Source organism: Paracoccus marinus, from assembly GCF_007018965.1.
Taxonomy (GTDB): domain Bacteria; phylum Pseudomonadota; class Alphaproteobacteria; order Rhodobacterales; family Rhodobacteraceae; genus Paracoccus; species Paracoccus marinus.
The window spans coordinates 55975-167863 of sequence record NZ_VJYZ01000005.1; the positions used below are offsets into that span (position 1 = coordinate 55975).

The window sequence follows — 111889 nt, forward strand, 5'->3', positions numbered from 1 at the left end:
ATCTGGTCCGCGACGACCGTCAGGCGCGGCCGTTCCGCGCCGAGCCGCCGCATCGTCTTGACGAAGTTCGCGCCGTGGGCCGAGAAAACCCAGCTGGTCCGCAGCACGGCCCACTGCCCGCCGGCGGCGGCGATCGCCCGCTCGCCCTCCAGCTTGGTCGCACCATAGACGCCCAGCGGCCCCGTCTCCGCATCCTCGGCGCGGGGCTGGTCGCCCGAGCCGTCGAACACGTAATCGGTCGAGATGTGGACGAACGGCACGCCCAGTTCCGCGCAGGCCGCGGCCATGGCGCCCGGCGCGTCGGCGTTCACCAGCCGCGCGGCCGCCTGGTCGGATTCTGCCTTGTCAACGGCGGTATAGGCGGCGGCGTTGATGACCGCGCGCGGACGGGCGTCACGGATCAGCGCGGCGCAGGCCGCAGGGTCGGTCAGGTCGGCCTCGTCCCGTCCCGCGAACCGCGCGTCCGGCGCGATCCGCGCCAGTTCCAGCGCGACCTGCCCGGTCTTGCCAAAGATCAGCAGCCCGTCCATCCGTCAGGCGGTTCCAAGCCGCTTGCCCACGCCCTCGCGGTCCAGCAGCGGCTGCCACCAGTCCTCGTTGGCGAGATACCATTCGACCGTGCGCCGCAACCCTTCCTCGACCGTGACCGAGGGGCGCCAGCCCAGTTCCGTGCGGATCCGGGTCGGGTCGATGGCGTAGCGGCGGTCGTGGCCGGGACGGTCGGTCACGAAGGTGATGAGCCGGTCGTGCGGCGCGTTGTCCGGGCGCAGGTCGTCCAGATGCGCGCAGATCGTGCGGACGAGGTCGATGTTCCTGGCCTCGTTCTCGCCGCCGATGTTGTAGCTGCGCCCGTTTTCGCCCTTTTCCAGGCACAGAAGCAGCGCGTCGGCGTGATCCTCGACGTAAAGCCAGTCGCGCACGTTGCCGCCGTCGCCGTAGACCGGGATCGGCTGGCCCGCCAGCGCGCGCAGGATCACCACCGGCACCAGCTTCTCGGGGAAGTGGTAGGGGCCGTAGTTGTTCGAGCAGTTGGTCAGCACGACCGGCAGGCCATAGGTCTCGTGCCAAGCGCGGACTAGGTGGTCGGACGCGGCCTTGGACGCCGAATAGGGGCTGCGCGGATCGTAGGGCGTGTCCTCGGTGAACTGCCCGGTCTCGCCCAGCGATCCGAACACCTCGTCGGTCGAGATGTGGTGGAAGCGGAATCCCTCGGGCTTGCCCGCGTTCGTCCAGTAGGCGCGGGCGGCTTCCAGCATGTTGTAGGTGCCGTTGACGTTCGTCTCGACAAACGCGCCGGGGCCGTCGATCGAGCGGTCCACGTGGCTTTCGGCGGCAAGGTGCATCACCGCGTCGGGCCGGTGCCGGGCAAAGATGCGGTCCAGCGCCGCACGGTCGCGGATGTCGGCATGTTCGAACGCATAGCCCGGGCTGTTTCCCACCGGCGCCACGTTCGCCGCGTTCGCGGCATAGGTCATCGCGTCCAGGTTCACGACCTCGTGCCCCCGCGCCACCGCAAGCCGCACCACGGCAGAGCCGATGAAGCCCGCCCCGCCAGTCACCAGAATCTTCATGCGTCGTTCCCTGAGGTGGGCTTGAAGGGGGATTGCCAGTCGTCGAACGGCGTCGCCGCCCGGTCCTTGTCGGACAGGACCGGGTCGGCCACGCCCCAGTCGATGTCCACGCTGTCCCAGCGCACCGCCCCGTCGGCGCCCTGGTCGTAGTAGTCGGTGCACTTGTAGACGATCTCGGTGTCGTCCTCGCGCGTGACGAAGCCGTGCAGGAACCCCGCCGGCACCCACAGCTGTCGCCCGTTCTCGGCGCTAAGCTCAACGCCCACGGCGCGGCCGTAGGTCGGGCTGCCCTCGCGCGCGTCGACGGCCACGTCGAACAGCCGGCCCCGGCCGCAGCGGACCAGCTTGCCCTGCGCGTGCGGCGGCGCCTGGTAATGCAGGCCGCGCAGCGTGCCCGCACGCGCCGAAAGCGAATGGTTGTCCTGCACGAAATCAGGCAGGGTCACGCCCGCCTTTTCCAGCGTGCGGCGGTTCCAGCTTTCGGAAAAGAAGCCGCGCGCGTCCCCGTGCCGGGCAGGGGTCAGGATCAGCACGCCGGAAAGCGCCGTTTCTTCGATCTGCATGGGCCACGCCGCCTTGTTTCGGTCGCGCCGTCATTGCCACTAAACTGCCGCGGCGAAAAGCCCCAGCCGCTTGGCAAGGTTACCGGTCAGGGGCTAAGGCCGGGGCGTCAGGCGAGGTGAACGATGCGGATCGTGGGTGGCAGGCTGCGCGGGCTGAAGCTCGCCGAGGTGGGCGAGGGCGACCCGTCGGCGCATCTGCGCCCGACGACCGACCGCGTGCGCGAGGCGATGTTCAACCTGATCGAGAACAGCGCGGGCATTCCGCTGGACGGCGCGCGCGTCCTCGACCTGTTCGCTGGCACCGGCGCGCTGGGGCTCGAGGCGCTGTCGCGCGGCGCCGCCCGTGTGGCCTTCGTGGACGACGGCGCGGCGGCGCGGGCGCTGTTGCGCGCGAACGTCGAAAAGGCGCGGGCGATGGGCGTGACCGACATCTGGCGGCGGGATGCCACCAATCTCGGCCCGAACCGCGGCCCGGGCTACGACGTGGTGTTCCTCGACCCGCCCTATGGCCAGCGCCTGGGCGAGGCCGCGCTCGGCTCGGCCATCACGGGCGGCTGGCTCGCCCCCGGCGCCCTGATCGCGTGGGAAGAGGATACCGCCCCGGTCTCCCCGCCCGGCATGGCGCAGATCGACCAGCGCCGCTATGGCGGCACGCTCGTGACGCTGCTTCGCGCGGCTGGGTGAGCGCGCTTCTTCTTTGGAAAAGTATCCCGGGGTCCGGGGCAGCGCCCCGGTCGTGACGGATCCGCGTCGCAGGTGCTACGCTGCACATCGACACCGCCGCACTGGAGCCTGCCATGCATCCGCTACTGCCGCTGTTCGCCCTGACCCTGCTTGCCGCCTGCGCGGGCGCCGGGCCTGCAACCGCCCCCGACATTCGCGCCGTACAGGAAGCCGCCTGCACCGCCGCCATCGCCGCTCATGTCGGCCGACCCGCAGCCGAGGTTACCTCGCGCTGGATCGGCAACGCGACGGGCGGCATAGCGGCTGGCGGCAGAGCGGCTGGCGGCAATTCGGCGGGCGGCGGCGCGACCGTCGAGGCGATCGACGGCAACCGCCGCCATCTCTGCCAGGTCGATGCCTCGGGCCGCGTCCAAGGCTATTCGCACCCGCGCTGACGCGCCTACCCCTTGGGCCGGAACGCCTGCACCCGGCCGGCGTCCGTCTCGATCCGCGCGGCCCCGATCAGGTCAAGGCAGTAGGGCACGGCCGCGAACACCGCATCAAGGCAGGTGCCGATCGCCGCGGGCTTGCCCGGAAGAGTAATCATCAGACAGGCGTCGCGGATGCCGGCGGTCTGGCGCGACAGGATCGCGGTCGGCACCCCTTCGGCGAGGCTGGCGCGGCGCATTTCCTCGCCGAAGCCGGGCAGTTCCTTCTGGATGACGTCGGCCAGCGCCTCGGGCGTCTCGTCACGCGGCGCGGGGCCGGTGCCGCCGGTTATGAGGATCAGGTCCGCGCCGTCGCCGTCGGCCAGCTGGCGCAGGGTGGCCGCCAGCCCCTCGCGCCCGTCGGGGACGATCTGGCGGGCGATCTCGACGGCCGAGGTCACGACGCCGCGCAGCCACGCCTCGGCCGCGGGACCGCCCTTGTCCTCGTATTCGCCCCGGCTCGCGCGGTCCGATACGGTGACGATCGCGATGCGGGCGGTGGTGCGCTGGGGATCGGACATGAACAGGCTCCTTGAGGGACGGGCCATCCTGCCGGGGAACGATGCCGAAGGGAACCGACGAAAAAGGCCCGCGCGCGGCGGGCCTTGGGTTCGCGTTGCCGGTGGCCGGTTCAGCCGCGACGGTTGCGCTGCGCGACCAGCTTCAGCCGCAGCGCGTTCAGGCGGATGAAGCCCGCTGCGTCCTTCTGGTCGTAGGCGCCGGCGTCGTCCTCGAAGGTGACGTGCGCTTCGGAATAGAGCGACTGTTCCGACCAGCGCCCGACGCAGGACACCGACCCCTTGTAGAGCTTCAACCGCACCGTGCCCGAGACGTGTTCCTGGCTCTTGTCGATCAGCGCCTGCAGCATCTCGCGTTCGGGGCTGAACCAGAAGCCGTTGTAGATCAGTTCCGCATAGCGCGGCATCAGGCTGTCCTTGAGATGGCCCGAACCCGCGTCCAGCGTGATCTGCTCGATCCCGCGATGCGCTTCCAGCAGGACAGTGCCGCCGGGCGTCTCGTAGATGCCGCGCGACTTCATGCCGACGAAGCGGTTCTCGACAAAGTCCAGCCGGCCGATGCCGTGCTTGCCGCCAAGCTCGTTCAGCGCCGTCAGCAGCGTCGCGGGCGACATCGCCGAGCCGTTGATGGCGGTCGCGTCGCCGCGCTCGAAGGTAATTTCCACGTATTCGGGCGTGTCCGGCGCGTCCTCGGGGTCGACGGTGCGCTGATAGACATAGTCGGGCGCCTCGTCGGCGGGGTTTTCCAGCGCCTTGCCTTCGGACGAGGTGTGCAGCAGGTTCGCGTCCACGCTGAACGGCGCCTCGCCGCGCTTGTCCTTGGCGATCGGGATCTGGTTCTTCTCGGCGAACTCGATCAGCCTGGTGCGGCTGGTCAGGTCCCACAGCCGCCACGGCGCGATCACCTTGATCGACGGGTCCAGCGCATAGGCCGACAGCTCGAACCGGACCTGGTCGTTGCCCTTGCCGGTGGCGCCGTGGGCCACGGCGTCGGCGCCGTGCTGGTGCGCCAGCTCGACCAGGCGCTTGGCGATCAGCGGCCGCGCGATCGAGGTGCCGAGCAGATAAAGACCTTCATACAGGGCGTTGGCGCGGAACATCGGAAAGACGTAGTCGCGCACGAACTCTTCGCGGACATCCTCGATATGGATGTTCTCGGGCTTGATCCCCAGCAGCTCGGCCTTGGCCCGCGCCGGCTCCAGTTCCTCGCCCTGGCCCAGATCGGCGGTGAAGGTCACCACCTCGCAGCCGTATTCGGTCTGCAGCCACTTCAGGATGATCGACGTGTCGAGCCCCCCGGAATAGGCAAGAACGACTTTCTTCGGCGCGTCAGCGTTCATCTGGCGAAGGCCCTTTGTGCATGTGATTTTCGCGGGATAGTGCGAAAGGCGGGGTGCGACAAGGGATTCCGCCCCGCGGATTTCCCGCCGCTTGCCAAACGGGTCCGCGTGCGCGATGGCAGCAGCCATGACCGAGTTCACAGATACCGTCGCCCGCGCCGAATCCGCCATCCGGGCGCTGTTCGACCCGACCCCGCTGCAACGCAACGACCACCTGTCGGCGCGGCACGGCGCCGACATCTGGCTGAAGCGCGAGGACCTGACGCCGGTCCGCAGCTACAAGCTGCGCGGCGCGTTCAACGCAATGCGCCTGTCGGGCGGGGCCGAGGGCGCGCATTTCGTCTGCGCGAGCGCGGGCAACCACGCGCAGGGCGTGGCATTCGCCTGCCGCCATTTCGGGGCGCGCGGCACGATCTTCATGCCGGTGACGACGCCCCAGCAGAAGATCGCCAAGACCAGCATCTTCGGCGGCGATGCGGTGCGTATCGTGCTGACCGGCGACTATTTCGACCACACGCTGAAGGCCGCGCAGGACTTCGCGGCGGCCGAAGGGGCGGTGTTCCTGTCGCCCTTCGACGACCCCCGCGTGATCGAGGGGCAGGCCACCGTCGCGCAAGAGATCGTGGCGCAGCTGGGCGACGCGGGTCCCCCCGACCTCGTGGTGCTGCCGGTGGGCGGCGGTGGCCTTGCCGCCGGCGTGACCCGCTGGATGGCCGACGCCGCGCCCGCCACACGCTTCGCCTTTGCCGAGCCTGCGGGCGGGGCGAGCCTGCTGGCCGCGCTGAACGCCGGCCACCCCGTTGCCCTGCCGCGCGTGGACAGCTTCGTCGATGGCGCGGCCGTCGCGCGGCTGGGCGACCTGCCGTTCCGGGCACTTGCAAGATTTTCGCCGGACCAGGTCCACCTCGCGCCCGAGGACCGGATCAGCGCCACCATGCTTGACATGCTGAACGTCGAGGGGATCGTGCTGGAACCCGCAGGCGCGCTGGCGATCGACGTGCTGGGCGATCTGGCCGATGCGGGCCTGCTCGCCGGGCGGCGCGTCGTCTGCGTCTGTTCGGGCGGCAACTTCGATTTCGAGCGGCTGCCCGAGGTCAAGGAACGCGCGCAGCGGTTCCGGGGCCTCAAGCGTTACTACATCCTGCGGATGCCGCAGCGGCCCGGCGCGCTGCGCGAGTTCCTGACGCTGCTCGGTCCCGACGACGACATCGCGCGGTTCGAGTATCTGAAGAAATCCGCGCGCAACTTCGGCTCGGTCCTGATCGGGATCGAGACGTCGGCGCCCGACAACCTGACCGCGCTGTCGGACCGGCTGGCGCGGGCGGGCTTTGACTGGCGCGACATCACCGGCGACACGGTGCTGGCCGAGTTCCTCGTCTGAGCCCTGGCCCCGCGCGGCGCTTAACCCCGGCTTTACCGCCGGCTGCTAACCCTTGGCGCATGACGCAGCCGAATCGATTGCAGCCTTTGCGGGACCCCTTGGCGACCGACGCGATCCGGCGTCAGTCGCGTCGCGTGGTGCTGCTGGTCGATGACAGCCGCAGCTTCAGCGATCTGCTGGCGCTGCAGCTGCGGCAGGCGGGCTACGTGGTTAAGCAGGCCGGATCGGGCGAACGGGCGCTTGCCATGTGCGCTGAGGCGCGGCCCGATATCCTGCTGACCGACTGGGAAATGCCGGGCATGTCGGGGCTGGACCTGTGCCGCGCCTTTCGCCAGCTGCCCGCGACCAGCTACGGCTACGTGATCCTGCTGACCGGTCGCCGGGCCGAGGGCGATGCGATCCACGCGCTGTCGGCGGGCGCGGACGACTTCCTGACCAAGCCCGCGAACCGGGGCGAGCTGCTGGCGCGGATGGCCGTGGGCGAGCGCGTGCTGTCCATGCAGGAACGCCTGATGGCCACCAACGCCCGGCTGCAATCGGCGCTGGACGAACTGCACCACACCCAGGACGAGATGGAGGCGGACCTGCGCGAGGCGCGCAAGATCCAGCAGGGGCTGGTGCGCGAACGGCAGGCGCGGATCGGCGGGTTCGACCTGTCGCTGCTGATGCGGCCGGCGGGGCATCTGGGCGGCGACCTGGTGGGTTTCCGCCCGGCCGGTCCGGGGCGGTTCGCGGCCTATGCCATCGACGTGTCGGGCAGCGGCGTGACCGCGGCGCTGCTGACCGCGCGGCTGGCCGCGCATCTGTCGGGCGCGGACGCCGAACTGCCGGGGCGCGGGATCCTGCCCGGGCCGCGGCAGGTGGTCCACGGCCTCAACCGCCTGATGATCGAGGAGGTGCGGTCGGACGCCTATCTCACAATGATCCACGCAGATATCGACACCGAAAGCGGCCGGATGCGGCTGGTGCAGGCGGGCCATCCGCACCCGATGCTTCAGCGCGCGGACGGCCATGTGGAGCCGGTGGGGACCGGGGGCTTGCCGGTCGGCATCTTCCCCGACGCCGAGTTCGAGGAAATCGAGCTGACGCTGTCGCCCGGCGAGCGACTGTTCATCGCCTCGGACGGCGTGACCGAGGCCGCGACCCCGCAGGGTGAGCAGCTTGGCGACGAGGGGCTGATCGCCGTGATGCGGACCAACGCGCCGCTGCGGGGGGCGGTGTTCCTTGAATCGCTCTGCTGGTCGCTGTCCGAGTTCAGCGGCGGCAGCCGCATGGACGACATGTCCGCCGTGCTGCTTGAGTTCGGGCCAGAGGCGAAGCCCTCCGCGTAAAGCGGGCGATGCCTGTCGCGTAAGGCGCGGATCGGGGTCGTCAACGAAAACGGCGGCCCGCTGCATCGCAGGGGCCGCCGTGTCATCAGGTGAAAGGACCGCGTCCTAGATCACGAGGACCTGCGTGCCGACGTTGGTCAGCCCGAACAGTTCCTTGATATGCTCGTTGTACAGCCCGATGCAGCCGTTCGACGACTTGCGGCCGATCTTGCGCGTGTCGTGGGTCCCGTGGATCCGGTAGTACTGCCAGCTGAGCCACAGCGCGTGGGTCCCCAGCGGGTTGTCGGGGCCGGGGCCGACGAAGTCCGGCCAGTCGGGGTTGCGTTTCTTCATCTCGGGCGTGGGCGACCAGGACGGGCCCTCGACCTTCTTGATGATCTCGGTCCGGCCGCGGCGGGTCAGGTCTTCGCTGACGGGGATCGAGGTCGGGTACATGCGGAACACCGACTCGTCCTCGGACCAGTAGGTGAGCGCGCGCGAGGTCAGGTCCACCAGCACCGCGCCGTTCGTCAGCGAGGTGAAGTAGGGGCGCCAGTCCGCGTGCATGCGGAAGCTGGAAATGTTGCGGCGGCTGTCCTGCGAGCTGTCGAACTGGACCACGCCCGCGTCGGGGGTCGCGCCCGCGGCGGGCGCGCCTTGCAGCGGCTGGCCGGTATAGGGGTCAAAGGCGGGCGCGGCGCCGCCGCCGGCCTGCAGGGGCTGGCCGGTATAGGGGTCGAACGCCTGCGCGAACGCCGGCGCGGCGAGCCCCGCCGTCCCGACGCCAAGCGCCGCGCCTGAGGCTAGAAAGGTCCGCCGGCTGAGGGAAGATGCCGGTTTCGTGGTCATTGCGCCGCTCCTCATGTCTGGCCGGTCTGTGCCGGCCCTGTAGATGGCAGATCTGGGGTCGATGTGGCGGGCAGCCTGGCTGTCCTCGCGTTCCGCATATGGTGTGGCGACGGCGGCAGGCAATTCACCAGAGCGTCATCTGCCGCGCTGTTGCACGCTTGCACAGGTGCGGCGCCGCAACGTCCGCGCGCGGCGCCCGCGCCTCACGCATTATTGCCTTTCGGGCCACCCGCGCGCTGGTCTATCTGCACCGGAAAACACGAACAGACAGACGCCGGCACGCCAGCCGGCACGTCAACCGACACGAGGGACCCCGATGACCAAGCTTCCGTTCCTGGCCCTGGCCGTCATGCTTGCGCTGGCCGCCTGCCAGCCCGCTCCGCAGGCCACGCTCGGCCCCGACGGAAAGCCGATCCCTGTCGCCTACCGCATCACGCCCCAGGAAGAGGCGCAGATCCCCGTCCGCCTGCTGGGGCAGGTCAACATCCTGCGCGCGCAGTCGGGGCTTGGCCCGCTCGCGCTCAGCCCGCAACTGAGCGCCGCGTCGGCCGCCCACGCCCGCGACATGGCGGCGCAGAACCGCGCCTGGCATTTCGGGTCGGACGGATCGTCGCCCCTGGACCGCGCCAAGCGGCAGGGCTATTTCGGCGCGCTGATCGGCGAGAACATCTCGGAAACCTATGAGAACGAGATTTCGACCCTGTCGGCGTGGATGCAGGCCCGCGACACCCGCGACGTCATCATGGACCCGGCCGCGACGCAGCTGGGCATCGGCTGGCTGCAGGAACCGACGAACAAGATCTGGTGGGCGCTGAACATCGGCAGCTGATCCCGGACGGCCGCCGGGCACCCGGCGGCCGATCCGTTTCCGCCGCCAGAGCGGACGGGTCGCCACCGGCGACCGCACGCCCGCTACCCCCGCTGCCTTTCAGTCAGGGACCAGCATGTAGCCCGCCCCGCGCACCGTCTGCAGATAGCGGGGCTCGCGCGGGTCGCGTTCCAGCTTGCGGCGCAGCCGCGTCATCTGCACGTCGATCGCACGTTCCGAGTTCTCGCCGCCCTCGTCCGGGCTGCGGCCCAGATCCTCGATCAGCTGCGCGCGGCTGACCGGCTCGCCCGGCGTCTCGGCCAGGCGTCGCAACAGCGTCTGTTCGCTGCCGGTCAGGCGCACGTGGGTGTCGCCGTGCATCAGCTCGCCCTTGGCGGTGTCGTAGCGCAGCTGCCCCAGCGACATGAAATGCGGCAGCCGGGTTTCGGGGGCGGGCGCGCGGCGCAGGATCGCGGCGATCCTGAGCAGCAGTTCGCGCGGCTCGAAAGGCTTCGGCAGATAATCGTCGGCGCCCGATTCCAGTCCCTCGATCCGGTCCGCGGTCTCGCCTTTGGCGGTCAGCAGCAGGATCGGCGTCTGCATCCGGCGGCGCAGGTCGCGGGTCAGCGAGAACCCGTCCTCGCCCGGCATCATCACGTCCACCACCAGCAGGTCGAACTCGAGCCCCGCCAGAAGCCGCCGCGCCTGGCCCGCGTCGCGCGCAGTCGTGACCAGATAGCCGCTGCGGACGAGGAAGCGGCGCAGCAGCGCGCGGATGCGTTCGTCGTCGTCCACGACCATGACATGCGCTTCCGGCGCGCGGGGCGCGTCCGCGGCGCGCGGGGAGCCGCCCGCGGTGTCGGCATCGGTCATCGCCGGTCCTCGGGCAGGTCGCGGAGCGTCTGGAACTGGCGCAGGGTGTCGCGGTCCATCATCGCCTCGAGCACCTGGCGGAAGCCCGCGACCGCCTGCGGCCCGGTGGACCGGAACGCCGCCCGCATCCGCGCCCGCTGGCTTTCCGACAACCGCCGTTCCAGCGCCGCGCCCTTGTGGGTCAGGTGCAGCTCGCGCTCGCGCCGGTCGCGGCGGCCGACGCGGCTTTCGACCAGCCCGTCCTCGATCAGCGTCCTCAGCACCCGGTTCAGCGACTGCTTGGTCACGCCCAGCACATCGAGAAGCGCCGTGACCGTCAGGCCCGGATCGCGGTGGATGAAATGCATGGCCCGGTGATGGGCGCGGCCGAAACCGATCTCGTCCAGGATCAGGTCGGGGTCCGAGGTGAAGGCACGATAGGCGAAGTACATCGCCTCGATCCCGCGGCGCAGCTGTTCGTCGGTCAGGAACAAAAGCCCTTCGGCCCCGTCGGGGACCGAGCCCGCGGTGTTGCCGATCGCTACCCGTCTCGACACTTGCATCGCCGTCTCCGCACATGAGCCATGCGCCTACATTATGGCAGGCTTGTTGACTTTCCAAGAATCAATCCCATAGGATCGAGCGACAAGCGCAACTTTCTGGCACCCGATGCCGACCGCGCGAAACAATCCGAAATCCAGACGAGGGCGAGATGACCGGAAGCTACGATGACCGCGACGGCAAGATCTGGTTGGATGGCGAATTGGTGGACTGGCGCGATGCCAAGGTCCACGTCCTGACCCATGCGCTGCACTACGCAAGCTCGGTGTTCGAAGGCGAGCGCTGCTACGACGGCAAGATCTTCAAGTGCCGCGAACATTCCGAGCGGCTGCTGAAGTCCGGCGAGCTGATCGACATGGAAATCCCCTACACCGCCGACCAGATCGACGCCGCCAAGCGCGCGGTACTGGACGCGAACGGCTTCACCAACGCCTATCTGCGCGTGGTCGCGTTCCGCGGCGCAGGTCCCGACATGGGCGTCGCGGCCAGCCGCAACCCGGTCCGCATGGCGGTCTGCGCGTGGGAATGGGGCAGCTACTACGGCGACGCCAAGTGGCAGGGCGCCAAGCTCGACATCGCCAAGTGGAAACGCCCCAGCCCGGAAACGATCCCCTCGGCGGCGAAGGCCGCGGGTCTTTACATGATCTGCACCATGTCCAAGCACGCGGCCGAGAAGAAAGGCTGCTCGGACGCGCTGTTCATGGACTTCCGCGGCTACGTGGCGGAAGCCACCGGCGCGAACGTGTTCTTCGTGAAAGATGGGGAAATTCACACGCCGCTCGCCGACGTGTTCCTGAACGGGCTGACGCGCCAGACCATCATCAAGATGTGCCGCGACCAGGGCCTGACGGTGCACGAGCGTCACATTCTTCCCGAGGAAGTGGCGGACTTCCAGGAATGCTTCCTGACCGGATCGGCGGCCGAGGTGACCCCGGTCGCCCAGATCGGCGAGGACTGGCATTTCCAGGTCGGCCCGACCACCCGCAAGATCGCCGAGGATTACGACGCCCTCGTGCGCGCCTGACGCATGCCCCGGCGGATCGCCCACGTCACGCTTGTCGTGGGCGATTATGACGAGGCGATCGCCTGGTATCGCCGGGCGCTGGGGTTCGAGGTCCGCGAGGATACCCCGCTGCCCGACGCGGGGAAACGCTGGGTGACGATCGGCCCCGAAGGCGGGGCCGGTCCGACGCTGGTGCTGGGCCGCGCGACAGGCCCCGCTCAGGTCGCCGCGATCGGCCACCAGACGGGCGGGCGGGTGTTCCTGTTTCTGGAAACCGACGACATCAACGGCGATCTGGGTCGCCTGCGCGATATGGGCGTGCGGATCGTGCGCGAGCCCATGCGGGCGGATTATGGCACCGTCGCGGTATTCGCGGACCTTTACGGCAACCTGTGGGACCTGATCGAACGCCCGCGCTGAGTGCGGGTTCGCCTTTGCCCGGCCGCACGCGGTTGCGTTTCCGCCTGCGCCGCCTATCTCATCCGGCATGACCGAACTCACCGTCTCCGTCGTGCCGCGAATCGATGCCATCCCGGCCGAGGATTGGGACAGCTGCGGCCCCGGCGGCGATCCCTTCACCACCCACCGATTCCTTCTGGGGCTGGAACAATCCGGCTCGGTCGGCGGCCGCACCGGCTGGCATCCATCGCATCTCGTCGCGCAGGAAGGGGGCGAGGTCGTCGGCGTCTCGCCGGTCTATCTGAAATCGCACAGCCAGGGCGAATACATCTTCGACCACGCCTGGGCCGACGCCTGGATGCGGGCGGGCGGGCAGTATTATCCCAAGCTGCAATGCGCCGTCCCCTTTACGCCCGCCACCGGTCCCCGGCTGATCGCCGACCGGCCCGAGGTGCGGGCCGCGCTGCTGGCGGCCATGGCCGAGGTGGCGGGCCGGGCGGACCTGTCGTCTGCACACGTCACCTTCTGCACCGTCGACGAGCGGGAGCTGGGCGAGGCGCAGGGCTGGCTGGGGCGCACGACCACGCAGTATCACTGGGAAAACCGCGGCTACGCGACCTTCGACGACTTCCTGGGCGATCTGAGCAGCCGCAAGCGCAAGGCGATCCGCAAGGAACGCGAGCGCGCGAACGCCTTCGGCGGCACCATCCACAGCCTGACCGGCGACGATCTCGATCCCGCCCACTGGGACGCGTTCTGGACCTTTTACCAGGATACCGGCAGCCGCAAATGGGGCCGGCCCTACCTGACCCGCGCCTTTTTCGACCGGCTGCACGAGACGATGCGCGACGACGTGCTGCTGGTGCTGGCCGAACGCGACGGCCGCCCGGTCGCGGGCGCGCTGAACCTGATCGGCCGCGACACGCTTTTCGGCCGCTACTGGGGCTGCGTCGAGGATCACCCCTATCTGCATTTCGAACTGTGCTACCACCGTGCCATCGACTGGGCGATCGCGCACGGGCTGTCGCGGGTCGAGGCGGGGGCGCAGGGCGAACACAAGCTTGCCCGGGGTTATCTGCCGAGCCAGATCCATTCGTTGCACTGGGTCGCCGACCCGTCCTTCCGCCGCGCGATCGCGGGCTACCTGGACGAAGAAGGCCAGGCGGTGGGCGATGACATGGCCGAGACGGCGGCCTTCGGCCCCTTCAAGCGCGGCTGAGATCCGGTTCCCTGCAAGATCGCTAGACTTGTCGGGTTTTCCCCTGCTTTCGCGCCGTTCCAGGCGCCCGCCGGAAAGCGGCTGTTAAGCTCCGCCTTCGTATTTTCCCCTCGTTGCGCGGCAAGGTCCGTGGCCGGGTCCGCACCCGGTCCGCACCCGGTCTGGCGCGCCTGAGGGTTGAACGATGGTCGGTTTTTCACATGCTGGCACCTACAGGCACCCGCAGCCGGTGTTCTCGACGAACCTGACCGACGTGCAGCTGGGCGTGTTCGACGGCCGGCTGGTGCTGTTCACGCTGAGCCACCTGGGGGGCGGGCTCGCGCGGTGGGTGGCGGACGAACAGGGCAGGTTCGTGCCGTCCGGCCAGATCGGTCACGGCCCGCGGCTGCGCCACGTGGCCACCCCCGACATCGCGCTGCTCGACCGCCCCGGCGGCGGCGAGACGCTGGTGGTGACCGGCTTGGTCGGCGGCCCGGGTCCGCGTTCGCTGGGGTCGCGGGGCGAGATCGGGGCGGCCGACGCCAGTCTTGCGGCGGGGGCCGGGGCTGGCACTATCGCGGCCCCGGGCGGGGCCGGGGGCCTGCCTGCCGACATCGCGGGCATCGCGCGGGTCACGACCGGGGCGGGGATCGACTGCCTGATCACGACCCGCGCGGGCGACACCCAGGTCAGCGTGTGGCACATGGCGGCCGATGGTCCGCCGGTGCTGGCCGCGACATCGGGCCGCCCCAGCGGGATCGAAGGGGCGCAGGCCGACGCGCTGATCGCCGTGCGGATCAACGGCGCGGTGGTGATCGTGTCGTCGTCGCTGCGCGGCAACTACGTCTCGACCCAGCGCCTGGCGGATAACGGCACCCTGATGCCCGGCGAGTTCCTGGGCAGCCAAAGCGGCACCGGCTTCAACCAGCCCCGCGATCTGGTCCATGCCGAGGTCGGGGGGCGGCATTTCCTCGTCGTCAGCTCGGCGCAAAGCTCGTCCCTGACGGTGGTGAGCCTGTCGGCGGACGGGCGGATGCTGCCGGTCGACCACGTCATTGACGAGCTTGGAACCCGGTTCCAAAGCGTCACCGCGATGGAGGCGGTCACGATCGACGGGCGAAGCTTCATCGTCGTGGGCGGCGCCGATGACGGGCTGAGCCTGCTGACGCTGACCGCCGACGGGCGACTTCTGCATCTCGCCACAATCGCCGATACGGCGCAGCTGGCGCTTGCCGACGTGTCGTCGATCTCGGCTTCGGTGGTGGACGGGCGGATCGTGGTCGTGGCGGCCTCGGCCACCGAGCACGCGTTCTCGCAGTTCATCGTGGACCCGGGCGCCATCGGTCTGACCACGCGGGCCGGGAACGGCACCTACACCGGCACGGCGGGCGGCGACCTGATCCAGGGCAGCGACGGCACCACCACGATCCGGGGCGGGGGCGGCGACGACATCCTGATATCCGGCACCCGGTCGGTCGCGCTGTGGGGCGGGGCGGGGGCAGACCTGTTCGTGGCGACCGACCCGGGCGGGCGGATCGCGATCCGTGACTTCGACCCCGCCGAGGACCGGCTGGACCTGTCGCTTCTGGGAATGATCCGCAGCACCGCGCAGCTGGTGTTCCGGCCCCAGAGCTACGGAATCAAGATCTTCTACAACGATACCGTGATCGACATCTATTCCGCCGACGGCCGCACGCTGCTGCCGTGGCAGTTCACGAACGACATGTTCCCGATCGCGCATTACACCCCGCCGCAGATCGGCACCCGGATCGTCGGCACGCTGGGGAACGACACGATCGTGGCGCCGCATGTGGGCGGCCAGATCGAGGGCAGCGGCGGGCACGACACCATCATCGGCAGCGCGTCCGTCGACTCGCTTTTCGGCGGTGTGGGCAACGACGTGATCGCCGGCGGCGGCGACGGCGACCTGATCGCGGGCAACGACGGCGACGACATGGTGCAGGGCGAGGCGGGCGACGACACCCTGTCGGGCGGCGCGGGCAACGACCGCCTGCATGGTCAGGCCGGCGCCGACTCGATCGCCGCCGACAACGGCCACGACCTTGTGCTGGGCGGCGAGGGGCGCGACTGGATCGAGGGCGGGTACGGCAACGATTCGCTTTACGGCGAAGCGGGGGACGACACGCTTCTGGGCCAGTGGGGCGACGACATCCTCGCGGGCGGTGACGGCAACGACCTGCTGGCGGACCGGGCCGGGTCGAACCGGCTGCTGGGCGGTGGCGGCGACGACACGCTGCAGGCGGGCATCGGGCACGACACGCTGCTGGGGCACTGGGGCAACGACCTGATCCTGACCGACGCCGGCAACGACAGCGCGCGCGGTGGCGCGGGCAACGACACCGTGACCGGCGGCGCGGGGTTCGACACGCTTCACGGCGGCGCGGGCAACGACCTGATCGACGGCGGGTCCGAGGATGACTGGCTTCTCGGCGACGCGGGCGACGACACGCTGGACGCAGGGGCGGGGAACGACACCGTCTATGGCGGCGCCGGGCGCGACATTGTCGTGGGCGGGGCCGGGCGGGACGAGCTGCGCGGACAGGCGGGCGACGACGTGCTGAGCGGCGGCGACGGCGACGACATGGCTGACGGCGGCGATGGCGCCGACACCATCAACGGCGGCGCGGGGCACGACACGCTGTCGGGCGACGCGGGCAACGACGCGATTTACGGCGGCGACGGCGACGACGTCATCTTCGACGGCTGGGGCGATGACTACGTCGACGCCGGCTGGGGCAACGATTCGATCTTCGGGAAAGAGGGCGACGATCTCATCCTTGCGGGCGACGGTCACGACCTTGCGCTGGGTGGTCTTGGGCGCGACCAGATGCGCGGTGGCGGGGGCAACGACTGGCTCGACGGGCAGTCGGGCCACGACTTCATCGACGGCGGCGCGGGCGACGACACGCTGCTGGGGCTGCACGACCGCGACACGCTGGTCGGCGGCGACGGGCGCGACCAGCTGTGGGGCGGCAACGGCAATGACGTGCTTGCAGGCGGGGGCGCGGGGGGCGTCGACACGCTGGTGGGCGGGCAGGGGGCGGACGACTTCGTCCTGATCCCCGGGCGGCCCGGGGCGGGCGCGTTCGCGCGGGTGCTCGACTTCACCCGCGGCGTGGACCGGCTGGCGATCGACGCGGCGGGGCTCGACTATGTCGGCAACACCGGTTTCACCGGCGGCAGCCCGCAGCTGCGCTGGACCCGGTATGCCGACGCGAACGGGCCCGGCGTGCTGCTGCTGGCCGATCTGGACGGCGACCGGGCCGCGGATGCCGGGATCTACGTCCACGGCATCCAGCATCTCGCGCTGTCGGACCTGCTGGTGCTGCCGCCCGACGACCTGATCTGATGGCGGCGCTCAGCGTTCCATCAGCGTTCCATCAGGTCGCGGTAGTGGCGCATCAGCAGCGCGAGCCCGCTCACCAGCAGCAGAAGCGACAGCGCGGTCACGAACAGCGGGTCCACGAAAGTCGCGTTGTAGGTCAGGTACACGCCCTGCCGCACCATGGCGATCACGTGGACGATGGGGTTGTACCACAGCACGTCGCGCGACCCGGCCGGCATCGTTTCCCACAGGAAGAAGATGCCCGAGATCATGAAGAGCGGCCGGGTGATGATCTGCCAAGTCCGTTCCCACAGCGGGAACCGCGTCATCAGGAAGCAGTTCATGACCCCGATCCCCGCCGCCAGCAGGACGGTCAGGGCCAGCCCCTCGGCCAACCGCGCGACGTCAAGGACCAGCGGCATGTCGTAGATCAGGACGATGCTCATCAGCACGATCGCGAACACGACAAGGTGAACGCCCGCGTTGAGCAGAAGCCGCGCGAACAGCACGTCGAAGAAGGTCACCGCGGGGTAGGACAGGAACGGCCCGGAGTAGCGCAGCGAGATCGCCATCTTGTTGGCGACGTCGTTGAACATCATGAACGGAAGGTAGCCGGTCGCGTAGAACAGCGGGAAGTTGGTGCCGAGCGCGGGCACAGCGAAGAACTGCGAAAACACCAGCGTCAGCAGCCCGATGCCAAGGATCGGGTCGAGCAGCGCCCACAGGTAGCCGCCAGCCGAGTTCCCGTAAGTCGTCGAAATCTCGCGCAGCATCAACGCGCTGACCGACCGCCAGGTCTGGACCAGCAACCCGCCGCCCATCCGGCGCGGGATCAGCCGCAGCCGTCGCCTGCGGGACGGCCGCGCGGCGACCGGGACGGCGGCCGAGGGGGGCGCGGCACCCGTAACCGGCGCCGGCATCTGGGGCCGCGCGGTCGGAAGGGGATGCGGCTGGATTGCGGTATCGGACATGTGAAAGCACCCGCTGGCCTTGTCTGGCCGGTGTATGTAACAAGTGCGCGGATAAGCACAACGAAAAGGCGTGCAATTGAATCAGAGCTCCCAGCGGCCCGCATCGGACCGGACCGCGAATCCCGAAAACCCAAGCTCGACCGGCGCGGCCCCTGCCGCAAGCAGGCCGACGCCGCCCGCTGGCCCCGCCCCGCAGTTCGCCGGCATGCCGCAGGCTGGGCAGAACCCGGCGGCCACGCCGCAGACCCAGACGGCCCCGCCGCAAGCCGCGCCGCCTTCGGGCGCGCCGCAAGCCCAAGGCCAGGCGCCCGCACAGGGCCAAGCTCCCGCACAGCCGCAGGCTCACGCACCCGCTCAATCCGCCCCGGCCCCGCAGCCGGCCGTCACGCAGCACGCCCCCGCCCAGCCGCAAGCCCAACCGCAGCCGCAACCCGCCCCGCAGGTGCCACCCGCAGGCCGCCTCACCCCGGCCGACCCCGCCACCGCGGCCGCCGTCGCCGCAGCGCAGGCCCGTGCCGCCGCGGCGGGCGCGCCCGGACAGGCGCCCGCCCCCGCGCCGGGGCCCCGGCCGGTCGCCGCCGTCGCCGTGCCCGGCGTGCCGGTGCCTGCCGCCGCCGGGGGTGCGCCCGCGCTTCGGCCCGCCGGACCCCTGCCGGCCGCCATGGGCAACTTTCCGCCCGCGGCACCCGTCCGCCAGCCGGTGGGCTTCGCCCGCCCGCGCCGGCGCCACTGGCTCGCGCTGCTCACGCTGGTCCTGTTCGTGATCGTGCCGACCGGGATCTGGGGCTGGTACCTGTGGACCCGCGCGGTCGATCAGTACACCTCCACCACCCAGTTCTCGGTCCGCCGGGAAGAAGGCGGCGGCAGCATCGACATCTTCGGCGGGCTGTCGGCGCTGGGCGGCACGTCCGGCACCGCGACCGACACCGACATCCTGTTCGAAGTCATCCGCAGCCCCGACATGGTCCGCCGCGTGAGCGACCAGATGGACCTCGTCGGCGCATTCACCCGCGCCTGGCCGCGCGACTTTGTGTTCGCCTACGACCCCTCGGGCGCGCAGGAGGACCTGACCGACTACTGGAACCGCCAGGTCAAGGTGCTGCTCGACACCAACGCGGGCATCATCACCGTCCGCAGCAGCGCCTTTACCCCCGACGACGCGCTCAGGGTCAGCCAGGCCGTGCTGAGCGAAAGCGAAAAGATCGTGAACGCGCTGTCGGACAAGGCGCTTCAGGACGCGACATCGCTGGCCGAGCGGCAGCTGTTCAAGACCCGCGACGAGCTTCTGACCGCGCGGCAGGAAATGACGGCCTTCCGCATCCGCACCCGGATCCTCGACCCCTCCGCCGACCTCGGCACGCAGATGGAGATCCTGGCCAACCTGCAGGGCGCTCTGACCCAGCAGCAGGTCGCGCTCGACCAGCTGCGCGTGAACGCCCGCGCGGGCGACCAGCGCATCATCCAGGCCGAGCAGAAGATCGAGGCGCTGAACCGCCAGATCGAGGAAGAGCGGTCGAAGTTCAGCGGCGACACGCCCGAAGGCGAAAGCTACGCCAGCCTCATGCAGGAATACGAAAAGCTCGCCGTCGACCTGCAATTCGCAGAAAGCGCCAACACCGCGTCGCGCGTGGCCTACGAAGGGGCGCTGCAGAACGCGCAGCGGCAAAGCCGCTACCTCGCGGCCCACATCCAGCCGACGGCGGCGCAGAAGTCGCTGACCCCCGACCGGCCGTGGCTGCTGGCGCTGGGGTTCGGGCTGACCTTCGTGCTGTGGTCGATCGCGATGCTGGTCTATTACAGCATCCGCGACCGCCGCTGACGGCGGGTATCGGACCGTTCGCCATGATCGTCCTTCAGAACCTTACCAAGGTGTTCAACCTGCACCGCAGCTCGCAGGTCGTCGCCGACAACATCAACGCGGTCTTTCCGACCGGGGCGTCGGTGGCTTTGCTGGGGCGCAACGGCGCGGGCAAGTCCACGCTTCTCAAGATGATCGCGGGCACGACCCTGCCGACCAGCGGCCGGGTCTGGTCGGACGGCACGATCTCGTGGCCGGTGGGTTTCGCGGGCAGCTTTCACGGCGAGCTGACGGGCGCGCAGAACGTACGCTTCGTGGCCCGCATCTACGGCGCCGACAGCGACGAGTTGGTGGATTACGTGGGCGACTTCGCGGCGCTGGGCGACCGCTATCACGTGCCGTTCGCCACCTACTCGTCGGGGATGCGCTCGCGCCTCGCGATGGGATGCAGCATGGGAATCCGCTTCGACACCTACCTGGTGGACGAGGTGACGAGCGTGGGCGACGCCGAGTTCCGCATGAAGTCGCAGCAGGTGCTGATGGACCGCATGCGCAATTCGTCGGCCGTCGTCGTCACCCACTCGACCGAGATGATCCACCGCCTCTGCAACATGGGCGGCGTCCTGAACAAGGGGCGGCTGACGATGTTCGACGATGTGCGTGAGGCGGTGCGCTATCACGAGCACCTGATGGGCGTCCCCGACACCGTCGGCGACTGACGGCGATCTTCTGTCCGGAAATATCCGCCTTCGGGCCAAGCGTTGGCCCCAGGCTCACGCCCGCACGCCGTCCAGAAGCGCCTCGATCCGCGCCACCTGCGTCGCGACCAGCGCCGCGTCGCCCCGGCTTTCCACGTTCAGCCGCACGACGGGCTCGGTGTTCGACCGGCGCAGGTTGAAACGCCAGTCCGGGTATTCCAGGCTGATCCCGTCGGTGTCGTCGCGGGCGATCGCGCCCGGTTCCAGCTCGGCCAGCACCCGCGCGATGGCGGCGTCGGGATCGGCCAGGCGGAAGTTGATCTCGCCCGACGACGGGAACGCGGACATCCGGTCGCGGGTCAGATCGGACAGCGAGGTCGCCTGCAGCGACAGAAGCTCCACCACCTTCAGCCACGGGATCATGCCGCTGTCGGCGAATGCGAAGTCGCGGAAGTAATGATGCGCAGACATCTCGCCGCCGTAGATCGCGCCGCTCTGGCGCATGGTCTGCTTGACGAAGGCGTGGCCGGTGCGGCTTTGCACGGCCTGACCGTTCGCGCCCGCGATCACGTCGCGGGTGTTCAGGACCACGCGGGGGTCGTGGACGATGCGTTCGCCGGGGTGGCGCGACAGGAACGCCTGCGCCAGCAGGCCGACGATGTATTCGCCGGGGATGAATCGGCCCGCGCCGTCGAACAGGAAACAGCGGTCGAAATCCCCGTCCCACGCGACGCCCAGGTCGGCCCGGTGCGCGCGCACGGCGTCGGCGGTCATCGGCTGGTTTTCGGGCAGCAGCGGGTTCGGGATCCCGTTCGGGAAGGTCGCGTCGGGATCGTGGTTGATGCGGACGAACCGCAGGGGCGCGCCGCGGCGCGCGAGTTCCTCGGCGATGGCGTCGAAGGCGGGGCCCGCCACGCCGTTGCCCGCGTTGACCAGCACCGTCATGGGCCGCAGCGCGCCCGCGTCCACGAAATCGCAGACGGCGCTCGCATAGGCGGCCCGCGCGTGGCCGAAAACCTCGACCTGCCCGGTCCGCGCGGCTGCGGGAAAGTCGCCAGACCGGGCAAGGTCCGCCAGCGCCGCGAGTTCCGTCGCGGGGTCCAGCGGCGCGGCGCCCCGGCCCACCAGCTTCATCCCGTTGTAGTCGATCGGGTTGTGCGAGGCCGTGACCTCGATCCCGCCATCGGCGCCGTAATGGGCGACGGCGAAATACATCTCTTCGGTGCCGGCGAGGCCGAGGTCCAGCACGTCCGCGCCGCCCTCGGTCAGGCCGTGGATCAGCGCGGCGGCCAGGGTGGGGGAGCTTTCGCGGCCGTCGCGGCCGACGACGATGCGGGCGGCGGGGCCGTCATGGGGCCGGGCCGCGAAGGCGCGGCCGACGCGCCACGCCACGTCCTCGTCCAGTTCCGATCCCAGCCTGCCGCGCAGGTCGTAGGCCTTGAAGCAGGTGATGTCGCGCTGGGTCATGGCGGTGGTCCTGAAACGAAGCGGGCAGGGGCCCTTGCGGGATGCACCGCCGCCGCGCGCCGTGCAAGCGCCGGTTTCGGCAAGGGTCAAAGCGCGGTGACGACCCGCGCGTCGAACAGCCGCGCCACGTCCTCGGGCCGGCACAGTTCGGTCGCGGGCGTCATCACGGCGGCCGACGCCGCCGCGGCCCCCAGCCCCAGCGACGTCCCCGCATCCCAGCCCCGCGCCCGGCCCAGCGTGAAGCCCGCGACGAAGCTGTCCCCCGCGCCGACCTTGCTGACGATCGGCACGTCATGCGCGACCGCGTGCCAGCACCCATCCGCCGTGGCGATGATGTTGCCGTCGCGGCCGCGCGCCACGATGACCGCGCGCGCCACGCCCGCGTGCACCAGCCCGGCCGCGAAGGCCGAGGTGTCTGCGCGTTCGGGTAGTGGTCGACCCGCCAGCCCCTCGGCCTCGGCGTCGTTCATACGCAGCACCGATACGCCCACGGCGGCGCGGACGACGCAGGCGAGCGGCTCGCCCGAGGTGTCCACCACCAGGCTTGCGCCCCGATCCTGCAGCCGCCGCGCAAGCGTCACGGCCAGGTCGTCCGGCACGCCCGGCGGGTTCGACCCGGACATGACGACGATCCCGTCTTGCGGCACTTCGGCCACGATGGCGCGGCAGGCGGCGGCGACGTCGTCATCGTCCCAGACCGGGCCCGGCAGGACGAAGCGATACTGCTGCCCGGTCGACCGGTCGGTGACCGACAGCGATTCCCGCGTGTCGCCCGGCGCGTCCACCCGGACGATCGGCAGGCGCGCCCCCGCCATCAGCGCCTCGACCCGCGCGCCGGCTGGCCCGCCGAGCGCCACGACCGCCGTGGACAACCCGTCCATCCGCGCGATCGCCCGGCTCACGTTGATGCCGCCGCCGCCCGGATCGACCAGCGGCGGCGCGCAGCGCAGCTTCAGTTCCGGCACCACCTCGGCAGTCTCGGTCGCGAGATCCAGCGCCGGGTTCAGCGTCACCGTCAGGATCCGCGCCTGCGGCTGCGCCCCCAGCGCCGAAAGGGGGCCGGTCATTCCCACCACCGGTCGATCCGCGCCACGTCCTCGTCCGACCAGCCGAAGTGATGGGCAAGCTCGTGGACGACGACATGTGCCACCAGCTCGGTCAGGGTGACGTTCCCGCGCTCGACCCATTCGTCCAGGATCGCGCGGCGGAACAGCCAGACCGTGTCGGGAAAGTGCTGCGGCTCGCTGACCGACTTTTCAGTCAGCGGGATGCCGTCGTAGAGCCCGGTCAGCTCCAGCGGATCGTCGATCTGCAGCTCGTCCAGCACGTCGTCGTCGGCCACGTCCTCGACCTTCAGGACCACGTCCCGGGCGTGCGGCGCGAAGCTGTCGGGCAGGCGGCCCATAACCTCGCGCGCCATCGCCTCGATCTCGTCCAGCGACGGCGCCCTCGCGTCGGTCCATTCGGTCATCGCAGGCTGTCCCCCCTTGGTCCGCGTCCGGCCCTGATATGGACAAGAACGGACCCGTGTGAAAGACCGGACGCCAACGACCGGCGGCCGCCGCCGCTGCCCTCCCGAGGACAAGATGACCACCACCACCCGCTTCGCCCCGTCGCCCACCGGGCACATCCACGTCGGCAACCTGCGGACCGCGCTGATGAACTGGCTGATCGCGCGCAAGGCGGGCGGCAGCTTCATCTTGCGGCTGGACGACACCGACCAGGAACGGTCGAAGCAGGAATACGCCGACGGGATCATGCGCGACCTCGAATGGCTGGGCCTGACCTGGGACCGGGTGGAACGGCAGTCGGACCGGCTGGACCGCTATGCCGCCGCCGCCGACGGGCTGCGTGAAAAGGGCCGCCTGTATGAAGTGTTCGAGACGCCGACCGAACTGGACCTGAAGCGCAAGAAGCAGCTGAACATGGGCAAGCCCCCGGTCTATGACCGCGCCGGGCTGAACCTGTCGGACGACGACCGCGCGCGGCTGCGGGCCGAGGGGCGCGAGGGATACTGGCGCTTCAAGCTGGACCTTGAGCGGATCGAGTGGCCGGACGGGATCATCGGCGACGTATCGATCGACGCGGCGTCCGTCAGCGACCCGGTGCTGATCCGCGCCGACGGGCAGGTGCTTTATACCTTCGCTTCTTCGGTGGATGACGTGGACATGGGCGTGACCGACATCGTGCGCGGCGCGGACCACGTCACCAACACCGCGACGCAGATCCAGATCATCAAGGCGCTCGGCGGCACGCCGCCGCGCTTTGCCCACCACAGCCTGCTGACCGGCCCGCAGGGGGAGGAGCTGTCGAAGCGCCTTGGCACCCTGTCCCTCAAGGACTTGCGCGAGAACGGCGTCGCGCCCGAGGCGCTGCTGAGCCTGATGGCGCGCCTGGGGTCCAGCCAGCCGGTCGAGCTGAAGATGACGCTGGGCGAGCTGGCGGACGGGTTCGACCTGTCGCAGTTCGGCACCTCGCCCACCAAGTTCGACGCCGAGGACCTGTGGCCGCTCACACGTGAGCGCAACCAGCACCTGCCCTTCGACGCGGTCCGGGCGCGGATCGCCGGCATGGGCGTGCCGGACGACCTGGCCGAACGCTTCTGGCGGGTGGCGAGCCACAACATCACCAAGCTGGACGACCTCGCCGACTGGTGGGTGATCTTCAGCGAGGGCGCGGAGCCCGTGATCGATCCCGAGGACGCCGAGTTCGTGGCGCAGGCGCTGACCCTGCTGCCGCCGCCGCCCTACACCGACACGAGCTGGGCGGAATGGACCGCCGCCGTCAAGGACGCGACGGGCCGCAAGGGCAAGGGGCTGTTCATGCCGCTGCGAAAGGCGCTGACCGGGCAGGCGCACGGCCCCGAGATGAGCGACCTGATGCCGCTGCTGCAGGTGGTGCGCGCGAAGGCCAGGACCTGAACAGATGGCGCGCGGGGCAGCGCCGGCGCCGTCCTGACCCGCTGCATGGCAGGCCCATTTTCACCCGCCGTCAGCGCTGTTTTCCCGCTTGACGCCCCAGCGCCCGCGCCTTACATCGCGCGGACCGTGGCGGAGTAGCTCAGTAGGTTAGAGCAGCGGAATCATAATCCGCGTGTCGGGGGTTCGAGTCCCTCCTCCGCTACGGGCAAATCCAATATTCTCGTGATCTGAACGCTTGCAGCGGAATGTTGTCCGTCGCGTGGGCAGGGGCTCCATGTGCGCCCTTCGTTCGTCGCATCCTGCAATGTAATTGGCCGGGCACCATGGCCTAGCCTCTCTGGTGAGCCTTCGGTTCCCCGCTGGAACACAGCCCGCTTGCAACCGCGCCTCCGTCCACTACGTTCCTGTCGAGTTCAAGACGAGGGCGAGATGGCGGACGATCCCTATGCCGCGCTGGGTGTGGCCAGGACGGCCTCGGACGCGGAGATCAAGAAGGCGTACCGGCGGATCGCCAAGACTGATCACCCCGACCTGACCGCCGATACCGCCGCGCACGAGCGGTTCAAGGCAGCGTCGTCCGCCTATGACCTGCTCAAGGACGCCGATCAGCGCGCCCGCTTCGACCGGGGGGAAATCGACGCGCAGGGGCAGGAACGCCCGCAGCGCCGCTATTACCGCGACTTCGCGGAAGCGGGCGACAACCCCTATCGCGGGCAGGCGAATTACGGCGACTTCTCGGACGTGTTCGACGACCTGTTCGGCGGCCGCGCCCGCCCGGGCGCAGGTGCGGGTGGCGGAAGGGCGGGCTGGCCGGGCGGCGGCGCGGGCAGCTTCGACATGCGCGGGTCGGACCACCGCTACACGCTGGAAGTGGACTTCATGACCGCCGCGCGCGGCGGGACCACGCGGATCACGCTGCCCGACGGCCATGCGCTCGACGTGCAGATCCCGCCGGGCACCCGTGACGGGCAGACGATCCGCCTGCGCGGCAAGGGCGGCCCGGCGATGGGGAACGCGGATGCGGGCGACGCGCTCTTGTCGATCACCGTGGCCGAGGACGCCGACTGGCGCCGCAACGGCGACGACGTGGAAACGATCCTGCCCATCGCGCTGGACGAGGCGGTGCTGGGCGGCAAGGTCGAGGCGCCGACGATCGACGGCCCGGTGATGCTGACGGTGCCAAGGGGCGCCAGCAGCGGGCAGCGGCTGCGGCTGCGCGGGCGCGGGCTCAAGCGCGCGAACGGCACCCGCGGCGACCAGCATGTCGAGCTGCGGATCGTCATGCCGCCCCGCATCGACGACGAGCTGGCCCGGTTCATCGAAGGCTGGCGCGCCGACAACGCCTACGATCCACGCAAGGGGGTGCAGTCATGACCGACGGCGTCGCACATCCGATGACCCGCGCGGAGATTCTGGACGCGCTGCCCGACCTGACCGAGTCCGAGCTGGACGCGCTGATCCGGTCCGAGGTCGTCGTGCCGGTCACCTCTGCGGCCGGGCCCTTGTTTCGCGACATCGACGTGGCGCGGCTGCGCCTGATCCTGGAACTCGAGGATTTTTACGCGCTGGATGCGGACGGCGTGGCGATGGTGATGTCGCTGATCGACCAGCTGAACGGCCTGCGCGGCGACATGCGCGCAATGCTCGAGGCGGTGGCGGCCGAGGCGCCCGAGACCCGCGCCCGGCTGCGCCAGGTGATCCGCGAGACGCGGGTGACGATCATCACCGACGAATAGCCGGGCCCGCCGCGGGCGACGGGCGACCGCCCCTCAGCGCACCCGCCGGATCGTGTCGCCGGGCATGAAGGTCGGCGCAAGCGCCACGATCCCGTCATCGGGGCGCGGGTCCTTGCCCGCGACGATCCGCGCCGCCCGCCTGCCGATATCCAGCCGCCGCGCGTCGGTAGTGGCCAGCCGGACCGGCAACCCGTCCAGCAGGTCCACCCCGTTGAACCCCGCAAGCCCCAGCCGTCCGGGGATGTCGATCCCGTTCTCGCGCGCCCAGATCAGCCCGCCCGCGCCGATGATATCGTTGGAGTAGTAGAGGAAATCCAGCGCCGGCTCGCGCGCGAGGATCCGTTCGGTCAGCTCGCGCCCCTTCGCAAGCGACGATCCGCCCTGGTAGAACTCGCGCGCGGACAGCCCCACGCCCGCGTCCGCAAGCGCCCCCTCGAACCCCGCGAGGCGTTTGCGGGCGCGGTGATCCTCGGGCATGTGGGTGCCGATGAAGCCGATCCGGCGATAGCCCGCGCGCAGGATCTCGCCCGCCATGTCGCGGCCCGCGCGGTCGTGGCTGATGCCCACGGCGGTGTCGATCGGCGCGCCGTCCACGTCCATGATCTCGACGATCGGGATTTGCGCGTTCGCCAGCATCGCGCGGGCGGCGGCGTTGTGTTCCAGCCCGGCCAGGATCACGCCCGACGGGCGCCAGCTCAGCATGTCGTAAAGGACCGTTTCCTCGCGCGCGGGCGCGTAGTTCGTGACGCCCACGACCGGCTGCAGCCCGGTATCCTCGAGCTCGGCCGAGATCCCGCCCAGCACGTCGGGAAAGACGAGGTTCGACAGCGACGGGATCACGACCGCGACCAGGTTCACCCGCTGGCTCGCCAGCCCGCCCGCGATCTTGTTGGGCACGTAGCCCATCGACCGCGCGGTGGTCAGCACCTTCTCGCGCGTGGCGGGCGACACGTCGCCACGGTTGCGCAGCACGCGGCTGACGGTCATCTCGCTGACGCCCGCGGCGTCCGACACGTCGCGCAGCGTCAGGGTTCGGCGTGGTCTTTGCGGTGTCATTCGCGCAGCCGTTGAGTTCGTGTTCACCGGCGTTAGCGCATGACGGCCCGTGCGACAAGCTTGCCAAAGCGCGCGCAGGCAGGCATCTATCCGGCGGCGGCCCCGTGGCTCAACTGGATAGAGCAGCCCCCTCCTAAGGGGCAGGTTACAGGTTCAAGTCCTGTCGGGGTCACCATGTTTCACGCCCGACCGCTGCGCGAACCGCGCGCCTCAGCCCGCATCCCCCACGAACAGGTCCGCCCATTCCGGGTGCCGCCTGGCCTGCGCGGCGACGAAGCTGCAGCGGGGGAGGATGCGAAAGCCCTCGGCCCGCGCGTCGCTCAGCAGCGCGTCGAGCAGCGCCGAGCCGATCCCCCGGCCTTCCAGCGCGGACGGCACGCCGGTGTGGTCGGCGGTGACAGTGTCGCCCTGGCGGGAAAAGACCAGCTCGGCCTCTTGCCCGTCGATGCGGGCGACGTAGCGGCCGCCCCGCTGGCCTGCGTCTTCGCGGGTGATCGTGGGTTCGGTCATTGGATCGGGCCTTTGGTCGGGATCGGTGCAGGCGCAGTCTGCTGCATTGCGCCGCCGCGATCCACCCCTTGGGTCGGCCGCTGGAACTGGCGGGATCGGCTTGCCATCCCGCGCTTACGACCGTCATTGAACTTCGGGCAAGAATGCGCCGGGATGGCGTCGCGCCTTGCCGAAGCCGTGCGTTCCGTGGAAACCATGCCCGACGCGCATCCAACCTGTCGCGCAAAGAGGCATGACCATGACCCCCGCCAATCCCGTGCGCTACGACCGCGAGAGCGAGATCGCCCTGATCGAGATCGACAACCCGCCCGTGAACGCGCTGTCGGCGGCGGTGCGCCGGGGCCTGTCCGACGCCGTCGCGCACTTCGCGACAGACGCTGGGGCGCGGATCGCGGTGATCTGCTGCGCCGGGCGCACCTTCATCGCCGGTGCCGACATATCCGAGTTCGGCAAACCTCCGGTCGAGCCTTTCCTGCCCGACGTCATCGACGCCATCGAGGCATCGGACAAGCCCATCGTCGCCGCGCTGCACGGGACGGTGCTGGGCGGCGGGCTTGAGGTGGCGTTGGGCGCCCATGCGCGCGTCGCCGTCCCCGGCACCCGTCTGGGCCTGCCCGAGGTGACGCTGGGGCTGCTGCCCGGCGCGGGCGGGACTCAGCGGCTGCCGCGCGCGGTCGGGCTTGAGGCGGCGATCGACATGGTCACCTCGGGCCGCCAGATCGGCGCGGACGAGGCGCTGCGGATGAAGCTGATCGACGCGCTGGCGGACGGAACCGACCCGCGCGCGGCCGGGATCGCACATGCGCGGCGGCTGCTGTCCGAAGGGGCGGCCGGGCGACGCCTGTCGGACGTGGCGGCGCCCACCGTCGATCCGCAGGTCGTGGAAAGCTGGCGCGGCAAGGTCGCCAAGGCCTCGCGCGGGCAGGTCGCGCCGCTTCGGGCGCTCGACACCATCGCCGAAGGGCTGGCGCTGCCGTTTGCCGAAGGGGTGGCTGTGGAACGGCGGGCTTTCATGGACCTGATGCAGACGCCCGAGCGGGCGGCGATGATCCACGCTTTCTTTTCGGAACGGCGCGCGGCGCAGCAGGACGACCTGAAGGGCGTAACCCCGCGCGAGGTGAACCGGATCGGCGTGATCGGCGGCGGCACCATGGGGCAGGGCATCGCCGCCTCGGCGCTGGCTGCGGGGCTCGACGTGACGCTGATCGAACGCGACACGGCCGCCGCCGCCAAGGCCGCCGCCGGGGTGGCCGCGATGCAGGACGGCGCGGTGAAGCGCGGCAAGCTTTCGGCCGCCGACCGCGACGCGATGATGGCGGACCGGTTCCGCGCCGTGACGGATTATGCGGCGCTCGGCGACGCCGATCTGGTGATCGAGGCGGTGTTCGAAAGCATGGACGTCAAGCGCGAGGTGTTCGCCACGCTCGACGGCATCTGCCGCCCCGGCGCGGTACTGGCGACGAACACGTCGTATCTCGACGTGAACGAGATCGCGGCCGCCACTGGCCGGCCGCAGGACGTGATCGGGCTGCATTTCTTCTCGCCCGCGAACGTCATGCGGCTGATGGAGATCGTGGTCGCCGACCGCACCGCGCCCGACGTGGTGGCGACCGCCTTCAACCTTGCCAAGCGCATGGGCAAGATCGGCGTCCGCGCGGGCGTCTGCGACGGCTTCATCGGCAACCGCATCATGTCGGCCTATCGTGCCGCCGCCGACCACATGGTGCTGGACGGCGCCTCGCCCTATCAGGTGGACCGCGCGGTCGCGGATTTCGGCTTTCCGATGGGGCCCTATCAGGTCGGCGATCTTGCCGGTCTCGACATCGGCTACGCGAACCGCCAGCGCAAGGCGGCCACCCGCGACCCGCGCGAGCGGGTGCCCGTCCTTGCCGACCGGCTGGCCGAGGGGGGGCGGCTGGGGCGCAAGACCGGGCGCGGCTATTACATCTATGACAACCAGTCGCCGCAAGGTCGCCCCGACCCGCAGATGGGGACGATGCTGGACGGCATCCGGGCCGAACTGGGGATCACCCCGCGCGACTTTACCGACGACGAGATCCGGTCACGCTACATGGCCGCGATGGTGAACGAGGGCGCGAAGATCCTCGACGAAGGGATTGCCGCCCGCGCGTCCGACATCGACGTCGTGCTGCTTCACGGCTACGGTTTCCCGCGTGGCAAGGGCGGGCCGATGCACTGGGCGGACGCGCAGGGTCTGGGCACGATCGCCGCCGACATCGCCCGCTACGCCGAGGATGACCCGTATTTCTGGCAGGCAGCGCCGCTGCTGGCCCGGCTCGCCGAAAGCGGCGGCCGCTTCGCCGATCTTGGAAAGGACGCCCAATGACCGACGCCGTCATCGTTTCCACCGCCCGCACCGGCATCGGCAAGGCCGGGCGCGGGAGCCTGAACCTGACCCACGGCGCGGCGATGGGCGGCCACGTCGCCCGGATCGCGGTCGAGCGCGCGGGCATCGACCCGGCGCTGATCGAGGATTCGATCTGGGGCTGCGGCTATCCCGAATATGTCACTGGCGGGAACATCGCCCGCCAGATCGTCGTCCGCGCGGGCCTGCCCGTCGGCATCGCGGGCGCGACCGTCAACCGCTTCTGCGCGTCGGGCCTGCAGGCGCTGGCGATGGCCGCGCACATGGTCCGGGCCGAGGGCGCGCAGGCGATCCTTGCGGGCGGGGTGGAATCGATCAGCCTGGTCCAGCCGCCGGTGCGCCATTCGCGCGAGGCATGGATCGAGGAACACAGGCCCGACCTGTACCTGCCGATGATCGACACCGCCGACATCGTGGCCGCGCGCTACGGCGTCAGCCGCGCGGCGCAGGACGAATACTCGCTGCGCTCGCAGCAGCGCATCGCGGCGGCGCAGCAGGCGGGCAAGTTCGCGGACGAGATCGTGCCGATCGGCGTCACGCGCGCGGTGATCGACAAGGCGACCAACGAGACGACGCACGAGGATTTCACCCTGACCGGCGACGAATGCAATCGCCCGTCCACCACGCTTGAGGGGCTGGCGGGCCTGAAGCCGGTGAAGGGCGACGACAAGTTCATCACCGCGGGCAACGCCAGCCAGCTGTCGGACGGCGCCGCCGCGCTGGTCGTGATGGACGGGGACCGCGCCGCGCGCGAGGGGGTGACGCCGCTCGGCGCGTTCCGCGGCTTCGCCGTCGCGGGCTGCGAGCCTGACGAGATGGGGATCGGCCCCGTCTTCGCCGTTCCGCGCCTGCTGGAACGCGCGGGCCTAACGGTCGACGACATCGACCTGTGGGAACTGAACGAGGCGTTCGCGAGCCAGGCACTTTACTGCCGCGACCGCCTGAGGATCGACCCCGAGAAATACAACGTCAACGGCGGCTCCATCGCCATCGGCCATCCCTTCGGCATGACCGGCGCGCGGATGGCCGGGCACCTGCTGCTGGAAGGCAGGCGGCGCGGCGCGAAATGGGGCGTGGTCACGATGTGCGTGGGCGGCGGTCAGGGCGCGGCGGGGCTGATCGAAATCTTCTGAAAGGGTCCGTCATGGACATGAGCTTCACCCCCGAGGATCAGGCGTTCCGCGCCGAGGTCCGCCGGTTCCTGCGGGACCGCCTGCCCGAAGGGCTGGCCGACAAGGGCCGCCTGCACCAGGAACTGACCAAGGCCGAGTACGAGGAATGGCACGCGACCCTGGGCGAGCGCGGCTGGCTGGCCGGCAACTGGCCGGTCGAGTTCGGCGGCGCCGGCTGGACCGCGATCCAGCGCCATATCTTCGAAGAGGAAAGCGCGCTCGCCCACGCCCCGCGCGTCGTGCCCTTCGGCCTCGCCATGCTGGGGCCGGTGCTGCAGAAGTTCGGGTCGAAGGAACAGCAGGACCGCTTCCTGCCGCGCATCCTGAACGGGCAGGACTGGTGGTGTCAGGGCTATTCCGAACCGGGCGCGGGATCGGACCTCGCATCAGTCAAGACGACGGCGGTGCGTGACGGCGACCACTACGTGGTCAACGGGCAGAAGACCTGGACGACGCTTGGCCAGCACGCGAACTGGATCTTCTGCCTCGTCCGCACCGACCCGGCCGCCAAGGCGCAGGAAGGGATCAGCTTTCTTCTGATCGACATGGCGAGCCCCGGCATCACCGTCCGCCCCATCGTCCTGCTCGAGGGCACGCCCGAGGTGAACGAGGTGTTCTTCGACGACGTGCGGGTGCCGGTCGAGAACCTCGTGGGCGAGGAGAACAAGGGCTGGACCTACGCCAAGTACCTGCTGACGCACGAACGCACCAACATCGCGGGCGTGGGCTTCGCGACGGCGGCGCTGGCATCGCTGAAGCGGATCGCGCGGGCGCAGGTGGCGAACGGACGGCCGCTGTCCGAAAACCCGCTGTTCGCGGCGCGCATGGCGGCGGTCGAGATCGACCTGATGGCGATGTCCACGACCAACCTGCGGATGCTGGCGCAGGCGGCGGCGGGACAGGCGCCGGGTGCCGAAAGCTCGATGCTCAAGCTGAAGGGCACGCAGATCCGGCAGGCGATCAACGACCTGACGCGCCGCGCGGTCGGCCCCTGGGCGCTCGCCTTTCCGTCCGAGGCGATCGCGGGCGCGAGCGACGACGCGCCCCCCGGCCCGCCCGACGCGGCGGCGGCGACCCGCGCCTATCTCAACAACCGCAAGCTGTCGATCTATGGCGGCTCGAACGAAATCCAGCGCGGGATCATCGCCAAGTCCCTGCTGGGGCTGTGAAGGACGCGCGCGCGATGGATTTCGCATTCACCGAGGAACAGACGATGCTGGGCGAAAGCCTGGCCCGCACGCTCGACCGGGGCGCGGCCGCCGCCGCGCTGTTCGACCTGGGCGCGGGCGCCGCGCTTCTGCCCGAGGATGCGGGCGGTTTCGGCGGCACCGGGCCGGACATCCTGATGGTGTTCCGCACGCTGGGCCGCGCGGTGGCGGTGACGCCGCTGCTGGACGGCGTCGTGCTGGGCGCGGGGATCCTCGCCGCGGTCGGAGAGCTGGATCTGGCCGAAGCCGCCGCCACCGGCGCCGCGCGGATCGCGGTCGCGCTGGACGAGCCGGGGCAGCGGTTCGACGGCACCGTGCGGACCGCCGCGCAGGACGGCCTGCTGACCGGCGAAAAGACCATCGTCGCAGGGGCCGAGGATGCGACCCACCTGATCGTCCTTGCGACCGACGGGCTGTACCTGGTGATCGCGCCCGCCGACGGGCTCGCCATGCGCGGCTATCCCCTGATGGATGGCGGCCGCGCGGCCGAGGTGATCCTGACCGGCACGCCCGCCCGCCGGATCGGGGACGCCTCGCTGCTGGACGCGCCCCGCGCCGCCGCGATCCTTGCGCTTTGCGCCGACACGCTGGGGGTGATGGAACGGGCGGTCGAGCTGACGACCGACTACCTCAGGACCCGCAAGCAGTTCGGCCGCCCGATCGGGTCCTTCCAGGCGATCCAGCACCGGATGGCTGACCTTCTGACCGAGGTCGAGCAGGCCCGCTCGGCCGTGTGGAACCTTGCGGGCAACCTGGACACGCCCGATCGCGACCGGCATGTCGCGGCGACGAAGTCGCTGGTGGGGCGGGTCGCGCTGTACGTGGCCGAGGAAACGATCCAGCTTCACGGCGGCATCGGCATGACCGAGGAATACGAACTCGCCCCCATGGCCCGCCGCCTGATCGCCGCGGACGCGCGGTTCGGCGACAGCGACCACCACCTTGAACGCTTCATTGCGTTGTCCGCCGGATGAGTGGCGGAATGACCGGCTTGATCGAGAACGAGACCGGCACCCAGCGGCTGATCGGCTTTTCCCTCGACGTGGGCCAGCCGGACGGACGCGCCCGGTGCCGGCTGGTCGCGGACGACCGCCACACCAACCGCCATGGCGTCCTGCACGGCGGCATCGCCGCCACGCTTCTGGACAGCGCCTGCGGGGCGACCGCCAGCCTGACAATCGACGAGACCGGGCTGAAGCCGTTCCTGACCGTCTCGCTTTCCATCGACTTCATCGCCCCGGGGCGCGCGGGCGGCGTCACGGCCGCCGGCCGCGTCACGGGGGGCGGGCGCAGCCTTCTGTTCGTGGCGGGCGAGCTGATCCACGATGACGGCACGCTGATCGCGACGGCGGCGGGCGTGTTCAAGCGGGTGCCCGAAGGCCACGGCGCGCCGCGCTGAGGGCGGGCAGAAAGGACCGACGATGACCATGTCCCGCGTCCACGAGGTGCTGGACCGCCAGCGCAGGGAACGCCCCGACGCCTGGGCGCTGCGCGACCACGACGGGGTCCGCGTGACATTCGGCGCGCTGGCGGGCGCGGTCGATGCGCTGGCCGCCGATCTGTCGGCGCGTGGGCTTGGCCCCGGCGACCGGCTGCTGGTCCTTGCCGAGAACGCGGCGGCGCTGGTCGGGCTGATCCTTGCCGCGTCGCGGCTGGATGCGGTTGCGGTGCCGGTCAACGCGCGGATGACGGCCCCCGAACTCGCCCGCATCGCGACCCACGCGGACCCGCGCCTGACCGTATATCTGTCGAACGTCTCGCCGCCTGCGGCCGGTCACGCCAGCGATGCGGCGGCGGCACCTTGGGCAACGCCGCTCGGGCCTCTGCACATCACCGACGCGCGGCAGGCATCGACGGCGGAACCCGTGCGGCCGGACCCCGGCCAGACCGCCGTGATCCTGTACACCACCGGCACCACCGGCACGCCCAAGGGCGTGATGCTGACCCACGCGAACCTGTTGTTCGGGGGCGGGGCCTCGGCCTGGACGCGGGAGATGGTCCCGTCCGACGTGATCCTGGGCGTGCTGCCGATGACGCATGTGTTCGGCCTGACCTCGATGATGGTCGCGGCGCTGATCGCGGGGGCCGAGCTGCGCCTGTCGCCGCGCTTTTCAGCACCCGCCGTGGTCGCGGCGCTGCAAGAGGACGTGACCGTGCTGCCGGCCGTGCCGCAGATGCACGCGCTCATCATGGCCGAGGCGGCGGCGCAGGGCATCGCGCGGCTGACGACCGGGATCCTGCGCTACGTCTCGTCGGGGGCAGCGCCGCTCGACCCGAACTGGAAGCGGCGGGCCGAGGCGTTCTATGGCACCGCCCTGCAGAACGGCTACGGCCTGACCGAGACGACCGCAGGGGTGACGGTGACGACCTGCCCCAAGGGCATCCCTGACGTGAGCGTCGGCCGCCCGCTGCCCGGTGTCGAGGTGCGGCTGCGCGACGCCGGAACCGACGGCGTGGGCGAGATCCTGGTGCGCGGCCCCAACGTCATGCCCGGCTATTTCCGCAACTCCGAGGCGACGGCCGCCGCCTTTGATGCGGGCGGGTTCTTCTGCACCGGCGATCTGGGGCGGTTCGACGCGGACGGCAACCTTCACATCGCCGGCCGCGCGCGCGAGCTCATCATCCGGGGCGGCTTCAACGTCTATCCGCCCGAGGTCGAGGCGGCGCTGAACGAACATCCGGCGGTGGTGCAGACCGCCGTGATCGGCCGCACGGTCGAGGCGGGAGATGAGGCGGTGGACGAGGAGGTGCTGGCCTTCTGCCAGGTCCGCGACCCGCTCGCCGTGTCCGAGGCCGCGCTGCGCGAGTTCGCGGCTGAGCGGCTGTCGTCCTACAAGCTGCCCTCGCGGATCGTCCTTGCCACCTCGCTGCCCGCCGCGCCGACCGGCAAGATCCTCAAGGCGCAGCTGGCCGCGACCTTCGCGCGCGAACTGGAAGCGGGCGCAGGGACGCGGGGTCATCGCGAAAGCTAGAACGCCACGCCACCCCGCCACGACGCCCTCATTTCGTCGCGGCGCCGGAACCCGTCCCCCCGCGCAGGCATAGGTCAGGACCACGCCACAGCTCTCCGCCGAAAGCCCGCCATGCCCCGTTCCATTCCCGCCGTCATCTTCGTCGCGCTGCTCATGGTCGCCCTTGCGCTGGCGCTGTGGAAGCTGGCCTTCGTGCTGCTGCTGGCGTTCTTCGGGCTGCTGCTTGCGGTCCTGCTACGGCACCTGGCGCTGGCGCTGCAAAGCCATTCGCCCCTGTCGGCGGGCGCCGCGCTGGGCGTCGTCGTGCTGGCACTGCTGGCCGCGATCGGCCTTGGCTTCTACTTTCTCGGCGCGCAGCTGGCCGAACAGCTGGGCCAGCTCGCCGGTTCGCTGCCCGGCGCGCTGACCAAGCTTCGCGACGCGCTCGAGGGGCAGCCGCTGGTTCAGCGCCTGCGCGAGATGATGCCGCAGGAAGAGCCGGGGCAGGGCCTGAACCTGTTCGGTGCGGTCCGGGGCACGTTGTCCACGGTCGTGAATGGCGCAGCCAACCTTATCGTCGTGGCGATGGTCGCGATCTTCCTTGCCGCCGATCCGCAGCTTTACCGGCGCGGCGTCCTGCATCTGATCCCGATGGACAAGCGCGCCCGCGCGATCGAGATCATGGACGCGCTGGGGCAGGGACTGTGGCGCTGGCTGTTGGGGCAGGGGCTGTCGATGATGGCGGTCGCGGTGCTGACCGCCGCCGGGCTGTGGATGCTGGGCATCCCGCTGTGGCTCGCGCTGGGGATCATCGCAGGGATCGCCGACTTCATTCCCTTCATCGGCCCGTGGATCGGGGCCGCGCCCGCGGTGCTGCTGGCGTTTTCCGACGGGCCCCAGACCGCGATCTATACCGCGATCCTGTTTGCCGTCATCCAGCAGATCGAGGGCAATATCCTGCAGCCGATCATCCAGAAGCGCGCGAACTCGCTGCCGCCGGTGCTGACGGTGCTGTCGGTGATCGCCTTCGGGGTGCTGTTCGGGTTCGTGGGCGTGCTGGTCGCGACGCCGTTGCTTCTGGTCCTGATGGTGCTGGTCCGCATGATCTATGTCGAAGGCATCCTGGAGGACCCGACGATCGAAATGGCCGAGGAAAAGGCGCGCAGGCGCGACGGCAAGGCCGACGCCTGACCGGACGCCCGGCAGTGCCGTCTGCGCCGCCTCGTCGCGGGGCCGCGGGGGTTTATTTTTTCGCCGCGCGGCCTTATCGGGTCACCGCCGCCGACATGACAGCGGCCGCTGAAAGGACGCAGCCATGACCTTCGATCGCCGCATCAGGATAGCGCCGTCGATCCTGTCCGCCGACTTCGCCGATTTCGGGCGCGAGATCCGCGCGATCGAGGATCAGGGCGCCGACTGGGTGCATGTGGACGTGATGGACGGGCACTTCGTGCCGAACCTCACCTTCGGCCCCCCGGCGGTCAAGGCGTTCCGCCGCCACGTCACGACCTTCATGGACGTGCACCTGATGATCGCGCCGGTTGATCCCTTCATCCAGGCCTATGCCGACGCGGGCGCGGACCTGATCTCGGCCCATGTCGAGGCCGGGCCGCACATCCACCGCACGCTTCAGGCGATCCGGGCCACCGGCAAGATGTCGGGCGTGGCGCTGAACCCCGGCACGCCTGCCGACGCGGTGCGCCACGTCCTTGACCTGTGCGACATGGTTGTCGTGATGAGCGTGAACCCCGGTTTCGGCGGGCAGAAGTTCATCCACTCGCAGGTGGAAAAGATCGCCCAGCTACGCGCGCTGATCGGCGACCGCCCGATCCACATCCAGGTGGACGGCGGCGTCGATCCGGTGACCGCGCCGCTGGTGGTGGCGGCTGGCGCGGACGTGCTGGTCGCGGGCTCGGCGGTGTTCAGCGGCGGCTCGGCCGACGCGCCCGAGGTGTATGGCCGCAACATGCGCGCGATCCGCGAAGCGGTCGCCGCCAACTGAGCCTCAGAACTTGATCCACTCGGGGTCGGGCTCGATCTCGATGTCGGGCAGGTTGACGACGATCTCCTCGGGGCCGCTGCGGACCAGCGCGCAATGCAGGTCCTCGGTGTCCGAGGCGTTCAGTTCCTGGTGCGGCATGAAGGGCGGCACCAGCAGGAACGAACCGGGGCCAGCCCTGGTGATGAACTCCAGCCGGTCGCCCCAGCGCATCAGGGCGGTGCCGCTGACGACATAGATCACGCTTTCCAGCGGGCCGTGGTGATGCGGGCCGGTAATGGTGCCGGGACGGATGTGGTTGGTGCCCGCCCAGAGCGCCTGCGATCCGGTGCGGGCGCCGGAAATGGCGACCTGCCGGTTCATGCCGCGGGTGTCGGGCGTATCGCCCGACCGCGTGTGCGGGGCGATCACGCGGATGCCTTGGGTTTTCCAGTCTGTCGCGGTCACGGCGGCCCCTTCGCTTTGCGTGTTCGGCAAAGGCTACTGCGCCGGGCGCACGCTGGAAACCGCCTGCGGGCGGGGGTGAAGGTCAGGGTCATGGTCGGCGCTTACGTCCGCGTCGGCCAGCACGCGCTCAACCACGACCTCGGCGGTGGCGACCACGGCCTGCTGGGGCTCGGGCGCGTCCTCGCCCGCCTCGACGATCTCGCGCGCCTCGTCCTCGGTCTCGTCCTCGAACTGGGGCGACGCCTCGCCGGCAAGGAAGTTGCCGAACTTTTCCAGCCGCGGGATGTGGTCGCACAGCACCCGCAGCACGACCAGCGTCGGCACCGCGACCACCATCCCCAGGACCGACCACAGCCATGCCCACAGGGCCACGGTCAGGAACACCACGACCTCGTTCAGCTGCAACCTTCGCGACACGAATTGCGGGGTGACGAACTGCCCTTCGAGCGAGGTCAGCGCAAGGAAGGTCAGCCCGACCAGCAGCGGCCGCGTCATGTCGTCGAACACCAGCAGCGCCACGATCACGCCCCCGATCGTGCCCGCCATCGCGCCGATATAGGGGATGTAGTTCAGGACGAACCCGGCCACCGCCCAGAGCAGCGGCGCGGGCATCCCCCACGCCCACATCGCAAGCCCGATCGCCACGCCAAGGCCCACGTTGATGAGCGTGATCGAGCCGAGGTAGCGGCCCAGGCTGTCCTCGATCTCGCGCAGCGTCAGGTAGGCCGCGCGCTTGTCGGTGATGGAATCGAAGCTCTGCACGATCTTGAGATACATCAGGTCGCCAGACGCGAGCAGGAAGTAGAGCAGCACCAGCGTGAACACGATCTGGCTGATGATTTCCGGGCCAAGCGTCAGCATCCGCTGGATCGCGCTGGGTCCGGGGTTGCTGTCCACCGTCACCTCGACGCTTTGCGGGGGCGCGCCGGGCGGGGTGTTGGTGACGGTTGCGGTGGCCGACGTGGTGGGGGCGGGGGTGCGCTGCAAGGCCGACACCGGGTCGGCGGGGGCGCTGTCCGGCGCGCCTTGGTCGGCATCGCCTTCGGTCTCGCCGCCCTGCGCCAACTGGTCGATCTTGGCGGCCGCATGCTCCAGCCCGCGGAAGCGTTCGCGGATCTCGGCATAGCGATCCTCGACCTGCGCGCCGATGCGGTCGCTGTTGGCGATCAGCGATCCGATCGGACCGGCCAGCGAATAGCCCAAGCTCAGCGTCGCCAGCACCAGCCCCAGGCTGACGATCCCGGCCGACCAGGGCGGCCCGACGCCGATCCGCGCCATCATCCGGCGGAACGGCACGAAGACGAAGAACAGAAGCATGGCCAGCGTCGCGGGCATCAGGAACGCCCGCGCCTCGGCCACGAAGCCGAAGGCGAGGATGAGGAAGACTCCGAGGACCGGCCAGTTCGTGCCGTGGTGCCCCCTGCGCGCGGTCGCCCGGCTGCTTGCTGCGCGCGCGCCGGGCGCGTGGGCAGGCAGCGGGGCCGCCTGTGGTTTGGGCGGGCGGTCGGGCTGCTTTGGCGGGACGGTCTGGGCCAACGGCAGTCCTTCCGGGTGGCAAGCGTGCCTTCGACGAGGCCTGCGCGGGGCAGAACGCGGGCCGCCACGGGGGGTTCCGCCCGTTGAGATTGCTGAATGTCAGTGCGGGGGGCGCGACGCTGACGTAAAGCATCACGAGCTGGGACCGGCGCGCCGCCGCCGCCGCCCCCCCGTTCGGTCAGATCGGCCGGTCGCCCTCGGCGTCGATCACCCGCGTGGGCAAGCCCATTTCGCCCAGCAGTTCAAGGAACGGACGCGCCGGCAGGTCCTCGACGTTCACCATCCGCTTCACGTCCCACTGCCCGCGCGCGATCAGGATCGCCGCGGCGACCGGGGGCACGCCCGCGGTGTAGCTGATGCCCTGGCTGCCGACCTCGGCATACGCCTCCTCGTGGTCGGCGACGTTGTAGATGAAGACCTCGCCCGGCTGGCCGTTGCGGGTCCCCCGCACCAGATCGCCGATGCAGGTCTTGCCGGTATAGTCCGGGGCAAGCGTCGCCGGGTCGGGCAGAACCGCCTTGACCAGCTTCAGGGGCACGACCTGCTGCCCTTCGACGGTGACGGGCTGTTCCGACAGCAGACCGAGGTTCTTCAGCACGCCGAACACGTTGATGTAATGCGCGCCGAAGCCCATCCAGAACCGCACGTCCGCGTCCTTGTAGCGGGACGACAGGCTGTGAACCTCGTCATGGCCGGACAGATAGGCGGTCTGCTTGCCGACGACCGGCAGGTCCCATTCGCGCCCGACCTCGAACATCTCGTTCTCGCGCCACGCGCCGCCCTGCCAGCTGTAAACCGTGCCGGTGAATTCGCGGAAGTTGATCTCGGGGTCGAAGTTGGTAGCGAAGTAGCGCCCGTGCGAGCCCGCGTTGATGTCCACGATGTCGATGGAGTCGATCCGGTCGAAATATTCGTCCTCGGCCAGCCGCGCATAGGCGTTGACGACGCCCGGATCGAAGCCCGCGCCCAGGACCGCGGTGACGCCCGCCGCCGCGCAGGCCTCGCGCCGCTTCCATTCGTAATTGCCGTACCACGGCGGCGTCTCGCAGACCTTGGCCGGGTCCTCGTGGATGGCCGTGTCGATATAGGCGGCGCCGGTGTCGATGCAGCCCTGAAGCACGGTCATGTTGATGAAGGGCGAGCCCACGTTGACGACGATCTGCGCGCCCGTGTCGCGGATCAGCGCGGCGACCGCGCCCGCGTCCATCGCGTCCAGCGCGTGGGTGGCGATGGTGCGGCGGCCCAGATGTCCCTTGGCGACGATGTCGGCCACGACGGCGTCGGCCCGCGATCGGGTCCGGTTCGCCATGTGGATGTTGCCGAATTCGTCGGCCCATTGCGCGATCTTGTGGGCCACGACATTGGCCACGCCACCGGCGCCGATGATGAGGACGTTGGGTTTTTCCACCGCAGAGGTTTCCTTTCAGGATGTGGTCAGGGATCGGCGCGCTCAGGACAGCGAGGCGCGGTAGTCGTCGTAGCCGAAGGTCCGCTGGACGGTGATCGTTCCGTCCGTCTCGCGGATGCAGATGGCGGGCATGGCCACGCCGTTGAACCAGTTCTTCTTGACCATCGTGTAACCGGCCGCGTCCTGGACGCTGATCCGGTCGCCCACGGCCAGCGGGCGGTCGAACCGCGCGTCGCCGAAGATGTCGCCCGCAAGACAGGATTTGCCCGCGATCTGGTATTCATGCGCGCCCGCCTGCGGCAGCTTCGCGTTCTCGCGGTAGATCAGCAGGTCCAGCATGTGCGCCTCGATGCTGCTGTCCACGACGGCGACGTCCTTGCCGTTGTTCAGGATGTCGAGGACCGACAGTTCCAGCGTCGTCGTGCCGGTGATGCTTGCCTCGCCCGGTTCCAGATACACCTGCACCCCGAACCTGTCGGAAAACGCGCGCAGGCGCCGGGCGAGCGCGTCCAGCGGATACCCCTCGCCGGTGAAGTGGATGCCACCGCCAAGGCTGACCCAGTCGAGCCGTTCGAGGAACGGCCCGAACTCGGCCGAGATCCGGTCGAGTTGGCCCGAGAACAGGTCGAAGTCCCGGTTTTCGCAGTTGTAATGGATCATCACGCCGCTGATCCGGTCCAGCGCCTGTTCCAGCCGCGCCATGTCCCATTCGCCCAGGCGCGAGAATTGCCGCGCGGGGTCCGCAAGGTCGAAGCCGCTGGTCGAAAAGCGCGGGTTCAGCCGCAGCCCGCGCGCGATCCCGGCGGCGCGGTCGGCATACCGGTCAAGCTGGCCCAGGCTGTTGAAGATGATCTTGTCGGCGTAGCCCACCGCCTCGTCGATCTCGTGATCGGCCCAGGCGACGGAATAGGCGTGCGTCTCGCGGCCGAACGTCTCGCGCCCCAGCCGCAGCTCGTAAAGCGAGGACGACGTGGTCCCGTCCATCGACTGCGCCATCTGGTCGAACACCCCCCAGGTCGCGAAGCACTTGAGCGCCAGCAGAACCCGCGCCCCCGACCGCTCGCGCAGGCGGACCATCTTGTCCATGTTCGCCTGCAGCTTTGCGCGGTCGATCAGGTAGAACGGCGTCGGGGGTGCGGCTGTCGCGGGCATGGGGCGGATACTCCGGTGCGCGGGGGGCGGGCGCGAGGGGGCAGGCGGCGGCATCGGCGCGGCCCGGAAAAAAACGAAGGCAGTGATATAGGGGCGCGGGCCACCCTAGGCAACCGACCGTGACGGAAGGGTGACGGAACGACAATCGACCGGCCGCGTTCCCCGATGACAACCCTCACCCCCAGACCGAAAGCGAGCCTGCCCATGTTGTTCAGCAAGAACACCGATCACGACGATCCGCCGACCCGGCAGGAACTGGCCAAGGCGATGGCCGGTCTGGACCTGTGCGTCATGGCCACGCTGGACGACGGCGGTCTGTGCAGCCGGCCCATGTCGAACAACGCGCAGGTGGACTGGGACGGCGACAACTGGTTCTTCTCGAACGGCGACACCCGCAAGGTGACCCAGCTTGAGGCAGATCCCACGGTGATGCTGGACTTCCAGTCCAAGGACAGCTGGATTTCGCTGCGCGGCCGCGCCCTCCTGCACCGCGACGACAAGGCGCTGTTCAAGCAGCACTGGACCAAGGACCTGAACCGCTGGTTCCCGGACGGGATCGATACGCCCGGCCTGACGCTGATCCAGGTCAGCGCGGTCGAGGCCGAGACGTGGGGCCGGGTCGGCAACGGAGTCGTCGATCTGGAAAGCTGAACCGCGACCGCGAGGTTGAGCGGGAAGGGGGCGCTACGGCCGTAGCGCTTCCTTTCTTTTGCCCGGCGTCGTCTTGTCGTTGGCGCCGCGGCGGTTGCATGATCCGCGCGGAAACGGACCGGCCCCGCATCGGCGGGTTGAAGGGCCGGGCTCAAGGAGGATGCACGTGGCGCAGTGGGTGATGGGGATCGATGGCGGCGGCACCGGCTGCCGGGCCGTGCTGGCCGACGGCGAGGGCCGCGTGGTGGGGCAGGCCGATGGCGGCCCCGCGAACGTCATGTCCGACCGCGAAGGCGCGGTCGCGTCGATCCTCGCCGTGTCGCTGGCGGCGCTTGGCGGGCGCGATCCGGCCGATTGCGTGGCCTGCCTGGGCCTCGCCGGGGCCGAGGTCACGGACGCGAACGGCTGGCTGCCGGGCCGGCTGCCGTTCGCGCGCGCGGTGGTGGTGCAGGACGCCCGGACCGCGCTGCAGGGCGCGCTGGGGGACGTGGACGGGATCGTCGCGGCGATCGGCACGGGCTCGGTCTTCATGCGCCGCTATCAAGGCGAGGCCACGGTGATCGGCGGCCGTGGGCCCGTTCTGGGGGACGAGGCGAGCGGCGCGTGGTGCGGCAAGCGCCTGCTGTCCCGCACGCTGCGCGCTCATGACGGGGTCGAACGGCGCACCGCCCTGACCGACGCCGTCCTAGACCGCATGGGCGGCGTCGGGGGCATCATCGCCTTTGCCCGGACCGCCGGCGGGGCCGAGTTCGCGGCGCTCGCCCGCGACATCGCCGGGAACGCCGACGACCCCGCCGCGATCGACGTGCTGACCGAAGGCGAGGCGCATGTTTCGACCTATATCGCGCGGCTGCAACCGCCGGATCAGGCGCTGCCGGTCGCCTTTACCGGCGGGCTGGGGCCGGTGTACGCGGCGCGGCTCGGCGGGCGCTGGCAGGTGCGCCCGCCGCTTGGCACGCCGCTCGACGGGGCGCTGAGCCTGGCGCGCGGGCTGCTGGCCCGGCCCGCTCTGGTGGAACCGGGTGGGCGTGCATAGGTTTTGTGACGTAACCGCCCGGAAGGAACCGCCATGGCCAAAATCGAGATCTACCTGACCCGCAGCTGCCCCTATTGCCACGCGGCGCGGGGGCTTCTGGACAAGAAGGGCGTCAGCTACGACGCGATCGACGTGGGCGCCGACCCGCAGCGCCGGGCCGAGATGATGCAGCGCGCCGACGGCCGCCGCACGGTGCCGCAGATCTTCATCGACGGGCGCGGCGTCGGCGGGTCCGACGACATCCACGCGCTTGACCGGCAGGGCAAGCTGGACGCGCTTCTGGGGCTGTGAGCGGTGACGCGGCAGGCGGCCGAGGTCCTGAATGCTGCGCTGGTGCAGCTGAACGTCGGCGACGACCCGGCCGCGAACCTGGGCCCCACGCGGGCGATGGTGGTCGAGGCGGCGGGCCGTGGCGCGACCCTGGTCTGCACGCCCGAGGCCACGAACCTGCTGACCCCCGACCGCGCCCGGCAGGCGGCGCTGCTTTACCCCGAGGCGCGCGACCCGACCCTTGCGGCGCTGCGCGCGGACGCGGCGCGGCTGGGCGTGTGGATCGCCGTCGGGTCGATCTCGCTTAAGGGCGAGGACGGGGATACGGACGACGCTTCGGCCGATCCGCGCTTCGTCAACCGCAGCTTCCTGATCGCGCCCGATGGCCGGATCGCCGCGCGCTACGACAAGATACACATGTTCGACGTGACGGTTTCGGCGACCGAAACCTACCGCGAAAGCGCGGCGTTCCGCGCGGGCGACCGGGCCGTTCTGGCCCATGGGCCGGACGGCCTGCCGATCGGGATGACGGTCTGCTACGACCTGCGCTTTCCCCATCTTTACCGGCGGCTGGCCAAGGCCGGGGCCCGCGTCCTGATGGTGCCCGCCGCGTTCAACGACACCACCGGCGCCGCGCATTGGGAGGTGCTGCTGCGCGCCCGCGCGATCGAGACGGGGTGCTTCGTCCTTGCCGCGGCCCAGTGCGGCACCCACCCCGCGCCGCATTCCCCCGACGCCCGCCCGCGCCGCAGCCACGGCCATTCGCTGGCCGTCGCGCCGTGGGGAGAGGTGCTGGCGGACGCCGGGACCGAACCCGGGGTGACGCTGGTGGACATCGACCTGTCGCAGGTGGCGGACGCCCGCGCGCGCATCCCGGCGTGGCGGCATGACCCGGTGATCTTCGGCCCCGAAGGCGTGGCGCGATGACCGACCCCGCGCCCACAAGGGCGCTGGCCGCCGCCCTCTTCGCCGAGTTGATGAACAGCGAACAGCTGGCCCGCAGCATGGCGACCCGGGCGCTGCCGCGGGGGATGCAGCTGTCGCATTTCTCGGTCCTGAACCTGCTCGCGCATCTGAACGGCGAGCGCACGCCGGCCGAGCTCGCGCAGGCGTTCCGGGTGACGCGCGGCGCGATGACGAACACGCTGGCCCGGCTGGACTGGGCCGGTCACGTCCATATCCGCCCCGACTGGGACGACGCGCGGCGCAAGTTCGTGTCGATCAGCCCTGCGGGCCGCGCCGCCCGCGACGCGGCGCTGGCCGCGCTGCTGCCGCGGCTGAGCGAGGTCGTGCGCGACATCGGCGTGGACGAGGTCCGCGCTATGATGCCGGTGATGCGCCGCCTGCGCGAACGGCTGGAAGACGAGGTCTGAGGCCTCGCCCTGCGGACCGCATCAGGACCGGATCCCGGTCATCAGATAGTTCACCGACAGGTCGCGCCGCGACAGCGACCATGACCAGCGCACCGGGTTGAACACCATCCCCGCCCGGTCCACGACATTGGCGCCGACCGCGTCGAACATCGCGGCCAGCTCGCCCGGCTTGATGAAGCGGTTCCAGTCGTGGGTGCCGCGTGGCAGCCAGCGCATCACCCACTCCGCGCCCACGATCGCCGCGGCGAAGCTTTGCGGGGTGCGGTTCAGCGTGGACATGACCAGCACCCCGCCGGGGCGCAGCAGCCGGGTGCAGGTCGCGACGAAGTCCTGCGGGTCGGCCACGTGTTCCACGATCTCCAGCGCCATCACCACGTCGAAGGTCAGGTTCTCGGCCACCAGCGCCTCGGCCGTGGTCGCGCGGTAGTCTATCGCAAGCCCCGACTGCTCGGCATGAAGCCGCGCCACCGCGATGTTGCCGTCGGCTGCGTCCGCGCCCGTGACCTCGGCCCCAAGCCGCGCCATCGGCTCCGCCATCAGCCCGCCGCCGCAGCCGATGTCGAAGACCCGCAGCCCCTCGAACGGAAGGGGCGCGGTCAGGTCGCGCGAGAACTCGGCCGCGATCTGGCCGGTGACGTAGTCGAGCCGGGTCGGGTTCAGCATGTGCAGCGGCTTGAACTTGCCGTCCACGTCCCACCACTCGGCGGCCATCGCCTGGAACTTCTCGATCTCGGCAGGGTCGATGCTGGATCGCGCCCCGGGTCCTGCGGTGGTCATCGTCTCGCCCCTTCTGGCCTGCCCTGTCGGGCGCGTGTATACCGGCAACATGAACCATCGGGCAGGGCAAATCGGCGCGTCATCGGCATCGGACCGGCTTTATCCGATGGTCGAGCCGTTCGCGCGCGACATGCTGTCCACCCCCGACGGCCACCAGATCTATGTCGAGCAATGCGGCAATCCACAGGGCCGCCCGGCCATCGTGCTGCACGGGGGGCCGGGGGGCGGGTGCAGCCCGGTGATGCGGCGCTTCTTCGACCCCGATCGCTGGCACGTCATCCTGTTCGACCAGCGCGGCTGCGGCCGCTCGCGCCCGCACGCGGACATCGCGCACAACACCACGTCCCACCTGATCGCCGACATCGACCTGATCGCGGACCGGCTGGACCTTGGCCCGGCGCTTCTGTTCGGGGGCAGCTGGGGATCGACGCTGGCGCTGGCCTATGCGCAGGCGCGGCCCGCGCGCGTGGGCGGGCTGGTGCTGCGGGGCGTGTTCCTGGCCCGGCAGGAAGAACTCGACTGGTTCTATGGCGGCGGCGCGGGCCGGTTCTGGCCCGAGCTGTGGAACCGCTTCCGCGCCCCGATCCCCGACGATGAGCGCGGCGACCTGATCGCCGCCTATCACCGCCGCCTGTTCTGCGGCGACCCCGAGATCGAGACGCGCTTTGCGCTGCCCTGGGTCGCGTGGGAAAACGTGCTGGCGGCGCTGGAAACGGGGTCCAGCGGCATGTCCGCCCCGAACTACGCCCGCGCCTTCGCGCGGCTGGAAAGCCACTACTTCGTCAACCGCTGCTTTCTGGACGAGGGGCAGTTGCTGCGCGACCGTGACCGCATCCACCACCTTCCGGCAGTGGTGGTGCAGGGGCGCTATGACATGGTCTGTCCGCCCAAGGCCGCGTGGGACCTGGCCGATGGCTGGGCGCGCTGCGACCTGCGGATGGTGCCCGCGTCGGGCCACGCGATGAGCGAGCCGCGCATCGCGGCCGAACTGGTCCGCGCCGTGGCCGATCTGGGCGCGCGGGGGTGAGCGCCGGGGCGGGGGTTCGAGCCGGCATGGCGGCGGAGACGTGAGGATGATCGACTTCAGCTCGTGGCAAAGCGTCCTGTCGGCGCTGGCGGGGATCGCGCTATTCGCACTGGTGGGGATCGGCATCCGCCTGATGGTGATGATGCGCTATCAGCAGCGCCGCGAGCGCCAGAACCGCCAGATCAACGAGCGGCTGAAGGTCCTGATCGCCGCCTACAAGGTGCTGGGCGGCTCGTTCACGGGCGATCTGAGCGTCAGCCCGCTGCACCTGCGCGACCTGCGCCAGCTGGCGGCCGCCGACGCGGGCGAGGCTGTCGAGGACCCGTCCGCCCCGCGCACGGAACCGCCCTCGGCCGAACGCCGGCGCCGCATCCGCGACGCGGTCGAGGCGGCGCTGTCCGACATCCTGCTGCTGGGGACGGAGGACCAGGTGCGGCTGGCCGAACGCGCGGCCCGCGAGATGGTCGAGGGGCGCGAGGTCCACATGGACGCGCTAGTGGTGTCGCTGCGCGACTTCATCCGGGCGGCGCTGGACCTGGACCCGATCCCCGCGAACCTCGCGATCCCACGGCAGGGCCCCTCGCGCCCGTCCAGCAGCGGCGGCAAGGGAGAGGGCGGCCGGGGCGGCGGGCGCGGCGGTGGCGGCGGCGGCGGTGGGATGATGGGCGGCGGCATGGGTGGTGGTGCGGGCGGTGGCATGGGCGGCGGTGGCCCGGCCCGTGGCCGCGACGATCCCGATCCGCTCGACCCGGCCTGAGCGGCGGGGGCCCGCGCAGGTCCGCTATCACACCCGAACGCGGCCCCCCCATCCGGCTTCGTTACACGCTTGTAACTTCGGCCCGCCCGATCTATATACCCTCCAACAGCGGCGCAGGCTTCCACCCCCTGCCCACCGGACGAACTCGCACGGGCCGCTTCAGGGCCCGTTTTTCATTTTCAGGGATCGGACATGACCGACCTCATCGCCAAGACCCCCATCGACCAGCGCCTTGCCGGGATCATCACGCCCGTGATCGAGGATCTGGGCTTCGAGCTGGTTCGCCTGCGCCTGCAGGGCGGCCGCACCGCCACGCTGCAGATCATGGCAGACCGCCCCGAGGGCGGGATCAACGTGGACGACTGCGCCGTCATCTCGACCGCCGTCAGCGCCGCGCTGGACGTGGAGGACCCGCTGGAGGACGCCTATCACCTTGAAGTGTCCAGCCCCGGCATCGACCGCCCGCTGACGCGCCTCAAGGACTTCGCCACGTTCGAGGGTTACGACGCCCGGCTTGAAACCGCGCAGGCCATCGACGGTCGCAAGCGGTTCAAGGGCATCCTTGCAGGCGTCGAGGGCGACGAGGTGCTGCTGAACATCGAGGAAGGCGGCGAGGTGCAGACCATCGGCCTGGGCTTCGATCTGCTCAGCGACGCGAAGCTTCTGCTGACCGACGAGCTGATCGCGCTGATGCTGAAGGAACGCAAGGAAGCGGGCACGCTGCCCGAGGGGGCGGAAGCCGGCGCCGGGATCGGCGACGGCCGCATGACCGACGGAGAGATGGCCGACGGACAGATGGCCGACCCGGACGAATTCGACGACATCGAGACCGACGAGGGGTTCGATGACGATGACGACGACGAGGACGACGACATGAACCGCAACGACGAAACCGACGGCGCCACCCGCGCCGATCTGCCCAAGGAGTGATTGATGGCCATCACCTCTGCCAACCAGCTTGAGCTGCTGCAGACCGCCGAGGCGGTCGCGCGCGAAAAGATGATCGACCCCGGTCTGGTGATCGAGGCGATGGAGGACAGCCTCGCCCGCGCCGCCAAGTCCCGCTACGGCGCCGAGATGGACATCCGCGTCAGCATCGACCGCAAGACCGGCAACGCGCGCTTCACCCGCGTCCGCACCGTGGTCGAGGATGACGCGGTCGAGAACTATCAGGCCGAACTGACCGTCGAGCAGGCGCGCCCCTATCTCGACAGCCCCGCCGTGGGCGACCAGATCATCGACGAGGTCCCGCCGGTCGAACTGGGCCGGATCGCCGCTCAATCGGCCAAGCAGGTCATCCTGCAGCGCGTCCGCGAGGCCGAGCGCGACCGCCAGTACGAGGAATTCAAGGACCGCGCCGGCACGATCATCAACGGCATCGTCAAGCGCGAGGAATACGGCAACATCATCGTGGACGTGGGCCGCGGCGAGGCGATCCTGCGCCGCAACGAAAAGATCGGCCGCGAAAGCTACCGACCGAACGACCGCATCCGCTGCTACGTCAAGGACGTGCGCCGCGAGACGCGGGGGCCGCAGATCTTCCTGTCGCGCACCGATCCGCAGTTCATGGCCGAGCTGTTCAAGATGGAAGTGCCGGAAATCTATGACGGCGTGATCGAGATCAAGGCCGTGGCCCGCGACCCGGGCAGCCGCGCCAAGATCGCCGTCATCAGCTACGACAGCTCGATCGACCCGGTCGGCGCCTGCGTCGGCATGCGCGGCAGCCGCGTCCAGGCCGTCGTGGGCGAGCTGCAGGGCGAAAAGATCGACATCATCCCGTGGTCGGACGAGCAGGCGACGTTCCTTGTCAACGCGCTGCAACCGGCCGAGGTCGCCAAGGTCGTGTTCGACCCGGAAGCGACCCGGATCGAGGTCGTGGTGCCCGAGGAGCAGCTGTCGCTCGCGATCGGCCGGCGCGGCCAGAACGTGCGGCTGGCGAGCCAGCTGACCGGCCTCGACATCGACATCCTCACCGAGGAAGAAGAATCGAAGCGCCGCCAGGCCGAGTTCAACGCCCGCACCCAGCTGTTCATGGACAGCCTCGATCTGGACGAGTTCTTCGCCCAGCTGCTGGTCGCCGAGGGCTTCACCAACCTCGAGGAGGTGGCTTACGTCGAGCAGGGCGAGCTGCTGGCGATCGACGGCGTGGACGAGGGAACGGCGGACGAGCTGCAGGCCCGCGCCCGCGACTATCTGGAAGCGCAGAACGCCAAGGCGCTGGAAAACGCCCGCGCGCTGGGTGTCGACGACACGCTGGTCGGCTTCGAAGGGTTGACGCCCCAGATGCTCGAGGCGCTGGCGAAGGACGGCGTCAAGACGCTGGAGGATTTCGCCACCTGCGCCGACTGGGAACTGGCGGGCGGCTGGACCACGCAGAACGGCCAGCGAGTCAAGGACGACGGGATCCTGGAAAAGTTCGACGTGTCGTTGGAAGACGCGCAGGACATGGTGATGACCGCCCGCGTCATGCTGGGCTGGGTCGATCCGGACGAGCTGCACCCGGTCGCCGAGGGCGCGGAAGATGCCGCCGCCGACGCCGGCGAAGATGACGACGCCGCTGCGACCAAGGAGGCCGGGGTGTAACGCCCCGGACCGTTCTTGACACGCGGGGGTCGCGACAAGGACCGCGAGATCGCCGAACGGCGGTGCCTCGTCACGGGCGAGGTGCAGCCCAAGGCGGGGCTCATCCGTTTCGTCGCGGGCCCCGACGGCATGGTCGTGCCCGACCTGGCCGAAAAGCTGCCCGGCCGGGGGTTTTGGGTGACGTCCGATCCGGCGGCGCTTCAGAAAGCTGCCGACAAGGGTCTTTTCTCGCGCGGGGCGAAAGCCCATGTAATCCCCCCGGCCGATCTGGTCGCGGGGATCGAGGCCGCGCTTGCGCGGCGGGTGGTCGAGCTGATCTCGCTGACCCGCAAGTCCGGCAAAGCGGTGGCCGGTTTCGAGAAGGTCAAGGAATGGCTGGCAGGGGGGCGCGCAAAGGTGCTGTTCCAGGCCAGCGACGGGTCCGAACGCGGCAAGGGCAAGCTGTGGACGCCGACCGGGGGGCGGTGGTTCGGCTGCCTCACCGCGTCAGAATTGGGTTTGGCTTTCGGCCGCGTGCATGTCATACACAGCGCGCTTGCGCCGGGTGGCCTTACCGACAAGGTGATACGGGACGCCGCACGACTGAACGGTCTGCGCGGGCATGACGGCAATTCGGTTGCCGGGAAGGATTCGAGAACGGATGAGCGATAAAGACGGAAAGAAACCCCTGGGTGTTGGTGGCGGTCTTGGCGGTGGGCGCCCGGGCCAGGTGAAGCAGAGCTTCAGCCACGGCCGCACCCACAACGTGGTGGTCGAGACCAAGCGCAAGCGGGTCGTCGTGCCCAAGCCGTCCGCTGCCGGTGCCGCGGGGGGCGCGGCACCGCGTCCGAACTCGCCCGCGGCCGTCGCCTCGGACCCCTCGAAGCGTCCCGCCGGGATCTCCGAAGCGGAGATGGAGCGCCGGCTGAAGGCGCTTGCCGCCGCCAAGGCCCGCGAGGCCGGCGAGGTCGCCGCCCGCGCCGCCGAGGAGCGTGCGCGCGAGGAGGAACGCGACCGCCGCCGCGCCGAGATCGAGGCGAAGGAGCGCGAGGAACGCGAACGCGTCGAGGCGCTGCGCGCCAAGGAAGAAGAAGAGGCCCGCAAGGTCGAAGAGGCGCGCGTCCGCGCTCAGAAAAAGGCCGAGGTCACGGCGAAGCCCGCATCCGACGCGCCCGCCGACCGCGCCGCGGCCGAAGCCGCCGCCTCGCGCGCCGAGACCAAGGGCGTGGCCACCGGCGCGCCGCGCCGGACCGACCGCGACCGCCGCGACACCGGCAGCGCCGGGGACAGCGACGCCAAGGCCAAGGCCAAGGCCGACGACAGCCGCCGCACCGGCCGCCTGTCGCTGACGCAGGCGCTCGCGGGTGGCGACGGGGGCCGCACGCGGTCGCTCGCCGCCATGAAGCGCAAGCAGGAAAAGGCCCGCGCCAAGGCGCTTGGCCAGTCGATGCGCGCCGAAAAGCAGGTCCGCGACGTGCAGCTGCCCGAGATGATCGTGGTCAGCGAGCTTGCGAACCGGATGGCCGAGCGCGTGGCCGACGTCATCAAGTCGCTCATGAAGATGGGCATGATGGTGACGGCGAACGAACCGATCGACGCCGACACCGCGGAACTCGTGATCGAGGAGTTCGGCCACAAGACCGTGCGCGTCAGCGACGCCGACGTGGAACAGGCGCTTCACACCGAGGTGGACGCCGCCGAGGACCTGCAGCCGCGCGCGCCGATCGTCACGATCATGGGTCACGTCGACCACGGCAAGACCTCGCTTCTGGACAAGATCCGGCAGGCGAATGTCGTGTCGGGCGAGGCGGGCGGGATCACCCAGCACATCGGCGCCTACCAGGTGACGACGGACTCGGGCTCGACCCTGACCTTCCTCGACACGCCGGGCCACGCCGCGTTCACCTCGATGCGCGCGCGCGGTGCGAACGTGACCGACATCGTGGTGCTGGTCGTGGCCGCGGATGACGCGGTGATGCCGCAGACGGTCGAGGCGATCAACCACGCCAAGGCCGCGAACGTCCCGATGATCGTCGCGATCAACAAGATCGACAAGCCGTCGGCCAACCCGCAGAAGGTCCGCACGGACCTGCTGCAGCACGAGGTCGTCGTGGAGGAGATGTCGGGCGACGTGCAGGACGTCGAGGTTTCGGCCCATACGGGGCAGGGGCTGGACAGCCTGCTGGAAGCCATCGCGCTTCAGGCGGAGATTCTGGAACTACGCGCCAACCCCGACCGCTTCGCCATGGGCGCGGTGATCGAGGCCAAGCTGGACGTGGGCCGCGGCCCCGTCGCCACGGTGCTGGTGCAGAACGGAACGCTGAAGCAGGGCGACATCTTTGTCGTGGGCGAGCAGTGGGGCAAGGTCCGCGCGCTCATCAACGACAAGGGCGAGCGAGTGCCGAGCGCCGGCCCCTCGGCCCCGGTCGAGGTGCTGGGCCTGAACGGCACGCCCGAAGCCGGCGACGTCCTCAACGTCGTGGAAACCGAGGCGCAGGCGCGGGAAATCGCGGACTACCGCATCTCGGCCGCCAAGGACAAGCGCGCCGCCGCCGGTGCCGCGACCACGCTGGAACAGCTGATGGCCAAGGCCAAGGCGGACCAGAACGTGGCCGAGCTGGGCGTGGTCGTGAAGGCCGACGTGCAGGGTTCGGCCGAGGCGATCGTGCAGGCCCTGGAAAAGGTCGGCAACGAGGAGGTGCGCGTCCGCGTGCTGCACTCGGGCGTCGGTGCGATCACCGAAAGCGACGTGGGCCTGGCCGAGGCGTCGAACGCGCCGGTCATCGGCTTCAACGTCCGCGCCAACGCCCCGGCCCGCAACTCGGCCAACCAGAAGGGCGTGGAGATCCGGTATTACTCGATCATCTACGACCTCGTGGACGATATCAAAGCCGCGGCGTCGGGTATGCTCAAGGCCGAGGTGCGCGAGAACTTCATCGGCTATGCCGAAATCCGCGAAGTGTTCCGCGTTTCGGGTGTTGGCAACGTCGCCGGCTGCCTTGTCACCGAGGGCGTCGCGCGCCGTTCGGCGGGCGTCCGTCTGCTGCGCGACAACGTGGTGATCCACGAGGGCACGCTGAAGACGCTCAAGCGCTTCAAGGACGAGGTCAAGGAAGTGCAGTCGGGCCAGGAATGCGGCATGGCGTTCGAGAACTACGACGACGTCCGCAAGGGCGACATCATCGAGATCTTCGAGCGCGAAGAAGTCGAGCGGAAGCTTTGATCGTCTTGGCAGACACAGGGAAGGGGGCCGCGGTTGCGGCCCCCTTTTCGTTGCGGGTCAGGCGTCGGCGGATGCGGTGAAGTCGAAGTCACGGTCCAGCGGCCACAAGGGACGCGGGGCGCGGACGTAAGGGCGCCGGCTTGCCTGAGGGGTCGCGAGCCCGCCCGCGTCGCAGACGATCACCTGTCCCGCGATCGGCTGAAAGGCGGCACGGAAATGCTGCATCGACTTCAGGACCAGCACGCGGGCGGTCGCAGGCTCGATCCCGAATGCGCGCAGCTGCTGCAGGTCGACCATCTGCATCGGTTCGCTCACCACCAGCACCCGCACGCCGCCGACCTCCAGCACCGCCGTTCGTCCGAAGCTGTGCGGCAGCCCGCCCTGGATCGGGCCGTCGCCGGTATAGCCGCCGTCCGAAAGCCGCAGCACCCTGCCGGTCAGTCGCAGCGGGCCGCCGCCGAAATCGGGATCGTTGCGGCCGCCGAGGTCGAGTGTGACGGTCTCGCCCTCTTGCTGCCGATGCAGCGTTGCCGCGGCCTGCGCGTCCACCATGGGCGCGACCACCGCGCCGGTGACGCCGGCGTCGAGCAGCCCGTCTAGCAGCGCGGTCGCGTCGCCATAGGCGCCCGCGCCGGGGTTGTCGGCGTAATCGGCGATGACCAGTGGCCGGTCGCCCCGCCACGACAGCGCTTGGGCCACCGCCTCGTCCACGCTCAGGAACACGTTGCGGGCGCTCGTCCGCCCGTCCCACATCCGCGCGGCAAGCTCGCGCGCCACCTCGCGCGCCTGCGGCTCTGCGGCGGGATCGTTCGTGTCATGGACGGCAAGCACCGTCGGTCCGACGCAGTCCACATCCGCCCCGGTGAAGCCCGCATTGACCGACACTGCCAGCACGCCGCCCGTCTCTGCCTCGGCCGCGCGGTCGTACAGCGCCTGCGTTTCGGGGATGTCGGTCCGGCCGCCGTTCACCTCGTCCAGCATCGGCGCATGGGCGCGGATCGTGCGGGGCGCGATCTCGCCCGCCATCGTGCGGTGCAGCAACTCGGCCGCCTTTGCACCGATCTCGCGCATGTCCACATGCGGATAGGTGCGGTACGAGACGAGGATCTGCGCGTCCCGCACCATGTCCTTCGACACCATCGCGTGCAGGTCCAGCGTCACGGCGACGGGCAGGGCGGGCCCGACGATCTCGCGCAGGCGGGCGAGCAGCCAGCCTTCGCCGTCATCGGTGAAATCGGGCACCATCGAGCCGTGCAGCCCAAGCGCGATGCCGTCCAGCCGGTCGCGGTTGTCGCGGGCCGCCGTCAGGATCGCACCGGCGATGTGGTCATAGGCGGCCCTGGTCACCCGCCCGCCCGGCGTCGCGTGGGCGGATACCGCGTGGATCACCGACCAGCCCCGCGCGCGGCCGACGTCAAGAAACCCGGCCAGTTCCGTGTTGGCATTCCCGCGAACGGCCACCGCGTCGTCTCCCATCAGCAGGGTGTCGGCGCGGAACATCTCAAGCGCCGTCGGCAGGCGCGAGAAGGTGTTGCTCTCGTGCATGAACTCGGCGGTGAGGACGGTGAAGGTCACGGCGCCTCTGCCAGGCGCACCCGATGGTCGGGGCCGATCGCGACGAGGTTGCTCGGTTCGGGCACCGCGCGCGGGTCGGGGCGGGTCGAGATGTCGGGCGAGAAGCGCGCGCCGTCCGGCACCGGGGCGGGCGAGGGCAGCTCGCGCCGGTCGGCCAGCACCGCGTCCATGTCGGGGACGCTGTCGATGAGGCGGCGGGTATAGGGGTGGGTCGGGGTCGTGAAGACCTGCTTCCAGCCGCCTTCCTCGACGACCCGGCCGTAATACATCACGGCGACGCGGTCGCTGACGTGTTCCACCACGCTGAGATCGTGCGAAATCATGATGTAGCTGAGCTTCAGCCGCTCCTGCAGCTCCATCAGCAGGTTGATGATCTGCGCCTGGATCGACACGTCCAGCGCCGACAGCGGCTCGTCGAGGACGAGGATGCGCGGGTCGAGCATCAGCGCGCGGGCGATCCCGATGCGCTGGCGCTGGCCGCCGGAAAACTCGTGCGGGAAGCGCCGGGCGTGGTCGGGCGACAGGCCGACGCGGGTCAGCATCTCGGCCACCCGGTCGCGCGCCTCGGACCCCGAGGCGAGGCCGTGCAGCGACAGCTGCGACGTCAGCATCCGGCCGATGCTGATACGGGGGTTGAGCGAGGCAAAGGGGTCTTGGAACACCATCTGCGCGATCCGCGCGCGGTCCTTGCGGCCGGGCGCGCCGGGGCCGTTCAGGGGCTTGCCGCGGTAAAGCACCGTGCCGGACGTGGGTTCCTGCAACCCCATCACCGCTAGTGCGGTGGTTGACTTGCCGCAGCCGGATTCGCCGACGATGCTCAGGCATTCGCCCTCGTTCAGCGTCAGGCTGACGTGATCGACGGCGCGCAGCGTCTGGACGGGATGGAAGATCGTCGGGCGGGGCCGGGCGAAGTGGACCGACAGGTCGCGGATTTCCAGCAGCGGGGTCGGGTCGGTCATGCCGGGGCCCCCGTCGCCCGGGCGCGCACCTCGCGCGGGGTGACCAGTGTCGGGCTGTCGTGGCCGCGCGCGCCCTGCGGCACGATCTCGTCAAGCTCGGTCAGGCGCTTGCGGCCGCCCTCGACCCGCGAGCCCAGACGCGGGCGCGCCGCCAGCAGGCCGCGCGTATAGGGATGCAGCGGGTTTGCGAACAGCGCGGCGGTGTCCTGTTCCTCGATCAGGCGGCCACGGTCCATGACGCCGACGCGCTGGCACATGTTGGCGATGACGCCCAGGTCGTGGCTGACAAGCAGCACCGCCGTCCCCTCGGCCCGGCACAGCTCGTCGATGAGCTTGAGGACGCCCGCCTGCACCGTCACGTCCAGCGCGGTGGTGGGTTCGTCCGCGATCAGCAGGTCGGGCCGGCAGGCGAGCGCGATCGCGATCATCACCCGCTGGCGCATCCCGCCCGACAGCTGGTGCGGATAGGCGCGGGCGCGTTCCTCGGGCGAGGGGACCTGCACGCTGTCCAGCGCCTCGACGGCGCGCTGGCGCGCGGTGGTCCAGTCCATGCCTCGGTGGATCACGAACATCTCGGCGATCTGGGTGCCGATCGACGCGACCGGGTTCAGCGCCGTCATCGGTTCCTGAAAGATCATCGCGATCAGGTCGCCGCGAAGGCGGCGTCGGGCGCGGGGCCCGAGTTTCAGCAGGTTCTGGTCCTGGTAGTGGATCGTCCCGGTCGAGACGTTCAGGGGACGCTTCAGCAGGCCCATGATCGACAGGCCGGTGACGCTTTTGCCGCTGCCGGATTCGCCGACGAGGCCGTAGGTTTCCCCAGGCAGGATGTCGAGGCTGACGCCGTGCAGGATCTGCGGCCCCTTGCGGCCGATCTGCACCCGCAGGTCGCGGACCGACAGGATCGGGTCGGGGTTGGCGTCGTGCCGCTGGCCGTGGTTCATCGCCACCCCCTTACGCCCGCCGGGTCCGCATGTGCGGGTCCAGCATGTCGCGCAGGCCGTCGCCCAGCAGGTTGAAGCCCAGCACCGTTACGAAGATCGCGAGGCCCGGAAAGATCGCGGCCCAGGGCGCTGTCCGCAGCAACTCGCGCGCGTCGGTCAGCATGTTGCCCCAGCTTGGCGTGGGCGGGCGGATGCCGATGCCGAGGAACGACAGCGCCGCCTCGGCCAGCACCGCGCTGCCGATCCCCAGCGTGCCGATGACCAGCAGCGGCCCGACGATGTTGGGCAGGATCTGCGTGCGCATGATGTTCCAGTCGCTGAACCCCGCCGCCTTCGCGGCCAGCACGAAGCTTTGCGATTTCAGCGACAGGGTGGACCCGCGCGCGATGCGGCAGGTCCACGACCAGTTGGTCAGGCCAAGCGCGATCAGCAGGCTCGGCAGGCCCGGCCCCAGCACCGCCATGATCGCCAGCGCGAACACCAGCGACGGGATCGCCAGCATGACGTTGGTCAGCCCGTTGACGAAGTCGTCCCAGACGCCGCCGAAATACCCGGCGGATATCCCCAGCGCCGCGCCGATGGTCGAATTGATGAGTTGCGACACCACCCCTACCAGCAGCGACACCCGCGCGCCGTAAAGAATCCGCGACAGCACGTCGCGCCCCTGCGCGTCGGTGCCCATCCAGTGGGGCGCGCCGGGCGGCAGCTCGGACGACATCAGGTCCGCGTCCATGATCGGGTCGAACGGCGCCAGCACGCCCGCGAGCAGCGCGGCCAGCACCACGATCGACACGAGAAACAGCCCGAACATGAAGTTGAAGCGCATGCGTCAGGCCACCTTGATGCGCGGATCGATCAGCGCATAGGCGATGTCCACCAGCATGTTGATCACGAGAAACCACAGGACGATCACCAGCACCGCGCCCTGCACCACCGGGATGTCGCGCACCGACACGCTGTCCACCAGCAACGACCCGATGCCGGGCCACGAGAACAGTTTCTCGATGACGATGGCCTGCCCCATCAGCGACCCGATCTGCAGCCCCATCGTCGTCAGCACCAGCACCAGGACGTTGCGGGTGATGTGGGCGCGGACAAGTCGCGGCTCGCTTACGCCCTTGGCCCGCGCGGTGCGGACGAAATCGGCGTTCATCACGTCCAGGACGCCCGCCCGCGTGGTCCGTGCCAGCAGCGCCATCGGCGACACCCCCAGCGCGACCGCGGGCAGGATCAGGTGGCGCAGGCTGTTTTCCTGATAGCCAAAGCTCGGCAGCCAGCCTAGTTGCAGGGCAAACACGTACATCAGCAGCAGGCCCAGCCAGAACTCCGGCACCGACAGGCCCGAGACGGCGGTCACCATCGTCAGGCTGTCGAATAGGCTGCCCGGCCGCAGCGCCGCCATGAAGCCAAGGGGGATGCCCACGGCTGCGGCGAAGGTCATCGCGGCGATCGCCAGCTGGATCGACGGCCACAGCCGGGGGGCAAGCACCGACGTCACCGGCTCGCGCGTGCGATACGATATGCCAAGGTCGAATTGCAGCAGCCCCGAGACATAGTTCCACAGCCTGACCGGGATCGGGTCGTCCAGCCCGAACTGCGCGTTCATCTGCGCCAGAACGTCGGCGTTGGTCATGTTGCGGCCTTCGGACATCAGGCTTGTCAGGAAGCTGCCGGGCACGACGCTGAAGATGAAGAAGATGATGAGCACCACGGCGAGGATCGTGGGGATCATCTGCAAAAGCCGGCGAAGGACGAAGCCCATCATCGCGCGTCATTCCTTCGTGCGGCCGGTGCCGGGGCGCGCGCATCGGCGAACGGGGGCCGGCATGCGGCCCCCGTCGTCCGTGTGGCGGGCAATCCCGTCACTGCTTGCGCGTCGCGGGCGCGGTGTCGTCGATCCAGACGTCCTGGTAGTCCTGGATCGCCAGCTCGACCGAGTTCGGCTTCAGCCCGTGCACCCACGGCTGCACGCCCATCACCGCCTTGTTGTAGTTGAAGAACCAGATCGGCGCTTCTTCCTGCAGCATGTTGTTGGCCTGCTTCAGCATCGCCAGCTGCTTGTCGTGATCGGGCTCGTTCCCGGCCTGGTCGAGAAGGGCGTCGAACTCCGGGTTGGAGTACTTGACGTAGTTGCAGGCGCTCTGCGGCGTCTTGGAATGGAAGCAGCGCAGATAGTGCAGCGGGTCGGGCCCCGACGAGTTCGACCAGATATAGGCCTGGAAGTCGTCCGACAGCAGCTTGTCGGACATCACCGAGCCGTCGACCGGGTCGGTCGTGACCGTGACACCCACGCGGGCGAGCATCGGGATGATCGCCTCGACGATCGGGATGCCCCAGCTTTCGTTGGGCTGGGCCGTGACCGAGAACGACAGGTTGTCGGCATAGCCCGCCTCGGCCAGCAGCGCCTTGGCCTTTTCGGGATCGAACGGATAGGGCTTGGCGTCCTTGTCGAAGGCGGGCGACGACACCGGCAGCCACGACACGGCCGGATAGGCCTTGTCCTTGAGCAGCTTCTTGACGATCAGGTCCTTGTCGATCGCGTAGTTGATCGCCTGCCGGACGCGCTTGTCCTTGAACGCCTCGACCTTGGGGTTGAAGCCGATGTTGCGGGTATAGACCTCGGCCACTTCCAGGATGTTGGGGGCCAGCGCCGGATCGGCCTTGTAGGCCTCGTACTGGGTCGGCCCCAGCACGTTCACGTCGATCTCGCCGTTGCGGAAGGCCACGTCGCGGGCCGCCGCTTCCTCCATCAGCATGACATCGAGCCTGTCGAGGTAGGGCTTGCCTTCCTCATAGTAGCCGTCGAACTTTTCCAGCTCGACCTTGGCGCCGGGAACGTAGTTCGCCAGCTTGAACGGTCCCAGCCCGTTCGGCTTCGACGCCAGCTGATCCTCGGGGTAGTCCTTGCTGTAGATCGGCGCATAGTTCGACATCAGCACCCAGCCCGGATCGCTGAGCGAGGTCATGGTGATCTCGACCGTGCGGTCGTCGATCTTCTTCAGGCCGCTGATGGTGTCGGCGGTCCCGGCCTGCACTTCGGCCGCGCCCTTGATCGACAGGATCTGCTCGGCGCCCGGCAGCGCGCGCTTGGGGTCCGCCAGCCGGTTGTAGCTGTAAAGCACGTCGTCGGCGGTCAGCTTGGCGCCGTCGTGGAAGGTCGCGTCGCGCAGCTTGTAGGTGTAGGTCATGCCGTCGGCCGACTTCTCGACCGACTCGGCCAGTTCAAGCTCTGGCTGGTTCGTTTCCGGGTTCCAGCTGTAGAGCGAGGCGTTCATCGCCTTGGCCACGATCTCGTCCTGGGTGTGGGGGGTCGCGGTAATGTCGAGCGAGGTGATCGACCCGCCGTAGGGCGCGACGAAGACCAGCTTGCCGCCGGGGGTCGGCGTGTCCGCCTGCCCCAGCGCCGAGGTTGCCGTGCAAAGCGTCAGCGCGGCGAGAAGGCTCAGTCTGTTCAGCATGTCCGTTACTCTCCCTGGTGGGGCTTTGCGCCCCGTTGACGTTGTCGGTGGGGCTGGACGCGGCCTCAGGCGGTCCCCTCCAGCAGGTCGTGGACGATGCGGCCGTCAAGGACCGTCAGCTCGCAGCGCGTGTCGTTCAGGATGTCGGCCGGGTCGGCCGTCAGCAGGTCGCGCGAGAAGACGGCGATGTCGGCAAGCATGCCGGGCAGCAGCCGCCCCTTCACGTCCTCGTCGCCGGTGGAGTATGCGCCATGTTCGGTAAAGGCGCGCAGCGCTGCTTCGGCCGTCAGGATCTCGCTTGCGTTCAGGACCGTGCCGTTGATCGTCTGCCGCGTCAGCATCGCGTGCAGGTTCGGGAACGGGTCGGGCGAGCAGACGGGTGAATCGCTGCCCGTGGACGGCTTCATCCCCAGCCGGTCCCAGGTCCCGATCGGATAGCTGTTCAGCGCCCGTTCAGGCCCCAGCACCGCCATGTAGCCGTCGCCGAAGTCGTGGATGAACACCTGCTGCGGCGCGGGCAGGATGCCGGCCGCGATCATCCGCCGGTTCAGCGCGTCGTCCACGTAGCCGCAATGCTCGATCCGGTGCCGGAAGTTGTGGCCCGGGTCGGCCGCGCGGACCCGTTCGTAGGCGCGCACCAATTGGTCGATGGCGGCGTCGCCGATGCCATGGCAGACGAGCGTGTAGCCCATGCCGTGATAGCGATCGACCAGCGCGAACAGGTCGTCGTCGGGCAGCATCCGGACGCCGTAGTTGTCGGGCTGGCCGGCGTAGGGCTGCGTCATCCACGCCGTGCGCCCGCCGGCCGACCCGTCGGTGAAGATCTTGACCCCGCCGATGCGGAACAGGTCGTTGCCGACCCCGGTGACCAAGCCCACGTCGTGGCACGGCTCGACGATCGACGATCCGGGATCGCCCAGCAGCGTGGCCCAGACCCGCACGGGCAGCCGCCCGTCGCGCTGGGCCAGGTGATAGGCGCGGATCTCGGTCATGCCGTCGATCTGGCCCACCGCCGCGTCCATGCACGATGTGATGCCGAAGCGGGCGAGCAGCCGTCCACCCGCCTCGATCGCATCGATGAGCTCGTCGAGCGTCGGCGCGGGGCGGGCTTCCCGCAGCGCGTCGGCCGCGTTTTCCGCCAGAAGCCCGGTCAGCCGCCCGCCTTCGCGGCCGATCACGCCGCCGTCCGGGTCGGGCGTGTCGGCGGTGATCCCGGCCAGCGCGAGCGCGGCCGAGTTGGCGATGGTGATGTGCCCGCAGGCCCGCACCAGCGCGACCGGGTGGTCGGGCAGGGCGGCGTCGAGTTCGTCGGCGGTCGGCATCTGACCGTCGGGCCAGCGGGTCTGGTCGAAGCCGCGCCCCAGGACCCACGATCCCTTGGGCGTCTCTGCCCCGCGCTTGCGAAGCGCGTCGTAAAGCGCGTCGCGCGTCGGCGCGGCGGCGGCGGTCGCGTCGACCCAGCCCTGGATCAGCCCGGTCGAGATCAGGTGCAGGTGCGCGTCGTTCAGCCCCGGGATGGCCAGCCGTCCGCCCAGATCGACGACCCTGGTGTCGGGGCCGGTCAGGGCCGCGATGTCGTCATCGTTGCCGGTTGCAAGGATGCGGTTGCCGTGAATGGCGACCGCCTGCGAGATCGGAAGTCCGTAGCCGGACCACACGCGACCGTTCCGCAGAACCAGTGTCGCGACGCTCACGCGGGCGAAATCCATTTGAAAGTCAAAGCGTTCCCCTCCCCAGCGAAACGTCCGTCTCAGGGTCCAAGCTTACTGCCGGGGGGCGGGATTGTGTCAAGCTGGCTTGACGGGCAAACTGGCGGACCACGCGGGCAGAACGGCCGCGGCCGGGTTTGCGGGCAGGTGGCGAAAGCGGCGGGCGACGCGGCGACGGTCGGGCGGCGTTCTCAGGCCGACGTTCGGCGACCCGGCCGTTTCGCCCAGTCCCGGTTTCCACTGTCTGCTGAATGCATGAAGGCCGGACGATCGTCCGGCCCCACGCTATCCCTGTCGCAGGCTCGGCGCCAGCGTGCGTTCAGCGCGAAACGGGCTTGCCGAGATAGGTCTGCTGGCCGACCCGAACGGCGATCCGGCCATCGCCCAGATCGCCTTCAAACTGACCCTGCACGGAAATGCAGCTTCCAACGGTAATGGTTCGAATCACGGCGGTGCTCCTCCTTCGTGTAACACCACTATGACTACGTTTTCTTAGGAACGAATTACTTTCTGCCGAGTTGGGGAACCCGCGTGCAAGATTTCACATCGCTTTTGCATAATTGTTGCACAGCGGGCACATGGCTGTGCGTTGGCCCCCGCGAATGCGGCGCAATTAAAGCCAGTCGCGCAGGATCGGGATCAGCGGCAGGTCGGCAGGCGGCATGGGATAGTCGGTGAGCTTTCGCGCCGGAACCCAGGCCAGTGCCTGCCCCTCGCGCCCCTGCGGCACGCCCGACCAGCGACGGCAGGCGAAGAGCGGCATCAGCAGGTGGAAATCGTCATAGGCGTGGCTGGCGAAGGTCAGGGGCGCGAGGCACGAGTTCCACGTCTCGATCCCCAGCTCCTCGTCCAGTTCGCGGATCAGCGCGGCCTCGGGCGTCTCGCCCGGATCGACCTTGCCGCCGGGGAATTCCCATAGGCCCGCCAGCTGCTTGCCGGCCGGGCGCTGCGCCAGAAGGACGCGCCCGTCCGGGTCGATCAGCGCGACGGCGGCGACCAGCAGCAGCCGTCGCGACGACACGTCCGCCATCCGATCAGGACCGGTAGTCGGCGTTGATGTCGATGTAGCGGTGCGTCAGGTCGCAGGTCCACACCGTGCGTGCGAACCGCCCCAGCCCCAGGTCCACGCCGATCACCAGCCGGTCCTGCTTCATGTAGGCGCTGGCCTCGGCCTCGTCATAGCCGGGCGACCGCCAGCCCTTTTCGGCCAGCACCATGTCGCCGAAGCGGATCGACAGCTTGTCGCGGTCGGCCTGCGCGCCGGACTTGCCGACGGCCATCACGACCCGGCCCCAGTTCGCGTCCTCGCCCGCGATCGCGGTCTTGACCAGCGGAGAGTTCGCCACCGCCATCGCGACCTTGTGCGCGTCCTCCTGCGTCATCGCGCCGGTGACCTGCACCTCGACGAACTTCGTCGCGCCCTCGCCGTCCATGACGACCTGCTTGGCAAGATCCAGCATCACGCCCTGCAGCGCCGCCTGAAAGTCGCGGGCGGGCTTTTCGCGCATGTCGGTGATGGGCTTTGCCGCCGATTTCCCGGTCGCCGCCAGGATCAGCGCGTCCGAGGTCGAGGTGTCGCTGTCAACCGTGATCGCGTTGAAGGTGGCGTCGAGCTGGTTCGACAGCATCCGCTGCAGAAGCTTCGCAGGGATCGCCGCGTCGGTGAAGATATAGACCAGCATCGTCGCCATGTCGGGCGCGATCATGCCCGAGCCCTTGGCGATGCCGGCGATGCGGATCGTGCCGCCGTCGCCCTTGATCTCGGCCGAGGCGCCCTTGGGGAAGGTGTCGGTGGTCATGATCGCGCGCGCCGCCGCGGCGATCCCCTCGTCATCCAGCGCGCCGGCCAGATCGTCCACGATCCCGGCGATGCGGGCGGCGGGCAGCGGCTCGCCGATGACGCCGGTCGAGCTTGAGAACACCCGTTTCACCGGCACCCCCAGCGCCTGGGCCACGGCGCCGGTGACGGTGTCCACCGCCTTTTGCCCCTGCGCGCCGGTGAAGGCGTTGGCGTTGCCGGAGTTCACGATGATCGCCGCCCCGGTGCTGTTGTCCGGGACGCCCTTCAGCTTGGCCTGGCAGTCGAGGATCGAGGCGGCGCGGGTCGAGGATTTCGTGAACGCGCCCGCGATGGCGGTGCCGGGGGCAAGGCGCACCAGCATCACGTCGGTGCGGCCCTGATACTTCACCCCGGCGGCGCCGGCGGCGAACTCGACCCCGTCGATCACGGGAAGGTCGGGAAAGGACGCGGGCGCGAGCGGCGACACGACGACCGCCTTGGCCGTGGGTGCCGCCCCGGCCTTGCCCTTGCCCTTCTTGCCGCCGCCCGCCGCCAGCTTCAGCGCCTTTTCGGCCGCCTTCTGGGCGGCCTTTTCGGCTTTCCTGTCGGCCTTGTTCCCGTCCTTCGCCATCGCGCGCCCCAGCCCCCGTTCGTGGTTCAGTTCTTGGTGATGTCGGTCGAGCCGAGAAGCGCGGGGTCCAGCCCCTCGGTCTTTTCGACCTTGGCCGCGGCTGCGATGCGCTCGATTTCCGCCGCCACGCGGTCGCGGCGGACCTGCGTCGCCAGCTCGTCGCGGACCTCGTCGAAGGCGGGGGCGGCCTGGGTGCGTTCGTCGATCAGCTTGATCACGTGCCAGCCGAACTGCGACTGGACCGGGGCGGACACCTTGCCCTTTTCCAGCGCGACGACGGCGTTGGCGAACGGCTCGACCATCTGGTCGGGGGTGAACCAGCCCAGGTCGCCCTTGTTCGCAGACGAATTGTCGGACGACTTTTCCTCGGCGATGGTGCCGAAGTCGGCGCCGCCTTCCAGCTGGGTCACGATCGCCTTGGCCTCGTCCTCGGTCGCGACCAGGATGTGGGCGGCGTTGTATTCGGTCTTGGGCGTGACGCTGGCGCCGAACGCCTTGTCGTAGGCGGCCTTCAGTTCGTCCTCGGTCGGCTCGGTTTCGGCCACGCGCTGCAGGGCGGCGGTGGACAGGTAGCCGCGCCGCTCGAGTTCCATGACGGCGGTGTCGCGGGGCGTCACGGCCTTCGCGCCTTCCTGCGCGACGGCGGCCTGGCGCACCATCTGGTCCAGCATCAGGTTCCACAGCCCGGCGTCGTCCAGCCCCGCCTTCGCCTGCTCGTCCAGCGAGTCCTTCATCGCGACCATCTGGCCCAGGGTGATCGCCTCGCCGTTGACGGTGGCGACGACGGTCGTGGCGTCCTGGGCAAAGGCAGGCGCGGCGCTCAGGGCGAGTGCGGCAAGGATCGGACGGATCATCGGTATTCCTTTCAGGGTGCGCCTGCGGGTCCCGGGACCCGTGGCCGCGAAGGCCGCCGAAGGGCAGCGGCGTTGACAGTCAGGCGGGGCGGGCCTACATCCGGCGCAACCGAAATCATGCGCGCCCGCCGCCGCTTTTTCCGGCCCTCTGATAGGGCAAGGCCATCGGTGCGGGCAAGTGGCAACACCTGCGCTTTCCCTCACGAAGGACAACATGCTCGGCATCGGCAATCTGGCGAAGAAGGTCTTCGGCACCCCCAACGACCGCAAGGTGAAATCGGTGCGTCCGCTGGTGGCGCAGATCAACGCGCTCGAGCCCCGCTTCCAGGCCATGTCGGACGACGACCTGATCGGCAAGACGCGCGAGCTGCAGGGCCGCGCGCAGTCGGGCGAAAGCCTTGACCGGCTGCTGCCCGAAGCCTTCGCCAACTGCCGCGAGGGCGCGCGCCGCGCCCTTGGCCTGCGCGCCTTCGACACCCAGCTGATGGGCGGGATCTTCCTGCACGAAGGCAACATCGCCGAAATGAAGACGGGCGAGGGCAAGACCCTAGTCGCGACCTTCCCGGCCTACTTGAACGCGCTGGCGGGCAAGGGCGTCCACGTCGTCACCGTCAACGACTACCTCGCCAAGCGCGACGCCGAGTGGATGGGCAAGGTGTTCGCGCAGCTCGGCATGGCGACCGGCGTCGTCTATCCGTTCCAGGACGAGGCGGAAAAGCGCGCGGCCTACCGCGCCGACGTGACGTACGCCACCAACAACGAGCTGGGCTTCGACTATCTGCGCGACAACATGAAGGGCTCGATCGAGGAGATGAGCCAGCGCGGCCATTTCTTCGCCATCGTGGACGAGGTGGACTCGATCCTGATCGACGAGGCGCGAACGCCGCTCATCATCTCGGGTCCGAGCCAGGACCGCAGCGAGCTTTACCGCGTCCTCGACGGCTTCATGCCCGAGCTGACGCCCGCGCATTACAAGCTGGACGAAAAGACCCGCAACGCGACCTACACCGAAGACGGCAACGAGTTCATGGAACGCCGCCTGCAGGCGGCCGGCGTCCTGCCCGAGGGGCAGACGCTTTATGACCCGGAATCCACCACCATCGTGCATCACGCCAACCAGGCGTTGCGCGCGCACAAGCTGTTCCACCGCGACCAGAACTATATCGTCAAGGACGGCGACGTGGTGCTGATCGACGAGTTCACCGGCCGGATGATGGCCGGGCGCCGCCTGTCGGACGGGCTGCACCAGGCGATCGAGGCCAAGGAAGGCGTCGAGATCCAGCCCGAGAACGTGACGCTGGCCAGCGTGACGTTCCAGAACTACTTCCGCCTTTACGAAAAACTCGCCGGCATGACCGGGACGGCGGCGACCGAGGCCGACGAATTCGCCGAGATCTACAAGCTCGGTGTCGTCGAGGTACCCACGAACCGTCCGATCCAGCGCCAGGACGAACACGACCGCGTCTATCGCACCGCGACCGAGAAATACGCCGCCGTGATCGAGGCGATCCGCGAGGCGCATGGCCGCGGCCAGCCGCTGCTGGTCGGCACGACCTCGATCGAGAAGTCGGAAATGCTGTCCGACATGCTCAAGCGCGAGGGGGTCGCGCACAACGTCCTGAACGCGCGCCAGCACGAGCAGGAAGCCTATATCGTGGCCGAGGCGGGCAAGCCCGCCGCCGTCACCATCGCCACCAACATGGCCGGGCGCGGCACCGACATCCAGCTTGGCGGCAACGTCGAGATGAAGGTCATGCAGGCGCTGGCCGAGAACCCCGAGGCGCACCCGGACGAGCTGCGCGCCCGGATCGAGGCGGAACACGCCGCCGACAAGCAGGCCGTGCTGAATGCGGGCGGGCTGTTCGTGCTGTCGACCGAACGCCACGAAAGCCGCCGGATCGACAACCAGCTGCGCGGCCGCTCGGGCCGGCAGGGCGACCCGGGCCGGTCGCTGTTCTTCCTGTCCCTTGAGGACGACCTGATGCGGATCTTCGGGTCCGAGCGGCTGGACAAGGTGCTGTCCACGCTGGGGATGAAGGACGGCGAGGCGATCGTCCACCCGTGGGTCAACAAGTCGCTGGAACGCGCCCAGGCCAAGGTCGAGGGGCGCAACTTCGACATCCGCAAGCAGCTTCTCAAGTTCGACGACGTGATGAACGACCAGCGCAAGGCGATCTTCTCGCAGCGTCGCGAGATCATGGAATCGGGCGACGTGGGCGACATCGCGGCCGACATGCGCGCGCAGGTGATTGACGACCTCGTCGACGATCACATGCCGGCCCGCAGCTACCCCGAGCAGTGGGACCTCGCCGGTCTCAAGGCGGCGCTGGTCGAGCGGCTGAACATGGACCTGCCGGTCGCCGAATGGGCGGCCGAGGAAGGCGCGGATCAGGAAACCATCCGCGCCCGGATCGCGCAATCGACCGACGAATACATGGCCCGCAAGGCCGAACAGTTCGGGGCCGAGAGCATGGCCCAGATCGAAAAGCAGGTGCTGCTGCAGCAGATCGACGCCAAGTGGCGCGAGCATCTGGTGACGCTGGAGCATCTGCGCTCGGTCGTGGGCTTTCGCGGCTACGCGCAGCGCGATCCGCTGTCCGAATACAAGACCGAGGCGTTCCAGCTGTTCGAAGGGCTGCTGGACGGGCTGCGCGGCGACGTGACCCAGAACCTCGCCCGGATCCGCCCGCTGACGGACGCCGAGCGAGAGGCGATGATGCGCCAGTACCAGGACCAGCGCGACCAGCAGGAAGCGGCGATGCAGCCCTCGCACGAGAACGACGGGGGCGGCAGCGGTGTCGGTGGCGAGGCGGGTGCGAACGGCGCAGGCAACGCGGTTTCGGCCCGCGCCCCGGGCTTCGACGAGGCCGACCCGGCGACGTGGGGCAACCCGTCGCGCAACGACCCGTGCCCGTGCGGCTCGGGCGAGCGGTTCAAGAACTGCCACGGGCGGTTGGTGTGATCTGATCGGGTAGGCTGGCGGCGGTGGTGGGGTCGGCCTTTGCTGCCCGCTGATCGCGCCAACGCTATTTTCGTTGCCGATGCTGGCGTGACAGGCAGCGTCCGTCCTTTTGTGACCTGAGGTTTGCCGTTGCTGTCAGGGCAGCGGCGCGCCTCGCCTGATGCTCGTCTCAGACCCTTGCTAACAATTTTGTGGTGCGCTGGCGTGGCATCGGGTGCCGGTCATCTCGTCGACCTGCGCCCAGACTGCGGGCAGCGACCTAAGGCGGCAACCCGCAGGCAGACCGGCGAACAATCCGTGTGGGCTGCCCACGCCGACCCGTTCATCCTCGCTCGCGCAGCCGTCCCGCCGCCGCGGCCGCAAGCAGCGCCGCGGTCCCTGTCGATGTCTGCCGGTAAAGCCCCATCCGCGCCATCCGCACAGCGGCGATCGGCCCCGGCGCGGTCAGCGCCGCCGCGAACCCGTCCAGCAGGGCACGGCTCGCCGGATCGAGCAGATGCCGCGCCCCCTGCAGCGCCGCGACGTTCGCGCGCAGCCAGGTGCCGTAATCTCCCGCCCCCAGCATCGCCACCCGCGCCAACCGCGCTCGCCACGTGTCGTTCCGCCCCATGACATTGCCGCGATGCTGGCGGTAAAGCACGGTCGTCTGCGGATCCCTGACCAGCCGCGCTCCGGCGCCGGACAGAAGCTGGTAGGCCCACCAGTCGTGCGAAATCACCCCCGCCTCGGATGCCGCCCCCGCGCCTTCGCGCAGCAGCGCCGCTGCGGCCGGGTTGGCGAGGAACGTGTTCCCCGGCATGCAGGCCTGCACCAATGCGTTCCGGAACGACGGCGGCCGCGTGTAAAGCGGCGCGGGTGCGAGTTCCCGCAGGTCCTCGTCGCAGATGATGGTTCGCGATGACGTGGCCGCCGGTCGGTCGGCTGGTGCCGCGCCGGATGCGAGCGCCGCCATCCCGCGCGACAGCCGATGCGGCAGCCAGGCATCGTCCTGATCGCAGAACGCCAGCCATTCACCCGGTTCCGCTTGACCCAAGAGCGACAGGAAGTTGCGCGTCGCACCGCCTCGCGGCCCCTCGACGACGCGGATGTCGCGCCCGGGATGGCGTCGCGCGAAATCCTCCACCAGCCGCCGCGTGGCGTCGGTCGAGCCGTCGTCGGACACGACCAGCCGCCACGCGGGCCAGTCCTGCGCGGCGAGGCTGTCCAGCTGGCAGGCGATGTGCCGCGCCCCGTTGAACGACGCGAGCAGGATCGCGACCTGCGCGCCGCCCTTCACGCCATCATCGCGACCGGTGGCCCTGTCCGGCCAACCGGTAATGTCCTGACTTCGACCTGACGCTGGATCGCTCATGCAGACGGGCTACCCAAACACCGTCCCATACGCCAGCACCCGCATGACTGGCGCAGCGGTCCGGGACGCTCGGTTCAGCGCGCCTCTTGCCGGGCGATGTCGCCGATCAGCACGGCACTGATCTCGGGCACCGTCGCCTGCGCCGTTCGGGCCAAGTCCGCGCGCAGCGTGCGAAGCTGCGGCTCGGCGGTGAAGTTGCCGTCGAAGCCGCCGGTGTTGGCGTGGATCAGCAGCTGCCGCAGCACCGCGTCGCGCAGCTTGAGCTCGTGGGCGTAGACGATCTCGGCCGATCCCGCCGGCACCTCGAGCGACAGGCTCAGCACCATCGTCGATTCAAGCCGTCCGTTGCGCATGACCGGCACAAAGAACTGCTGCGGAAACTGGAACCAGGTGGTGTCGCCGCTGGTCCTTTCGCCCGACCCGCCGCTCGACTCGTCGTCTGATCCGCCGCCGTGCTCGCCCGCTGAGGATCCACCATGCGCCGCGGCTTTGCCATGGTCCGCCGGCTTCTTCTCATCCGCGGCGGCGTGCCCCGCCGTTCCGCCCGCGCTGGCGGCAGAATGGTCCTTTGCATCCGTCACCGCCTCCGCGTCCGCTTCGCCCGGCGCTGCCACCGGAGACGCGCCGTGATCCCCCCCGCCTTCGGCCGCCTCACCGCCCGCCGCCTCGACCGCGTGCCCGCTTTCGTCAGCCGCCGCCGTGCCGCCGCGCAGATAGTCGCCCGCACCGGCGCCCGCGATAAACGCCACCAGCGGCAAGGCCAGCCCCAGGATCTTCCGGATCATCGGCACGCCCTCAATACGGCAGCACGATGTCGGCCAGTTGCTGGCCGTAGCGCGGCTGCTGGACGTCGCTGATCTGCCCGCGCCCGCCATAGGATATCCGCGCGCCCGCGATGCGGTCGTAGGCGATTTCGTTCCTGCGATCCACGTCCGACGGGCGGACGAAGCCGCTGACGGTCAGCTCGCGCATCTCGTAGTTCACCCGCACCTCCTGCGTGCCCTGGATCCGCAGGATCCCGTTCGGCAGCGTGTCCACGATGGTCGCCGCGACCCGCAGCGTCAGCTTGTCGCGGCGCGAGATCGAGCCGCTTCCCTTGAAGGACGACGACGACTTCGCCTGCGCCAGGTCCTCCATGCTGGCGCCCTCGGGCAGGATCTCGTCGATCCGCTGCGGCAGACCCACGAGCGAGGGGATGCTGACCTTTTCGCCCGCCGTCCGCGACCGGCCGCTGGAGTTCGACATCTCGGCGCGGTCGTCGATCTCGATCACCACAGTCAGGATGTCGCCGCGGGTCGATGCGCGGCGGTCGCCCACCAGCGACATCGGCTTGCCCGTCCAGAGCGAGGCTTGCGCGTCCGCCCGCACCGGCGCGTCGGGGAACAGTATCGGCGGCTCGGTCATCGCCTGGAACTCCTCGGTCGTCCGGGGTTCGGTCATCCGGGGCGGCTGGCCCACATCGGCGACCCGGCTGCAGGCCGACAGCGCGGCGGCGGAGCACAGAAGGACGATCGGCAGGCGGGAAATGTGTCGTTTGCTGGTCATTGCGTATCTTTCAGTTCTGGCGTTCGGCGACGGACAGGCTGCCGTCGGCATTGACGCGGGCGTTGAGCATCGCGCGCGAGGAAAGGTTCATCACCCGGACCGTTGCGCCGGCACTGCCCGATCCCAGCGCGCGCCCCTCGGTCTCGATCGTGAGGCGGCCGCGTTCGTAGCGCAGGGTCACGACCTGGTTGCGCGACACGAGGTCGGGGGCGGACAGGTTGCCCGCCTGGATCGGGCGGCCGGCATAGACGGCAACGCGGGTCTGAAGCCCCAGCGCCACCGCCGGGTCGATCCCCGCGCCCGGACCGGATGCGATGTCGGCCGCCGACAGGATCGTGCCGGCCGGCAGGTTCCGCCCCGCCACGGCGCCTGCATCCTGCGCCAGACCCGGGAAGGGCAGGGAGAAAACAACGCAGGCGGGCAGGGCCAGCCGCAGGGCGATCGCGCGCGCGCCCATCACCGCACCTGCACCGTGGCGCCCATCATCTGGTCGGCGGCGGTGATGACCTTGGCGTTCAGCTCATAGCCGCGCTGCGCCTTGATGAGTTCCGAGATCTCGCGCACCGGATCGACGGCGCTGTCTTCCAGGTAACCCTGCCGCAGCGTGCCGAGGCCCTGTTCGCCCGGCAGCGCGATGGTGGGCGCGCCCGAGGCGGGGGTTTCGAGAAACAGGTTCGATCCCGTCGCCTCGAGCCCCTTTTCGTTGACGAAGCCCGCAAGCGTGATCTGGCCCAGGTTCTCGGGCTCAACCCGGTCGTCGAAGAAGGCGTTGACCTCGCCCGTGGCGCTGATCGAGATGCTGCGCGCCTCGGCCGGAATGGTGATGCCCGGCGCCAGCGGGAAGCCGTCCGAGGTCACGATCTGCCCGTCCGCCGACCGCTTGAGCGCGCCGTCGCGGGTATAGGCCGACGCGCCCGAGGGCAGCGTCACTTCAAGATAGCCCGGCCCGTCCATGGCAAGGTCCAGGTCGCCGCCGGTCTGGGCAAGCGAGCCCTGCGCCAGCGTGATCGACACCGTCGTGGGCCGCACGCCCAGGCCCAGCTGGACGCCTGCGGGAACCATCGTCCCCTCGGCCCCCGTGATCGTTCCCGGCCGCGTCGCCTGCTGATAGGCGAGGTCCGCGAACTCGGCGCGGCGGGCGTTGTAGCCGGTGGTCGACATGTTGGCGAGGTTGTTCGAGATCACCTCGACCCGCGTCTGCTGCGCGCTCATGCCGGTGGCGGCGATGTGGAGGGCCTTCATGCGTTCACCTTTCAGCGTGTGAGGGATGTGATGGCGGCGCGGATCCGCTGGTCCTCGGCGTCGAGAAACGACTGGCCAAGCTCGTATGCGCGCTGGACCTCGACCATGCGGGCGATTTCCAGCACCGGATCGACGTTCGATCCTTCCAGAAAACCCTGGCGCACCGTCGCCCGGGGCAGGGGCTGGGCCCCGTCGGCCCCGAACAGCGTGCCGCCGAAATGGCGCATGTCCTGGGACTGCCCGGGCGCGAAGATGCCCACGCGCGCAAGCGGCAGCCCGTCGGCGGCCACGGTCCCGTCGGGGGCCACGGACACCGACCGCGCGCCCGGCGGCACGATAATCGGCGCCTGGCCGTCGTCCAGCAGCGGATGGCCGTCGCCGTTGACGACCTGCCCTTCGGCCGAAGGCGTGAAGCTACCCGCGCGGGTCAGCCGGTTGCCCTGCGGCGTCGCGACCATGAAGAAGCCGTCGCCTTCAAGGCCAAGATCCCAGGTCCCGCCGGTGCCCGACAGCGAGCCGGGGCGCAGGTCCACGTCGCGGCCGCGCGCGTTCGCCATCGACAGCGTCTCGCCGGCGTGGTCGAGCGAGGTCATGTGTTCGGAAAACACCACGCCCTCGCGCCGGAAGCCGGTTGTGTCGGCGTTGGCCACGTTGTTGGCGACCGCGCGCATCTCGCGCATCAGGCCGGACTGGCGGGTGAGGCTGGCGTAGATCGCGTTGTCCATCTCAGCCGCCCCCGACCAAAGGCAGGATCTGATCGGTGAAGAAGCCCGACAGCAGCGTCGTCATGAAGCTCATCGTGACCCAGAAGACGGCGAGCATCAGGCCCACCTTGGGCACGAAGGTCAGCGTCATCTCCTGCACCGAGGTCAGCGCCTGGAACAGGCCGATCGCCACGCCCGCGACCAGCGCCACGATCAGAAGGGGCGCGGACATCTGCACCGCGATCCACAGCGCCTGCCGGGTCATGTCGAAGATCTGGGTCTCGTCCATGATCGTCAGACCGGCATCCGCAGGATGTCCTGGTAGGCCTCGACCACCTTGTCGCGGATCGCCACCGCCGTCTCGAGCGCAAGCTGCGCCTCGGCGATCGACTGGACCAGCTGGTGGGTATCGGCGGCGCCGGTCATCGCGCCCTGCGCGGCGATGTCGGTCTGCGCCATGACCTGGGTGAAATCGGCGGCGGCGCCGGACAGCGCCTGTCCCAGACCCGCGCCGGGGGTGGCAGAGGGCGCCACGGCGGGGCGGGCGGCGGCATAGGCGGAAACGGCGTTCTGGATCATGGCAACGCTCCTCAGCGGCGGATCAGGTCAAGAAGGGCGGACGACATCTGGCGCGACTGCTCGAACACCTTGAGGTTCGCCTCGTAGCTGCGGCTCGCCTCGCGCGAGTCGGCGATCTCGATCACCAGATCGACGTTCGAGCCGAGGTAGTAGCCGTCGTCGCCCGCCATCGGGTTGCCCGGATCGTAGATTTCGGGCAGGGCGGCGCGGTCGTGCTGGCTGCGGCTCGTGGTGACGGCGCCGGTGTCGCGGCCGTGAGCGTGCTGGGGTTCGAACTCGACCAGCTTGCGGCGGTAGCCGGGCGTGTCGGCGTTGGCGATGTTTTCCGAGATGTGGCGCAGGCGCACGGATTGCGCCTTCATCCCCGAGGCGGCGATGGCGGTGGCGGTCAGTTCGGCCATGATCCGCCTCAGCGCCGGCCGAGGCTGGTGCGCAACAGCGACAGCCCGGACTGATAGACCGACAGGGACAGGTCGAACTGCCGCTTGGTATCGGCCTGGCGCACCAGCTCGTCCTCGATCGAGACCGTGTTGCCGTTGGGCGAGGGCTCGCCGCCCGCGTCGATGTGCGAAAGGGCGCCGGTCGGTTCGCTTGCGGGGATATGCTGGCGGCGCGTGGCGCGCAGGCCCGTCGCGGGGGCGTCAATGCTGTCGGTGAAGTCGCGCAGGTCCTGCGCCCGGTAGCCGGGCGTGTCCGCGTTGGCGACGTTGCGGGCCACCTGGGACTGGCGCGCCGCGGCGTGCGCGCCCATCTGGCCCGCCATCCGCATGATTCCGATTCTGTCCAGCAAGGGCTTCTCCTCTTGTCCGATAAACCCGGTCTTAACCCTGAGATGTTTATAAACGGTTGAGACGCTTGTGTTTTTCGTTAACGGGGACTTAACATGGACGCTGCAGAAGCCGTCGCCGCCCGCATCCGCCGCCTGCGCGTGGCGCGCGTATGGGGCGAGGTGACGGCGATCAGGGCGGGACTGGTGATCGTCGGCGGGCTGGGACGCCGCGCGTCGATCGGCGACCGGGTGAGCCTTGGCGACGGGGCGCTGTTCGGCGAGATCGTGGCGCTGGGCGCGGACCAGGCCGAGGTCCTGCCCGAAGGCGCGGCCGACGGGCTGTCGGTGGGCGCGCCGGCAGAGCTTCTGTTCGCCCCGGCGATCGCCACATCCGATGCATGGGTGGGGCGGATCGTCGATCCATTCGGGCGCCCGCTCGACGGACGCCCGCTTGCGCCGGGGCGGACCGAGCGGGGTTTCCAGACGCCGCCGCCGCCCGCCGCGGGGCGCAACCGGCTGGGCGGCAGGCTTGGGACCGGGCTTGCCGTATTCGACACGCTGCTGCCGCTGGTCCGTGGCCAGCGGATCGGGTTGTTCGCCGGGTCGGGCGTCGGCAAGTCCACGCTGCTGTCCGCGCTCGCCCGCGGGGTCGAGGCCGACGTGGTCGTGATCGCCATGGTGGGCGAGCGCGGGCGCGAACTGCGCGAGTTCGTGGAAACCACTTTGGGCCCTGAAGGCATGGCCCGCGCGGTCGTGGTCGCCGCCACATCGGACCAGCCGCCGCTGATCCGCCGCCGCTGCGCCTGGGCCGCGATGGCGGTGGCCGAACATTTTCGCGACCAGGGCCGCCACGTGCTGTTCCTCGCCGACTCGATCACCCGTTTTGCCGAGGCGCACCGTGAAATCGCGCTCGCCTCGGGCGAGGCGCCGAGCTATCGCGGCTTTCCCCCTTCGACCTCGCAGACGATCATGTCGCTGGCCGAACGTTCGGGCCCGGGGCCCGAGGGATCGGGCGACATCACCGCGATCTTCAGCGTGCTGGTCGCGGGCTCGGATATGGAGGAGCCGGTCGCCGACATCCTGCGCGGGGTCCTGGATGGGCACGTCGTGCTTGACCGCAAGATCGCCGAGCGCGGGCGGTTTCCCGCCGTAGACGTGCTTCGGTCGGTCTCTCGTTCTTTGCCGCACGCGGCGTCGGCCGCCGAGAACGCGCTGATCGGTCGCGCGCGCGCCGCGATGGGGGCCTATGCCGAATCCGAACTGATGATCCGCGCGGGTCTTTACGCGCAAGGGTCGGACCCCGTTCTGGACGAGGCGGTGCGGCTTTACCCCGGTCTCGACAGCTTCGTCACCCGCACCGCGCAGGGCACCGATGACAGCTTCCGGTTGCTTGCCGCGGCACTGGAAAGCGGTCGCCGAGCAGCCCCGGCGGCATCCGGTTCCCCGCCCCGCCTCTGACATTTGGTCGCAGGCGACGGGCCACCCAAGCACCGGAAGCGCCGGAACTTTCACACCCGGCGGGTGTTGGAATGCGCACGCCGGGACGACTGCCCCGGCGAGTTGACGAGCGCAGTTTTGCCCAAGGGGTGGCCATGTCCGATCTTACCCGCGATCAACTTCCCGGCGAAGCGGTATCGGCTGCCCCGACGCAGGTCGCGGGTGTGGCGGGTCTGAATGACCCGTCGAACCGCGACCTTCGTCAGACCCTGGAACTTGCCGAGGAATTCGCGACGGTGGAAGTCGTCCGCGAGGAAACCGGCCTGATCCGGGTGCGGACCGTGACGGATTCCTTCGACGACGTCGTTCCCGCCACCGTGCGGGCCGAGATCGTCGAGGTGACCCGCCACGCCGTCGAACGGGAGGTCGATACCGCCCCCGAACCCCGCACCGAAGGCGACGTGACCATCATTCCCGTCGTCGAGGAGCGCGCGGTCGTCGTGACCCGTCTTTTCGTCACCGAGGAAATCCACGTCCGCCGCGTCGTCACGCAGGAGCCGACAGAACTGCCGGTCAACCTGCGTCGCCAGCGCGTGGTCGTGGAACGCGTCGATGCCGAAGGCCGGGTCTCGCCCGTGTCCAAAGGCGCGGGCGCGTACGACCCGGCCGGGACATCCCAAGAAGTCCCGGACCGCAAGACTGTCTGAACCGTCAGCGACAAACTCTCTTCAACCAACCTTCATCGATAGGAATGTTACGATGGCCATGGAACAAGACTACCAAGCCGGCGCGGCTCGCAGCCTTTCCGCCATGTTCGACACCCGTGAGGACGCTGACCGCGCCGTCGCGCGGCTGAAGGAAGTCGGCATCGCCGACGTGGTCCTGACCGGCGAAGAAAACGGCGGCTACTCCGTCGATACCGCCCCGGGCGTCACCGACCGTGACCGCGGCTTCTTCGAGTCCATCGGCGACTTCTTCTTCCCCGAAGAAGACCGTTATGCCTATGCCGAGGGCCTGAACCGCGGCGGCTACCTGGTCACCGTGTCGAACGTGCCGGAAAACATGTACGACCGCGCGCTCGACATCCTCGATGACGAAGGCGCCGTCGATCTGGACGCCCGCGAAAGCGAATGGCGCAGCCAGGGCTGGCAGGGCTACACCGGCGCGGGTGCCGCGACCGGCGCGGCCGTCGGCTCGACCTTTGCCGACCGCGACGTGACCGCGACCGACCGCGACCTCACCGACCGCAACCTGCGCGGCGGCGAACACATCGACGTGGTCGAGGAGCGTCTGAGCGTCGCCAAGCGCGAAACCGATGCCGGCCGCGTCCGCGTCCGCTCGTATGTCCGCGAGATCCCCGTGGAACAGGACGTGGACCTGCGCAGCGAGACCGTTCAGGTTCAGCGCCGCCCCGTCGACCGTCCGGCCGAGACCGGCGCGTTCGAAGAGCGCACGATCGAGGCCCGCGAGTACCGCGAGACCCCGGTCGTCAGCAAGGACGCCCGCGTCGTCGAGGAAATCGACCTGAGCAAGAACGTCGAAAGCCGCACCGAAACGGTTCGCGACACGGTCCGCAAGACCGAGGTCGAGATCGAGGACGAGCGCACCGCGATCGACCGCGACGTGGACAGCACGATCGACCGCACCGTCGATCGCAACCTGACCGACCGCGACGACACGTTCCGCTGATCCGTTCGGCCCATTGACCGTCGGGTGGCCCATGCGGGCCACCCGTTTTTATTCGTGTTGCTTTTTGTCAATAATCCGCATCACTTCGACTAAAGCTGCCGCAGGTCGCTCTGGGGCAGCCTCATCAGGACATATCAAATGGCACTAGGCGGCTACTTCACGCGCTTTCTTCAGCTGCGTGATGAACTTTCCGAAGACGACCTGGCGCGGCTTGCCGCCATGCCGACCAGGCTTGAGACGTTCCAGCCGGGCGAGGTCATCGTATCGCCGGGTCCGCATACCCGCAGCTGCCTCGTGGTGTCAGGGCTCGCCGGCCGGGTCACGATGCTTGCGGGAAAACCTGCGGTGCAGGCCATCACCGCCCTGCATGTTCCGGGCGATTTCGTCGATCTGCACGCCTTTGTCCTGAAGGAACTCGACCACGCTGTCGTGGCGTTCGGCCGGGTCGAGGTCGAGTTCGTCGACCATACCGAGCTCGCCCAGATGACCGAGCATTTTCCGCACCTCACGCGGCTGTTCTGGATGACCACGGCCATCGACGCCGCTGTTCACCGGCAATGGCTGTTCGCAAGCTCGGTCCTTCGCTCCAGCGCCCATCTGGCGCATCTCATCTGCGAACTTTACGTGCGGATGTCGTCGGTGGGCGCTGTCCGCGACTACATCATGACGGTGCCGCTGCTGCAGCGCGAACTGGCCGAGATCCTGGGCTATTCCTCGATCCACATCAACCGGGCGGTGCGTGACCTGCGCGACCGCAAGCTGGTCCGCTGGCAAGGGTCCGAGGTCGAGATCCTGTCGTGGGATGGGCTGACGCGGCTGGCGCGGTTCGACCCGACCTACCTGGAAATCGGCTACCGGCCGCGCTGAGGCGGCGCCTCACTGGCAAAGACGATAGCCGCCGTTCCGCGCCTTGATGTCGAGGTGCAGGTGGTCGGAATGGGCGTCATTCGATCCGGGGCCAAGGACGGTCGTGAACGCCAAGCAGGCGCTGCTGCGCACCGCCGCCTGGAACGATTCCAGCAGGTCGCCGCTGTCCTCGCGCGGGGCGACGGTCAGGTCGGTGCCGTCGTCGAAGCGGAAGGCCGCAATGTCGATGGCGTTGCCGACCGCGTGTTCCGACAGGCGCGAGGTGCTGGCGCCGCCCACAACCGGCCGGCAGAAATAGGTCGTCCCAAGCGTCATTGCGGTCACGCGCGGGGCGCCGGGCAGGCGCGCGGCCGCGGGCTGGACGAAGTCGCGGGTCCAGTGGGCCAACGCACGCGCGGTGTCGCAGCGCATGTCTGCGCCGCCTTCCAGCGCGAGGCCCGGCAGGATCTCGGTCACGCGGATGGGGCGCGCGATCCCGCAGTCGCGGTCGGCCGGGTCGGTGATCCCGGCCGCATCTTCAAAGGTCGCGCCGAGGACCGTCAGTTCCAGCTTGCAGGCGGATAGGTCGAAGTCGCTTTCGCGCAGAAGCTGGGGAACGGGCGGGCCGAGCGGCGTGGGCGGGACCGACGCTTGCGATCCGGGCGGGGGCGGCATGTCCTCGGGCGGGATCAGCCGGCCCTGCGTCTTGGGCTTGGCTCCGTCATCCGGCGACACGGGCGGCGCCTCGAAATCCTCGGGCGGGATCAGTTTTCCCTGCGTCTGGCGCGTATCGGGTGGCGGGCTGTGACCTGCCGCGGTCGGGTCCGAGGGGCGTTCGGGCGGGCGGTCCGCCGGGGCGGGATCGATGGACGCGCCGGTGCGGTCGGGTGGCGGCGTCTGCGCCAACGCGACCACACCGCCCGCAAGCGCCAGCGCGGCGGCCGCGGCAAGGACGCGCACGCGCACTCAGCGATCCGACATCGACGGGGGCAGGACGGTCGCGGCGGGCTCCACCACCGGGGGGATGGCGGCGCGCGGAACGGCGACCGGGGCCGCGAAAGGATCGATCACCAGCTGCCCCGGCGCCATCGGCTGGACCTGCCGCGCAGTCGGCTGCGTCTGCATCTGGGCCGGAACGGCAGTCTCAGGGGTCCCCACGGGCGGCAGTTCGAAGGGGATCGGCTGCTCGGAAGCGACGTTGCCGGGCAGCGGCATGGGCTGTGCGGCCATCGAGGGGTCCGCCAGATCCTGCGTGGTCTGCACCATGTCCGCCGGCAGCGGCACCGTTTGCGTGGCGGTCATGTCCGGCATCTCGGTCGCCGTCGCTGCCGTCGCTGCCGTCGCTGCCGTCGCTGTTGCGGACGCGACGCCACGCAGCGGGTTCGCGCCGGGACGCTGCGAGGTGACCAGCGTCAACGCACCCGCGCTGCCGCCGATCGCCTGCGCGACGGCCACGTCGGTCGCGCTGCCGCCCGGCAACGACAGGTCGCCCGCGGGCCGCGCCGACGCAGGCGGGCGGCTGCCCGCCATCGTGGCCCCCACGCCCGCCGCATCGGCGATGCTGACGCCGGGTGCCAGGAACTCCACCTCGGTGCTGCCCGGCTGGACCATGTGGGCAAGTTCTCGCGCGTCCCAGTTGGTCAGCCGGACGCAGCCATGCGACTGCTGGACGAACAGCCGCGACGGCGAGGGCGTGCCGTGCAGGCCGTATGTCGGCTCGCTGAGGTCGATCCACACGTTGCCCACCGGCGCGTTCGGGCCTGCCGGCACGACCAGCACACGGTCGTTTTCACCCTGCTTGAAGTTCTTGGACGGATCGTAGGTATAGGTCGGGTCCAGCGCCACCGCCGTCACCTTGTGGATCCCGTGCGGCGACGGCGTCTCGCCCGATCCCACGGTCGCCGGATAATCCGCGACCATGCGCCCGTCCGCGTCATAGGCCGCGACCCGGCTCGTCTGCTTGTCGACGATGATGCGCGCGACCTTGGCCCTGATCGGTTTCGCGGGCAGCGTGATGCGGATCGTCTCGCCGGGAACGAACGACGCGCCGGGGTTCAGCTGGGCCAGGAACTTGTCGTCCATGTGAAACCGCTCGCCCAGCTTCTCGACGACCGAGGTGTAGCCCTGCGAGGTCATCGCGGCCTTTTCGGCGTAGTCCGACGGAATGCTTTCGACCAGCCCCTCGGCGTCGGCATCGACGATCGTGTAGTCGGTCGTCATCGGCGCGTCCGCATAGGCGTGAAGCAGGTTCCAGATGTCGGGGTCCATGATCCCGTCCTGCGCCAGGCCGTGCCCCCGTTCGAAGGCAAGGATCGCGCTCTGGCTCATCCCGCCCTTGAAGCCGTCCACGACGCCCGGCGACACGCCCGATCGGTCGAGCAGGATCTGGATCCGCGCGGTCAGCGCCGACTGCCCCTGCGGCAGGTCGCCGCCGGTGTATTCCGCAAGTTCGATATCCTGCGAGTTGATGTCCGCGCGGGCCGATGGCGACTGCGCCCCGGCCGCGAGCGGCAGCGCGCCGAGCGCGATCAGGCACAGCGCGGCCGCGCGGAAGCTGCGGAGGCGGGGCTGCGGCATTGCGACCTGCATCGCGGCTGGCATCGTGACTGGCATCGTGACCGGCATCATGACCTCGGGGCGACGTTTCTTGTTGGCTCGTTTGCTTGTCGGCAAGAACGGGGGCGCGGGCAAGGGCAGGGCGGCGTGCGTCCGGTCAACAATCCTTGAATCCATGCCGGGGCAGCGCGCCCTGGCCGCAGCGTAGCGGCCGACGGGACTTGCGGGGGCGGCGCGGCGTGCGTGAAATGCGGCGCGAACCCGGGCGGCTTTGCGCCCCCGCGCCACCAGCAGGAAGGAACGTTCCCATGGCCGCCGAATGTGAGATCATCGACAAGGGCGACCGTCTGGTCGTCGTCAACCGCAACGTGGCGCGCCGCAACGCGATGTCGGCCGAATGGACCGCCGGGATGCGCAAGGCCTTCGCGCAGGCGGCGGCAGAGCCGCGCATCGCCGCCGTGATCCTTGTCGGCGAGGGCGGATTTTTCTGCGCGGGCGGCGATCTCAACATGCTGATGAAGGCCGCGTCGGTCGGCGAGGAACAGCGCCACGAGGGGATCGCCAACCTCGCCAACCTGATCCGCGACATCATGCGCTGCCCCCGCCCGGTGATCGCGGCGGTGGACGGCGGCGCGGCGGGGGCGGGGTTCTCGATCGCGTTCGCCTGCGACCTGATCGTGGCGGCGCGAGACGCACGCTTTACCGCCGCCTATGTCAACGCGGGCCTCGTGCCCGACGGGGGGCTGTCGGCCAGCGTCGCGGCGGCGCTGCCGCCCGCGCTGGCGGCCGAACTGCTGCTGACGGGGCAGCCGATCGGGGCCGAGCGGCTGCACCAGCTTGGCGCGATCAACGCATTGGCCGAGCCCGGCCAGGCGCTGGACGCGGCGCACGCGCTGGCGGACCGGCTGGCGGCGGGCCCGGCCGAAGGGCAGGCGGCGATCAAGTCCCTGCTGACGAGCGCGCGCGAACAGCTGATGGAACGCCAGCTTGCCGCCGAGACCCCGCTGATGGCCCGCGCGATCGGCAGCCCCGAGGCGTACGAGGGGATGGCCGCCTTCCTGGGCAAGCGCGCGCCCGACTATCCGGCGCTGCGCCGGGCGGCCGGGGACGCGCCCGCAGGGTAAGCGTGGCGAGCGAACGGCCGGGGGCTGAAAAAGCGGCCGGGGGGCGTTGACATTCGGCAGCCGCAAGCGCCCCTTCCGGGCACCCCGGCGCGGCGGTCCACCGACGCGCCGGCCTTTCCCGCCCGCCGTTTTTCGTTCGTCCAAGCACCGGAAATCCGCCGTGAGCCACCCCACCGCGTCCCACCCCGCCACGACCCACTCCACCGCGACCGTCACCCCCGCCAATTCGCAATCCGCCTCTGCCGCAGCCGTCACCGCGTGGTCGGTGCTGGGCGCGATCAGCCTGTGCCACATGGTCAACGACGTCATGCAGTCGCTGCTGTCGGCGATCTATCCCCTGCTGCGGGCGGAGTTCAGCCTGACCTACGCGCAGGTCGGATTGATGACCTTTGCCTTTCAGGTGACGGCCTCGATCCTGCAGCCGCTGGTGGGGATCGTCACCGACAAGCGGCCGATGCCGAAATCGCTGGCGGTGGGGATGCTCACGACCTTCTGCGGGGTGGCGCTGCTGTCGCAGGCGCCAAGCTATGGCTGGCTGCTGGTCGGCGCGATGCTGATCGGAATCGGGTCGTCCGTGTTCCACCCGGAAAGCTCGCGCGTGGCCCGCATCGCGTCGGGCGGGCGGTTCGGAACCGCGCAGTCGCTGTTCCAGCTGGGCGGCAACTTCGGTCAGGCGCTGGGGCCGCTGCTGGCCGCGTTCCTGGTGGTGCCGCTGGGGCGGCCGGTGATCGGCTGGGTCGCGCTGTTCGCGCTGGCGGGCGCCGCCGCGCTGTGGCGCGTGGGCGCCTGGGCCGAGGGGCGGCGCCGCGCCGCCAAGACGCTTGCCGCGCCCACGCCGCGCCTGCCGCGCGGCCGGGTGGTCGGCGCGATCGCGGTGCTGGCGCTGCTGGTCATGACCAAGAACTTCTACACCGCCAGCCTGTCGAGCTACTACACCTTCTTCCTGATCGAGAAGTTCGGCGTCAGCGCGCAGATGAGCCAGGTCATGCTGTTCCTCTTCCTCGGCGGGATGGCGGCCGGGGTGATGCTGGGCGGGATCATCGGCGACCGTGTCGGCGCGCTGACCGTGATATGGGTGTCGATCCTCGGCGCGCTGCCGCTGACGCTGCTGCTGCCGCATGTGGGGCTGATCCCCACGGGCATCCTGTCGGTGCTGATCGGGCTGGTGCTCGCCTCGGCCTTTCCCGCCATCGTCGTCTACGCGCAGGAACTGGTGCCGGGCCGCACCGGCATGATCGCGGGGCTGTTCTTCGGCTTTGCCTTCGGCATGGGCGGGGTCGCCGCCGCGCTGCTGGGGCAGGTCGCCGACGCCCGCGGGATCGAGTTCGTGTACCTGCTGTGCTCGTTCCTGCCGGTTCTGGGCCTGGCCACGATCCTGCTGCCCAGCGAGAAATCGCTGCGCGCCGCGTGACGTCGGGCGATCCGGCGCCCGCATCCGCGCCGACCCGGCGGCAGGTCATCCACGTCGGCTTCGACAGCTGCGGCGGGCAGGCGCTCGCCCGGCTGTTTCGCCGCAACGGCCTGCCGGTTCTGTGCTGGGACCGGGGCGCGGCGGCGGCCGAGATCGCCTATCTGGCCGCCGCCGGGCGGCCACCGCAGCCGGGCTGGCGCGATCTGGCGCTGCTGGCCGAGCTGCACAGCCACGCCGGACCCGCCCGCCCGCCGATCGAGGCGTTTCGCGAACTCGACTGGATCGACCGCCATTTTCCCGACGCGCTGATCGTGATGACCACCCGCGAGGTCGAGGCGTGGCTGGTCGAGCGGCTGTGCGCGACCGACCTGAACCGGTCGGCGCCGATGACCGCGCTGCATCGCGGCTGCGCGGTGTCGGACCTGCCGCGCCTGTGGTCGGACGATTGGCACGCGCATCTCGATGCCGTCCGGGCACGGTTCGGCGCGAGTGGACGCTACCTTGAACTGGATATCGACGCGCTCGACCCGCCCGCGCTGCGGAGGGCGCTTGCGGCGCAGGTGCCGGACCTCGCCGTGGCCGCGTCCCCCCTGCGTTCCGCGCCGCCGGACCCGGCACGGGCGCTTGCGCTTCTGGACGACGACCGCCCGCCCGCGACCCGCGCGCGCGGCCTTGTCGATCAGGCCACCGTGGACCGCCTGGTGGCGCATTGCGTCGGCCGGGTGTCGCCGGGAACAGGGGATGTGACGGCGGCCGTGTCGCCGCTTTACGCGTGGTTCAACGGCCGGCAGGGCGCATGGCGGCGCGACGGGGGGCGCTGGCCGCTGGCGCTTGGTGCCGATACGGGTCCGCCGCGCCGCATTTTCGCCCGCCCCGGCCCGCACAAGATCGAGCGGCTCGAGGGGGTCGTGAACGACCTGCGTGCGGTGGCGTTCGGCAAGCCGTTCCACATCGACATGCAGGACGGCCGCCGGATCGGGTCGGACGAAGGCGCGCCGGTGGGCGAGCCGGTGCTGGCCTACAACCGCCGCGCGGACGCCGTGAACGTGGCGCTGTGGCCCTTGCCCGGCGTCCACGCGATAGGCAATCCGGCCTATGCGCTGGCCGAAAGCGATGACGACCTTTCCTTTGCGGACAAGATCGACGCGGTCGTCTGGCGCGGCAGCCTGTCGGGGAACAGCCGCGCGCCCGACGGCACGCTCGGCCCCGCCGCGCACACGCTTTTCGCCCGCGCGTCCCGCACGGCCGGCGATCCGTCCTCCTGGGTCGATGCCGAACGCGCCGCCGCCACCATTCCCCGCGCCGCGATCCTGCTGGCGCATGCGGACAACCCCGACATGAACCTGGGCCTTGTTCCCGCGCGCGTCCTGCGACCATTTGCCGACCGCGCGCCCCTCGCGCAGCTGATCCGGCCCCGGCTGTCGCGCCGTGAGATGCTTGGCTATCGCTATCAGCTGTGCCTCGCGGGCTTCGACGTGGGCACCAGCTTCATCTGGGCCGCGAACTCGAACTCTGTTGTCCTCAACGAGGAAGCGGGGTGGGAGGTTTATTACTCCGCCCTGTTCCGGCCGTGGGAACACTATATCCCGCTTGAGCCCGGCTGCGGCGACCTGGCCCTGCGGCTGGACTGGGCGCGCGCGAACCCGAACGCCTGCCGCGCCATGTCCTCCGCCGCCCGCGCCGCGGTTCGGATGCTGTCGGACCGGGGCGGTCAGCTGGCGGTCATGCGCGCCGTGGCCGAGACGCTGCCGCCCGCCACCTTTCCGTTCTGACCGGAACCCGTCAAATATCAGCCGGAACGCACCGCGCCGCCTGACGTTTTCCGAGCGAACCATATGGAAGGAAAACCGATGGCACAGGACCTGACCGGCAAGCGCGTCCTCTTCATGGCGACCGACGGCTTCGAGGAAGTCGAGCTGACCGAGCCGCTGAAAGCGCTGGAAAAGGCCGGCGCGACGGTCGAGATCGCGTCGCTGAAGACCGGCAAGATCCAGGGCTGGGACAAGACCGACTGGGGCAAGAGCGTCAAGGCCGGGATCGCCATCGCCGACGTGAAGATCGACGAATGGGACGCGCTGGTGCTGCCGGGCGGCCAGATCAACCCCGACAAGCTGCGCGAGGAAAAGTCGGCCGTCGATCTGGTCCGCAACTTCGCCGCCGCCGACAAGACCGTGGCCGCCATCTGCCACGCGCCGTGGCTGCTGATCGAGGCCGGGCTGACGCAGGGCAAGAAGATGACCTGCTACACCAGCATCCGCACCGACCTGAAGAACGCGGGCGCCGACGTGCAGGACGAAAGCGTCGTGGTGGACGGCAACTACATCACCAGCCGCAATCCCAAGGATATCCCGGACTTCGTGGACGCGATCAAGGCGGCGCTCGCCCGCTGACGAACCTGCACGCCCCTGCGGGGTTTTCCCGCGGGGGCGTGCTGCGCTAAGGTCCCGGCGATCAGGGGACATGCGCGCCATGAAGGATCTTTTCGGACCGCAGCTGCACGACCCGCGCCCGCGCCCCCGCGCGCGGCCGGGCGCGCCCTGCGGGATGCGCCACGAACGCGAAGCGTTGGCCGACGGCGCGATCCTCGTCTGCGGCGTGGACGAGGCGGGGCGCGGCCCGCTTGCCGGTCCGGTCACGGCGGCGGCGGTGATCCTGCCCGCCCGCGGCATCCCGCGCGGCCTCAACGATTCAAAGAAGCTGAACGCCGCCGAGCGCGAGCGGCTGGCGCAGCGCGTCATGGCCTGCGCCGACTGGGCCGTCGCCCACGCCACCGTCGAGGAAATCGACGCGATCAACATCTACCACGCCGCGCACCTTGCGATGTGCCGCGCGGTCGAGGCGCTGCGGGCGCGCCCCTGCGTGGCGCTGATCGACGGCAACCGCCTGCCACGCGGGCTGTCGGTCGCGGGCCGCGCGATCATCGGCGGCGACGCGCAATCCGCGTCGATCGCGGCCGCCTCGATCATCGCCAAGGTCACGCGCGACCGGATCATGGTGGATTTGGCGCAACAGCACCCCGGCTACGGGTGGGACATCAACGCGGGCTATCCGACGCCCGCCCACAAGAAGGCGCTGCGGGAACTGGGCGCCACCCCGTTCCATAGGCGCGACTTTGCGCCCGTCCACAACATCTTGTGTAAAGATGAAATCGCAAGTACTTGATTCAATATACTATTTGACCGCGATTCGGTCCTGACTCATCATCCGGGGCAGAAAGATCGGCACCAGCCGGCGACCCCCTGAGGCAGTCCATGACGCAGACCATCCCGACCCGCCGCGCCGCGCGCGCGCCGGCCGACCACAGCCGCACGGGCGCCGCGCTGCCCCTCAACAGCATCCTTGCCGGTGACTGCGTCGAACAGATGCTGGCGCTGCCGGAGGCGAGCGTTGACCTGATCTTCGCCGACCCGCCCTATAACCTGCAGCTTCGCGGCGACCTGCACCGGCCCGACAATTCCAAGGTCGACGCGGTGGACGACGCCTGGGACCAGTTCGGCAGCTTCGCGGCCTACGACGCCTTCACCAAGGCCTGGCTTGCCGCCGCGCGCCGGCTGCTGAAGCCCGACGGCGCGATCTGGGTGATCGGCAGCTATCACAACATCTTCCGCGTCGGCGCCGAGTTGCAGAACCAGGGATTCTGGCTGCTCAACGACGTGGTCTGGCGCAAGTCGAACCCGATGCCGAACTTTCGCGGCAAGCGTCTGACCAACGCGCACGAGACGCTGATCTGGGCCTCTCGCAGCGAGGGGGGCAAGTACACCTTCAACTACGAGGCGCTGAAGTCGCTCAATGACGGCATCCAGATGCGGTCGGACTGGACCCTGCCGATCTGCACCGGGTCCGAGCGGATCAAGGGCGAGGACGGCGCAAAGGCGCATCCGACGCAAAAGCCCGAAAGCCTGCTTCACCGCGTGATCGTGGGCACGACCAACCCCGGCGACCTGATCCTAGACCCGTTCTTCGGCACCGGCACCACCGGCGCGGTCGCCAAGATGCTGGGCCGCTACTTCATCGGGATCGAGCGTGAGGCCGCTTATCGCGAGGTCGCCGAACGCCGCCTGTCCCGGGTCCGCCGGCTGGACACGGGCGCACTTGGCACCACCACCGGCAAGCGGGCGGAGCCGCGGGTCCCGTTCGGGCAGGTCGTCGAACGCGGCATGCTGCGCCCGGGCGAGGAACTGTGGTCGATCAACGCGCGCCACAAGGCGCGGGTACGGGCCGACGGCTCGCTGATCGGGAACGACGTGAAGGGTTCGATCCACCAGGTCGGCGCCGCGCTGGAAGGCGCGCCCAGCTGCAACGGCTGGACCTACTGGCACTTCAAGCGCGAGGGTCGGATGGTTCCGATCGACCTCCTGCGCCAACAGATCCGGGCCGAGATGTCGCAAAGCGACCTCGCCTGACCGGCTCGCCGGCGTCCCCTTGCCCGTGGTTCCGTCACGGGGCTGAAGGGGACAAACTCGCCCCGCCGCGCGGTGACGCCCGGCGGGGCATTTTTATAGATCCGTCAGGTGAGCCGCCCGCTCACGCGGGCAGGTCGCCGCGATGGACGACGTGGACCTTGTTTCCGTCGGGGTCGCGCAGGTAGGCCCCGAAATAGGCGTCCCCGTAATGCGGCCGGGGGCCGGGCGCCCCCTCGTCGCTGCCGCCCGCCGCAAGCCCGGCGGCATGGGCAAGGCTCACGGACGCTGGCGTGGGCGCAAGGAACGCGACCATGGTGCCGTTCCCCGCCGTCGCAAGCGCGCCGTCGAACGGAAGATGCGCGTAAAACCGGGGCAGGGTCGCCGACCGGCCGACCCAGCACCGCCAGTCCGGTGCGGCGCCGGTCGGCGGGACGCGCTGGACCAGGCCCAGCGGCCCAAGCACCGCGTCGTAGAACCGCGCCGCCCGATCCAGATCGGCGACTCCGACGGTCACGTGGCTGAACATCGCTGCACTCGCTTTTCTGGTTGTTCCTACAACGCCCCACGCGGCCGGGGGTTTTCGGCCCGGTTGTACGGGCCCCAGTCGTCGATCTCGGGATAGAACTGCCGCCGCCAGGCGCGCACGCGCGGGTTCATGCGCCGCCGCCACCACGGCGGCACCATCGCGACAAAGGTCATCGCCGGATAGCCGAAGGGCAGCTGCGGCGCCTCGTCCGCCTCATAGGTCTGCAGAAGCGGGAAGCGACGGTCCGGCTTGTAATGGTGGTCCGAATGGCGCTGCAGGTTGATGAGCAGCCAGTTCGACGCGGTGTGGCTGGCGTTCCAGCTGTGGCGCGGCATGACATGTTCGTAGCGCCCCGCGCCCAGATGGCGCCGCGTCAGCCCGTAATGTTCGACGTAATTCGTAAGCTCCAGCTGCCAGATCGCGACGAACGCCTGCCACGCGAACAGCAGGACGCCCTGCCAGCCGCCGAGCATCCCCGCAAGCGCCAGCATCCCGAGCTGCAGCGCGCCGTAGCGCCAGAACGGGTTGCGCCGGTCGCGGACCTTGCGCCCGGCGCGGGCCAGAAGCTTCGTCTCGGCCCGCCACGCCGATCGCGGGCAGGACCACAGGACCCGCGCGAAATAGCGGAAGAACCCCTCGTTATAGCGCGCCGACACCGCGTCCGCGGGCGTCGCGACCCAGGAGTGATGGACCAGCAGATGTTCGGTCCTGAAATGCGAATAGAGCGTCGATGCCAGCAGCAGGTCGCCCAGCCAGCGCTCGTGCCCCGGCTTCTGGTGCAGCAGTTCGTGGGCGTAGACCATGCCGATCGTGCCCGACATGACGCCGATTCCGAAGAACAGCCCGAGCTTTTCCCATGCGCCCAGATGACCCACCTGCGCGACGTACGAGATCGCGCCAAAGATCACCGCCGCCTGCACCGGAAACCAGATCACCGTGATCGCGCGATGCCAGAACAGCGCATCCGCGGGCGTCTCGGGGTCGGGATTGTCGCCGTTCAGGCCCAGAAGCGCATCGAGCGCCGTCACCAGGTACCACGCGTAAACCGGCATCAGCGCGAACCACCAGCCTCCCCGCCAGGTGGCCAGCGCCGCCAGCGGGACCAGCCCGAGCGACATCCAGAACGGGGCGGCGGATCGAAGGCGCGTGTTCATGGCGCCGACCCTAGCGCGCGGGAAAACGCCCCGCCAGACCCGGGAAGCGCCGCCCGGAAGCTTGCCCGCGCGGCCCGGTTCCGGCACAAGGGCCACGCGTCGCCTCACGTGGCGAAACTGGTAAACGCAGCGGACTTCAACGGAGTGCCCGCGTGGAAACGCGCGGAGTAGAACGGCTCAAATTCGGGGAAACCTCACGGGTCGCGCCGGTGGCAATCCCGAGCCAAGCCCCGCTACGGCTAAACGGTCGCGGGGAAGGTGTAGAGACTAGACGGGCCGCAGCTTACGGCAGCCTTTCGGGGCCGCCCTGCTGAAGGGATAGTCCAGCCCACGAACGCCGCGTCATGCGGCGGCGGCGGAAGCCGAAGTGGGACGAAAATCCGCCGCCTTCGGGCTTCCCGGTTCGAAGCCGGGCGTGAGGACGCGCAGCCTGCGACGGGGCATCTTCTGTCCCTGAATATCCCCTGTTCCGGGGCGGCGCGCCCCGGAAAGACGCCTCAGCCGAACAGCTCGCGGCAGAACACCAGCCCGTCGATCAGCGCATCGGCGTCCCGGGTGGTGTTGTACATCGCAAAGCTCGCGCGCGCGGTCGCGGTCAGGCCGTAGTGCTGCATCAGCGGCATCGCGCAATGCGTGCCGGCGCGCACCGCGATCCCGCGCTTGTCGAGCACCGTCGAGATGTCGTGCGCGTGCGCGCCCTGCATCGTCAGCGAGAAGATGGCGCCCTTGTGGGGCGCGTCGCCCTGAACGTCGATCCAGTTCAGCTCGCGCAGGCGGTCCCGGGTATAATCGCGCAGGGTCGCCTCGTAGGCCGCTATGTTTTCCATGCCCAGGTCCATCAGGTATTCCAGCGCGACGCCCAAGCCGATCTGGTTGACGATACCGGGCGTCCCCGCCTCGAACTTCAAGGGCGGGTCGGCGTAGGTGACGGCGTCGCGGGTAACCTCGCGGATCATGTCGCCGCCGCCGATGAAGGGGCGCATCTCGGCCTGCCGCTCGCGCGAGATCCAGATCGCGCCGGACCCGGACGGGCCGTACAGCTTGTGCCCGGTGATCGCGTAGAAATCGCAGCCGATCGCGGCCACGTCCACCGGCATGTGGACCGCCGCTTGGCTGCCGTCGACCAGCACCGGCACGTCGGTGCCGCGCGCGATGGCGGCCACGTCGACGATGGTGCCGGTCACGTTCGACATGTGGGTGACGGCCACCAGCCGCGTGCGCGGCCCGATCGCCGCCAGCACCTTTTCGGGGGGCAGGCTGCCGTCGGGTTCCGGCTCGACCCACTTCAGGACCACGCCCTGGCGTTCGCGCAGGAAATGCCAGGGGACGATGTTGGCGTGGTGTTCCAGCACGCTCAGCACGATCTCGTCGCCCGGCGCCAGCCGCGGCGCGGCGAAGGCGTAGCTGACCAGGTTGATCGCCTCGGTCGTGCCGGTGGTGAAGATCACCTCGTCCTCGTGCGGGGCGTTCAGAAACCGGGCGATGATGGCGCGCACCCGCTCGTAATTGTCGGTCGCGAGGTTCGACAGGAAGTGCAGGCCGCGGTGGACGTTGGCGTATTCGCCGGCATAGGCGGCGCCGATCGCGTCGATCACCACCTGCGGCTTCTGCGCGCTGGCGCCGCTGTCCAGATAGACCAGCGGACGCCCGTTCACCTGCCGCGACAGGATCGGGAAGTCGGCGCGGACGCGGGTTGGGTCGAAGCTCATGCGAACACCTCCGGCATGATGCCGAGCGACGCGGCCAGCAGGCTCAGCGCAAAGGCGGCCACGAACACCGTGCCGACGATGCCGAGCGCCACCAGCAGCGGATTGCGAAAGCCGTGGACGGCACGGATCAGTTGCACGGCCAGAACGAAATAGAGCGCGAAGGACAGCATGCTGAGGATGCCGCCCACCGCGGGAACGGCCATGCTGAAAAGGATCTGCGGGACCTGCACGAACAGCATCGCAATCTCGAGCCAGGCGGTGACCAGCAGCGCGTCGTCGAAGCGTCCGGTGCCGCCGAACATGCGTCCGACGCGGTCCACGAGTGCTGCGAAAAGCGCAGCCGCCCCGACCTGCAGCAGCGCCATGACGATCGGCTGCAAGGTCAGGCGGTCCAACCCCGCCTCGGCCCCGGGCAGCGTCCGCATGACGAGCCACGAAAGGATCGCGCCGACCGATGCGGCGAGGAAGATCGCGCGCCAGCTTTCGCGCGGGCCGATGCCCATGCCCTGCAGCGCGGCGACGGCGGCATCGGGGTCGCGGACGCTGACCCCGATCAGATCGACGATGCGGCCGATCATGGCGCGCCGCGCGGATCGCGCGGGCGGTCGTCCAGCGCGCGCAGGTTGATGAACCACAAGACGACGAAGGCCACACCGGCGATGCCCTGCGTCAGGTCCGCGGCCGGCCCCGGACCGACCAGCCCCTGCGTCATCCCTGCGAGAAGCATCAGCGGCGTGATCATCGCCAACGTCCAGATCAACGCCAGCCGCGCGTCCGCGCCCGTGCCCGTCCAGCCGAACGCGCGCGCGACGACCCCGGACAGCGCCGCCAGAAGATAGACGAGCAGCGGCATCAGGAACATCGTCGCCATCAGCGCGCCCCCAAGCCGCGCGCCCTGCGGGATCGAGGGATCGACCTCGGCCGCACGGACGTGGACGGGCCACTGAGCCACGAAGTACATCGCCAGCGTGCCGAGCAGCAGCGCCAGCAGCGCCGGGTCGCGCATGCCCCGCAGGCTGCGGACGGTGCGCGCGGGCGCGCGCCATCCCATCGCCAGCCGCGGGATCAGGCCCGGCGCCGCCGTCATCAGGCGGTCGCCTCGCGCCGGCCGTCGGCGATCGCGTGACGGTTCAGCCACAGCTCCAGCCGGTCGCCGATCTCGGCCCGCAGGTCGTCATCCTCGACCTCGGCCAGCGCCTCGGCCAGGAACGACAGGACCAGCATCACGATGGCCCGGTCCTTCGGCACCCCGCGCGAGCGCAGGTAGTAAAGCGCCACCGGGTCGATCGCGCCGGTGGTCGAGCCGTGGCTGCAGCGCACGTCGTCGGCGTAGATTTCCAGCTCCGGCTTGGCGAGGAACTGGCTGTCGTCGTCCAGCAGAAGCGCCTGGCTTATCTGGTAGCCGTCGGTCTTCTGCGCGCCGGGCTTCACGAGGATCTTGCCCTGGAACACGCCGACGGCGCCGTTCTTCAGGACCTTCTTGAACACCTGCCGGCTTTCGCAGCGTTCCGCCCCGTGGGTCACGAACACCGTGTCGTCGTGGTGGAACGGCCCCTGTGCGCCGTCGCCCAGGACCGCGCCCGCGACGTGGGCCACGCTGTCGTCTCCGGCGATGTCGATGATGGATTCGTGGCGCATCATCGTGCCGTTGAGCGAAAGGGTGAACGACTTGAAGGCCGCGTTCGCGCCGACGCGGCCGAAGATGTGGCGCGCGCCGATGCGGGTGTCGGCCGCGCGGATCGCGGCGATGTGGTGCAGCCGCGCGCCGTCCGCCAGATCGGCCTCGATCACCGTGTTCTCGCGCGCGCCCGCCATGCCCGTCTCTATCAGCGTGAGTTCGCCGCCCGGATCCAGCTTCAGGACGTGGTGCAGGACGATGTCGGCCGCCTCGTCGCGGCGGCGGTGGATGATGTGGATCGGGCGCGCGACCTCGGCCGTGACGTGGATCGCCAGGCCGTTCACCGCGACGGCGGTGTTCAGCGCGGCGAAGGGACGCACGACCGGCGTCTGTCCGGCCGCTTCCAGCGCGCCGTAGCTGCCGGCGATCCAGTGGCCGGGCTGCGCGTCGGCGGCCGCCAGCGTCTCGATCCGCACGCCGTCCGCGTCCAGCGGGTCCGAGGCGGCGGCGTCGAACACGCCGTCCACGAACACCAGCCGCAGCCGGTCGAGCGCGTCGAACATCTGCGGCTCTTCGTCGGCGATGGCGACGGGGGCGGGGGTGTCGGCGTTCAGGGTCCTGGGATCGGTGTAGCGCCAGTATTCGTCGCGGGGCTTCGGCAGGCCGGCCGCGACCAGGCGCTGCATCGCGGCGCGGCGCGCGCCGGCCGTGCAGCCGTCCTGCGGCGCCTGCAGCGCGGCCAGGCGCGGCGCGGGCGCGGGCTGCGTGCCGCCCACCACGTCGGGGGTCTGGATCCCGGACGGCGCCGCGCGGGCGGCGTCGTCGCGGCTGCGGGTGGCGGCGTCGGTCATCACGCCCCCTCCGCCAGGATGCCGGCGTAACCGTTGCGCTCGACCTCGAGCGCCAGATCGGGGCCGCCGGTCCGCACGATGCGGCCGTCGGCCATGATGTGGACCACGTCGGGGCGGATGTGGTCCAGCAGGCGCTGGTAGTGGGTGATGACGAGGAAGGCGCGCTCGGGCGAGCGCAGCGCGTTCACCCCGTCCGCGACCAGCCGCATCGCGTCCACGTCAAGGCCGCTGTCGGTTTCGTCCATGATGCACATGCGCGGTTCCAGCATGGCCATCTGAAGGATCTCGTTGCGCTTCTTCTCGCCGCCCGAAAAGCCCACGTTGACCGGGCGCTTCAGCATGTCGGCGTCGATGTCCAGCGCCTTGGCCCGCTCGCGCACCAGCCGCAGGAAATCGCCCGAGGACAGCTCACTCTCGCCGCGCGCCTTGCGCTGCGCGTTCACGGCGGTCCGCAGGAAGGTCATGTTGCCGACGCCGGGGATTTCCACCGGGTACTGGAACGCAAGGAACAGGCCGGCGGCGGCGCGTTCTTCCGGCTCCATCTCCAGCAGGCTTTCGCCGTCAAGCGTCGCCTCGCCCCCCGTCACCTCGTAGCCGTCGCGGCCCGACAGGACGTAGGACAGCGTGGACTTGCCCGACCCGTTCGGGCCCATGATCGCGTGGACCTCTCCCGCAGGGACGGTCAGCGTCAGCCCCTTGAGGATCTGCTTGTCCTCGTCTTCCAGCTTCACCTGCAGGTTGGTCACTTCCAGCATATCGTCACATCCATTCAGTTCGCCCGCAGCTCGGCCGGGAAGCTGTCGCGCAGCGCCTGCTTGGCGGCTGCGATCCCGTCGGCGTAGGGCAGTGTTTCGGGCATCGTTTCAGACCGGAGCGCGGACAGATAGCCCGGCACCTGATCGGGGTCCAGCGGCGCGCCCAGAAGGCGGCCGATGGCGGCGGCGTAGTCGATGAACTTGAGCGTGGGCGTCGCGTGCGCCCCGATGGGGGTGAGCCAGTGGTTGGCGATCCCCAGCGCGTCGGCGACGATCAGGCCGTGCAGCGACGAGGACAGGACAAACCCGCACGCCGCGATCCGCCGCACGACCGACAGCGCGTCGGTGGTGCGCGGGTCGATCAGGTCGACCCGCGGGTCGCGGGCAAGGTCCTGCATCTCGGGCGTGTCCACGAGCCGCCAGTGCGGGACAAGGCCGATCCGGTCGGTCCGTTCGGGGCGTTCATCCAGCAGCTCGTCAGCGAAAAGGCCGGGATCGCCGAAGGGCAGGGCGGGTGCCTGATCCGTCAGCGCGGCGGTCATGGGGCCGCGCAGAGCCACGACCTCGATCCGCGACATGAAAGGCGAGGGGCGGGGCGACAGGATCCCGCTGCCCCACATGAAGGGGCGATGACCGTTCGGCTCGGCCTGCGCAAAGCGGTCGCCGATCAGGCTAATGACCGATCCGACGGCGAACAGGTCGCATTCGACCGGGCCGGACCAGACGGCCGGGCGGCCGCTGACATGGGCCACCACGTCGCGGGACAGGGCGTCGCCGAAGTTCTCGCCGCGCCAGTGAAAGACCTTGATCGGCTTCACCACTTCGTCCCGCACGATGCCGTCACCCCGCCTCGGCGATCGTGACCGCCGTGCCGGAGGCCGACACCATCAGCATGCTGTGGATCACCTCATAGTCCAGGTCTACGCCGACGACGGCGTTTGCGCCCTTCGCCCGCGCGCGATTGATCATCTCGCCGATTGCAGTGTCGCGAGCCTCGGAGAGAGACCGCTCGTAGGCAGCAGACCGGCCGCCCACGATGTCGCGAATGCCCGCAAACACGTCGCGGAAGATGTTTGCGCCAAGGATGGTCTCGCCCGTGACGATGCCGTGATAAGAAGAAATGCTCCGGCCCTCGACGTGCGATGTGGTTGTAACAACGAAAGCGGAGGTGGCGGCCTTCGCCGTAAGCTGAGCCTCTTTCGCACGGATATTGCCGTAGTGACTTCCGGTAATGGTCACCGTTTCGAGCCGATCAGTGAAAATATCGCCATTCACTGCCCCAGATACCGTCAGCAGGTAAGGCCCTGCCAAGACGTTGCCGTTCACCACGCCAGCAATGTCGGTATCTTGGCTGAGGGAATACGATCCTTGATGGAGGCCGGAAAGAACCTTAGCCATTACCCCACCGATCCTTCCAGGCTGATCGCGACGAGGCTCTGCGCCTCCATCGCGAACTCCATCGGCAGGGCCTGCAGCACCTCGCGGCAGAAGCCGTTGACGACGAGCGCGACCGCCTCTTCCTCGTCCATGCCGCGCTGGCGGCAGTAGAAGAGCTGGTCGTCGTCCACCTTGCTGGTCGTCGCCTCGTGTTCCACGCGGGACGAGGTGTTCTTGACCTCGATATAAGGAACCGTGTGCGCGCCGCACTGGTCGCCGATCAGCAGGCTGTCGCACTGGGTATAGTTGCGGCTGTTGAGCGCGCGCGGGTGCATCGACACGAGCCCGCGATAGGTGTTCTGCGCGCGGCCCGCCGAGATCCCCTTGGACACGATGCGCGAGCGCGTGTTCTTGCCAAGGTGGACCATCTTGGTGCCGGTGTCGGCCTGCTGCATGTTGTTGGCGATGGCGATCGAATAGAACTCGCCCTGGCTTTCCTCGCCGCGCAGGATGCAGGACGGGTATTTCCAGGTGATCGCCGAGCCGGTTTCCACCTGCGTCCACATGACCTTGGCCCGCGCTTCGCGGCAGTCGGCGCGCTTGGTCACGAAGTTGTAGATGCCGCCCTTGCCTTCCTCGTCGCCAGGAAACCAGTTCTGGACGGTGGAATACTTCACCTCGGCGTCTTCCAGGATAACGATCTCGACCACCGCGGCGTGCAACTGCGCGGTGTCGCGCTTGGGCGCGGTGCAGCCCTCAAGGTAGCTGACGTAGCTGCCCCTGTCGGCGACGATCAGCGTGCGCTCGAACTGGCCGGTGTTTTCGGCGTTGATGCGGAAATAGGTCGACAGCTCCATCGGGCAGCGGACGCCCGGCGGGATGTAGACGAACGAGCCGTCGGAAAACACCGCGCTGTTCAGCGTCGCAAAGAAGTTGTCGGACGCCGGCACCACCGAGCCCAGGTATTTCTTCACCAGCTCGGGATGTTCGCGGATCGCCTCGGAGATCGAGCAGAAGATCACGCCGGCCTTCGCGAGTTCATCCTTGAACGTGGTGCCCACGCTGACGCTGTCGAAGACGGCGTCCACGGCCACGCGGCGTTCGTCGCCGGGGCGCTGGATGGGCGAGGCGTCGGCGCCTTCGACGCCCGCAAGGATCGCCTGTTCCTTCAGCGGGATCCCCAGCTTGGCATAGGTCGCCAGCAGCTTCGGATCGACCTCGTCCAGCGACTTCGGCTTGACCGCCATGCTTTTCGGCCGGGCGTAGTAGAACTGGTCCTGATAGTCGATGTGGGGATAGTTCAGCATCGCCCAGCGGGGCTCGGTCATGCCCTGCCAGCGGCGGAACGCATCCAGCCGCCAGTCGGTCATCCACTCCGGCTCGCCGTTCTTTTCCGAGATCAGGCGGACGATGTCCTCGTTGATGCCCTTGGGGGCATACTCCATCTCGATCTCGGTGTCCCAGCCGTATTTGTAGGACCCCATGTTCGCGACGGTCTCGACCGTCTCGCGGTCCACGCCTTCGCGGACTTCCAGTTCGGTTGCGTCGAGTGCGGCCATCAACCTGTCTTTCCCTGCTTGCTTCGCCAGCGCGACCGGGCGGTAAGCCAGGCGTCGGCGAAGCGGTCCAATTCCTCTGCGGTCGTGGCCCGGCCGAACGACACGCGCAGCGCGCATGCGGCATCCGCCTCGGGCACGCCCATCGCGCGCAGCACGCCGCTTGGCCTGACCTTCCCGGACGAACAGGCGGATCCGGCCGAAACGGCAAAGCCCGCCAGGTCCATCTGCATCACCTGCGTCTCGCCCTTCCACCCCGGCGTCAGGATGGACAGCGTCTGCGGCAACCTGCGGGACGCGCGCCCGGGATACATAGTGTTTTCGTCATCAATATCCAGAGCGTTCTGCAGACGGTCCCGCAGTTCGGCCTGTTTTTCGGCCGATCCCGCCGCAAGGTCGTCCTGCGCGGCCGTCGCCGCGGCGGCGAAGCCCGCGATGCCGATCAGGTTCTCGGTCCCCGCGCGGCGGCCCTGTTCCTGCCCACCGCCGCGGATGCGCGCCTGAACGTCCGTGCCCTTCCTGACGATCAGCGCGCCGATCCCCTTGGGACCGCCCAGCTTGTGGGCGCTGACGAACCCCGCCTCGATCCCCAGCCAGTCGAAGGCGAAGGGCACCTTGCCGAAGGCCTGCGTCATGTCGCTGACGGCAAGCCCCTCGGGCAAGTCCTGCAGCACGCCGGTTTCGCTGTTGGCCATCTGCAGCGCCGTGCGCGAAGGGTCGGGCACGGCGACCCGGCCGCCCTCGTCGGCGGGCAGGCTGTCGTCGGACCACGCCCGCACGGCGTCATGCTCGATCGCCGACGACGCAAGCCCGCGTCCCGCCATCACCAGCGCCGCCGCCTCGGTCGCGCCCGAGGTGAAGATCACGTCCGCCGCCTGCGCGCCCGCCGCCTGCGCCACCGCCTCGCGCGCGCGTTCCAGCAGCATCTTGGCCGCGCGCCCCTCGGCATGGACGCTGGACGGGTTGCCGATCAGGTCCATCGCGTCCGCCATCGCCGCCCGCGCCTCGGGGCGCAGCGGCGCGGTGGCGTTCCAGTCGAGATAGACGCGGCTCACCTGACGCCCGCGTCCTGCAGCGCGTCGGCGATCCGCGCGGCGAGCCTGCGCGCGACTTCGGCCTTGGCCAGCCGCGGCCACGGCTCGGCGCCGGTTTCGGTGACCAGCGTGATCTCGTTCTCGGCCCCGCCCATGATCCCGGTCCCGTCGCTCACGTCGTTGGCGACGATCCAGTCGGCGTTCTTGCGCTGCCGTTTCGAGGTCGCGTTGGCGACCACGTCGTTCGTTTCGGCGGCGAACCCCACGACCAGCGCGGGCCGGCGCGCATCCGACGCGATCCAGGCGAGGATGTCCGGGTTTTCCGCCATCTCCAGCGCCGGCGGACGCCCGGAGCCGTCCTTTTTCATCTTGCGGTCCGATGCGTTCACGACCTGCCAGTCGGCCACCGCCGCGGCCATCACCGCCGCGTCGGCGGGCAGCGCGCGTTCCACCGCGTCGCGCATCTCGCGCGCCGTTTCAACGGCGATCACGTCCACTCGTTCGGGCGGGGGCACCGTCGCCGGGCCGGTGACGAAGCTCACCCGCGCGCCAAGGTCGCGCAGCGCCGCCGCCACCGCCGCCCCCTGCGCGCCCGAGGATCGGTTGGCGATGTAGCGCACCGGGTCGATCGGCTCATGGGTTGGGCCGGAGGTCACGATGACGTGGCGGCCTTTCAGCGGCTGCGGGGCAGGGGGCGTCACCAGCGTTTCGGGCGGCAGGCGCAGGGTGGCGGCGTCTGCGGGCAGGGACGGGCGCGCGGACAGCGCCGCGCCGATCGCGGCCACGATCGCGGCGGGCTCGGCCATCCGCCCCTCGCCCCATTCCCCGCAGGCCATTTCGCCCTCGTCCGGGCCGACGAACAGGATCCCGTCGCCGTCCAGCGTTGCCCGGTTCCGCCGCGTCGCCGCGTGGTCCCACATCCGCACGTTCATCGCGGGCGCGATCAGCACCCGCTTGTCGGTCGCCATCAACAGAGTCGAGGCAAGATCGTCCGCGTGGCCATGCGCCATCTTGGCCATCAGGTCGGCGGTGGCGGGCGCGACCACCACCATGTCGGCCGCGCGGGACAGCTGGATATGGCCCATCTCGGCCTCGCGCGTCAGGTCGAACAGGTCGGTGTGGCAGGGCGCGCCCGCCAGCGCCGACAGGGTCAGCGGGGTCACGAACTCCGCGCCCGCGCGCGTCAGCACCGGCGTCACCGCCGCGCCCGCCTTGCGGATCAGCCGCACCAGCTCGGGCGTCTTGTAGGCGGCGACCCCGCCCCCCACCACCAGCAAGATCCGCTTGCCCTGCATGTTCGTGCCCTTCGCTTGGTCGCTTGCCCGGAACCTAGGCGCGCCCGGCCCCATCGGCAAGGAAGCTGCCGTTAACCCGGCGTTAACGCAGGGCCATTAACCATTTTCCGGGCAGCAGGAGACGGGCATGGTCGCGATCGCCTTCACGGTGGCGTTCGAGGGGGTAGAGGCGCGGCTGGTCGAGGTGCAGGCCTCGGTCAGCCCGGGCCTGCCGTCGTTCGGGATCGTGGGCCTGCCGGACAAGGCGGTCAGCGAGGCGCGCGACCGCGTCCGCGCCGCCTTCAACGCCCTGTCGATCGCGATGCCCTCGCGGCGCGTCACTGTGAACCTGTCGCCCGCCGACCTGCCCAAGGAAGGGTCGCATTTCGACCTGCCGATCGCGCTTGCGGTGCTGGCCGCGCTCGACATCGTGCCGCTGGACGAACTGGCCGGGATCGTGTCGCTGGGCGAACTTGCGCTCGACGGGCGGCTGGTTCCGGTCGCGGGCGCGCTGCCCGCCGCGATGGCCGCGGCCGAGGATGACCGGACGCTGATCTGTCCCGCCGCCTGCGGGGCCGAGGCCGCGTGGGTCGCCTCGGTCCCCGTGCTGGCGCCCACGACGCTGAAGCAGGCGCTGGACCACCTGACGGGCCGCGCGCCCCTCGCCCGAGCGAAACCGGGCGAGGTCGCGGCCGCGCCGACCCTGCGCGACCTCGCCCATGTCCGCGGGCAGGAACGCGCCCGCCGGGCGCTGGAAATCGCTGCGGCCGGGCGCCACCACCTGCTGATGACCGGCCCGCCCGGCACCGGCAAGTCGATGCTCGCCGCCTGCCTGCCCGGCATCATGCCGCCCCTGAGCCCGGCCGAGGCGCTGGAAACCTCGATGATCCATTCGCTGGCGGGCGTGCTGGCCGACGGCGGCATCTCGCGCGAGGCGCCGTTCTGCGAGCCGCACCACACCGCGTCGATGGCGGCGATCGTCGGCGGTGGACGCGGCGCGAAGCCTGGGCAGATCAGCCTTGCCCATAACGGCGTCCTGTTCTTCGACGAGCTGCCCGAGTTCTCGCGCCCGGTCCTCGAAACCCTGCGCCAGCCGATCGAGACGGGCGAGGTCGTCGTCGCGCGCGCGAACGCGCATGTCCGCTACCCGTGCCGCTTCCTGCTGGTCGCGGCCGCCAACCCCTGCCGCTGCGGGCACCTGGCCGATGCGGCCCGCGCCTGCGCTAAGGCGCCGGTCTGCGGCACCGACTACATGGGCCGCATCTCGGGCCCGCTGATGGACCGCTTTGACCTGCGGATCGAGGTGCCGGCGGTGTCGGTCGCGGACCTCGAGCGCCCGGCGTCGGCGGAAGGATCGGCCGAGGTCGCGGCGCGGGTGGCCGCGGCGCGGGCGATCCAGTCCGAACGCTACGCCGCGCACCCGCAGATGCGCGTGAACGCCGACGCGTCCGGCGCGGTGCTGGACGAGATCGCCCGCCCCGATGCGGAGGGACGCGACCTGATCCACCGGGCGGCCGAACGCCTGGGCTTGACCGCGCGCGGCTATCACCGGGTCCTGCGGACGGCGCGCACCATCGCGGACCTGGACGGATCGCCCGACGTGCGCGCGCCACACCTGGCCGAGGCGCTGGGCTACCGGCTGAGCTATATGGGGATGTAGTGCCGCATGCTGCGGGATTTAGCGGGAGAACGAGAAGCTCAGCAACAAATCGCAAAGCTTTTCAGACAGTAACACGAGCTATCGGTGAAAACTGGCTGGGGCGGTAGGATTCGAACCTACGGTACACGGTACCAAAAACCGATGCCTTACCACTTGGCCACGCCCCAACAGTGCGGGGGTGTTTAGCCAAGCTGCCGGGGGGGTGCAAGGGGGTGTTCGGCGACTTCGACAAAAACCTCGCTGCTGGCGTGCGGTCGCGCAAGCGGGTAGGTGGCGGGGATGGAAACCTGGGATGTCGTCATACTCGGCGCGGGCGCGGCCGGGCTTTTCTGCGCGGGCGGGCTGGCCGGGGCGGGGCGGCGGGTGCTGGTTCTGGACCACGCGCGGCGGCCGGGCGAGAAGATACGGATCTCGGGCGGGGGGCGGTGCAACTTCACCAATCTGGCCACAACGCGCGAGCGGTTCCTGTCGGAGACGCCGCGGTTTTGCGCCTCGGCGCTGGCGGGCTATACGCCGCAGGACTTCGTGGCGCTGGTCGATCGCGCCGGGATCGCCTGGCATGAAAAGACGCTGGGGCAGCTTTTCTGCGATGGCAAGGCCGGGCAGGTGGTCGACATGCTGCTGGACCGCATGCGTGGGGCAGAGCTGCGCCTGAACACCGCGGTGTCGGGCGTGCGGCGGGTCGGTTCGGGGTTCGAGGTCCAGACGCCGGGCGGTCCGGTCGCGGCGCGGCAGGTGGTGGTTGCGACCGGCGGACGCTCGATCCCGAAGATGGGCGCGACGGGCGTGGGCTATGACATCGCCCGCGGGTTCGGCCTGCGGCTGGTCGATCAGCGCGCGGGCCTCGTGCCGCTGACCTTTGCCGAGCAGGACCTGGCGCGCACGAAGCCGCTTGCCGGTGTCGCGCTGCCGGCGCGGCTTGGCTGCGGCAAGACCGGCTTCGACGACGCGCTGCTGTTCACGCATCGCGGCCTGTCGGGGCCTGCGGTGCTGCAGATTTCGAGCTACTGGCGGCCGGGCGAGACGATCGTGGCCGACCTCGCGCCCGGTCAGGACGCCGCGGCACTGCTGCGGGGGATCAGGGGGCAAGGCGGGCGGATGCAGGTCGGGACGGCGCTTGCGCGGCTGCTGCCCGACCGGCTGGCCGACGCGCTGGTCGCCGATGAGGGGCTGGCGCAGGCGCGGCTTGCCGATCAGCCGAATGCCGTTCTGGACCGGCTGGGGGCGCGGGTGAACGCCTGGACGTTCCGGCCGGTCGGGTCCGAGGGGTGGCGGACGGCCGAAGTCACCGTCGGCGGGGTGGACTGCCGCGACCTCGACGGGCGCACGATGCAGGCGCGCGCGGTGCCGGGCCTCTACTTCGTGGGGGAGGTGGTGGACGTGACCGGCTGGCTCGGCGGCTACAACTTTCAATGGGCCTGGGCGTCCGCCCACGCGGCGGCCCGCGCGATCCTTGCCGCCTGAAAGGCGGAGTCCGAGAAGCGCACAGGCTGACCTCGTCGGCCTTCCACCGTCGCCCCCGGCAGCCTGCCGTGGTCAGCCCATCACCGGGTCGGCTTTCGCAAGCCGGTCGAACGCCATCAAGCTGTCGATGAGCCTCGGCATCCGCTCAAGGTGGATCATGTTCGGGCCGTCAGACGGCGCGCGGTCGGGATCCTCGTGCGTCTCGATGAAGACGCCGGCCACGCCCAGCGACACGGCCGCGCGGGCCATCACCGGTGCGAATTCGCGCTGGCCGCCCGAGGATCCGCCCATCCCGCCCGGTTGCTGGACCGAGTGCGTCGCGTCCATCACCACCGGATAGCCCGTCGCCGCCATGATCGGCAGCGCGCGCATGTCCGCGACCAGCGTGTTGTAGCCGAAGCTCGCCCCGCGCTCGGTCAGAAGGATGTTGCTGTTGCCGGTCGAGGCGACCTTGTCGGCCACGTTCGGCATGTCCCACGGCGCGAGGAACTGACCCTTCTTGACGTTGACGACCGCGCCCGTTCGCCCGGCCGCCAGCAAAAGGTCGGTCTGGCGGCTGAGGAAGGCGGGGATCTGGATGATGTCCGCGACGCGAGCGGCGGCGGTTGCCTGGGCCGCGTCGTGGACGTCGGTCAGCACCGGGCAGCCGATCCGGTCGCGCACCGCCTCGAGCATGGCGAGCCCCTCGTCCATGCCGACGCCGCGACGGCCCGACAGCGAGGTGCGGTTGGCCTTGTCGTAGCTGGCCTTGAACACGAAGCCCGCCCCGGCGCGCGCGCAGGCGGCGGCAAGCGGCTCTGCGATCGACAGCGCGTGGTCCAGCGTTTCCAGCTGGCACGGACCCGCGATCAGCACCAGCGGCAGGTCGTTGCCGAAGGTCACGCCGCGCGCCGCGACGTGCAATGGCGGTCGGGTCGCTGCAGGGTTCGACGCGGTGGTCTGGCCCGCCGTCACGACGACACCTGTTCGCGCAGGATCGACGCGGTCAGCGACAGCATCAGGTACAACGCCGCGAAGATCAGGAAGGCCACGATCGTGTTCTGGAACGCCTTGGGGTAGGTCGGCGTGTCGGCGGCGACCGGGGGCAGGGACATCGACAGGTAGCGGACCTGCTTGTTGGCCTCGAGCCGGGCCGATTCCATCTGCTCGGCGGCGCCCGCCAGCAGCGTCTGCCGGGTCTCGAGGTCGCTCTCGGCAATCCTGATCTCGCCCGAAATCGCGGCGAGCGAGGCGCGGTTGTCGGTGTCTTGCGTCAGCTGGCTGCGGGTCTCGGCGATCATCTGCTGCAGGCGCTCGATGTCGCCCTGAACGCCGACGACGCGGCTCTGGTTCGGCCGGGCGTTTGCCTGCAGCTGGCCAAGCTCCAGCCGCTTTTCGGTCAGCTCGCCCTCAAGCCGCGTGACCTGCGACATCACCGCCGATCCTTCCGCGACCGGGTCCAGCACGCCCATCTTCTGCTGCAGCGCCTGTACCCGATCCTGCGCTTCCAGCACCCGCGCCTCGGCATCCTGGTAGCTTTTGTCCGCGCCCTCCATCTGGTCGGCGCGCAGCCGGGCCGTCATCTGGTCCACCTGCCCCTCGGCATAGCCGATCAGCGCCAGCGTGAATTCTTGGCTGAGCTCGGGATCGGGCGAGATCACTTCCAGGTTGATAACGCCTTCGGTCGGGTCGTAGCCGATCTTCACCATGTCCTGGTAGATCTTGTAGGCGGCCTCGTTGCTGGCATCTTCGGGCAGGCGCAGGATCGGATCGACTGACGGGTCCTGGAAGGTGCGCTTGAAGCCCTTGTCCTCGTCCAGCCGCAGCATCGCGGCGCGCGAGTTGAGGTAGCTTTGCACCGACACGCTGTCGGGGTTGGTGGCAAGCTGGGTTCCGCTGAGCAGACCCCCGGCGCCGCCGACGCCGCCCGCATCGGCCTGCTGGATCAGGAACTGCGACTTGGTCGCGTAAAGGGGCGTCGCGACCGCGAAGTAGTAGATGCCGGCAAGGATCGTCGGCAGGACGACCATTACCGACAGCCGCGCGATCAGCATCCCGAGCCGGCGGCGACGGCGGCGGGCGAGGTCGCGCTGGATCTTCATGATCTCGATCGCGCGCCGGTCCTCGGTCATTTCCTCACGCGAGGGAAGCTGGGGCGGGACGATCGGGGCGAGGTCGCGCCGGCCGGTGCGGGCGGGCGCGGTCTGGGGCGCGAGGGCCGGGATGTTGGCGGCCGGGGCGTTGCGGGCGCGCGCGCCTTCCTGCGACAGGACCTGGCCCACGGACTCGCGGTGGAAGGGGTCGATGCCGCGCGCGCGCAGCTTGATGACCGCGTCGTGGTCAGACGCGACCTCGATCCCGTTCATGGCGGCGATGCGGGATGCCATGCGCAGCTGGCGCTGGGTGAGGTTTTCGGCCTTGACCGATGCGATCGTGTCGGCCGGGGGACTGGCGGGTGCGCCGGTGGCGGTCGGGGTGGCCGGGCCAGCGGGCTGGGCCGGCACCGATGCGGCGACGGTGCGCGCGGCGGCCGCAGCGGAACCGGGGAACGCCATGCCCTCGAACCCGTCCGAGGCGGGGGCGAACAACGCCTCGCCCGGTTGCTGGGCGGCCGGCTGCGCGGGTGGCCGGGGCGCGGGTCCCGCGGCGGCCGGTGCGCCCTTGGACCGTGCGGCGTCCGACGGCGCGGCGCGCAGGGGCGGTTCGCTGCGCCCATCCGCCCGGTCCGGGGCGCCGCGAGCGGGTTCTTGCGCGGCCTGCTGGGCGCGCGCGGTCTTGCCGCGCAGCAGTTCCACACGGACGCCGGCGGCGGGGTTGTCGGTCGGCTGCGGCGGCGCGGGGCGGTCGCCGCGGGCGCGGGCCAGCACGGATTCGTCGCGGCTCAGCCGGTAAAGACGGGCCTTAGGCGGAGTAGTCATAATATTGCTTTGCCTCGTCCAGCGTCTCGAACATGTAAAGCCGGCCATCGCGAAGCACGGCGGCCGAGCGGCAGAATTTCTCAAGCGTACCCGGCTGGTGGGACACGACCACGACCGTCGCGGTCTTGAGCCGGTCGAACAGCACGCTGCCCGCCTTGCGGTTGAAGTTCACGTCGGTGGTGGCCGGCATGCCCTCGTCGATCAGATAGATGTCGAACTCCAGCGCGAGAAGCAGCGAAAAGTTCAGCCGCGACCGCATACCCGCGCTGTAGGTCGATACCGGGCGGTCGAAGTATTCGCCGATGTCGCAGAGCCAGCGGCAGAACGCCTCGATATAGTCGGGGTCGAGGCCGTAGATGCGCGCGATGTAGCGCGCGTTCTCGTTTGCGGACAGCTTGCCCACCACGCCGCCCATGAAGCCCAGCGGGAACGACACGCGCGAGGTGCGCCGGATCGACCCCTCGTCGGGCTTTTCCAGCCCGCACATCATGTTGATGATCGTCGTCTTGCCGGTGCCGTTCGGGGCGAGGATGCCCAGCGAACGGCCCGGTTCCACCCGGAACGAGGCCTGGTCCAGGATCACCTTGCGCTGCGATCCGGTCCAGAAGGATTTCGAGACGTTGTCGAACTCGAGCATGACGATGCGGAAACCACGCGCCCCGGGCCGTGCGCCCCTTTCAACCCGGGGGACGAGCGGCGATGTTGAACGAACCCGGACGCGGCGCGGGCCGCGAAGCGTCTCGGCCTCGGTCGGGAACATAGGGCGGGGCTCGCGTCCTGTCCATCGCCGCAGGGTCGATGGTGAAAATGCGGGGTTTTTTGCGGCCGCGGCCGTGCCTATCTGGGGGCGATGATCCAGGACGACATCACCGCCTGCCGTCTGTGCGCCACGCGTTTCAGCCTGACCGCGACCGCCCACGCGCCGCGCCCCGTTGCGTGGTTCCGGCCCGGCGCGCGCGTGCTGGTTGCAAGCCAGGCGCCGGGGCTGCGGGTCCACGGGTCGGGCCGGCCCTTCACCGACGCGTCCGGGCGGCGGCTGCGCGACTGGATGGGGGTGGACGAGGACACGTTCTACGACCGCTCGCGGGTGGCGATCGTGCCGATGGCGTTCTGTTTTCCGGGCTACGACGCCAGGGGATCGGACCTGCCGCCGCCGCCCGTCTGCGCGGCCACATGGCGGGCGCGGGTGCTGGCCGACCTGCAGCCGCGCGTGACGCTGCTCATCGGCGGCCACGCGATGCGCTGGCATCTGGGCACGTCCGGCGTGACGAAAGCCGTGCAGTCGTGGCGCGATCATGCGCCGGCGGTGTTCCCCTTGCCTCACCCCTCCTGGCGCAATACCGGATGGATCAGACGCAACCCGTGGTTCGAGGCCGAGCTGCTGCCCGAACTGCGCCGCACGCTGGCAGAGCTGCTGTGACCCGACCGTCCGATCTCGACCGCCTGTGCGCGGTTCCGTTTCACATTGCGGACGACGCCACGCGCGCCGCCGTCCTGGGCCACCTGGCCGACGCCGAGCTGTTCGCGGCACTGGCAGAGGATCCGCGCGGCGACGTGGCCGACCTGATGCTGTTCGATATGGACGGCACCCGCGCGGCGCTGGCCTGCGACGACGCGGCCGAACTGGCGGCGTTCGTGGGCCGCCCCGTCGCCCACGCGGCGGTGCCCGGCCGCGTCCTTGCCGGTGCGCTCGCGGCCGAGGGGCGGGCGCTGATCGTCAATCCCGGACGCCCGTCCGAGATGCTGCTGGATGCCCACGCGCTCGGTTGGCTGGAACGCGCGCTCGCGCAGCGTCCGGGCGAGGGCGAGGCGCGTCCCGAAAGCCTGGGCGCGCCCGAGGCTCACGTCGTCGCGGCGCTTGCGGGTCCGCTTGCCGCGCGGCTGGCGCGGATGGGCGATCTGCTTTCCGGGGCCGCACTGGTGGGCGCGGTCTGGCCGGGCGGCGCGCGCGGGACGCTGCTGGCGATCGAGGGGGCGGTCGGCGACGAACAGCCCGCGATCGCCAAAGCGGTAGCCGAGCTGGTCGCGTTCCTGCCGCCGGTCGATGGCGGGGTGGACGTGACCTTTCAGCCGCTGCCCTTGCCGCCCGGCGCGCTGCGGCTGGAACTGACGCAGGCGCCCGCACCCGCGCCGGAACCGGCGCCGAAGCCCGACCTGCCGCCCAGGTTGCGCTGGTAGCCGCCGCTCAGTAGCCGCGCGCCCGGTCCACGAGGTGCAGAAGCGCGCGCCCGTCCATCGCCCGGCGCAGGTTCTCGGCCACCACGGGCGCTGCGGTCGAGGGGCGCGTCTCAGCAGCGATGTGGGGCGTCACGATGACCCGCGGGTGGGACCAGAAGGCGTGCGCGGGCGGCAGCGGCTCGGTCTGGAACACGTCCAGCACGGCCAGCCCGACCTGTCCGCGATCCAGCGCCGCCAGTAGGTCGGCCTCGACGATCAGCGTGCCGCGGCCGGGATTGATGAGCGTCGCGCCACGGGGCAGCAGCGCCAGCCGGTCTGCGTCCAGCAGTCCCCGCGTGGCGTCGGTGTCGGGCAGAAGCGAGATCAGGATCTCGGCCCGCGCCAGCGCCGCGCCAAGGTCGGCCCCGGCCAGCGCCGTCACGCCATCGACGGCGCGACCCGATGCCGACCAGCCCGCCACGTCGAAACCAAGGGCCGCGAGCGCCTGCGCCACCGCGCCCCCCAGCGCGCCGGTGCCCAGCACAGTCACCCGCCGCTCTGCCGCGAGCGGCGGCACAACGTCGTTGCGCCAGACGCCGTCCTGCGCGTAGCTGTCCATCACAAGATGCCCGCGCATGGCCCAGCCGACGCAGTATTCCACCATCCCCTGCCGCAGCCCCGGATCGACCATCCGGCACAGGGGCTGCGTGAGCGTCGGGTTGCCCACGATCCGCTCGACCCCCGCCCACAGGCTTTGCACGAGCCTTGCGCGGTTGAAGGGCGTGAAATCCAGGGCCGCGCCCCCCGCCGGAAAGCCGGGCGCGTAGATCAGGGCGTCGAAGCTGTCGGGCGCGCCGTCCTGAAGCAGCTCCATCTCCGGGCAGGCGGCGCGCAGGGGGCCGGACCAGCGGTCCCAGCCCTGCGCGGGCGCTGCGAACAGGACGCGCACGCGCTCAGCCCCTTGGACGGCTGACATGGGCGGACTGCACCATGCCGAACGCCATCAGCAGGATCATGAGCTGCGTCCCGCCATAGCTCACCAGTGGCAGCGGCACGCCCACCACAGGCATCAGCCCCATGACCATCGACATGTTCACCGCGAAATACAGAAAGAACGTGCCGCCCACGCCGACCGTCAGCAGGCTCGCGAAGCGGTCCCGGTTGGTCAGCGCGGAGTACAGGCAGAACGCGAGGATCAGGGCGTACAGCGTCAAAAGCGAGATGGTGCCGATGAAGCCGAACTCCTCGGCCAGGGTAGTGAAGATGAAGTCGGTGTGCTTTTCGGGCAGGAAGTTCAGCCGGCTTTGCGTGCCCTGCATGAACCCGCGTCCCGACCAGCCGCCCGATCCCAGCGCGATCTGCGCCTGGGTGATGTTGTAGCCCGCGCCCAGGGGGTCGCTTGCCGGGTCGATGAAGGTGTCGATCCGGCGGTACTGGTAGTCGTGCAGAAGCTGCCAGTCCGTCCCGCGGCTTTCAAGGACGGCAAAGACGAGCCCGCCGACCACCGCAAGGACGCCCGCGAAATACCACAGGCTGACGCCGGCCGCGAACATCATGATGCCGCCGCCCGCCACCAGCATCACCGAGGTGCCGAGGTCGGGCTGCTTCAGCACCAGCGCGGTGGGCAGCAGGATCAGCACCAACGGGATCAGTACCCATAGCGGCCGCGAGACGCGATCCATGTCGAGCCAGTCGTAATAGGCGGCCAGCACCAGGACGAGCGCGATCTTGGTCAGTTCAGACGGTTGCAGCTTGACCGGGCCGAGGTCCAGCCACCGCTGCGCGCCCATGCCGATGTGACCCACCAGGTCCACCGCCAGCAGCATGATGCAGCAGACGACATAGGCCGGGACCGAGATCGAGCGCCAGAACCAGATTGGCGCGAACGCGAGCGCGATCATGGCGACCATGCCGACCGCGAACCGCTCGATCTGCGGCTCGGCCCACATGTGCGGGCGCCCGCCCGACACGGAATACAGCATCAGGAACCCGGCCGAGGCCACCGCCGCCAGCAGGAACACCAAAGGCCAGTTCAGGTGCAGGATCTTGCGCCAGCCGGTTGGCGTCTGCGCCACCTTGTAGTCGAGATAGGTCATCAGGCGCGCACCCGTGCGGATTTGGGCGGCTCGGGCGTGTCGAGCCGCAGTTTCGCCCGCATCTCGACCACCGCGTCGCGCTGGCCGGGCGGATAGGCGTCAAGCGGCGGCAGCCCGCCCGCCAGGGCGAACAGAAGGATGTCTCGCGCGATCGGGGCCGCCACGGCCGAGCCGCCGCCGCCGTGTTCGACGACGACCGACACGGCATAGCGCGGCGCGTCCACCGGCGCGTAGCAGACGAACAGCGCGTGGTCGCGGCGCACCCAGGGCAGCTGGTCGTTCGAGATCACGCCCCGCGCGCGTTCCGCCGCGGTGATGTTGCGGACCTGGCTGGTGCCGGTCTTGCCCGCCATCCGCCACTCGGGCGCGAGAATCCGCGACTTGGCCGCCGTGCCGCGGTCGCCGTTCATCACCGCGTCCATCCCGCCCCGCGCGATCCGCAGGTTCATCGGATTGATGCCGAGATCGGGGAAATCCGGCGCGGGCTCGGCCACCCCGTCCACCGCGCGCACCAGCCGCGGCGCCACGGCAAGGCCGGTCGCCACCCGCGCGGTCATGATCGCCAACTGCAGGGGCGACGCCAGCACGTAGCCCTGACCGATCGAGGCATTGAGCGAATCGCCCACCTGCCATTCCTCTTCGTGCTTGGCGCGCTTCCACGCGCGGTCGGGCGCGATCCCCTCGGCCACCGCCGACATCGGCAGGTCGTGGCGTACCCCGATCCCCAGCTTCCGCGCCATCTCGGCGATCCGGTCGATCCCCACCCGCTGCGCGAGTTCGTAGAAGAACACGTCGCAGGAATGTTCCAAGCTCTGGACCGGGTCGATTGATCCGTGGCCGCCCCTGCTCCAGCAATGGAAGCGGCGGCCGGCGACCTGCAGGTGCCCCGGGCAGTAGAAGCGCGAGCCGCCGTTGATGACGCCGGATTCCAGCCCCGCCAGCAGCGTGACCATCTTGAACGTCGAGCCGGGCGGATACAGCCCCTGCACGGTCTTGTCGGCGAGCGGGCGGTGGTCGTGGTTCATCAGCGTGCCGTAATCGGTGCTGGTGATGCCGCGGACGAACTTGTTCGGATCGAACACGGGCGAGGACGCGATCGTCAGCACGTCGCCCGTCTGCACGTCCAGAACGACGGCGGCGGCGGATTCGCCCCCCAGCCGCTGGATCGCGAAGTTCTGCAACCCCGCGTCCAGCGTCATCTGGACGGTCGCGCCCTGCTCGCCCTCGATCCGGCTCAGCTCGCGCATCTCGCGTCCGGCGCTGTTTACCTCGACCCGGCGGGTGCCGGCCTTGC

At 69.7% G+C, this 111889-nt stretch carries 108 protein-coding genes and 3 tRNA genes (2 of these 111 running past the window's edge); 50 read left to right on the forward strand and 61 right to left on the reverse strand.

The genetic code is table 11. The annotated features are described in order from the left end of the window. The 3 genes in view from rfbD to rfbC are tightly spaced (at most 3 nt apart) and all read right to left on the reverse strand, a layout consistent with a single transcriptional unit that may run on beyond the window. A protein-coding gene (rfbD, locus tag FNF32_RS02865; protein ID WP_131674916.1) for a dTDP-4-dehydrorhamnose reductase crosses the window boundary here: on the reverse strand, nt 1-530 show its 5' portion. Its footprint begins 322 nt before the window's first position; only the first 530 of its 852 coding nucleotides appear in the window; its start codon is at nt 528-530; the stop codon falls past the left edge of the window. A gap of 3 nt (nt 531-533) precedes the next feature. Next, entirely contained in the window at nt 534-1571 is a 1038-nt protein-coding gene (gene rfbB, locus FNF32_RS02870) for a dTDP-glucose 4,6-dehydratase (protein WP_131674915.1), read from the reverse strand. After that, the gene (gene rfbC / locus FNF32_RS02875) at nt 1568-2134 is read right to left on the reverse strand and encodes a dTDP-4-dehydrorhamnose 3,5-epimerase (protein ID WP_131674914.1); all 567 of its coding nucleotides are present in this window, start codon (nt 2132-2134) and stop codon (nt 1568-1570) included. Before rfbC ends, rfbB begins: the two co-directional genes overlap by 4 nt. A 123-nt stretch (nt 2135-2257) precedes the next feature. Here rfbC and rsmD point away from each other — a divergent pair, with 123 nt between their 5' ends. Together rsmD and FNF32_RS02885 are read left to right on the forward strand one after the other, a co-directional pair. Continuing rightward, on the forward strand, nt 2258-2818 hold the full coding sequence (rsmD, locus tag FNF32_RS02880) for a 16S rRNA (guanine(966)-N(2))-methyltransferase RsmD (protein WP_131674913.1): 561 nt from the start codon (nt 2258-2260) through the stop codon (nt 2816-2818). Between the two features lie 113 nt (nt 2819-2931). Continuing rightward, nucleotides 2932-3252, forward strand: coding sequence for a hypothetical protein (locus tag FNF32_RS02885; protein ID WP_131674912.1), 321 nt, complete (start codon nt 2932-2934; stop codon nt 3250-3252). Between the two features lie 5 nt (nt 3253-3257). Here the strand turns inward: FNF32_RS02885 and mog are convergent, their stop codons facing one another. Together mog and FNF32_RS02895 are read right to left on the reverse strand one after the other, a co-directional pair. Then, entirely contained in the window at nt 3258-3806 is a 549-nt protein-coding gene (gene mog, locus FNF32_RS02890) for a molybdopterin adenylyltransferase (RefSeq protein ID WP_131674911.1), read from the reverse strand. A 110-nt stretch (nt 3807-3916) separates the two neighbouring features. Continuing rightward, entirely contained in the window at nt 3917-5143 is a 1227-nt protein-coding gene (locus FNF32_RS02895) for an argininosuccinate synthase (protein WP_131674910.1), read from the reverse strand. A gap of 127 nt (nt 5144-5270) precedes the next feature. On the opposite strand from FNF32_RS02895, the gene ilvA reads away from it, so the two are divergent. Together ilvA and FNF32_RS02905 are read left to right on the forward strand one after the other, a co-directional pair. Continuing rightward, a complete protein-coding gene (gene ilvA / locus FNF32_RS02900; protein ID WP_131674909.1) occupies nt 5271-6524 on the forward strand; it encodes a threonine ammonia-lyase IlvA in 1254 nt (417 codons plus the stop codon). A gap of 59 nt (nt 6525-6583) precedes the next feature. Beyond that, nucleotides 6584-7855 (forward strand): PP2C family protein-serine/threonine phosphatase, encoded by a 1272-nt coding sequence (locus FNF32_RS02905; RefSeq protein ID WP_131674908.1) that lies wholly within the window; start codon nt 6584-6586, stop codon nt 7853-7855. A gap of 105 nt (nt 7856-7960) precedes the next feature. Here FNF32_RS02905 and FNF32_RS02910 read toward each other — a convergent pair whose 3' ends face one another. Continuing rightward, on the reverse strand, nt 7961-8683 hold the full coding sequence (locus FNF32_RS02910; protein WP_131674907.1) for a L,D-transpeptidase: 723 nt from the start codon (nt 8681-8683) through the stop codon (nt 7961-7963). A gap of 316 nt (nt 8684-8999) precedes the next feature. Here FNF32_RS02910 and dalA point away from each other — a divergent pair, with 316 nt between their 5' ends. After that, nucleotides 9000-9512 carry a divisome-associated lipoprotein DalA gene (gene dalA, locus FNF32_RS02915; RefSeq protein WP_131674906.1) on the forward strand — a complete coding sequence of 171 codons (513 nt, stop codon included), beginning with the start codon at nt 9000-9002 and terminating at the stop codon, nt 9510-9512. Nucleotides 9513-9611: 99 nt separating this feature from the next. On the opposite strand, the gene FNF32_RS02920 is transcribed toward dalA, so the two are convergent. Continuing rightward, complete coding sequence (locus tag FNF32_RS02920) at nt 9612-10364, reverse strand: response regulator (protein ID WP_131674905.1); 753 nt, start codon at nt 10362-10364, stop codon at nt 9612-9614. Further along, complete coding sequence (locus FNF32_RS02925; RefSeq protein ID WP_131674904.1) at nt 10361-10906, reverse strand: MarR family winged helix-turn-helix transcriptional regulator; 546 nt, start codon at nt 10904-10906, stop codon at nt 10361-10363. The genes FNF32_RS02920 and FNF32_RS02925 overlap by 4 nt, the downstream gene beginning before the upstream one ends. A gap of 149 nt (nt 10907-11055) precedes the next feature. Here FNF32_RS02925 and FNF32_RS02930 point away from each other — a divergent pair, with 149 nt between their 5' ends. The 4 genes from FNF32_RS02930 to FNF32_RS02945 all read left to right on the forward strand — a co-directional run bounded on the left by FNF32_RS02930 (nt 11056) and on the right by FNF32_RS02945 (nt 16874). Further along, nucleotides 11056-11928: a branched-chain amino acid aminotransferase gene (locus tag FNF32_RS02930; protein ID WP_131674903.1), complete on the forward strand. Its 873-nt coding sequence runs from the start codon at nt 11056-11058 to the stop codon at nt 11926-11928. A 3-nt stretch (nt 11929-11931) separates the two neighbouring features. Next, nucleotides 11932-12327 carry a VOC family protein gene (locus FNF32_RS02935; protein WP_131674902.1) on the forward strand — a complete coding sequence of 132 codons (396 nt, stop codon included), beginning with the start codon at nt 11932-11934 and terminating at the stop codon, nt 12325-12327. A 67-nt stretch (nt 12328-12394) separates the two neighbouring features. Next, the gene (locus FNF32_RS02940) at nt 12395-13525 is read left to right on the forward strand and encodes a GNAT family N-acetyltransferase (protein WP_131674901.1); all 1131 of its coding nucleotides are present in this window, start codon (nt 12395-12397) and stop codon (nt 13523-13525) included. 184 nt (nt 13526-13709) lie between these two features. Beyond that, entirely contained in the window at nt 13710-16874 is a 3165-nt protein-coding gene (locus FNF32_RS02945; protein ID WP_131674900.1) for a calcium-binding protein, read from the forward strand. A 20-nt stretch (nt 16875-16894) separates the two neighbouring features. On the opposite strand, the gene FNF32_RS02950 is transcribed toward FNF32_RS02945, so the two are convergent. After that, nucleotides 16895-17821 carry an ABC transporter permease gene (locus FNF32_RS02950; RefSeq protein ID WP_246087650.1) on the reverse strand — a complete coding sequence of 309 codons (927 nt, stop codon included), beginning with the start codon at nt 17819-17821 and terminating at the stop codon, nt 16895-16897. Nucleotides 17822-18263: 442 nt separating this feature from the next. Here FNF32_RS02950 and FNF32_RS02955 point away from each other — a divergent pair, with 442 nt between their 5' ends. Further along, nucleotides 18264-19640, forward strand: coding sequence for a KpsE/RkpR family capsule polysaccharide export protein (locus FNF32_RS02955; RefSeq protein WP_246087651.1), 1377 nt, complete (start codon nt 18264-18266; stop codon nt 19638-19640). Between the two features lie 23 nt (nt 19641-19663). Beyond that, a complete protein-coding gene (locus tag FNF32_RS02960) occupies nt 19664-20338 on the forward strand; it encodes an ABC transporter ATP-binding protein (protein WP_131674624.1) in 675 nt (224 codons plus the stop codon). 54 nt (nt 20339-20392) lie between these two features. Here FNF32_RS02960 and FNF32_RS02965 read toward each other — a convergent pair whose 3' ends face one another. The 3 genes from FNF32_RS02965 to FNF32_RS02975 all read right to left on the reverse strand — a co-directional run bounded on the left by FNF32_RS02965 (nt 20393) and on the right by FNF32_RS02975 (nt 23255). After that, nucleotides 20393-21784, reverse strand: coding sequence for a phosphohexomutase domain-containing protein (locus FNF32_RS02965; RefSeq protein ID WP_131674623.1), 1392 nt, complete (start codon nt 21782-21784; stop codon nt 20393-20395). An 86-nt stretch (nt 21785-21870) separates the two neighbouring features. Then, entirely contained in the window at nt 21871-22851 is a 981-nt protein-coding gene (locus tag FNF32_RS02970) for a 1-phosphofructokinase family hexose kinase (RefSeq protein ID WP_131674622.1), read from the reverse strand. Further along, nucleotides 22848-23255 (reverse strand): metallopeptidase family protein, encoded by a 408-nt coding sequence (locus FNF32_RS02975; protein ID WP_131674621.1) that lies wholly within the window; start codon nt 23253-23255, stop codon nt 22848-22850. The genes FNF32_RS02970 and FNF32_RS02975 overlap by 4 nt, the downstream gene beginning before the upstream one ends. A 115-nt stretch (nt 23256-23370) precedes the next feature. Between FNF32_RS02975 and gltX the strand changes: the two genes are divergently transcribed. The 4 genes from gltX (at nt 23371) to FNF32_RS02995 (ending at nt 26441) form a co-directional block, all read left to right on the forward strand. Then, a complete protein-coding gene (gltX, locus tag FNF32_RS02980) occupies nt 23371-24705 on the forward strand; it encodes a glutamate--tRNA ligase (RefSeq protein ID WP_131674620.1) in 1335 nt (444 codons plus the stop codon). Nucleotides 24706-24833: 128 nt separating this feature from the next. Beyond that, nucleotides 24834-24907, forward strand: a tRNA-Met gene (locus FNF32_RS02985). A gap of 227 nt (nt 24908-25134) precedes the next feature. Further along, nucleotides 25135-26079 carry a DnaJ C-terminal domain-containing protein gene (locus FNF32_RS02990; protein ID WP_131674619.1) on the forward strand — a complete coding sequence of 315 codons (945 nt, stop codon included), beginning with the start codon at nt 25135-25137 and terminating at the stop codon, nt 26077-26079. Then, a complete protein-coding gene (locus FNF32_RS02995) occupies nt 26076-26441 on the forward strand; it encodes a chaperone modulator CbpM (RefSeq protein WP_246087652.1) in 366 nt (121 codons plus the stop codon). The genes FNF32_RS02990 and FNF32_RS02995 overlap by 4 nt, the downstream gene beginning before the upstream one ends. A gap of 33 nt (nt 26442-26474) precedes the next feature. Here FNF32_RS02995 and FNF32_RS03000 read toward each other — a convergent pair whose 3' ends face one another. After that, on the reverse strand, nt 26475-27497 hold the full coding sequence (locus tag FNF32_RS03000) for a LacI family DNA-binding transcriptional regulator (RefSeq protein WP_131674618.1): 1023 nt from the start codon (nt 27495-27497) through the stop codon (nt 26475-26477). A 98-nt stretch (nt 27498-27595) separates the two neighbouring features. Here FNF32_RS03000 and FNF32_RS03005 point away from each other — a divergent pair. Beyond that, a tRNA-Arg gene (locus tag FNF32_RS03005) sits at nt 27596-27672 on the forward strand. Nucleotides 27673-27707: 35 nt separating this feature from the next. Here the strand turns inward: FNF32_RS03005 and FNF32_RS03010 are convergent. Beyond that, complete coding sequence (locus tag FNF32_RS03010; RefSeq protein ID WP_131674617.1) at nt 27708-28007, reverse strand: GNAT family N-acetyltransferase; 300 nt, start codon at nt 28005-28007, stop codon at nt 27708-27710. Nucleotides 28008-28245: 238 nt separating this feature from the next. Here FNF32_RS03010 and FNF32_RS03015 point away from each other — a divergent pair, with 238 nt between their 5' ends. From FNF32_RS03015 to rpe, 8 genes are all read left to right on the forward strand, one after another. Continuing rightward, nucleotides 28246-30354, forward strand: a complete 2109-nt coding sequence (locus FNF32_RS03015; protein WP_131674616.1) for a 3-hydroxyacyl-CoA dehydrogenase NAD-binding domain-containing protein — start codon at nt 28246-28248, stop codon at nt 30352-30354. Next, on the forward strand, nt 30351-31526 hold the full coding sequence (locus FNF32_RS03020; RefSeq protein ID WP_143796468.1) for an acetyl-CoA C-acyltransferase: 1176 nt from the start codon (nt 30351-30353) through the stop codon (nt 31524-31526). Before FNF32_RS03015 ends, FNF32_RS03020 begins: the two co-directional genes overlap by 4 nt. 11 nt (nt 31527-31537) lie before the next feature. Further along, a complete protein-coding gene (locus tag FNF32_RS03025) occupies nt 31538-32734 on the forward strand; it encodes an acyl-CoA dehydrogenase family protein (RefSeq protein WP_131674614.1) in 1197 nt (398 codons plus the stop codon). A gap of 14 nt (nt 32735-32748) precedes the next feature. Beyond that, the gene (locus tag FNF32_RS03030; RefSeq protein ID WP_131674613.1) at nt 32749-33747 is read left to right on the forward strand and encodes an acyl-CoA dehydrogenase family protein; all 999 of its coding nucleotides are present in this window, start codon (nt 32749-32751) and stop codon (nt 33745-33747) included. 8 nt (nt 33748-33755) lie between these two features. Further along, nucleotides 33756-34172, forward strand: a complete 417-nt coding sequence (locus FNF32_RS03035; protein ID WP_246087653.1) for a PaaI family thioesterase — start codon at nt 33756-33758, stop codon at nt 34170-34172. 22 nt (nt 34173-34194) lie between these two features. Beyond that, nucleotides 34195-35745, forward strand: a complete 1551-nt coding sequence (locus tag FNF32_RS03040) for a class I adenylate-forming enzyme family protein (RefSeq protein WP_131674611.1) — start codon at nt 34195-34197, stop codon at nt 35743-35745. A 111-nt stretch (nt 35746-35856) separates the two neighbouring features. Then, nucleotides 35857-36915 carry an AI-2E family transporter gene (locus FNF32_RS03045; RefSeq protein WP_131674610.1) on the forward strand — a complete coding sequence of 353 codons (1059 nt, stop codon included), beginning with the start codon at nt 35857-35859 and terminating at the stop codon, nt 36913-36915. Between the two features lie 124 nt (nt 36916-37039). Beyond that, complete coding sequence (gene rpe, locus FNF32_RS03050) at nt 37040-37726, forward strand: ribulose-phosphate 3-epimerase (RefSeq protein WP_131674609.1); 687 nt, start codon at nt 37040-37042, stop codon at nt 37724-37726. 3 nt (nt 37727-37729) lie between these two features. On the opposite strand, the gene FNF32_RS03055 is transcribed toward rpe, so the two are convergent. The 4 genes from FNF32_RS03055 to FNF32_RS03070 form a co-directional block, all read right to left on the reverse strand. Further along, nucleotides 37730-38170, reverse strand: a complete 441-nt coding sequence (locus FNF32_RS03055) for a cupin domain-containing protein (RefSeq protein ID WP_221930643.1) — start codon at nt 38168-38170, stop codon at nt 37730-37732. A gap of 33 nt (nt 38171-38203) precedes the next feature. Then, complete coding sequence (locus tag FNF32_RS03060; RefSeq protein ID WP_246087654.1) at nt 38204-39706, reverse strand: AI-2E family transporter; 1503 nt, start codon at nt 39704-39706, stop codon at nt 38204-38206. 178 nt (nt 39707-39884) lie between these two features. Next, nucleotides 39885-41114, reverse strand: coding sequence for a saccharopine dehydrogenase family protein (locus FNF32_RS03065; RefSeq protein ID WP_131674608.1), 1230 nt, complete (start codon nt 41112-41114; stop codon nt 39885-39887). 42 nt (nt 41115-41156) lie between these two features. Next, a complete protein-coding gene (locus FNF32_RS03070; protein ID WP_131674607.1) occupies nt 41157-42266 on the reverse strand; it encodes a carboxynorspermidine decarboxylase in 1110 nt (369 codons plus the stop codon). Between the two features lie 204 nt (nt 42267-42470). Between FNF32_RS03070 and FNF32_RS03075 the strand changes: the two genes are divergently transcribed. The 5 genes from FNF32_RS03075 (at nt 42471) to FNF32_RS03095 (ending at nt 45596) form a co-directional block, all read left to right on the forward strand. Then, nucleotides 42471-42917 (forward strand): pyridoxamine 5'-phosphate oxidase family protein, encoded by a 447-nt coding sequence (locus FNF32_RS03075; RefSeq protein ID WP_131674606.1) that lies wholly within the window; start codon nt 42471-42473, stop codon nt 42915-42917. A 166-nt stretch (nt 42918-43083) separates the two neighbouring features. Continuing rightward, nucleotides 43084-43953: a glucosamine kinase nucleotide-binding domain-containing protein gene (locus FNF32_RS03080; protein WP_246087655.1), complete on the forward strand. Its 870-nt coding sequence runs from the start codon at nt 43084-43086 to the stop codon at nt 43951-43953. 33 nt (nt 43954-43986) lie between these two features. Then, nucleotides 43987-44244 (forward strand): glutaredoxin 3, encoded by a 258-nt coding sequence (gene grxC / locus FNF32_RS03085; RefSeq protein ID WP_131674604.1) that lies wholly within the window; start codon nt 43987-43989, stop codon nt 44242-44244. A gap of 27 nt (nt 44245-44271) precedes the next feature. Next, a complete protein-coding gene (locus tag FNF32_RS03090) occupies nt 44272-45150 on the forward strand; it encodes a carbon-nitrogen hydrolase family protein (RefSeq protein ID WP_131674626.1) in 879 nt (292 codons plus the stop codon). Further along, nucleotides 45147-45596: a MarR family winged helix-turn-helix transcriptional regulator gene (locus tag FNF32_RS03095; protein WP_131674603.1), complete on the forward strand. Its 450-nt coding sequence runs from the start codon at nt 45147-45149 to the stop codon at nt 45594-45596. The genes FNF32_RS03090 and FNF32_RS03095 overlap by 4 nt, the downstream gene beginning before the upstream one ends. Before the next feature lie 21 nt (nt 45597-45617). Here the strand turns inward: FNF32_RS03095 and ubiG are convergent, their stop codons facing one another. Then, nucleotides 45618-46373 carry a bifunctional 2-polyprenyl-6-hydroxyphenol methylase/3-demethylubiquinol 3-O-methyltransferase UbiG gene (ubiG, locus tag FNF32_RS03100; protein ID WP_131674602.1) on the reverse strand — a complete coding sequence of 252 codons (756 nt, stop codon included), beginning with the start codon at nt 46371-46373 and terminating at the stop codon, nt 45618-45620. A gap of 49 nt (nt 46374-46422) precedes the next feature. Here ubiG and pip point away from each other — a divergent pair, with 49 nt between their 5' ends. The 6 genes from pip to infB all read left to right on the forward strand — a co-directional run bounded on the left by pip (nt 46423) and on the right by infB (nt 53942). Then, nucleotides 46423-47400: a prolyl aminopeptidase gene (gene pip, locus FNF32_RS03105; protein WP_131674625.1), complete on the forward strand. Its 978-nt coding sequence runs from the start codon at nt 46423-46425 to the stop codon at nt 47398-47400. A gap of 46 nt (nt 47401-47446) precedes the next feature. Next, the gene (locus FNF32_RS15240; protein WP_246087656.1) at nt 47447-48157 is read left to right on the forward strand and encodes a hypothetical protein; all 711 of its coding nucleotides are present in this window, start codon (nt 47447-47449) and stop codon (nt 48155-48157) included. 192 nt (nt 48158-48349) lie between these two features. Beyond that, entirely contained in the window at nt 48350-49087 is a 738-nt protein-coding gene (gene rimP / locus FNF32_RS03115) for a ribosome maturation factor RimP (protein WP_425467879.1), read from the forward strand. A gap of 3 nt (nt 49088-49090) precedes the next feature. Further along, complete coding sequence (gene nusA / locus FNF32_RS03120; protein WP_143796469.1) at nt 49091-50740, forward strand: transcription termination factor NusA; 1650 nt, start codon at nt 49091-49093, stop codon at nt 50738-50740. 15 nt (nt 50741-50755) lie between these two features. Beyond that, complete coding sequence (locus tag FNF32_RS03125) at nt 50756-51391, forward strand: RNA-binding protein (RefSeq protein WP_143796470.1); 636 nt, start codon at nt 50756-50758, stop codon at nt 51389-51391. Next, entirely contained in the window at nt 51381-53942 is a 2562-nt protein-coding gene (gene infB, locus FNF32_RS03130; protein WP_143796471.1) for a translation initiation factor IF-2, read from the forward strand. The genes FNF32_RS03125 and infB overlap by 11 nt, the downstream gene beginning before the upstream one ends. 57 nt (nt 53943-53999) lie before the next feature. On the opposite strand, the gene FNF32_RS03135 is transcribed toward infB, so the two are convergent. The 11 genes from FNF32_RS03135 to FNF32_RS03180 all read right to left on the reverse strand — a co-directional run bounded on the left by FNF32_RS03135 (nt 54000) and on the right by FNF32_RS03180 (nt 65849). Beyond that, nucleotides 54000-55517, reverse strand: coding sequence for a M81 family metallopeptidase (locus FNF32_RS03135; RefSeq protein ID WP_131674289.1), 1518 nt, complete (start codon nt 55515-55517; stop codon nt 54000-54002). Then, complete coding sequence (locus tag FNF32_RS03140; RefSeq protein ID WP_131674288.1) at nt 55514-56476, reverse strand: ABC transporter ATP-binding protein; 963 nt, start codon at nt 56474-56476, stop codon at nt 55514-55516. Before FNF32_RS03140 ends, FNF32_RS03135 begins: the two co-directional genes overlap by 4 nt. Beyond that, nucleotides 56473-57417 (reverse strand): ABC transporter ATP-binding protein, encoded by a 945-nt coding sequence (locus FNF32_RS03145; protein WP_143796472.1) that lies wholly within the window; start codon nt 57415-57417, stop codon nt 56473-56475. Before FNF32_RS03145 ends, FNF32_RS03140 begins: the two co-directional genes overlap by 4 nt. A 10-nt stretch (nt 57418-57427) precedes the next feature. After that, nucleotides 57428-58243, reverse strand: coding sequence for an ABC transporter permease (locus FNF32_RS03150; protein WP_131674286.1), 816 nt, complete (start codon nt 58241-58243; stop codon nt 57428-57430). Nucleotides 58244-58246: 3 nt separating this feature from the next. Beyond that, entirely contained in the window at nt 58247-59182 is a 936-nt protein-coding gene (locus FNF32_RS03155; protein WP_131674285.1) for an ABC transporter permease, read from the reverse strand. Nucleotides 59183-59279: 97 nt separating this feature from the next. After that, a complete protein-coding gene (locus FNF32_RS03160; protein WP_131674284.1) occupies nt 59280-60875 on the reverse strand; it encodes an ABC transporter substrate-binding protein in 1596 nt (531 codons plus the stop codon). Between the two features lie 65 nt (nt 60876-60940). Next, nucleotides 60941-62569, reverse strand: coding sequence for an amidohydrolase (locus FNF32_RS03165; protein WP_246087657.1), 1629 nt, complete (start codon nt 62567-62569; stop codon nt 60941-60943). Between the two features lie 334 nt (nt 62570-62903). After that, complete coding sequence (locus tag FNF32_RS15730) at nt 62904-63032, reverse strand: hypothetical protein (protein WP_281285637.1); 129 nt, start codon at nt 63030-63032, stop codon at nt 62904-62906. Between the two features lie 165 nt (nt 63033-63197). Then, nucleotides 63198-63614: an 8-oxo-dGTP diphosphatase MutT gene (gene mutT, locus FNF32_RS03170; protein ID WP_131674282.1), complete on the reverse strand. Its 417-nt coding sequence runs from the start codon at nt 63612-63614 to the stop codon at nt 63198-63200. A 4-nt stretch (nt 63615-63618) separates the two neighbouring features. Next, on the reverse strand, nt 63619-64995 hold the full coding sequence (gene argJ, locus FNF32_RS03175; RefSeq protein WP_131674281.1) for a bifunctional glutamate N-acetyltransferase/amino-acid acetyltransferase ArgJ: 1377 nt from the start codon (nt 64993-64995) through the stop codon (nt 63619-63621). A 26-nt stretch (nt 64996-65021) separates the two neighbouring features. Next, nucleotides 65022-65849: a peptidylprolyl isomerase gene (locus FNF32_RS03180; protein ID WP_131674280.1), complete on the reverse strand. Its 828-nt coding sequence runs from the start codon at nt 65847-65849 to the stop codon at nt 65022-65024. Nucleotides 65850-66063: 214 nt separating this feature from the next. Here FNF32_RS03180 and secA point away from each other — a divergent pair, with 214 nt between their 5' ends. After that, a complete protein-coding gene (secA, locus tag FNF32_RS03185) occupies nt 66064-68811 on the forward strand; it encodes a preprotein translocase subunit SecA (RefSeq protein ID WP_131674279.1) in 2748 nt (915 codons plus the stop codon). Between the two features lie 322 nt (nt 68812-69133). On the opposite strand, the gene FNF32_RS03190 is transcribed toward secA, so the two are convergent. From FNF32_RS03190 to FNF32_RS03235, 10 genes are all read right to left on the reverse strand, one after another. Next, nucleotides 69134-70087 carry a glycosyltransferase gene (locus FNF32_RS03190; protein ID WP_185961833.1) on the reverse strand — a complete coding sequence of 318 codons (954 nt, stop codon included), beginning with the start codon at nt 70085-70087 and terminating at the stop codon, nt 69134-69136. Nucleotides 70088-70236: 149 nt separating this feature from the next. Next, the gene (locus tag FNF32_RS03195; RefSeq protein ID WP_131674277.1) at nt 70237-70947 is read right to left on the reverse strand and encodes a hypothetical protein; all 711 of its coding nucleotides are present in this window, start codon (nt 70945-70947) and stop codon (nt 70237-70239) included. A 10-nt stretch (nt 70948-70957) separates the two neighbouring features. Further along, nucleotides 70958-71707, reverse strand: coding sequence for a flagellar basal body L-ring protein FlgH (gene flgH / locus FNF32_RS03200; protein WP_131674276.1), 750 nt, complete (start codon nt 71705-71707; stop codon nt 70958-70960). A gap of 10 nt (nt 71708-71717) precedes the next feature. Next, entirely contained in the window at nt 71718-72164 is a 447-nt protein-coding gene (flgA, locus tag FNF32_RS03205; RefSeq protein WP_131674275.1) for a flagellar basal body P-ring formation chaperone FlgA, read from the reverse strand. Beyond that, nucleotides 72164-72949, reverse strand: a complete 786-nt coding sequence (gene flgG, locus FNF32_RS03210; RefSeq protein WP_131674274.1) for a flagellar basal-body rod protein FlgG — start codon at nt 72947-72949, stop codon at nt 72164-72166. Before flgG ends, flgA begins: the two co-directional genes overlap by 1 nt. 11 nt (nt 72950-72960) lie before the next feature. Then, nucleotides 72961-73674 carry a flagellar hook-basal body complex protein gene (locus FNF32_RS03215; RefSeq protein WP_131674273.1) on the reverse strand — a complete coding sequence of 238 codons (714 nt, stop codon included), beginning with the start codon at nt 73672-73674 and terminating at the stop codon, nt 72961-72963. 1 nt (nt 73675) lies between these two features. Further along, nucleotides 73676-73942, reverse strand: a complete 267-nt coding sequence (locus FNF32_RS03220; RefSeq protein WP_131674272.1) for a flagellar biosynthetic protein FliQ — start codon at nt 73940-73942, stop codon at nt 73676-73678. Between the two features lie 5 nt (nt 73943-73947). Next, nucleotides 73948-74232 (reverse strand): flagellar hook-basal body complex protein FliE, encoded by a 285-nt coding sequence (fliE, locus tag FNF32_RS03225; protein WP_131674271.1) that lies wholly within the window; start codon nt 74230-74232, stop codon nt 73948-73950. 11 nt (nt 74233-74243) lie between these two features. After that, entirely contained in the window at nt 74244-74633 is a 390-nt protein-coding gene (flgC, locus tag FNF32_RS03230) for a flagellar basal body rod protein FlgC (RefSeq protein ID WP_131674270.1), read from the reverse strand. A gap of 8 nt (nt 74634-74641) precedes the next feature. Then, complete coding sequence (locus tag FNF32_RS03235) at nt 74642-75022, reverse strand: FlgB family protein (RefSeq protein WP_131674269.1); 381 nt, start codon at nt 75020-75022, stop codon at nt 74642-74644. Nucleotides 75023-75115: 93 nt separating this feature from the next. Here FNF32_RS03235 and FNF32_RS03240 point away from each other — a divergent pair, with 93 nt between their 5' ends. The 4 genes from FNF32_RS03240 (at nt 75116) to FNF32_RS03255 (ending at nt 78994) form a co-directional block, all read left to right on the forward strand. Further along, entirely contained in the window at nt 75116-76459 is a 1344-nt protein-coding gene (locus FNF32_RS03240) for a FliI/YscN family ATPase (RefSeq protein ID WP_131674268.1), read from the forward strand. 71 nt (nt 76460-76530) lie between these two features. Beyond that, on the forward strand, nt 76531-77145 hold the full coding sequence (locus tag FNF32_RS03245; protein ID WP_221930644.1) for a YsnF/AvaK domain-containing protein: 615 nt from the start codon (nt 76531-76533) through the stop codon (nt 77143-77145). Between the two features lie 52 nt (nt 77146-77197). Then, entirely contained in the window at nt 77198-78127 is a 930-nt protein-coding gene (locus tag FNF32_RS03250; RefSeq protein ID WP_246087658.1) for a YsnF/AvaK domain-containing protein, read from the forward strand. A gap of 138 nt (nt 78128-78265) precedes the next feature. Further along, complete coding sequence (locus FNF32_RS03255; protein ID WP_131674266.1) at nt 78266-78994, forward strand: Crp/Fnr family transcriptional regulator; 729 nt, start codon at nt 78266-78268, stop codon at nt 78992-78994. Nucleotides 78995-79003: 9 nt separating this feature from the next. Here FNF32_RS03255 and FNF32_RS03260 read toward each other — a convergent pair whose 3' ends face one another. Next, complete coding sequence (locus tag FNF32_RS03260; RefSeq protein ID WP_246087659.1) at nt 79004-79939, reverse strand: extensin-like domain-containing protein; 936 nt, start codon at nt 79937-79939, stop codon at nt 79004-79006. Beyond that, nucleotides 79940-81586, reverse strand: coding sequence for a L,D-transpeptidase family protein (locus FNF32_RS03265; RefSeq protein WP_246087660.1), 1647 nt, complete (start codon nt 81584-81586; stop codon nt 79940-79942). Between the two features lie 251 nt (nt 81587-81837). Here FNF32_RS03265 and FNF32_RS03270 point away from each other — a divergent pair, with 251 nt between their 5' ends. The 6 genes from FNF32_RS03270 (at nt 81838) to FNF32_RS03295 (ending at nt 88467) form a co-directional block, all read left to right on the forward strand. Continuing rightward, complete coding sequence (locus tag FNF32_RS03270; RefSeq protein WP_131674265.1) at nt 81838-82653, forward strand: oxepin-CoA hydrolase, alternative type; 816 nt, start codon at nt 81838-81840, stop codon at nt 82651-82653. A gap of 160 nt (nt 82654-82813) precedes the next feature. After that, nucleotides 82814-84064: an MFS transporter gene (locus FNF32_RS03275; RefSeq protein ID WP_425467881.1), complete on the forward strand. Its 1251-nt coding sequence runs from the start codon at nt 82814-82816 to the stop codon at nt 84062-84064. Continuing rightward, a complete protein-coding gene (locus FNF32_RS03280; RefSeq protein ID WP_131674264.1) occupies nt 84061-85836 on the forward strand; it encodes a glycosyl transferase family 90 in 1776 nt (591 codons plus the stop codon). The genes FNF32_RS03275 and FNF32_RS03280 overlap by 4 nt, the downstream gene beginning before the upstream one ends. Before the next feature lie 78 nt (nt 85837-85914). Further along, the gene (locus tag FNF32_RS03285; RefSeq protein ID WP_131674263.1) at nt 85915-86454 is read left to right on the forward strand and encodes a type 1 glutamine amidotransferase domain-containing protein; all 540 of its coding nucleotides are present in this window, start codon (nt 85915-85917) and stop codon (nt 86452-86454) included. Nucleotides 86455-86608: 154 nt separating this feature from the next. After that, nucleotides 86609-87226 carry a ribonuclease HII gene (locus FNF32_RS03290; RefSeq protein WP_131674292.1) on the forward strand — a complete coding sequence of 206 codons (618 nt, stop codon included), beginning with the start codon at nt 86609-86611 and terminating at the stop codon, nt 87224-87226. Between the two features lie 89 nt (nt 87227-87315). Continuing rightward, nucleotides 87316-88467 carry a site-specific DNA-methyltransferase gene (locus FNF32_RS03295; RefSeq protein WP_131674262.1) on the forward strand — a complete coding sequence of 384 codons (1152 nt, stop codon included), beginning with the start codon at nt 87316-87318 and terminating at the stop codon, nt 88465-88467. 121 nt (nt 88468-88588) lie between these two features. Here the strand turns inward: FNF32_RS03295 and FNF32_RS03300 are convergent, their stop codons facing one another. From FNF32_RS03300 to FNF32_RS03355, 12 genes are all read right to left on the reverse strand, one after another. Further along, the gene (locus tag FNF32_RS03300) at nt 88589-88981 is read right to left on the reverse strand and encodes a VOC family protein (RefSeq protein ID WP_342778014.1); all 393 of its coding nucleotides are present in this window, start codon (nt 88979-88981) and stop codon (nt 88589-88591) included. A gap of 38 nt (nt 88982-89019) precedes the next feature. Further along, complete coding sequence (locus tag FNF32_RS03305) at nt 89020-90147, reverse strand: alkane 1-monooxygenase (protein ID WP_131674260.1); 1128 nt, start codon at nt 90145-90147, stop codon at nt 89020-89022. Between the two features lie 497 nt (nt 90148-90644). Next, a complete protein-coding gene (locus FNF32_RS03310) occupies nt 90645-91856 on the reverse strand; it encodes a cysteine desulfurase (protein WP_131674259.1) in 1212 nt (403 codons plus the stop codon). Then, nucleotides 91853-92434: a YIP1 family protein gene (locus FNF32_RS03315; protein ID WP_131674258.1), complete on the reverse strand. Its 582-nt coding sequence runs from the start codon at nt 92432-92434 to the stop codon at nt 91853-91855. Before FNF32_RS03315 ends, FNF32_RS03310 begins: the two co-directional genes overlap by 4 nt. Beyond that, on the reverse strand, nt 92431-92943 hold the full coding sequence (locus tag FNF32_RS03320) for a hypothetical protein (protein ID WP_131674257.1): 513 nt from the start codon (nt 92941-92943) through the stop codon (nt 92431-92433). Before FNF32_RS03320 ends, FNF32_RS03315 begins: the two co-directional genes overlap by 4 nt. Beyond that, nucleotides 92943-94325, reverse strand: a complete 1383-nt coding sequence (locus FNF32_RS03325; protein WP_143796473.1) for a SufB/SufD family protein — start codon at nt 94323-94325, stop codon at nt 92943-92945. The genes FNF32_RS03320 and FNF32_RS03325 overlap by 1 nt, the downstream gene beginning before the upstream one ends. Next, nucleotides 94325-95080, reverse strand: coding sequence for a Fe-S cluster assembly ATPase SufC (gene sufC / locus FNF32_RS03330; protein ID WP_131675344.1), 756 nt, complete (start codon nt 95078-95080; stop codon nt 94325-94327). The genes FNF32_RS03325 and sufC overlap by 1 nt, the downstream gene beginning before the upstream one ends. A gap of 14 nt (nt 95081-95094) precedes the next feature. Further along, complete coding sequence (locus FNF32_RS03335; protein ID WP_143796474.1) at nt 95095-95898, reverse strand: polysaccharide pyruvyl transferase family protein; 804 nt, start codon at nt 95896-95898, stop codon at nt 95095-95097. 22 nt (nt 95899-95920) lie between these two features. Next, nucleotides 95921-96289 (reverse strand): heavy metal-binding domain-containing protein, encoded by a 369-nt coding sequence (locus tag FNF32_RS03340; protein WP_246087679.1) that lies wholly within the window; start codon nt 96287-96289, stop codon nt 95921-95923. A gap of 188 nt (nt 96290-96477) precedes the next feature. Then, entirely contained in the window at nt 96478-98016 is a 1539-nt protein-coding gene (gene sufB, locus FNF32_RS03345) for a Fe-S cluster assembly protein SufB (RefSeq protein WP_131675347.1), read from the reverse strand. After that, nucleotides 98016-99068 carry a cysteine desulfurase family protein gene (locus tag FNF32_RS03350; protein ID WP_131675348.1) on the reverse strand — a complete coding sequence of 351 codons (1053 nt, stop codon included), beginning with the start codon at nt 99066-99068 and terminating at the stop codon, nt 98016-98018. Before FNF32_RS03350 ends, sufB begins: the two co-directional genes overlap by 1 nt. Further along, nucleotides 99065-100342, reverse strand: a complete 1278-nt coding sequence (locus tag FNF32_RS03355; protein WP_131675349.1) for a bifunctional phosphopantothenoylcysteine decarboxylase/phosphopantothenate synthase — start codon at nt 100340-100342, stop codon at nt 99065-99067. Before FNF32_RS03355 ends, FNF32_RS03350 begins: the two co-directional genes overlap by 4 nt. Nucleotides 100343-100469: 127 nt before the next feature. On the opposite strand from FNF32_RS03355, the gene FNF32_RS03360 reads away from it, so the two are divergent. Further along, nucleotides 100470-101981: a YifB family Mg chelatase-like AAA ATPase gene (locus tag FNF32_RS03360; protein ID WP_143796475.1), complete on the forward strand. Its 1512-nt coding sequence runs from the start codon at nt 100470-100472 to the stop codon at nt 101979-101981. Nucleotides 101982-102073: 92 nt separating this feature from the next. On the opposite strand, the gene FNF32_RS03365 is transcribed toward FNF32_RS03360, so the two are convergent. Further along, nucleotides 102074-102148 (reverse strand) — tRNA-Gln (locus FNF32_RS03365). Nucleotides 102149-102260: 112 nt separating this feature from the next. On the opposite strand from FNF32_RS03365, the gene FNF32_RS03370 reads away from it, so the two are divergent. Beyond that, nucleotides 102261-103445: a BaiN/RdsA family NAD(P)/FAD-dependent oxidoreductase gene (locus FNF32_RS03370; protein ID WP_131675351.1), complete on the forward strand. Its 1185-nt coding sequence runs from the start codon at nt 102261-102263 to the stop codon at nt 103443-103445. A 72-nt stretch (nt 103446-103517) separates the two neighbouring features. Here FNF32_RS03370 and kdsA read toward each other — a convergent pair whose 3' ends face one another. The 3 genes from kdsA to FNF32_RS03385 are packed head-to-tail and all read right to left on the reverse strand — an operon-like array spanning nt 103518 to nt 106979. Next, nucleotides 103518-104348, reverse strand: a complete 831-nt coding sequence (gene kdsA, locus FNF32_RS03375) for a 3-deoxy-8-phosphooctulonate synthase (RefSeq protein ID WP_131675352.1) — start codon at nt 104346-104348, stop codon at nt 103518-103520. A gap of 47 nt (nt 104349-104395) precedes the next feature. Continuing rightward, entirely contained in the window at nt 104396-106342 is a 1947-nt protein-coding gene (locus tag FNF32_RS03380) for a KpsE/RkpR family capsule polysaccharide export protein (protein ID WP_143796476.1), read from the reverse strand. Next, nucleotides 106326-106979 (reverse strand): ABC transporter ATP-binding protein, encoded by a 654-nt coding sequence (locus FNF32_RS03385; RefSeq protein ID WP_131673411.1) that lies wholly within the window; start codon nt 106977-106979, stop codon nt 106326-106328. Before FNF32_RS03385 ends, FNF32_RS03380 begins: the two co-directional genes overlap by 17 nt. 213 nt (nt 106980-107192) lie before the next feature. Here FNF32_RS03385 and FNF32_RS03390 point away from each other — a divergent pair, with 213 nt between their 5' ends. Together FNF32_RS03390 and FNF32_RS03395 are read left to right on the forward strand one after the other, a co-directional pair. After that, the gene (locus FNF32_RS03390; protein ID WP_131673402.1) at nt 107193-107762 is read left to right on the forward strand and encodes a uracil-DNA glycosylase family protein; all 570 of its coding nucleotides are present in this window, start codon (nt 107193-107195) and stop codon (nt 107760-107762) included. Continuing rightward, nucleotides 107759-108520, forward strand: coding sequence for an SseB family protein (locus tag FNF32_RS03395; RefSeq protein WP_246087661.1), 762 nt, complete (start codon nt 107759-107761; stop codon nt 108518-108520). Before FNF32_RS03390 ends, FNF32_RS03395 begins: the two co-directional genes overlap by 4 nt. 7 nt (nt 108521-108527) lie before the next feature. On the opposite strand, the gene FNF32_RS03400 is transcribed toward FNF32_RS03395, so the two are convergent. The 3 genes in view from FNF32_RS03400 to mrdA are tightly spaced (at most 4 nt apart) and all read right to left on the reverse strand, a layout consistent with a single transcriptional unit that may run on beyond the window. Next, a complete protein-coding gene (locus FNF32_RS03400) occupies nt 108528-109448 on the reverse strand; it encodes a 2-hydroxyacid dehydrogenase (RefSeq protein WP_246087662.1) in 921 nt (306 codons plus the stop codon). Nucleotides 109449-109452: 4 nt separating this feature from the next. Continuing rightward, complete coding sequence (gene rodA, locus FNF32_RS03405; RefSeq protein ID WP_131673399.1) at nt 109453-110595, reverse strand: rod shape-determining protein RodA; 1143 nt, start codon at nt 110593-110595, stop codon at nt 109453-109455. Next, a protein-coding gene (mrdA, locus tag FNF32_RS03410; RefSeq protein ID WP_143796477.1) for a penicillin-binding protein 2 crosses the window boundary here: on the reverse strand, nt 110595-111889 show its 3' portion. It continues 649 nt past the right edge of the window; 1295 of the gene's 1944 nt are visible here — the last part of the coding sequence; its start codon lies off the right edge, out of view — the gene reads right to left on this strand; the stop codon is at nt 110595-110597. Before mrdA ends, rodA begins: the two co-directional genes overlap by 1 nt.

What these genes read in the sequence shown, in the direction of transcription:
- rfbB (WP_131674915.1), bottom strand. Translation starts at nt 1,571, where the DNA reads ATGAAGATTCTGGTGACTGGCGGGGCGGGCTTCATCGGCTCTGCCGTG.
- rfbC (WP_131674914.1), bottom strand. Translation starts at nt 2,134, where the DNA reads ATGCAGATCGAAGAAACGGCGCTTTCCGGCGTGCTGATCCTGACCCCT.
- rsmD (WP_131674913.1), top strand. Translation starts at nt 2,258, where the DNA reads ATGCGGATCGTGGGTGGCAGGCTGCGCGGGCTGAAGCTCGCCGAGGTG.
- FNF32_RS02885 (WP_131674912.1), top strand. Translation starts at nt 2,932, where the DNA reads ATGCATCCGCTACTGCCGCTGTTCGCCCTGACCCTGCTTGCCGCCTGC.
- mog (WP_131674911.1), bottom strand. Translation starts at nt 3,806, where the DNA reads ATGTCCGATCCCCAGCGCACCACCGCCCGCATCGCGATCGTCACCGTA.
- FNF32_RS02895 (WP_131674910.1), bottom strand. Translation starts at nt 5,143, where the DNA reads ATGAACGCTGACGCGCCGAAGAAAGTCGTTCTTGCCTATTCCGGGGGG.
- ilvA (WP_131674909.1), top strand. Translation starts at nt 5,271, where the DNA reads ATGACCGAGTTCACAGATACCGTCGCCCGCGCCGAATCCGCCATCCGG.
- FNF32_RS02905 (WP_131674908.1), top strand. Translation starts at nt 6,584, where the DNA reads ATGACGCAGCCGAATCGATTGCAGCCTTTGCGGGACCCCTTGGCGACC.
- FNF32_RS02910 (WP_131674907.1), bottom strand. Translation starts at nt 8,683, where the DNA reads ATGACCACGAAACCGGCATCTTCCCTCAGCCGGCGGACCTTTCTAGCC.
- dalA (WP_131674906.1), top strand. Translation starts at nt 9,000, where the DNA reads ATGACCAAGCTTCCGTTCCTGGCCCTGGCCGTCATGCTTGCGCTGGCC.
- FNF32_RS02920 (WP_131674905.1), bottom strand. Translation starts at nt 10,364, where the DNA reads ATGACCGATGCCGACACCGCGGGCGGCTCCCCGCGCGCCGCGGACGCG.
- FNF32_RS02925 (WP_131674904.1), bottom strand. Translation starts at nt 10,906, where the DNA reads ATGCAAGTGTCGAGACGGGTAGCGATCGGCAACACCGCGGGCTCGGTC.
- FNF32_RS02930 (WP_131674903.1), top strand. Translation starts at nt 11,056, where the DNA reads ATGACCGGAAGCTACGATGACCGCGACGGCAAGATCTGGTTGGATGGC.
- FNF32_RS02935 (WP_131674902.1), top strand. Translation starts at nt 11,932, where the DNA reads ATGCCCCGGCGGATCGCCCACGTCACGCTTGTCGTGGGCGATTATGAC.
- FNF32_RS02940 (WP_131674901.1), top strand. Translation starts at nt 12,395, where the DNA reads ATGACCGAACTCACCGTCTCCGTCGTGCCGCGAATCGATGCCATCCCG.
- FNF32_RS02945 (WP_131674900.1), top strand. Translation starts at nt 13,710, where the DNA reads ATGGTCGGTTTTTCACATGCTGGCACCTACAGGCACCCGCAGCCGGTG.
- FNF32_RS02950 (WP_246087650.1), bottom strand. Translation starts at nt 17,821, where the DNA reads ATGTCCGATACCGCAATCCAGCCGCATCCCCTTCCGACCGCGCGGCCC.
- FNF32_RS02960 (WP_131674624.1), top strand. Translation starts at nt 19,664, where the DNA reads ATGATCGTCCTTCAGAACCTTACCAAGGTGTTCAACCTGCACCGCAGC.
- FNF32_RS02965 (WP_131674623.1), bottom strand. Translation starts at nt 21,784, where the DNA reads ATGACCCAGCGCGACATCACCTGCTTCAAGGCCTACGACCTGCGCGGC.
- FNF32_RS02970 (WP_131674622.1), bottom strand. Translation starts at nt 22,851, where the DNA reads ATGACCGGCCCCCTTTCGGCGCTGGGGGCGCAGCCGCAGGCGCGGATC.
- FNF32_RS02975 (WP_131674621.1), bottom strand. Translation starts at nt 23,255, where the DNA reads ATGACCGAATGGACCGACGCGAGGGCGCCGTCGCTGGACGAGATCGAG.
- gltX (WP_131674620.1), top strand. Translation starts at nt 23,371, where the DNA reads ATGACCACCACCACCCGCTTCGCCCCGTCGCCCACCGGGCACATCCAC.
- FNF32_RS02990 (WP_131674619.1), top strand. Translation starts at nt 25,135, where the DNA reads ATGGCGGACGATCCCTATGCCGCGCTGGGTGTGGCCAGGACGGCCTCG.
- FNF32_RS02995 (WP_246087652.1), top strand. Translation starts at nt 26,076, where the DNA reads ATGACCGACGGCGTCGCACATCCGATGACCCGCGCGGAGATTCTGGAC.
- FNF32_RS03000 (WP_131674618.1), bottom strand. Translation starts at nt 27,497, where the DNA reads ATGACACCGCAAAGACCACGCCGAACCCTGACGCTGCGCGACGTGTCG.
- FNF32_RS03010 (WP_131674617.1), bottom strand. Translation starts at nt 28,007, where the DNA reads ATGACCGAACCCACGATCACCCGCGAAGACGCAGGCCAGCGGGGCGGC.
- FNF32_RS03015 (WP_131674616.1), top strand. Translation starts at nt 28,246, where the DNA reads ATGACCCCCGCCAATCCCGTGCGCTACGACCGCGAGAGCGAGATCGCC.
- FNF32_RS03020 (WP_143796468.1), top strand. Translation starts at nt 30,351, where the DNA reads ATGACCGACGCCGTCATCGTTTCCACCGCCCGCACCGGCATCGGCAAG.
- FNF32_RS03025 (WP_131674614.1), top strand. Translation starts at nt 31,538, where the DNA reads ATGGACATGAGCTTCACCCCCGAGGATCAGGCGTTCCGCGCCGAGGTC.
- FNF32_RS03030 (WP_131674613.1), top strand. Translation starts at nt 32,749, where the DNA reads ATGGATTTCGCATTCACCGAGGAACAGACGATGCTGGGCGAAAGCCTG.
- FNF32_RS03035 (WP_246087653.1), top strand. Translation starts at nt 33,756, where the DNA reads ATGACCGGCTTGATCGAGAACGAGACCGGCACCCAGCGGCTGATCGGC.
- FNF32_RS03040 (WP_131674611.1), top strand. Translation starts at nt 34,195, where the DNA reads ATGACCATGTCCCGCGTCCACGAGGTGCTGGACCGCCAGCGCAGGGAA.
- FNF32_RS03045 (WP_131674610.1), top strand. Translation starts at nt 35,857, where the DNA reads ATGCCCCGTTCCATTCCCGCCGTCATCTTCGTCGCGCTGCTCATGGTC.
- rpe (WP_131674609.1), top strand. Translation starts at nt 37,040, where the DNA reads ATGACCTTCGATCGCCGCATCAGGATAGCGCCGTCGATCCTGTCCGCC.
- FNF32_RS03070 (WP_131674607.1), bottom strand. Translation starts at nt 42,266, where the DNA reads ATGCCCGCGACAGCCGCACCCCCGACGCCGTTCTACCTGATCGACCGC.
- FNF32_RS03075 (WP_131674606.1), top strand. Translation starts at nt 42,471, where the DNA reads ATGTTGTTCAGCAAGAACACCGATCACGACGATCCGCCGACCCGGCAG.
- grxC (WP_131674604.1), top strand. Translation starts at nt 43,987, where the DNA reads ATGGCCAAAATCGAGATCTACCTGACCCGCAGCTGCCCCTATTGCCAC.
- FNF32_RS03095 (WP_131674603.1), top strand. Translation starts at nt 45,147, where the DNA reads ATGACCGACCCCGCGCCCACAAGGGCGCTGGCCGCCGCCCTCTTCGCC.
- ubiG (WP_131674602.1), bottom strand. Translation starts at nt 46,373, where the DNA reads ATGACCACCGCAGGACCCGGGGCGCGATCCAGCATCGACCCTGCCGAG.
- pip (WP_131674625.1), top strand. Translation starts at nt 46,423, where the DNA reads ATGAACCATCGGGCAGGGCAAATCGGCGCGTCATCGGCATCGGACCGG.
- FNF32_RS15240 (WP_246087656.1), top strand. Translation starts at nt 47,447, where the DNA reads ATGATCGACTTCAGCTCGTGGCAAAGCGTCCTGTCGGCGCTGGCGGGG.
- rimP (WP_425467879.1), top strand. Translation starts at nt 48,350, where the DNA reads ATGACCGACCTCATCGCCAAGACCCCCATCGACCAGCGCCTTGCCGGG.
- nusA (WP_143796469.1), top strand. Translation starts at nt 49,091, where the DNA reads ATGGCCATCACCTCTGCCAACCAGCTTGAGCTGCTGCAGACCGCCGAG.
- infB (WP_143796471.1), top strand. Translation starts at nt 51,381, where the DNA reads ATGAGCGATAAAGACGGAAAGAAACCCCTGGGTGTTGGTGGCGGTCTT.
- FNF32_RS03140 (WP_131674288.1), bottom strand. Translation starts at nt 56,476, where the DNA reads ATGACCGACCCGACCCCGCTGCTGGAAATCCGCGACCTGTCGGTCCAC.
- FNF32_RS03145 (WP_143796472.1), bottom strand. Translation starts at nt 57,417, where the DNA reads ATGAACCACGGCCAGCGGCACGACGCCAACCCCGACCCGATCCTGTCG.
- FNF32_RS03150 (WP_131674286.1), bottom strand. Translation starts at nt 58,243, where the DNA reads ATGCGCTTCAACTTCATGTTCGGGCTGTTTCTCGTGTCGATCGTGGTG.
- FNF32_RS03155 (WP_131674285.1), bottom strand. Translation starts at nt 59,182, where the DNA reads ATGATGGGCTTCGTCCTTCGCCGGCTTTTGCAGATGATCCCCACGATC.
- FNF32_RS03160 (WP_131674284.1), bottom strand. Translation starts at nt 60,875, where the DNA reads ATGCTGAACAGACTGAGCCTTCTCGCCGCGCTGACGCTTTGCACGGCA.
- mutT (WP_131674282.1), bottom strand. Translation starts at nt 63,614, where the DNA reads ATGGCGGACGTGTCGTCGCGACGGCTGCTGCTGGTCGCCGCCGTCGCG.
- argJ (WP_131674281.1), bottom strand. Translation starts at nt 64,995, where the DNA reads ATGGCGAAGGACGGGAACAAGGCCGACAGGAAAGCCGAAAAGGCCGCC.
- FNF32_RS03180 (WP_131674280.1), bottom strand. Translation starts at nt 65,849, where the DNA reads ATGATCCGTCCGATCCTTGCCGCACTCGCCCTGAGCGCCGCGCCTGCC.
- secA (WP_131674279.1), top strand. Translation starts at nt 66,064, where the DNA reads ATGCTCGGCATCGGCAATCTGGCGAAGAAGGTCTTCGGCACCCCCAAC.
- FNF32_RS03195 (WP_131674277.1), bottom strand. Translation starts at nt 70,947, where the DNA reads ATGATCCGGAAGATCCTGGGGCTGGCCTTGCCGCTGGTGGCGTTTATC.
- flgH (WP_131674276.1), bottom strand. Translation starts at nt 71,707, where the DNA reads ATGACCAGCAAACGACACATTTCCCGCCTGCCGATCGTCCTTCTGTGC.
- flgA (WP_131674275.1), bottom strand. Translation starts at nt 72,164, where the DNA reads ATGGGCGCGCGCGCGATCGCCCTGCGGCTGGCCCTGCCCGCCTGCGTT.
- flgG (WP_131674274.1), bottom strand. Translation starts at nt 72,949, where the DNA reads ATGAAGGCCCTCCACATCGCCGCCACCGGCATGAGCGCGCAGCAGACG.
- FNF32_RS03215 (WP_131674273.1), bottom strand. Translation starts at nt 73,674, where the DNA reads ATGGACAACGCGATCTACGCCAGCCTCACCCGCCAGTCCGGCCTGATG.
- FNF32_RS03220 (WP_131674272.1), bottom strand. Translation starts at nt 73,942, where the DNA reads ATGGACGAGACCCAGATCTTCGACATGACCCGGCAGGCGCTGTGGATC.
- fliE (WP_131674271.1), bottom strand. Translation starts at nt 74,232, where the DNA reads ATGATCCAGAACGCCGTTTCCGCCTATGCCGCCGCCCGCCCCGCCGTG.
- flgC (WP_131674270.1), bottom strand. Translation starts at nt 74,633, where the DNA reads ATGGCCGAACTGACCGCCACCGCCATCGCCGCCTCGGGGATGAAGGCG.
- FNF32_RS03240 (WP_131674268.1), top strand. Translation starts at nt 75,116, where the DNA reads ATGGACGCTGCAGAAGCCGTCGCCGCCCGCATCCGCCGCCTGCGCGTG.
- FNF32_RS03245 (WP_221930644.1), top strand. Translation starts at nt 76,531, where the DNA reads ATGCGCACGCCGGGACGACTGCCCCGGCGAGTTGACGAGCGCAGTTTT.
- FNF32_RS03250 (WP_246087658.1), top strand. Translation starts at nt 77,198, where the DNA reads ATGGCCATGGAACAAGACTACCAAGCCGGCGCGGCTCGCAGCCTTTCC.
- FNF32_RS03255 (WP_131674266.1), top strand. Translation starts at nt 78,266, where the DNA reads ATGGCACTAGGCGGCTACTTCACGCGCTTTCTTCAGCTGCGTGATGAA.
- FNF32_RS03265 (WP_246087660.1), bottom strand. Translation starts at nt 81,586, where the DNA reads ATGCCAGTCACGATGCCAGCCGCGATGCAGGTCGCAATGCCGCAGCCC.
- FNF32_RS03270 (WP_131674265.1), top strand. Translation starts at nt 81,838, where the DNA reads ATGGCCGCCGAATGTGAGATCATCGACAAGGGCGACCGTCTGGTCGTC.
- FNF32_RS03285 (WP_131674263.1), top strand. Translation starts at nt 85,915, where the DNA reads ATGGCACAGGACCTGACCGGCAAGCGCGTCCTCTTCATGGCGACCGAC.
- FNF32_RS03290 (WP_131674292.1), top strand. Translation starts at nt 86,609, where the DNA reads ATGCGCCACGAACGCGAAGCGTTGGCCGACGGCGCGATCCTCGTCTGC.
- FNF32_RS03295 (WP_131674262.1), top strand. Translation starts at nt 87,316, where the DNA reads ATGACGCAGACCATCCCGACCCGCCGCGCCGCGCGCGCGCCGGCCGAC.
- FNF32_RS03305 (WP_131674260.1), bottom strand. Translation starts at nt 90,147, where the DNA reads ATGAACACGCGCCTTCGATCCGCCGCCCCGTTCTGGATGTCGCTCGGG.
- FNF32_RS03310 (WP_131674259.1), bottom strand. Translation starts at nt 91,856, where the DNA reads ATGAGCTTCGACCCAACCCGCGTCCGCGCCGACTTCCCGATCCTGTCG.
- FNF32_RS03315 (WP_131674258.1), bottom strand. Translation starts at nt 92,434, where the DNA reads ATGATCGGCCGCATCGTCGATCTGATCGGGGTCAGCGTCCGCGACCCC.
- FNF32_RS03320 (WP_131674257.1), bottom strand. Translation starts at nt 92,943, where the DNA reads ATGACGGCGGCGCCGGGCCTGATCCCGCGGCTGGCGATGGGATGGCGC.
- FNF32_RS03325 (WP_143796473.1), bottom strand. Translation starts at nt 94,325, where the DNA reads ATGACCGACGCCGCCACCCGCAGCCGCGACGACGCCGCCCGCGCGGCG.
- sufC (WP_131675344.1), bottom strand. Translation starts at nt 95,080, where the DNA reads ATGCTGGAAGTGACCAACCTGCAGGTGAAGCTGGAAGACGAGGACAAG.
- sufB (WP_131675347.1), bottom strand. Translation starts at nt 98,016, where the DNA reads ATGGCCGCACTCGACGCAACCGAACTGGAAGTCCGCGAAGGCGTGGAC.
- FNF32_RS03355 (WP_131675349.1), bottom strand. Translation starts at nt 100,342, where the DNA reads ATGCAGGGCAAGCGGATCTTGCTGGTGGTGGGGGGCGGGGTCGCCGCC.
- FNF32_RS03360 (WP_143796475.1), top strand. Translation starts at nt 100,470, where the DNA reads ATGGTCGCGATCGCCTTCACGGTGGCGTTCGAGGGGGTAGAGGCGCGG.
- FNF32_RS03370 (WP_131675351.1), top strand. Translation starts at nt 102,261, where the DNA reads ATGGAAACCTGGGATGTCGTCATACTCGGCGCGGGCGCGGCCGGGCTT.
- FNF32_RS03380 (WP_143796476.1), bottom strand. Translation starts at nt 106,342, where the DNA reads ATGACTACTCCGCCTAAGGCCCGTCTTTACCGGCTGAGCCGCGACGAA.
- FNF32_RS03385 (WP_131673411.1), bottom strand. Translation starts at nt 106,979, where the DNA reads ATGCTCGAGTTCGACAACGTCTCGAAATCCTTCTGGACCGGATCGCAG.
- FNF32_RS03390 (WP_131673402.1), top strand. Translation starts at nt 107,193, where the DNA reads ATGATCCAGGACGACATCACCGCCTGCCGTCTGTGCGCCACGCGTTTC.
- rodA (WP_131673399.1), bottom strand. Translation starts at nt 110,595, where the DNA reads ATGACCTATCTCGACTACAAGGTGGCGCAGACGCCAACCGGCTGGCGC.